Annotated in this window: 113 protein-coding genes, 1 tRNA gene and 3 pseudogenes (2 of these 117 cut by a window edge); 84 read left to right on the plus strand and 33 right to left on the minus strand. The window is 44.1% G+C overall.

Features of this window, described 5'->3' with window-relative positions:
* Positions 1 to 492, minus strand: the 5' portion of a protein-coding gene (locus tag HHK01_RS05235) for a CYTH domain-containing protein (RefSeq protein WP_228027722.1). The gene continues 96 nt to the left of window position 1, outside the view; only the first 492 of its 588 coding nucleotides appear in the window; the start codon lies at positions 490 to 492; its stop codon lies beyond the left edge, outside the window.
* 198 nt (positions 493 to 690) lie between these two features.
* Between HHK01_RS05235 and HHK01_RS05240 the strand changes: the two genes are divergently transcribed.
* Genes HHK01_RS05240 through HHK01_RS05255 form a run of 4 tightly spaced genes read left to right on the plus strand, consistent with a single transcriptional unit; the run spans position 691 to position 3,429 of the window.
* Positions 691 to 1,071, plus strand: coding sequence for a UPF0738 family protein (locus tag HHK01_RS05240; RefSeq protein ID WP_170006737.1), 381 nt, complete (start codon positions 691 to 693; stop codon positions 1,069 to 1,071).
* 20 nt (positions 1,072 to 1,091) lie between these two features.
* On the plus strand, positions 1,092 to 1,748 hold the full coding sequence (locus HHK01_RS05245; RefSeq protein WP_170006738.1) for a GTP diphosphokinase: 657 nt from the start codon (positions 1,092 to 1,094) through the stop codon (positions 1,746 to 1,748).
* Positions 1,745 to 2,548 (plus strand): NAD kinase, encoded by an 804-nt coding sequence (locus HHK01_RS05250; protein ID WP_170006739.1) that lies wholly within the window; start codon positions 1,745 to 1,747, stop codon positions 2,546 to 2,548. Before HHK01_RS05245 ends, HHK01_RS05250 begins: the two co-directional genes overlap by 4 nt.
* Positions 2,549 to 2,553: 5 nt before the next feature.
* Entirely contained in the window at positions 2,554 to 3,429 is an 876-nt protein-coding gene (locus HHK01_RS05255; protein ID WP_170006740.1) for an RluA family pseudouridine synthase, read from the plus strand.
* On the opposite strand, the gene prpE is transcribed toward HHK01_RS05255, so the two are convergent.
* A complete protein-coding gene (gene prpE / locus HHK01_RS05260; RefSeq protein WP_170006741.1) occupies positions 3,426 to 4,166 on the minus strand; it encodes a bis(5'-nucleosyl)-tetraphosphatase PrpE in 741 nt (246 codons plus the stop codon). The genes HHK01_RS05255 and prpE overlap by 4 nt on opposite strands.
* 116 nt (positions 4,167 to 4,282) lie before the next feature.
* On the opposite strand from prpE, the gene mgtE reads away from it, so the two are divergent.
* The 14 genes and pseudogenes from mgtE to HHK01_RS05330 all read left to right on the plus strand — a co-directional run bounded on the left by mgtE (position 4,283) and on the right by HHK01_RS05330 (position 15,190).
* Positions 4,283 to 5,638, plus strand: coding sequence for a magnesium transporter (gene mgtE, locus HHK01_RS05265; protein ID WP_170006742.1), 1,356 nt, complete (start codon positions 4,283 to 4,285; stop codon positions 5,636 to 5,638).
* Between the two features lie 105 nt (positions 5,639 to 5,743).
* Positions 5,744 to 6,508, plus strand: a complete 765-nt coding sequence (gene fabI / locus HHK01_RS05270; protein WP_170006743.1) for an enoyl-ACP reductase FabI — start codon at positions 5,744 to 5,746, stop codon at positions 6,506 to 6,508.
* 138 nt (positions 6,509 to 6,646) lie between these two features.
* A complete protein-coding gene (locus tag HHK01_RS05275; protein WP_170006744.1) occupies positions 6,647 to 7,213 on the plus strand; it encodes a CotO family spore coat protein in 567 nt (188 codons plus the stop codon).
* Between the two features lie 1,051 nt (positions 7,214 to 8,264).
* Positions 8,265 to 8,917 (plus strand): annotated as a pseudogene (locus HHK01_RS05280) (transposase); the annotation flags it as partial.
* Positions 8,918 to 9,398: 481 nt separating this feature from the next.
* Positions 9,399 to 9,749 carry a DUF1360 domain-containing protein gene (locus tag HHK01_RS05285; RefSeq protein ID WP_170006745.1) on the plus strand — a complete coding sequence of 117 codons (351 nt, stop codon included), beginning with the start codon at positions 9,399 to 9,401 and terminating at the stop codon, positions 9,747 to 9,749.
* A gap of 291 nt (positions 9,750 to 10,040) precedes the next feature.
* Positions 10,041 to 10,523, plus strand: a complete 483-nt coding sequence (locus tag HHK01_RS05290) for a YhcN/YlaJ family sporulation lipoprotein (protein ID WP_170006746.1) — start codon at positions 10,041 to 10,043, stop codon at positions 10,521 to 10,523.
* A gap of 27 nt (positions 10,524 to 10,550) precedes the next feature.
* Entirely contained in the window at positions 10,551 to 11,006 is a 456-nt protein-coding gene (spoVAC, locus tag HHK01_RS05295) for a stage V sporulation protein AC (protein WP_194241293.1), read from the plus strand.
* Positions 11,007 to 11,008: 2 nt separating this feature from the next.
* Complete coding sequence (gene spoVAD, locus HHK01_RS05300) at positions 11,009 to 12,049, plus strand: stage V sporulation protein AD (RefSeq protein ID WP_170006748.1); 1,041 nt, start codon at positions 11,009 to 11,011, stop codon at positions 12,047 to 12,049.
* Positions 12,046 to 12,402 (plus strand): stage V sporulation protein AE, encoded by a 357-nt coding sequence (gene spoVAE / locus HHK01_RS05305; protein WP_170006749.1) that lies wholly within the window; start codon positions 12,046 to 12,048, stop codon positions 12,400 to 12,402. Before spoVAD ends, spoVAE begins: the two co-directional genes overlap by 4 nt.
* A gap of 6 nt (positions 12,403 to 12,408) precedes the next feature.
* Positions 12,409 to 13,122, plus strand: a complete 714-nt coding sequence (locus HHK01_RS05310) for a DUF421 domain-containing protein (protein ID WP_170006750.1) — start codon at positions 12,409 to 12,411, stop codon at positions 13,120 to 13,122.
* A gap of 234 nt (positions 13,123 to 13,356) precedes the next feature.
* Complete coding sequence (locus tag HHK01_RS05315) at positions 13,357 to 13,512, plus strand: YjcZ family sporulation protein (protein WP_170006751.1); 156 nt, start codon at positions 13,357 to 13,359, stop codon at positions 13,510 to 13,512.
* A gap of 141 nt (positions 13,513 to 13,653) precedes the next feature.
* Complete coding sequence (locus HHK01_RS05320; protein WP_170006752.1) at positions 13,654 to 13,908, plus strand: sporulation-specific transcription regulator SpoVIF; 255 nt, start codon at positions 13,654 to 13,656, stop codon at positions 13,906 to 13,908.
* Between the two features lie 101 nt (positions 13,909 to 14,009).
* Positions 14,010 to 14,288, plus strand: coding sequence for a hypothetical protein (locus HHK01_RS05325; RefSeq protein ID WP_170006753.1), 279 nt, complete (start codon positions 14,010 to 14,012; stop codon positions 14,286 to 14,288).
* A gap of 14 nt (positions 14,289 to 14,302) precedes the next feature.
* Positions 14,303 to 15,190, plus strand: a complete 888-nt coding sequence (locus HHK01_RS05330; protein WP_170006754.1) for an MBL fold metallo-hydrolase — start codon at positions 14,303 to 14,305, stop codon at positions 15,188 to 15,190.
* Between the two features lie 57 nt (positions 15,191 to 15,247).
* On the opposite strand, the gene HHK01_RS05335 is transcribed toward HHK01_RS05330, so the two are convergent.
* The 3 genes from HHK01_RS05335 to HHK01_RS05345 form a co-directional block, all read right to left on the minus strand.
* Positions 15,248 to 15,679 (minus strand): GNAT family N-acetyltransferase, encoded by a 432-nt coding sequence (locus tag HHK01_RS05335; RefSeq protein WP_170006755.1) that lies wholly within the window; start codon positions 15,677 to 15,679, stop codon positions 15,248 to 15,250.
* Positions 15,676 to 16,200, minus strand: coding sequence for a YjcG family protein (locus tag HHK01_RS05340; protein WP_170006756.1), 525 nt, complete (start codon positions 16,198 to 16,200; stop codon positions 15,676 to 15,678). The genes HHK01_RS05335 and HHK01_RS05340 overlap by 4 nt, the downstream gene beginning before the upstream one ends.
* Positions 16,201 to 16,410: 210 nt before the next feature.
* Positions 16,411 to 17,145: an alpha/beta hydrolase gene (locus tag HHK01_RS05345; protein WP_170006757.1), complete on the minus strand. Its 735-nt coding sequence runs from the start codon at positions 17,143 to 17,145 to the stop codon at positions 16,411 to 16,413.
* Between the two features lie 204 nt (positions 17,146 to 17,349).
* Here HHK01_RS05345 and HHK01_RS05350 point away from each other — a divergent pair, with 204 nt between their 5' ends.
* From HHK01_RS05350 to HHK01_RS05360, 3 genes are all read left to right on the plus strand, one after another.
* Entirely contained in the window at positions 17,350 to 18,348 is a 999-nt protein-coding gene (locus tag HHK01_RS05350; RefSeq protein WP_170006758.1) for a TAXI family TRAP transporter solute-binding subunit, read from the plus strand.
* A 72-nt stretch (positions 18,349 to 18,420) separates the two neighbouring features.
* On the plus strand, positions 18,421 to 18,948 hold the full coding sequence (locus HHK01_RS05355; protein ID WP_170006759.1) for a DUF1850 domain-containing protein: 528 nt from the start codon (positions 18,421 to 18,423) through the stop codon (positions 18,946 to 18,948).
* Positions 18,935 to 21,085: a TRAP transporter permease gene (locus HHK01_RS05360; protein ID WP_170006760.1), complete on the plus strand. Its 2,151-nt coding sequence runs from the start codon at positions 18,935 to 18,937 to the stop codon at positions 21,083 to 21,085. The genes HHK01_RS05355 and HHK01_RS05360 overlap by 14 nt, the downstream gene beginning before the upstream one ends.
* A 250-nt stretch (positions 21,086 to 21,335) precedes the next feature.
* Here HHK01_RS05360 and HHK01_RS05365 read toward each other — a convergent pair.
* From HHK01_RS05365 to HHK01_RS05390, 6 genes and pseudogenes are all read right to left on the minus strand, one after another.
* A tRNA-Val gene (locus HHK01_RS05365) sits at positions 21,336 to 21,408 on the minus strand.
* Positions 21,409 to 21,555: 147 nt separating this feature from the next.
* Complete coding sequence (locus HHK01_RS05370; RefSeq protein ID WP_170006761.1) at positions 21,556 to 21,876, minus strand: thioredoxin family protein; 321 nt, start codon at positions 21,874 to 21,876, stop codon at positions 21,556 to 21,558.
* A gap of 152 nt (positions 21,877 to 22,028) precedes the next feature.
* Positions 22,029 to 23,048, minus strand: a complete 1,020-nt coding sequence (locus HHK01_RS05375) for an FUSC family protein (RefSeq protein WP_170006762.1) — start codon at positions 23,046 to 23,048, stop codon at positions 22,029 to 22,031.
* Positions 23,049 to 23,555: 507 nt separating this feature from the next.
* Positions 23,556 to 23,961 (minus strand): annotated as a pseudogene (locus HHK01_RS05380) (transposase); the annotation flags it as partial.
* A gap of 987 nt (positions 23,962 to 24,948) precedes the next feature.
* Entirely contained in the window at positions 24,949 to 26,157 is a 1,209-nt protein-coding gene (locus tag HHK01_RS05385) for a NupC/NupG family nucleoside CNT transporter (RefSeq protein WP_170006763.1), read from the minus strand.
* A 136-nt stretch (positions 26,158 to 26,293) separates the two neighbouring features.
* Complete coding sequence (locus HHK01_RS05390) at positions 26,294 to 27,154, minus strand: hypothetical protein (protein ID WP_170006764.1); 861 nt, start codon at positions 27,152 to 27,154, stop codon at positions 26,294 to 26,296.
* A 403-nt stretch (positions 27,155 to 27,557) separates the two neighbouring features.
* On the opposite strand from HHK01_RS05390, the gene HHK01_RS05395 reads away from it, so the two are divergent.
* From HHK01_RS05395 to HHK01_RS16005, 6 genes and pseudogenes are all read left to right on the plus strand, one after another.
* Entirely contained in the window at positions 27,558 to 30,764 is a 3,207-nt protein-coding gene (locus tag HHK01_RS05395; RefSeq protein WP_170006765.1) for an efflux RND transporter permease subunit, read from the plus strand.
* Positions 30,765 to 30,980: 216 nt separating this feature from the next.
* Positions 30,981 to 31,442, plus strand: coding sequence for a hypothetical protein (locus HHK01_RS05400; protein WP_170006766.1), 462 nt, complete (start codon positions 30,981 to 30,983; stop codon positions 31,440 to 31,442).
* A 310-nt stretch (positions 31,443 to 31,752) separates the two neighbouring features.
* Entirely contained in the window at positions 31,753 to 32,520 is a 768-nt protein-coding gene (locus HHK01_RS05405) for a TerC family protein (protein WP_170006767.1), read from the plus strand.
* 284 nt (positions 32,521 to 32,804) lie between these two features.
* A complete protein-coding gene (gene sigI, locus HHK01_RS05410; RefSeq protein WP_170008668.1) occupies positions 32,805 to 33,488 on the plus strand; it encodes an RNA polymerase sigma-I factor in 684 nt (227 codons plus the stop codon).
* Positions 33,485 to 33,598: pseudogene (locus tag HHK01_RS15895) on the plus strand (anti-sigma factor domain-containing protein); the annotation flags it as partial. The gene sigI and the pseudogene HHK01_RS15895, both read left to right, overlap by 4 nt.
* A 33-nt stretch (positions 33,599 to 33,631) precedes the next feature.
* Positions 33,632 to 34,606, plus strand: coding sequence for an anti-sigma-I factor RsgI family protein (locus HHK01_RS16005; protein ID WP_456061959.1), 975 nt, complete (start codon positions 33,632 to 33,634; stop codon positions 34,604 to 34,606).
* A gap of 62 nt (positions 34,607 to 34,668) precedes the next feature.
* Here HHK01_RS16005 and HHK01_RS05420 read toward each other — a convergent pair whose 3' ends face one another.
* On the minus strand, positions 34,669 to 34,830 hold the full coding sequence (locus tag HHK01_RS05420) for a small, acid-soluble spore protein, alpha/beta type (protein WP_170006769.1): 162 nt from the start codon (positions 34,828 to 34,830) through the stop codon (positions 34,669 to 34,671).
* Between the two features lie 158 nt (positions 34,831 to 34,988).
* On the opposite strand from HHK01_RS05420, the gene HHK01_RS05425 reads away from it, so the two are divergent.
* The 3 genes from HHK01_RS05425 (at position 34,989) to HHK01_RS05435 (ending at position 36,765) form a co-directional block, all read left to right on the plus strand.
* Positions 34,989 to 36,341, plus strand: coding sequence for a TrkH family potassium uptake protein (locus tag HHK01_RS05425; protein WP_170006770.1), 1,353 nt, complete (start codon positions 34,989 to 34,991; stop codon positions 36,339 to 36,341).
* Positions 36,342 to 36,454: 113 nt separating this feature from the next.
* The gene (locus HHK01_RS05430; protein WP_170006771.1) at positions 36,455 to 36,616 is read left to right on the plus strand and encodes a hypothetical protein; all 162 of its coding nucleotides are present in this window, start codon (positions 36,455 to 36,457) and stop codon (positions 36,614 to 36,616) included.
* Entirely contained in the window at positions 36,613 to 36,765 is a 153-nt protein-coding gene (locus HHK01_RS05435; protein ID WP_170006772.1) for a hypothetical protein, read from the plus strand. Before HHK01_RS05430 ends, HHK01_RS05435 begins: the two co-directional genes overlap by 4 nt.
* Positions 36,766 to 36,845: 80 nt before the next feature.
* On the opposite strand, the gene HHK01_RS05440 is transcribed toward HHK01_RS05435, so the two are convergent.
* Positions 36,846 to 38,585 carry a B12-binding domain-containing radical SAM protein gene (locus tag HHK01_RS05440; protein WP_170006773.1) on the minus strand — a complete coding sequence of 580 codons (1,740 nt, stop codon included), beginning with the start codon at positions 38,583 to 38,585 and terminating at the stop codon, positions 36,846 to 36,848.
* Positions 38,586 to 38,666: 81 nt separating this feature from the next.
* Entirely contained in the window at positions 38,667 to 39,707 is a 1,041-nt protein-coding gene (locus tag HHK01_RS05445) for an acyltransferase family protein (protein WP_228027665.1), read from the minus strand.
* Between HHK01_RS05445 and HHK01_RS05450 the strand changes: the two genes are divergently transcribed.
* Both HHK01_RS05450 and HHK01_RS05455 read left to right on the plus strand, forming a co-directional pair.
* Positions 39,706 to 39,915: a hypothetical protein gene (locus HHK01_RS05450; protein ID WP_228027666.1), complete on the plus strand. Its 210-nt coding sequence runs from the start codon at positions 39,706 to 39,708 to the stop codon at positions 39,913 to 39,915. The genes HHK01_RS05445 and HHK01_RS05450 overlap by 2 nt on opposite strands.
* Positions 39,916 to 40,033: 118 nt before the next feature.
* Positions 40,034 to 42,220 carry a PAS domain-containing sensor histidine kinase gene (locus HHK01_RS05455; RefSeq protein WP_194241283.1) on the plus strand — a complete coding sequence of 729 codons (2,187 nt, stop codon included), beginning with the start codon at positions 40,034 to 40,036 and terminating at the stop codon, positions 42,218 to 42,220.
* A 473-nt stretch (positions 42,221 to 42,693) separates the two neighbouring features.
* Here HHK01_RS05455 and HHK01_RS05460 read toward each other — a convergent pair whose 3' ends face one another.
* Positions 42,694 to 43,113: a YkvA family protein gene (locus tag HHK01_RS05460; protein ID WP_170006776.1), complete on the minus strand. Its 420-nt coding sequence runs from the start codon at positions 43,111 to 43,113 to the stop codon at positions 42,694 to 42,696.
* Between the two features lie 443 nt (positions 43,114 to 43,556).
* Here HHK01_RS05460 and HHK01_RS05465 point away from each other — a divergent pair, with 443 nt between their 5' ends.
* Positions 43,557 to 43,805, plus strand: coding sequence for an aspartyl-phosphate phosphatase Spo0E family protein (locus HHK01_RS05465; RefSeq protein WP_228027667.1), 249 nt, complete (start codon positions 43,557 to 43,559; stop codon positions 43,803 to 43,805).
* 232 nt (positions 43,806 to 44,037) lie between these two features.
* Here the strand turns inward: HHK01_RS05465 and HHK01_RS05470 are convergent, their stop codons facing one another.
* A complete protein-coding gene (locus HHK01_RS05470; RefSeq protein WP_170006777.1) occupies positions 44,038 to 45,588 on the minus strand; it encodes an ATP-binding protein in 1,551 nt (516 codons plus the stop codon).
* A 364-nt stretch (positions 45,589 to 45,952) separates the two neighbouring features.
* Here HHK01_RS05470 and phnD point away from each other — a divergent pair, with 364 nt between their 5' ends.
* The 8 genes from phnD (at position 45,953) to HHK01_RS05510 (ending at position 55,259) form a co-directional block, all read left to right on the plus strand.
* Entirely contained in the window at positions 45,953 to 46,867 is a 915-nt protein-coding gene (phnD, locus tag HHK01_RS05475) for a phosphate/phosphite/phosphonate ABC transporter substrate-binding protein (RefSeq protein WP_170006778.1), read from the plus strand.
* Between the two features lie 97 nt (positions 46,868 to 46,964).
* Positions 46,965 to 47,738 (plus strand): phosphonate ABC transporter ATP-binding protein, encoded by a 774-nt coding sequence (gene phnC, locus HHK01_RS05480; protein WP_170006779.1) that lies wholly within the window; start codon positions 46,965 to 46,967, stop codon positions 47,736 to 47,738.
* An 83-nt stretch (positions 47,739 to 47,821) separates the two neighbouring features.
* On the plus strand, positions 47,822 to 48,565 hold the full coding sequence (phnE, locus tag HHK01_RS05485; protein WP_170008671.1) for a phosphonate ABC transporter, permease protein PhnE: 744 nt from the start codon (positions 47,822 to 47,824) through the stop codon (positions 48,563 to 48,565).
* Positions 48,565 to 49,365, plus strand: coding sequence for a phosphonate ABC transporter, permease protein PhnE (gene phnE / locus HHK01_RS05490; protein WP_170006780.1), 801 nt, complete (start codon positions 48,565 to 48,567; stop codon positions 49,363 to 49,365). Before phnE (HHK01_RS05485) ends, phnE (HHK01_RS05490) begins: the two co-directional genes overlap by 1 nt.
* Before the next feature lie 73 nt (positions 49,366 to 49,438).
* A complete protein-coding gene (locus HHK01_RS05495; protein ID WP_170006781.1) occupies positions 49,439 to 51,028 on the plus strand; it encodes a bifunctional metallophosphatase/5'-nucleotidase in 1,590 nt (529 codons plus the stop codon).
* Positions 51,029 to 51,186: 158 nt separating this feature from the next.
* Complete coding sequence (locus HHK01_RS05500) at positions 51,187 to 51,645, plus strand: MarR family winged helix-turn-helix transcriptional regulator (protein ID WP_170006782.1); 459 nt, start codon at positions 51,187 to 51,189, stop codon at positions 51,643 to 51,645.
* A 169-nt stretch (positions 51,646 to 51,814) separates the two neighbouring features.
* Positions 51,815 to 53,509: a M3 family oligoendopeptidase gene (locus HHK01_RS05505; protein WP_170006783.1), complete on the plus strand. Its 1,695-nt coding sequence runs from the start codon at positions 51,815 to 51,817 to the stop codon at positions 53,507 to 53,509.
* 691 nt (positions 53,510 to 54,200) lie between these two features.
* Positions 54,201 to 55,259 carry a YkvI family membrane protein gene (locus HHK01_RS05510; RefSeq protein WP_170006784.1) on the plus strand — a complete coding sequence of 353 codons (1,059 nt, stop codon included), beginning with the start codon at positions 54,201 to 54,203 and terminating at the stop codon, positions 55,257 to 55,259.
* A gap of 135 nt (positions 55,260 to 55,394) precedes the next feature.
* Here the strand turns inward: HHK01_RS05510 and HHK01_RS05515 are convergent, their stop codons facing one another.
* Positions 55,395 to 56,027, minus strand: coding sequence for a hypothetical protein (locus HHK01_RS05515; protein ID WP_170006785.1), 633 nt, complete (start codon positions 56,025 to 56,027; stop codon positions 55,395 to 55,397).
* Positions 56,028 to 56,044: 17 nt separating this feature from the next.
* The gene (locus HHK01_RS05520; RefSeq protein WP_170006786.1) at positions 56,045 to 56,680 is read right to left on the minus strand and encodes a CPBP family glutamic-type intramembrane protease; all 636 of its coding nucleotides are present in this window, start codon (positions 56,678 to 56,680) and stop codon (positions 56,045 to 56,047) included.
* Between the two features lie 86 nt (positions 56,681 to 56,766).
* Between HHK01_RS05520 and HHK01_RS15515 the strand changes: the two genes are divergently transcribed.
* From HHK01_RS15515 to HHK01_RS05530, 3 genes are all read left to right on the plus strand, one after another.
* Positions 56,767 to 56,880 (plus strand): DUF6254 family protein, encoded by a 114-nt coding sequence (locus tag HHK01_RS15515; RefSeq protein WP_228027668.1) that lies wholly within the window; start codon positions 56,767 to 56,769, stop codon positions 56,878 to 56,880.
* A 294-nt stretch (positions 56,881 to 57,174) separates the two neighbouring features.
* A complete protein-coding gene (locus HHK01_RS05525) occupies positions 57,175 to 57,936 on the plus strand; it encodes a hypothetical protein (RefSeq protein WP_170006787.1) in 762 nt (253 codons plus the stop codon).
* Positions 57,937 to 57,954: 18 nt separating this feature from the next.
* Positions 57,955 to 58,410, plus strand: coding sequence for a hypothetical protein (locus tag HHK01_RS05530; RefSeq protein ID WP_170006788.1), 456 nt, complete (start codon positions 57,955 to 57,957; stop codon positions 58,408 to 58,410).
* Positions 58,411 to 58,521: 111 nt separating this feature from the next.
* Here the strand turns inward: HHK01_RS05530 and HHK01_RS05535 are convergent, their stop codons facing one another.
* Together HHK01_RS05535 and HHK01_RS05540 are read right to left on the minus strand one after the other, a co-directional pair.
* On the minus strand, positions 58,522 to 58,713 hold the full coding sequence (locus HHK01_RS05535; RefSeq protein WP_170006789.1) for a YkvS family protein: 192 nt from the start codon (positions 58,711 to 58,713) through the stop codon (positions 58,522 to 58,524).
* A 238-nt stretch (positions 58,714 to 58,951) separates the two neighbouring features.
* A complete protein-coding gene (locus tag HHK01_RS05540; RefSeq protein WP_170006790.1) occupies positions 58,952 to 59,440 on the minus strand; it encodes a sigma-70 family RNA polymerase sigma factor in 489 nt (162 codons plus the stop codon).
* Between the two features lie 399 nt (positions 59,441 to 59,839).
* Between HHK01_RS05540 and HHK01_RS05545 the strand changes: the two genes are divergently transcribed.
* A complete protein-coding gene (locus tag HHK01_RS05545) occupies positions 59,840 to 60,340 on the plus strand; it encodes a competence protein ComK (RefSeq protein WP_170006791.1) in 501 nt (166 codons plus the stop codon).
* A gap of 252 nt (positions 60,341 to 60,592) precedes the next feature.
* Positions 60,593 to 61,189, plus strand: a complete 597-nt coding sequence (locus HHK01_RS05550) for a cell wall hydrolase (RefSeq protein WP_170006792.1) — start codon at positions 60,593 to 60,595, stop codon at positions 61,187 to 61,189.
* Positions 61,190 to 61,352: 163 nt separating this feature from the next.
* Here HHK01_RS05550 and HHK01_RS05560 read toward each other — a convergent pair whose 3' ends face one another.
* Positions 61,353 to 61,517, minus strand: coding sequence for a hypothetical protein (locus HHK01_RS05560; RefSeq protein ID WP_170006793.1), 165 nt, complete (start codon positions 61,515 to 61,517; stop codon positions 61,353 to 61,355).
* A 261-nt stretch (positions 61,518 to 61,778) separates the two neighbouring features.
* Between HHK01_RS05560 and HHK01_RS05565 the strand changes: the two genes are divergently transcribed.
* Entirely contained in the window at positions 61,779 to 62,045 is a 267-nt protein-coding gene (locus HHK01_RS05565) for a phosphocarrier protein HPr (RefSeq protein ID WP_170006794.1), read from the plus strand.
* A complete protein-coding gene (gene ptsP / locus HHK01_RS05570; protein ID WP_170006795.1) occupies positions 62,045 to 63,760 on the plus strand; it encodes a phosphoenolpyruvate--protein phosphotransferase in 1,716 nt (571 codons plus the stop codon). Before HHK01_RS05565 ends, ptsP begins: the two co-directional genes overlap by 1 nt.
* Positions 63,761 to 64,080: 320 nt before the next feature.
* Here ptsP and HHK01_RS05575 read toward each other — a convergent pair whose 3' ends face one another.
* Complete coding sequence (locus HHK01_RS05575; protein ID WP_170006796.1) at positions 64,081 to 65,238, minus strand: aminotransferase class I/II-fold pyridoxal phosphate-dependent enzyme; 1,158 nt, start codon at positions 65,236 to 65,238, stop codon at positions 64,081 to 64,083.
* Between the two features lie 89 nt (positions 65,239 to 65,327).
* On the opposite strand from HHK01_RS05575, the gene corA reads away from it, so the two are divergent.
* The 4 genes from corA (at position 65,328) to HHK01_RS05595 (ending at position 69,473) form a co-directional block, all read left to right on the plus strand.
* Entirely contained in the window at positions 65,328 to 66,341 is a 1,014-nt protein-coding gene (gene corA, locus HHK01_RS05580) for a magnesium/cobalt transporter CorA (RefSeq protein ID WP_170006797.1), read from the plus strand.
* Positions 66,342 to 66,535: 194 nt separating this feature from the next.
* Positions 66,536 to 67,837, plus strand: a complete 1,302-nt coding sequence (locus tag HHK01_RS05585; protein ID WP_228027669.1) for an MFS transporter — start codon at positions 66,536 to 66,538, stop codon at positions 67,835 to 67,837.
* 154 nt (positions 67,838 to 67,991) lie between these two features.
* Positions 67,992 to 68,435, plus strand: a complete 444-nt coding sequence (locus HHK01_RS05590; RefSeq protein ID WP_170006799.1) for a TlpA family protein disulfide reductase — start codon at positions 67,992 to 67,994, stop codon at positions 68,433 to 68,435.
* 138 nt (positions 68,436 to 68,573) lie between these two features.
* Positions 68,574 to 69,473: a chemotaxis protein gene (locus HHK01_RS05595; RefSeq protein ID WP_170006800.1), complete on the plus strand. Its 900-nt coding sequence runs from the start codon at positions 68,574 to 68,576 to the stop codon at positions 69,471 to 69,473.
* A 117-nt stretch (positions 69,474 to 69,590) separates the two neighbouring features.
* Here the strand turns inward: HHK01_RS05595 and HHK01_RS05600 are convergent, their stop codons facing one another.
* Entirely contained in the window at positions 69,591 to 70,076 is a 486-nt protein-coding gene (locus HHK01_RS05600) for a YkyB family protein (RefSeq protein WP_170006802.1), read from the minus strand.
* Positions 70,077 to 70,204: 128 nt separating this feature from the next.
* A complete protein-coding gene (locus HHK01_RS05605; protein WP_407646936.1) occupies positions 70,205 to 70,408 on the minus strand; it encodes a hypothetical protein in 204 nt (67 codons plus the stop codon).
* A gap of 176 nt (positions 70,409 to 70,584) precedes the next feature.
* Between HHK01_RS05605 and HHK01_RS05610 the strand changes: the two genes are divergently transcribed.
* Together HHK01_RS05610 and HHK01_RS05615 are read left to right on the plus strand one after the other, a co-directional pair.
* Positions 70,585 to 70,962, plus strand: coding sequence for a fluoride efflux transporter FluC (locus tag HHK01_RS05610; RefSeq protein ID WP_170006803.1), 378 nt, complete (start codon positions 70,585 to 70,587; stop codon positions 70,960 to 70,962).
* Positions 70,959 to 71,318: a fluoride efflux transporter FluC gene (locus HHK01_RS05615; RefSeq protein ID WP_170006804.1), complete on the plus strand. Its 360-nt coding sequence runs from the start codon at positions 70,959 to 70,961 to the stop codon at positions 71,316 to 71,318. Before HHK01_RS05610 ends, HHK01_RS05615 begins: the two co-directional genes overlap by 4 nt.
* A 379-nt stretch (positions 71,319 to 71,697) precedes the next feature.
* On the opposite strand, the gene HHK01_RS05620 is transcribed toward HHK01_RS05615, so the two are convergent.
* The gene (locus tag HHK01_RS05620; protein ID WP_228027670.1) at positions 71,698 to 72,678 is read right to left on the minus strand and encodes an ABC transporter substrate-binding protein; all 981 of its coding nucleotides are present in this window, start codon (positions 72,676 to 72,678) and stop codon (positions 71,698 to 71,700) included.
* Positions 72,679 to 72,845: 167 nt separating this feature from the next.
* Between HHK01_RS05620 and HHK01_RS05625 the strand changes: the two genes are divergently transcribed.
* From HHK01_RS05625 to HHK01_RS05650, 6 genes are all read left to right on the plus strand, one after another.
* Complete coding sequence (locus HHK01_RS05625; RefSeq protein ID WP_194241284.1) at positions 72,846 to 73,847, plus strand: FecCD family ABC transporter permease; 1,002 nt, start codon at positions 72,846 to 72,848, stop codon at positions 73,845 to 73,847.
* Positions 73,844 to 74,890 carry a FecCD family ABC transporter permease gene (locus HHK01_RS05630; RefSeq protein ID WP_170006806.1) on the plus strand — a complete coding sequence of 349 codons (1,047 nt, stop codon included), beginning with the start codon at positions 73,844 to 73,846 and terminating at the stop codon, positions 74,888 to 74,890. Before HHK01_RS05625 ends, HHK01_RS05630 begins: the two co-directional genes overlap by 4 nt.
* Before the next feature lie 182 nt (positions 74,891 to 75,072).
* Positions 75,073 to 75,522 (plus strand): MarR family winged helix-turn-helix transcriptional regulator, encoded by a 450-nt coding sequence (locus tag HHK01_RS05635; RefSeq protein ID WP_170006808.1) that lies wholly within the window; start codon positions 75,073 to 75,075, stop codon positions 75,520 to 75,522.
* The gene (locus tag HHK01_RS05640) at positions 75,519 to 78,647 is read left to right on the plus strand and encodes an MMPL family transporter (protein ID WP_170006810.1); all 3,129 of its coding nucleotides are present in this window, start codon (positions 75,519 to 75,521) and stop codon (positions 78,645 to 78,647) included. The genes HHK01_RS05635 and HHK01_RS05640 overlap by 4 nt, the downstream gene beginning before the upstream one ends.
* Before the next feature lie 93 nt (positions 78,648 to 78,740).
* Entirely contained in the window at positions 78,741 to 80,867 is a 2,127-nt protein-coding gene (locus HHK01_RS05645) for an EAL domain-containing protein (RefSeq protein WP_170006811.1), read from the plus strand.
* Between the two features lie 15 nt (positions 80,868 to 80,882).
* Complete coding sequence (locus HHK01_RS05650; protein WP_170006812.1) at positions 80,883 to 81,470, plus strand: hypothetical protein; 588 nt, start codon at positions 80,883 to 80,885, stop codon at positions 81,468 to 81,470.
* A 27-nt stretch (positions 81,471 to 81,497) separates the two neighbouring features.
* Here the strand turns inward: HHK01_RS05650 and HHK01_RS05655 are convergent, their stop codons facing one another.
* The gene (locus HHK01_RS05655; RefSeq protein ID WP_170006814.1) at positions 81,498 to 82,370 is read right to left on the minus strand and encodes a metallophosphoesterase; all 873 of its coding nucleotides are present in this window, start codon (positions 82,368 to 82,370) and stop codon (positions 81,498 to 81,500) included.
* A 186-nt stretch (positions 82,371 to 82,556) separates the two neighbouring features.
* Between HHK01_RS05655 and HHK01_RS05660 the strand changes: the two genes are divergently transcribed.
* Positions 82,557 to 82,769 carry a hypothetical protein gene (locus tag HHK01_RS05660; protein WP_170006816.1) on the plus strand — a complete coding sequence of 71 codons (213 nt, stop codon included), beginning with the start codon at positions 82,557 to 82,559 and terminating at the stop codon, positions 82,767 to 82,769.
* A 738-nt stretch (positions 82,770 to 83,507) separates the two neighbouring features.
* On the opposite strand, the gene HHK01_RS05665 is transcribed toward HHK01_RS05660, so the two are convergent.
* Positions 83,508 to 84,224, minus strand: coding sequence for a C39 family peptidase (locus tag HHK01_RS05665; RefSeq protein ID WP_170006818.1), 717 nt, complete (start codon positions 84,222 to 84,224; stop codon positions 83,508 to 83,510).
* A gap of 162 nt (positions 84,225 to 84,386) precedes the next feature.
* On the opposite strand from HHK01_RS05665, the gene HHK01_RS05670 reads away from it, so the two are divergent.
* The 8 genes from HHK01_RS05670 to HHK01_RS05705 all read left to right on the plus strand — a co-directional run bounded on the left by HHK01_RS05670 (position 84,387) and on the right by HHK01_RS05705 (position 91,094).
* Entirely contained in the window at positions 84,387 to 84,626 is a 240-nt protein-coding gene (locus HHK01_RS05670) for a hypothetical protein (RefSeq protein ID WP_170006819.1), read from the plus strand.
* 211 nt (positions 84,627 to 84,837) lie between these two features.
* Positions 84,838 to 85,578 carry a DUF3993 domain-containing protein gene (locus HHK01_RS05675; RefSeq protein WP_170006820.1) on the plus strand — a complete coding sequence of 247 codons (741 nt, stop codon included), beginning with the start codon at positions 84,838 to 84,840 and terminating at the stop codon, positions 85,576 to 85,578.
* 61 nt (positions 85,579 to 85,639) lie between these two features.
* Positions 85,640 to 85,801 carry a hypothetical protein gene (locus HHK01_RS05680; RefSeq protein ID WP_170005847.1) on the plus strand — a complete coding sequence of 54 codons (162 nt, stop codon included), beginning with the start codon at positions 85,640 to 85,642 and terminating at the stop codon, positions 85,799 to 85,801.
* 135 nt (positions 85,802 to 85,936) lie between these two features.
* Positions 85,937 to 86,377: a cyclic-di-AMP-binding protein CbpB gene (cbpB, locus tag HHK01_RS05685; RefSeq protein ID WP_170006821.1), complete on the plus strand. Its 441-nt coding sequence runs from the start codon at positions 85,937 to 85,939 to the stop codon at positions 86,375 to 86,377.
* Between the two features lie 182 nt (positions 86,378 to 86,559).
* Complete coding sequence (locus HHK01_RS05690) at positions 86,560 to 88,005, plus strand: MDR family MFS transporter (RefSeq protein WP_170008674.1); 1,446 nt, start codon at positions 86,560 to 86,562, stop codon at positions 88,003 to 88,005.
* Entirely contained in the window at positions 88,006 to 88,878 is an 873-nt protein-coding gene (locus tag HHK01_RS05695; RefSeq protein ID WP_170006823.1) for a transcriptional regulator CcpC, read from the plus strand.
* An 84-nt stretch (positions 88,879 to 88,962) separates the two neighbouring features.
* Positions 88,963 to 89,673: a 2,3,4,5-tetrahydropyridine-2,6-dicarboxylate N-acetyltransferase gene (gene dapD / locus HHK01_RS05700; RefSeq protein ID WP_170006825.1), complete on the plus strand. Its 711-nt coding sequence runs from the start codon at positions 88,963 to 88,965 to the stop codon at positions 89,671 to 89,673.
* Positions 89,674 to 89,960: 287 nt separating this feature from the next.
* Entirely contained in the window at positions 89,961 to 91,094 is a 1,134-nt protein-coding gene (locus HHK01_RS05705) for an N-acetyldiaminopimelate deacetylase (protein WP_170006826.1), read from the plus strand.
* 50 nt (positions 91,095 to 91,144) lie between these two features.
* Here the strand turns inward: HHK01_RS05705 and HHK01_RS05710 are convergent, their stop codons facing one another.
* Positions 91,145 to 92,023: a mechanosensitive ion channel family protein gene (locus HHK01_RS05710; protein WP_170006827.1), complete on the minus strand. Its 879-nt coding sequence runs from the start codon at positions 92,021 to 92,023 to the stop codon at positions 91,145 to 91,147.
* 512 nt (positions 92,024 to 92,535) lie between these two features.
* Here HHK01_RS05710 and HHK01_RS05715 point away from each other — a divergent pair.
* From HHK01_RS05715 to HHK01_RS05740, 6 genes are all read left to right on the plus strand, one after another.
* A complete protein-coding gene (locus HHK01_RS05715) occupies positions 92,536 to 93,078 on the plus strand; it encodes a peroxiredoxin (protein ID WP_170006828.1) in 543 nt (180 codons plus the stop codon).
* A gap of 808 nt (positions 93,079 to 93,886) precedes the next feature.
* The gene (locus tag HHK01_RS05720; protein ID WP_170006829.1) at positions 93,887 to 95,641 is read left to right on the plus strand and encodes an ABC transporter ATP-binding protein; all 1,755 of its coding nucleotides are present in this window, start codon (positions 93,887 to 93,889) and stop codon (positions 95,639 to 95,641) included.
* A gap of 10 nt (positions 95,642 to 95,651) precedes the next feature.
* Positions 95,652 to 97,508 (plus strand): ABC transporter ATP-binding protein, encoded by a 1,857-nt coding sequence (locus HHK01_RS05725; protein WP_194241285.1) that lies wholly within the window; start codon positions 95,652 to 95,654, stop codon positions 97,506 to 97,508.
* Between the two features lie 211 nt (positions 97,509 to 97,719).
* The gene (locus HHK01_RS05730; protein WP_170008676.1) at positions 97,720 to 99,030 is read left to right on the plus strand and encodes a cytochrome ubiquinol oxidase subunit I; all 1,311 of its coding nucleotides are present in this window, start codon (positions 97,720 to 97,722) and stop codon (positions 99,028 to 99,030) included.
* Positions 99,031 to 99,148: 118 nt separating this feature from the next.
* Positions 99,149 to 100,162: a cytochrome d ubiquinol oxidase subunit II gene (locus HHK01_RS05735; protein WP_170006831.1), complete on the plus strand. Its 1,014-nt coding sequence runs from the start codon at positions 99,149 to 99,151 to the stop codon at positions 100,160 to 100,162.
* Positions 100,163 to 100,245: 83 nt separating this feature from the next.
* Positions 100,246 to 100,908: a potassium channel family protein gene (locus HHK01_RS05740; protein WP_170006833.1), complete on the plus strand. Its 663-nt coding sequence runs from the start codon at positions 100,246 to 100,248 to the stop codon at positions 100,906 to 100,908.
* 43 nt (positions 100,909 to 100,951) lie between these two features.
* Here the strand turns inward: HHK01_RS05740 and rnjA are convergent, their stop codons facing one another.
* A complete protein-coding gene (rnjA, locus tag HHK01_RS05745) occupies positions 100,952 to 102,619 on the minus strand; it encodes a ribonuclease J1 (RefSeq protein ID WP_170006834.1) in 1,668 nt (555 codons plus the stop codon).
* 4 nt (positions 102,620 to 102,623) lie between these two features.
* Positions 102,624 to 102,836, minus strand: coding sequence for a DNA-dependent RNA polymerase subunit epsilon (locus HHK01_RS05750; protein WP_170006835.1), 213 nt, complete (start codon positions 102,834 to 102,836; stop codon positions 102,624 to 102,626).
* Positions 102,837 to 103,484: 648 nt separating this feature from the next.
* Here HHK01_RS05750 and HHK01_RS05755 point away from each other — a divergent pair.
* The gene (locus HHK01_RS05755) at positions 103,485 to 104,261 is read left to right on the plus strand and encodes a Cof-type HAD-IIB family hydrolase (protein WP_170006836.1); all 777 of its coding nucleotides are present in this window, start codon (positions 103,485 to 103,487) and stop codon (positions 104,259 to 104,261) included.
* Between the two features lie 112 nt (positions 104,262 to 104,373).
* The gene (locus tag HHK01_RS05760; protein ID WP_170006837.1) at positions 104,374 to 105,495 is read left to right on the plus strand and encodes a hypothetical protein; all 1,122 of its coding nucleotides are present in this window, start codon (positions 104,374 to 104,376) and stop codon (positions 105,493 to 105,495) included.
* Here the strand turns inward: HHK01_RS05760 and def are convergent.
* Both def and yjcZ read right to left on the minus strand, forming a co-directional pair.
* The gene (gene def / locus HHK01_RS05765) at positions 105,406 to 105,966 is read right to left on the minus strand and encodes a peptide deformylase (protein WP_170006838.1); all 561 of its coding nucleotides are present in this window, start codon (positions 105,964 to 105,966) and stop codon (positions 105,406 to 105,408) included. The two genes, HHK01_RS05760 and def, sit on opposite strands and share 90 nt — an antisense overlap.
* A 162-nt stretch (positions 105,967 to 106,128) precedes the next feature.
* On the minus strand, positions 106,129 to 106,263 hold the full coding sequence (gene yjcZ, locus HHK01_RS05770) for a sporulation protein YjcZ (protein ID WP_170006839.1): 135 nt from the start codon (positions 106,261 to 106,263) through the stop codon (positions 106,129 to 106,131).
* Between the two features lie 215 nt (positions 106,264 to 106,478).
* Between yjcZ and HHK01_RS05775 the strand changes: the two genes are divergently transcribed.
* From HHK01_RS05775 to HHK01_RS05800, 6 genes are all read left to right on the plus strand, one after another.
* A complete protein-coding gene (locus tag HHK01_RS05775) occupies positions 106,479 to 107,159 on the plus strand; it encodes a YkyA family protein (RefSeq protein ID WP_170006840.1) in 681 nt (226 codons plus the stop codon).
* A 371-nt stretch (positions 107,160 to 107,530) separates the two neighbouring features.
* Positions 107,531 to 108,646 (plus strand): pyruvate dehydrogenase (acetyl-transferring) E1 component subunit alpha, encoded by a 1,116-nt coding sequence (gene pdhA, locus HHK01_RS05780; RefSeq protein WP_170006841.1) that lies wholly within the window; start codon positions 107,531 to 107,533, stop codon positions 108,644 to 108,646.
* A gap of 3 nt (positions 108,647 to 108,649) precedes the next feature.
* Positions 108,650 to 109,627, plus strand: coding sequence for an alpha-ketoacid dehydrogenase subunit beta (locus HHK01_RS05785; RefSeq protein WP_170006842.1), 978 nt, complete (start codon positions 108,650 to 108,652; stop codon positions 109,625 to 109,627).
* 54 nt (positions 109,628 to 109,681) lie between these two features.
* Positions 109,682 to 111,001 carry a dihydrolipoamide acetyltransferase family protein gene (locus HHK01_RS05790; RefSeq protein WP_170006843.1) on the plus strand — a complete coding sequence of 440 codons (1,320 nt, stop codon included), beginning with the start codon at positions 109,682 to 109,684 and terminating at the stop codon, positions 110,999 to 111,001.
* Between the two features lie 4 nt (positions 111,002 to 111,005).
* A complete protein-coding gene (gene lpdA, locus HHK01_RS05795; protein ID WP_170006845.1) occupies positions 111,006 to 112,415 on the plus strand; it encodes a dihydrolipoyl dehydrogenase in 1,410 nt (469 codons plus the stop codon).
* A 767-nt stretch (positions 112,416 to 113,182) separates the two neighbouring features.
* Positions 113,183 to 113,437, plus strand: a complete 255-nt coding sequence (locus HHK01_RS05800) for a hypothetical protein (RefSeq protein ID WP_170006846.1) — start codon at positions 113,183 to 113,185, stop codon at positions 113,435 to 113,437.
* Positions 113,438 to 113,459: 22 nt separating this feature from the next.
* Here the strand turns inward: HHK01_RS05800 and HHK01_RS05805 are convergent, their stop codons facing one another.
* A complete protein-coding gene (locus HHK01_RS05805; protein ID WP_170006848.1) occupies positions 113,460 to 114,965 on the minus strand; it encodes a glycine betaine uptake BCCT transporter in 1,506 nt (501 codons plus the stop codon).
* 197 nt (positions 114,966 to 115,162) lie between these two features.
* Here HHK01_RS05805 and HHK01_RS05810 point away from each other — a divergent pair, with 197 nt between their 5' ends.
* Positions 115,163 to 115,343 carry the 5' portion of a polysaccharide deacetylase family protein gene (locus HHK01_RS05810; RefSeq protein WP_228027671.1) on the plus strand. Its footprint extends 716 nt past the window's final position, so 181 of the gene's 897 nt are visible here — the first part of the coding sequence; its start codon is at positions 115,163 to 115,165; the stop codon falls past the right edge of the window.

Consider the following 115,343-nt stretch of genomic DNA (forward strand, 5'->3'; position numbering starts at 1 on the left):
CAATTCAGTGAACGCTTGTCTTCCTTCAGACCAGTTCTCTACTTCATATTCTATTTCAAAATCGACCGTTTGCCCATAGTGACTTTCATCAAATACGAGAAGCCCTCTTTTGTATGGTAGTTCTACGCGCAATGTAGTAAGTTCACCGATTTTACGTAATTGGTTCGGAACGATGTTGTGTGTGTTTTCCAATCTAGTTATGGCTTCACCCTCACCAAATGGGTGCTGGACTAGAATTTGCTCATACGTTTTTTCGTCTAATGCATCCGTCCATTCTAAGATTCCGTCTGCGTGTTGCTCTTTTAATGTTAATTCCGCTGTTCCTGGTTTTTTTCGTGTCCTAAGTGCAGCTCCGTGTTCCCTAAGTGTGAATGTTTCTGTATCCCAATACGTATTTATTTGTTGCTTGCGGTCCTCTTTTTTTACTGTGAAAGCCTGTAAAAGTCGTTCATATTCTTCTTTCGTCAGCATATTTTTAAATTCTCTTTCCATTTCTGCCAAATGAAAACACCTACCTATTTAGTATAGAATTTGCGGGTGTGCAAAATCAACCGCGATCAGGAACGGTAACCGCATTGGCGCGAGAAGAGGAATCTGTGATAGGCAGGCTACCACTTTTTATTCTATATGTTACACTAATATTGGCTTCTTTTGCTGAAAAATTGTTGTTGAAGAAAGGTGACACCTGTTATGAGAACTTTTTATACTGTGGAACGTACAACTTACGAGGGAGACCGTCTCGTAGCCCATCTAGCAAACGGTCAATTACTCCAAGGATTAGCAGATGCTGATCAACTATTAGCGCACTCAGATGATTTGAGTTTTCTTTCTATATTAGAGAATGACGAAGGGTATACATATATACTTTGGCCACAGCCTATTTGGGTTGATTTGAAAAAGGGATGGGATGAGAGGAAAGAGGTAGTGATGTGTGACGGGGCATCGACGGTATCCCTTCCACATTTCTGGGTAAATTTAGAGAACCTTATAGGTAACATCGAGGGTAATGCAAACTATGGGGATGAGATGGTAGCAGCTGTCGAGGAAGCTTTCTTCGCGTCAGCTAAGTAGTGCAAGGGAGTGGAAGCGCGATGGAACAATGGGAAAAGTTGCTTGCGCCGTATGAGCAAGCTGTTGAAGAACTGAAAATTAAGTTACGTGGTATTCGTTCGCAATACGATGGTGAACTGGATCATTCCCCGATAGAATTCGTAACAGGACGTGTGAAACCAATCGCCAGCATACTCGATAAAGCCGTAAACAAAGGCATTCCACTCGACCAAATTGAAGCAGAAATGCAGGATATTGCAGGGATGCGAATTATGTGTCAATTTGTTGATGATATTTCTCGTGTAGTCAACTTGCTTAGAAAACGAAAAGATTTTGAGATTGTTGAGGAACGGGACTATATTTCCAACAAAAAGAGAAGTGGCTACCGTTCGTATCACCTCGTTATCCGCTACCCTGTACAGACTATTTCTGGCGAGAAAAACATTTACACGGAAATCCAAATACGTACACTTGCCATGAATTTTTGGGCGACGATCGAGCACTCCTTGAATTACAAATACAGCGGACAGTTCCCAGAAGATATTCAATATCGTTTGCAACGAGCGAGTGAAGCTGCTTATTTACTAGATGAAGAGATGTCGCAAATTAAAGGTGAAATCCAAGAGGCACAGGCTTTCTTTACAAGAAAAAAGGAGAAGTCTCAAGACGGATCAGACGGTGAGGGAACGATAAGATGAAATTTGCAGTGACTTCAAAAGGTGACCAAAAATCCAATATTTTAAGCCACAAAATTCGGACGTATTTACAAGATTTTGAGCTAGAATACGATGAGGATCAGCCGGACATCGTCGTCAGTGTCGGGGGAGATGGGACTCTTCTATATGCGTTTCACCGGTACCGTTCACGATTGGATAAAACGGCTTTTGTGGGGATCCATACAGGGCATCTCGGGTTTTATGCGGATTGGGTGCCAGAGGAGATCGAAAAGCTAGTCATTGCTATCGCGAAAACGCCGTATCAAACGATTGAATACCCGTTACTCGAGGTGATGATTCGCTACCATCATGGTGGTAAAGAAGCTTGGATGCTCGCGCTGAACGAAGCGACTGTGAAAAGTGTAGAAGGAACCATGGTGATGGACGTCGACATTCGTGGTGAGCATTTCGAACGGTTCCGTGGCGACGGTTTGTGTGTGTCTACACCTTCTGGATCTACTGCTTATAACAAAGCACTTGGCGGGGCGATTCTTCACCCGTCGATCCCGGCTATCCAACTGGCAGAGATGGCGTCCATTAATAACAAAGTGTTTCGAACGATAGGATCGCCGCTTATTTTGCCTTCACATCACACGTGTACGTTGAAGCCTGTTAGTGGTCCTGATTTTTTAGTTACGGTTGACCATCTGACACAGTTACACAAAGATGTAAAGGCGATCCAGTTCCGTGTGGCAACAGAACGCGTGAGATTTGCTCGCTTCAGACCGTTTCCTTTTTGGAAGCGAGTCCACGATTCGTTTATTTCCGATGAGAGGGGATAATCCAGATGTACTGTGTTCAATGGACGGTAGCTCAGCACGAAGCTGATCAAACGCTAAAACAATTTTTATCGACAAAACATGTTTCCAAACGCACATTGGCCTCCGTCAAATTTGATGGAGGTTCTCTTCTTTGCAATGAAAAGGAAGTAACCGTGAGGAAAGTGGTGCAGTCGGGGGATGTCGTGCGTGTAGTCTTCCCAAGAGAACAGACAACGCTCACGTTAGATGCAACGCCACTCTCAATCATTTACGAAGACGAGGCGTTTGTTATTGTTGATAAAGAAGCAGGCGTGAGTACGATTCCTTCTCGGGAGCACCCAGAGGGCAGTGTGGCGAATCGCTTTGTCGCTCATCTCGCATCACAAGGTGTGTCTTCCACGTTTCATGCAGTCAATCGGCTCGACCGTGATACGTCTGGCTTAATCGTCATTGCCAAGCATCGATACATTCATAGTTTATTCGCCTTACAACAGCGGTCTAAATCATTGCAGCGTACGTATGAAGCACTTGTTGCAGGAACATTTCTACCTAACGAAATAGAAGGGACGATTGTGGCACCGATCGGTCGGAAAGATACGAGTATTATTGAGCGGGAGGTACGAGGGGATGGCCAGTATGCTTGCACTCACTATCGGGTGCTGAAGCAGGGGGAGGATTGGTCTCGTGTCCGTATGACGTTAGATACGGGGAGGACGCACCAAATTCGTGTTCATTTTGCTCACTTAGGCCATCCTCTTTTAGGTGATGACTTGTACGGAGGCCCCACCACCACGCACGTTACGCGCCAGGCGCTCCATTGTACGAGTGTTTCATGTATACATCCGTTAACAGGACGCCAGCTCACGTTTCATTCACCGTTCCCGGTAGAACTTTTGCCTTAAAGTTCATAGCGGAATTTTTCTTCTACGGGGGGGAGCGACGATTTCACGGCCACCGTCACTTTTTCCGGATAACGTAGAGCTGTTAATTCACCACCAAACACAGCCCCCGTATCGATATTTACTGTTTCATTGATCCACCGCGGTTCACGAACAGGCGTATGTCCGTACACGATCAGTGCTTCTCCGTCGTAGTCCTTTGCCCAATTTCTACGAACGGGGGCACCATCAGGGTGAAATTCGCCTGTCGTGTCGCCATAGAAGACAAAAGATTGCACTCGCTTGGAGTAGTTGCCAATGTCGTCTTTTCGTATGCCAGCATGAGCGACGATTAACTTACCGTCGTCTAATTGCTCATACAAAGGGGCTCTCTCGTACAGTGTTTGAAATTTATGCCTGACCTCACGTTGCCGCTTAGGCGTGAGCGCTTCCCATTCTGCAACTGTTGTCTCAAGACCGTGGCGAATTTGCACGGGATTCCCTTTCCAGTATCGATATAATTTATTGCAGTGGTTGCCCGGCACATAACGGGCAATTTTATCCTTATGGACGAGACGATACACTTCCTCTATTACACGAATGCTTTCAGGTCCTCGATCAGTTAAGTCGCCGACAAACACGACCCTTCTATTGTCAGGGTGTGACGTGACTCCCTTTTCTGTTATGTATCCGAGTTTTTGGAGCAGGCAGTCGAGTTCTCGCCAGCAACCGTGAATGTCTCCTATACAATCAAATGTCATGATCTTTCTCCTTTCTTTAGAGATACAATTTGTACCCCCTTTTTGATATGATGTATGACGGTGCAGGCGCCTTTGCTATAGAAGGCGTTAAGAGCTACTGTAAAGGAGTGTTCCTTATGACCGAACCTCGTGTGGAAATCGATCCTTCAATAAAAAAATGGCTGCAAGACGAAGCTTATGATTCGTTTCGATCCCATTTTTTACAGTTACATCCGTACGATCAGGCGCGACTGTTTGTACAGTTATCAGAAGAGGAGCGCGTTACTTTTTATAGCTTTTTATCTCCAGAAGAAATGGCATTATTGATCGAGCACGTTGATGAGGAAACAGACTTCCTGCAGAGTATCATGAACGAAATGGAGACGGCTTATGCGGCATCCATCTTTGAGCATATGTATACAGACGATGCAGTCGATGTACTGCAGGAGCTCGACGACAAATTAGTAACCAGCTTCCTCACAACGATGGACGATAACGTAGCTGAAGATTTGCAAGATTTACTTCACTACGACCAGTATACCGCGGGAAGCATCATGACAACAGAATACATCGCGATCTTCTCACAACAAACGGCGAAGAGTGCCATGAACATTTTAAAAAAAGAAGCGCCAGAAGCGGAAACGATCTACTATGTGTATGTAGTGGATGATTTTAATCAACTAGTTGGAGTCGTGAGTTTGCGTGACTTGATCGTTCACGATGAGGACACGTTTATTAAGGATATGATGTATAACAATGTGGAATCTGTATTTGTTGGGGAGGATCAGGAAGAAGTTGCGAGGAAAATGAAAGATTACGACTTTTTAGCATTGCCGGTTGTAGATTCAAAGAAGCGATTGCTCGGTATTATTACAGTGGATGATATTTTAGACGTTGTTGATGAAGAAGCGACCGATGATTACTCAAAGTTTGCCGGTGTTTCCGACGTCGATCAAGTCGATCAAAATCCTTTTATAGCGGCGAAACAACGTCTACCTTGGCTCATTATTTTATTATTTTTAGGACTTTTCACGGCAAACTTAATTGGAAACTTTGAAGAAACACTTAATAAAGTAACGGTTTTGGCCGTCTTTATTCCACTCATTGCAGGGATGGCTGGTAATAGTGGCACGCAAGCTCTGGCCGTTGCGGTACGTGGACTAGCGACAGGAAACTTTGCTGAGGAAGGCGTAACGAAGCTCATTTTTCGTGAGGCGGGAACGGGTCTAGTAACAGGGGGAACGTGTGGGGTGGTAGTTACCTTTGTTGTCGCATTGTGGCAAGGATCTTGGGTGCTCGGTTTATTGGTAGGATCCGCCATTTTTTGTTCCTTATTCGTTGCGACGTTGGCTGGCTCGCTTGTCCCACTCGTAATGCATAAATTAAAAATAGATCCTGCTGTGGCATCAGGACCATTTATTACCACCATTAATGATGTGATTAGTATTCTTATTTATTTAGGATTAGCAACGACGTTTATGGGATATTTATAAACGGTGCATATTCAAATAGAAATCAGCTACTTCTCTTTTGCGGTAACATCTTGTACAATTATGACTAGGTCTTAGTAGTAAGTAGCATTTAAGGAGGCAACAAACATGCTTAAATTGGAAAATAAAAAAATTGTCGTGATGGGTGTCGCAAATAAGCGAAGTATCGCGTGGGGGATTGCCCGTTCTCTTCACGAAGCAGGTGCACAACTTATCTTTACATATGCAGGTGAACGGTTTGAAAAAAGTGTACGTGATTTAGCAACCTCACTTCAAGAGGACGCCCTTTGTTTGGAATGTGACGTAACGAGCGATGAATCCGTTCACCAAGCATTCAAAACCATAGGAGAAAAAGTTGGTGAGATTGATGGGATCGCACACTGTATCGCATTTGCTAATAAAGAAGAATTGAACGGCGAATATTTGAACACAACGCGCGATGGCTTTTTGTTGGCGCACAACATTAGTTCGTACTCGTTAACTGCCATTGCGAAAGAAGCTCGCCCGCTCCTTACAAATGAATCGAGCATTGTGACGTTAACGTATCTTGGTGGGGAGCGCGTGATCGAGAACTACAACGTAATGGGTGTTGCGAAAGCTTCTCTAGATGCAAGCGTTCGTTACTTAGCAGGAGATTTAGGCAAAGACGGAATTCGCGTCAACAGTATCTCTGCAGGCCCCATTCGCACGCTGTCGGCCAAAGGAGTAAGCGACTTTAACTCCATTTTAAAAGAAATTGAAGAACAAGCGCCACTACGCCGTACGACAACACCAGAGGAAGTAGGCGACACGGCCGCATTCTTATTCAGTACACTAGCTCGTGGCATCACGGGAGAAAACATTCACGTCGATAGCGGATATCATATTTTGTAATTCCGCATAGCAAAGGGTGCTGCCCATCATAATGGGGGAGCCCCTTTTTTGTCGTTTCGTGGAAATTTGTACGTTTGCTTATGGGACTCAACGTCCATCTACTTTTTGCATATGTTGTAGAGAGAGGAGGAAAGTTCCATGTCATCACATAAGAAGAAAAGTCAGGCAAGTACTTCTAAGGAAGGTTCGCACGTTCCGTTAGTCGGTACAAATCCGCCGCCTATCCCCCACATGCAATCGTACTATCGTACACCTACAAAAAAGCAATACGATCGTGAAGAGTCAGCTTATGAAGAAATAATGGAAGAAACAGTTGCTGATGTTCACAAAGGCACAGGGGCAGCTGCAGATACAAGCGCAAACATAGACACAGATACGAAAGAGACGGAGGATGTTGACGAGCCACTTGGTTCTGACACGGTACATGTGGTAGAAGCAGAAGAGGTTAGCACTGAGGAACCAAATGAAGGAAGTAGAAAGAAAAGGCTTCGTGATATGACACAAGAAGAGATGATTTGGCATCTGAGTAAGTTACCGTCTATTCTGCCGAAACCGGTATGCCAAATAACTGTCGGTGAGGATAAGATTGACGTGAAAGTGGTGGATGCGGATGAAGAAGGGGTTGTGTTTCAACATCCACAGCGGAGAAGAACGTTTAAAATAGCTTGGACATCTATCGATTCTATAGAGGTAATTGGCCTATAAACTACAAGAAGCGTCCTTGTTGAGCTACAACGTGAGGGGCGCTTCTTTTGAATTCTGAACAGTATCAACCAAAGGAGCGCAACACTCGATCCGAGAGCGATGCCCATCTTTTGAAAAGGCTCTTTTCGTACCCTTTGTTGTTTTTACTATACAGTAATCCCATGATACGACGTAATGAAGATACTGCTAGAATACGCTGCGGAAATACACTTCGCTTTCCGTGGGCTTCGCGCTGAGCCTCCTCGCGAGCAAAGTACGCTCACTGCGGAGGCCCACAGGACGTGGGTCAGAAAGGCGTTGCCACAGGACGTGGCGCTCTTAGCCTTTCCTCCTCTCTGAGTCTGAGCATCCCACTCTAAGTCTGAGCATTCCTCTCTGAGTCTGAGCATTCCTCCCTGAGTCTGAGCATCCCTCCCTGAGTCTGAGCATTCCACTCTAAGTCTGAGCATCCCTCCCTGAGTCTGAGCATCCCTCCCTGAGTCTGAGCATTCCACTCTAAGTCTGAGCATCCCTCCCTGAGTCTGAGCATTCCTCCCTGAGTCTGAGCATCCCTCCCTGAGTCTAAGCATTCCTCTCTGAGTCTGAGCATCCCTCCCTGAGTCTGAGCATTCCTCCCTAAGTCTGAGCATTCCTCCCTGAGTCTAAGCATTCCTCTCTGAGTCTAAGCATTCCTCTCTGAGTCTGAGCATCCCTCCCTGAGTCTGAGCATTCCTCCCTGAGTCTGAGCATTCCTCCCTAAGTCTGAGCATTCCTCTCTGAGTCTGAGCATCCCTCCCTAAGTCTGAGCATTCCTCCCTGAGTCTGAGCATTCCTCTCTAAGTCTGAGCATCCCTCCCTAAGTCTGAGCATTCCTCCCTGAGTCTGAGCATTCCTCCCTAAGTCTGAGCATTCCTCCCTAAGTCTGAGCATCCCTCCATAAGTCTGAGCATTCCTCTCTGAGTCTGAGCATTCCTCCCTGAGTCTGAGCATTCCTCCCTAAGTCTGAGCATCCCTCCCTAAGTCTGAGCATTCCTCTCTGAGTCTGAGCATTCCTCTCTGAGTGTGAGCATTTCATCTGACTGTCGGCACATCGAGTCAATACATACTACAGACCCTTTTCTCATCGGGTAGTCTGAACGATGGAAAGGCAGCGATCCCACTATTAAAGGGGATTCATGAACGTCTCGCTCTTCCGACATTACGCTATCAGACCATGGACGCTGGCTATGATTATGACCCTATTTATGAACAAATACATCGAATGGGGCATCAGTCCATCATTGGTATAACAAGCGAAATGAGCCAGAATCAGTAGATTTAATAAACACTATGCGCCTCTGCTTACGGGAGCACTCGTATCGCTATGACAGTTTTGATGCCAAATACGAGACACTGAAATACACTCGTCCTAAAGAGTATGCAGACTGCCCTTTAGCCAACGAAGACGTGTGCCAAAAAGTATATAAAGTCAAAATCACCAACGACCTACGGAGATATACAGCGCCCGCTCGTGGATCAAAAGCTTGGAAAAAGTTGTTCAAACGCCGTTCAGCTGTTGAACGAGTCAATGCTTACTTAAAGAAATACTTTCAACTGAACGACGTTCGTCACCGGACTGGAAAACGCGCCAAAGTTCATTTTGATTTAGTGACCTTAGTTTATAATGCTTCAAAATTAGCTGCTGATCGTATCCATGCCTTATTCAATCAACAACAAGTTGCCTAAACTATAGGCTGTGTTCATGCTCAATCTTCATTTGTAAACCGTTGATTGGAGCGGGGGCCCACAGGACGTGGCGCCCTTAGCTTTCCTCCTTGTCCTACGGGAAAAGCGTGGCCAGGTGAGACGTGTCTAGCTACAGCGGTCTGCTCCCGTCTGAAAATAACCTTTGTCTTTTGAGGCAAAAAGCGCCTCTAAAGCCAAAGAACATTTTTCAGAGGGAGCAAAACGGACCGCTTCCGCATTTCATTTCGCAAGAGCGCAGCGATGAGGAGGCTCACCGCCCGCCCCGCGGAAAGCGAAGTGTATTTCCGGAGCGATATTAGAGCAATATGAATTTGCATTACGTCGCATCATACAGCTACTGTGTAATGAGATCTCATTAAAAAAGCAACAATCTTTTAGAAAACAGCCTTTGAAAAATGTTAGGACAGGTAGCAAAATCGGTTCTGTTTTACATATAGTGGAGAGAAGGGAGTGTGGAGGCATGGAGCTCTCATGGCTTACCTTTCTCCTATTATGTCTTGCCAGTTTTCGATTAACTCGCTTGCTCGTCTTTGATCAAATTACGGGTTGGTTGCGCCGTCCGTTTTTAGATGAGTGGGAAGAAACGGTAGACGGCAAAACAGACACGTACGTGCAACCTCGAAATGGATGGCGCGGATGGGTGGGGGAGTTGCTCACTTGCTATTGGTGCACAGGTATATGGGTAAGCATCGGTTTGTATGGGGGGATGGTGTGGCTTCCGAATGTAATGAGGCACGTTCTCGTTATTTTGGCGATTGCTGGCATAGCTGCAATTATCGAAACAATTGTACAAACTTGGCTGAAAGAGTAAGCGAAATGACCTTACACATATGTGTGCGCACAAAAAATGAATGGATAGGAAAAAGGAGGTTCTCAAAGTATGGAGCGAACATCGAAAGTGAAGCCTCTGAAAAAAACACGTCCGCAACCGAAGAAAAAGGGTTGTGGCTGTGGTAGTAGTAGAAGAAAAGCAACCAGCGCGAATAAATAAAAAAACGGATGATTCGATTTTGACTCGGATCATCCGTTTTTGTTTTTCAAGTTTTTCCCACTTATAAACAGCACCCTCCTGAAAAAACTAACAATGAATTGAATGGGGGAGATGACAGTGAAGAGTACTCGAGTAATCCGGCTATCATTTGTGGCTATGTTATTGATCGTGACAGGATGCTCAAATGAACAGAATGACAGCTCGTTAGCGCTTCTGAAAACAACGAATCCGGATGAGTTGATCGTTGGAGCTGGACACAGTACAAAGGACGAAGAAACCGCGAAGCAAGTCAAAGAGAAGGTTTCACAGTTTAAAGAGTTGTATGATGTGTCCGTGGTAGAAGGAGAGAAAGAGTTTCTCGTGGCGTATAAGGTGAAGCACATGCAACGTTTTCACATGAAAAAGATTGAAAAGACACTAACGAATTATTTAGAGTCTCATTTTCCTGATGAAAAATTTACTGTTTCTAGTGACTACAAGATTTTCTTAGAGACAATACGTTTGAAAGAAAAAGTGGAAAATGGAACATACACAAACAAAGAAGCTGAGAAAAGGTTTGAAGAAATCGTAAAGCTACGAGATGAGCTAACATAGGAGGGACTTTAGTTGGCAAAGGAAAATATGTCTCCCAAACAGCAGTGGTATAAGCAAATTGAATCCACACATGAAACAAAACGCCCACTATTAAAAAATTGCACACGGGCTTTTTTTGTCGGGGGGGTTATTTGCACGATAGGACAAGCGATTTCCTATTTCTACATTTACTTTTTCCGTTTTACAGAACAAACATCCGGAAATCCAACGGTGGCCACGATGGTGTTTTTAGCGATGCTTCTTACGGGATTTGGCATTTATGATAAGCTTGGACAATTTTCTGGAGCTGGAAGTGCTGTACCGGTAACCGGATTTGGGAACGCTGTCATTTCGGCAGCTATAGAGCACCGGACAGAAGGGTTTGTGCTTGGGGTAGGTGGAAACATGTTTAAGCTGGCAGGTTCCGTCATTTTGTTTGGGGTTTTTGGCGCGTTTGTCATAGCCCTAGTGAAGGTAACTCTTATGAAACTGGGGGTCGTATAAAAATGCTCGTTGGAAAACGTTCGTGGAAATTCCAAAACACCCCCGCCATTACAGCAACAGGTGTAACGGGAGGGCCGTTCGAGGCGAAAAGCCCGCTCAAAGACGATTTTGATTTACTTTATGACGATTTGCGTATGGGAGAGAAATCGTATGAAAAAGCACACAGACTTTTGCTAGAAGAAGCCACACAAATTGCCCTTGAGAAGGCTGGAATACAAAAGGAAGATGTCCATATGATGATTGCCGGGGATTTGATTAATCAAATTACGCCGACAAGCTTTGCAGCGCGCAATTTAGAAATCCCTTACTTAGGCATTTTCGGGGCGTGTTCGACGTCAATGGAGGGGTTGGCTTTAGCAAGTTTTTTCGTAAACTACGGTGGGGCCGGATCTATTATTACCGGTGCTTCAAGCCACAATGCTGCCGTAGAACGCCAATTCCGCTATCCAACAGAATACGGAGGGCAAAAACCCCCTACAGCTCAATGGACGGTTACCGGAGCAGGTGTGGGGTTAATTCAACCTAGAGATACCGTACAAGGGGATGCGGTCGTGACGACTTCAGCCACAATCGGAAAAGTGAAGGATTATGGATTAAAAGACCCTTTTAATATGGGAGGCGCTATGGCTCCAGCTGCCAGTGATACAATTGTCGGACATTTCCAGGACTTAGGCATTAATCCAAGCGCATATGACGCTATTATTACAGGGGATCTTGGGAAAATTGGTCGTGAAACCTTGTTGGACTTATTACAAAAAGAAGGGTATGCCGTTCCAGAAGAGCAGCTACAAGATTGTGGGTTGAAAATTTATGACGAAACGATGCCTGTACAGTCTGGGGCGAGTGGGGCAGGTTGTTCGGCCACTGTACTATACGGTCACCTGATGAACAAGCTTCGTTCAGGGGAACTAAGGAAAATCCTACTCGTTGCAACCGGTGCGCTACTTTCCCCCATATCCTTTCAGCAAAAAGAGTCCATTCCATGTATTGCTCATGCTGTGAGCATCGAATTGGATGATGGGAAAGGGGGAAGCGGGCTATGATCGCCATGTTTTTCTGGGCATTTGTCGTGGGTGGAGCGATTTGTGTCATCGGTCAACTCATGTTTGATGTGGCTAAGCTCTCCCCTGGACATACACTTAGTATACTCGTTGTAGCTGGTGCGGTTTTAGAAGGACTAGGTTGGTACGGACCACTCGCTGACTTTGCGGGCGCAGGTGCCACTGTTCCAATTACGAATTTTGGTTTCACGTTGTTGCGCGGTGCCATGCAGGAATATGAACAGCATGGCCTTGTTGGTGTGCTAACGGGAATGTTTGAGGTGACGAGTTCGGGTATTTCAGCTGCGATCGTCTTTGCCTTTATAGGTGCTCTTTTGTTTAAGCCGAAGGGATGATGCGTGATGCCTCCCCATATTGACATTGTCGGTCGATCGATTTTTCTGATCGTTGCTCTCTTTTTTATTACAAAAATTCTTGGCAAAAAGCAACTTGCCAAGTTGTCTTTTTTTGAATATGTAGCGGGAATTGCGATTGGTGATATTGCGAGTACGCTTTCCTTCACGAGAAGTCTTTCGTTTACAGAGGGACTGACGAGTTTGGCAATCTGGTCACTAGTCCCGATACTCATTAACTATTGTAACGTTCGTTTTCGTTCATTTCGGCATTTTATTGAAGGAAAGCCGACCGTATTTATTGAAGATGGCAACATAATCGAAGCAAATATGCGTAAAGAAAATTATAGTGGAGAAGAATTATTAGAGCAGCTCCGTAAAAAAAGTGTTTTTCAATTGTCAGATGTTGAATTTGCCTCGTTAGACACGAATGGTGATTTGAGTGTGCTTTTGAAAAGAGAAAGGCAACCGCTTACATACGGTGATTACATGTCACCTCCTTTTCACCAAGCAACCCCTCCACAAGCGATTATCGACAACGGGAAATGGGATGTAGGAGCACTAGAAACGTTATCTTACACGAAAGACGAGGTAACACGTATGTTGCAAAATCGTAGAATACAAATAGAGGATATTTACCTTGCTCAAATGGATGAGGAAGGGACCCTTGTCGTTGATTTGCTTGATGAAAAAATCTTTGTCCAACAGAAAACCCACTCATAGCTGGGCACTCAACCATGCATGGAAACTGATCACAAAGCAGTCTAGTTGTGATCAAGGCGGTGCGAGCGGAGCCCCAAATCATTCGAAGTCGTTCTCCAATAGGACAGATTACATGATTTTAGGATTCTGCATAGCTCCTCCCCTTTTCCATACGAAAGAAGCTAGCCGCCTATACACATTTCCCTACCTTTGCATATGTTACAAGTGAGTTCAGCATAAGCGAGGTGACAGCATATGTGGGGTTACGGCGGTTACGGCTACGGCGGTGGCTTCGGTGGCGGCTGCGGTTACGGCGGCGGCGTCGGCTACGGTGGTGGCTACGGATCAACGTTCGTGTTGATTGTCGTATTGTTCATTCTTTTGATTATCGTTGGTGCAAGTTTTATGTAATAGAGGGAAGAACAAGGTCGCATCCTGAAAAAGGGGTGCGGCTCTTTTTTATGGATAAGCTCGAAAATTAAGTGAATTCCTCACCTCTTTTATAGGTAGCACATACAATACTGTGTGAAACTACAAGGAGGTAGGAAATGGATGGATTCATTCTTTAAGAACATAGAAAAGAAAACGGGAGTCAACATGAACGAAGTGTTGGAACTTGCGAATTCCTTACAGAACGCGGACTTTAAAGATGAAAAAACGGTGCGTCAAGTGATACAGCGGGTATCGCAAATTGCGAACAAGAAAGTGCCAAAGGAAACAGAAGACAGAATCGTGAAAACGATCGTGGCGGATGGGAAACAACTTGATTTTAATACGATTTCTGATATGATCAACAAAAAAAAGTGATCACGTTTTTCGCTTGGGGATGTCCAGATCGAAACGGAAATCCCCTTGTATTCTTTTTTTAGCCAAAGAGTCATAGGATGAAAAAAGGAGGTGATTGGAAAATGGGCTACATTTTACCCATCGGTACGATCCCACTTCAGTCAAATCATCTTAGAGCGGAAACCCCTTTAGTGGGAAATGTGAAACAGATAACTCCAACCCCACCCTACAAGAATCAGCGACAAAAAACACAGTATATGGGAAATGTCTCGCATCAACAGGACGGTGATGAGCTACACGTTGCAACCCGACGTTGCGAAGATAGCTTAGCTTCCGCATCTCCCTTTGATATACTAAGTCAAAAGAAACTAAAGGGTCATTTTTTTGACGAAACGGTATAAGGAGGGTGCGCTACGTGTGGAGGCAGTTGAAACAAGGGTGCTTTGTGATGGAAGGTGCAGTCAATATCGGCTACATCACGGACGGGAAGACAGGGGTTCTCATTGATGCTGGACTCGATAAGCAAGCGGCCAACAAGGTGCTACGGACGCTACAACAAGAGGGACTGCCATTACAGGCTTTAATTTGTACACATGCCCACGCAGACCACTATGGGGGTGCACTGTCGATTGTGAACAAGACGCATGCGAGAGTATACGCTCCTTCTTTTGAAGCGATGATTCTTGAGCATCCTTACCTAGAACCCCTCTATTTGTTTCACGGAGCAGAACCACCAGCTTCGTATCGGGTGAAGTTTTTAGAAGGACCCGCAGTAAAAGTAGACGAGCATCTACACGTTGGTGAGACCGACTTGGCAGGGTTACAGTTGGCCATTTTACCAACACCAGGTCATAGTACACACCAAGTTTCTGTGGCCTATAATGGCGTGTTGTATGCAAGCGATGCATATTTTGGTAGAGAAGCATTAGAAAAGCACGGAGTACCGTACATCGTAAATGCAAAACAAACGAAAGAAACGTTACATATGCTGCTGGAAACAGCGTACGAAGGTGCTATTCCAGGTCACGGACCATTTGAAGAAGAGTATCACAAAACGATACAAATGAATTTGCAACGTCATGAAGAGGTAGAAGAGGCGCTTTTACAACTAGCAAAGGAGCCGATCACCTTTGACGAACTGGTTGCAACCGTTTGTGAAACATTCCGTGTCAGCATGAAGGCACCTACAAATTGGTCACTCTATCGAACAGCAGTGAGTGCGTATATTTCTCCATTAGTTGATGACGGGGTATTGGAGTTGTACGTGGAGAATTACCGGTTGTGGGTACAACAGCGCCCGTAAACGTTGTGAGAAATTTAAAAAAGTGTGAAGAAACGATAACGTCTCTTCACACTTTTTTTATTTTGCTTCTTGAATGATTTCCATCGACTTATGAGGAATTCCTGCATCCAAAAATTCAGCGGATGTGATGAGGTAACCTAGACGCTCATAAAAAGGAATCGCATGCGTTTGCGCGTTGAGTACAAGCTTTTGCACCCCGTGTTTAGCGGCTTCGTCGTGAACGGCATCCATAATCATTTTTCCAGCACCTCGTCCACGATGACTTTGTAAAACACAAATTCGTTCTACTTTGCCCTTACCGTCAACGATACGAAATCGTCCTGCGCCTACCGGAGTATTGTTGTCGTACAAAACAATGTGGGTGGCTTCACCTTCATGATGATCGATTTCTTCTTCTTCAGGGACATACTGTTCATGAATGAACACTTCTTTTCGGACAGAGAATGCATCTTGTAATTGCTTATCATCCGTGACAAGTACAGCCTTCATTCGTTAGAGGCTCCCTTGTCTAAACGAAATGTTTCATGGACAGTCCATGCTTCATTATCGAGTTGGTAGAGGAGATGGAAGCGATCCACCTGTTCCGATCGTTGTACATTTGTCATGCGTAACTGTCCGAATACATCGGAGTGCTCATCATTAGACAGATCTTGTCCGATGGTGATGTGTGGGACGAATTGGTACTCAGGGGCAGCCATAGGCAGTTGATCGTTAATGTCTTCATGCAAGCTGCAAAGCTCTTCAGACGGATGCACCTTTAAATAGATGACATTATTAACTGGCTGGAAAGAGCTCACCTTCGTTACTTCCATTTGGAATGGACGATGGGAGGCGGCCACGTTTCGCAAAATAGATGAAATTTCCTGTATTTCCTTGTCTGTTGATTCAAATGACTGTTTTAATGTGAGATGAGGCACGATTAATGCGTATTTTGAGTCGTATCGCTTGCGAAGAGAATTGGCATAATCCTGCAAGTCTTTAGAAGGAAAAATAACAATACCGTATTTCATGTTTACTACCTCCTTTTTCATTCAAAACATATAAGAGGCGAACTCTCGAAGAAAAATCAGGAACAATCTATGTGAGGTTGCCTATCCAGTACGATGATTATCGATCGGATTTGCACTTCCCGTAGCTCCCTCTTTTCCACAGAAAAGGCTGTGTAGTTCGTACTTATTGTGTTGATTTATTATAGCAAATGATAGCTAAAACAGACAGCGTTACTCTAGTTCGGTTCCGTATAACGTATAACTCAAGGCGTGTCTCAAATTAGGCTGCCACGTTTTCCATGTATGGTCACCGTCTAATTCTCGGTAAACATAATCACCAACAGTAGGAGTCAGGTGCTTGTTTAGCTCTCGATTTGTTGTGAGAAAGTCCCACGTTTCTCCATTCGTCATGCGCACCTTAGTTTCCTCTTTTCCAATCGCGTGAAACAACGTGAGCGAGGATAGATCTTGCGTTTGCTGTACCTTCTCTAGCACGCGATCATTCACGAACGGCGAGTGCATCATCACGCGACCGAATGTGTTTGGGTAGGTGAGGGCTGCTGTCAGCGAAATGGTCCCCGCAAGCGAATCACCTAGCAAGGCGCGTGAATTTCCCATGTGTAAGGTGGGGTATTCTCGATCGAGATACGGAACGAGCTCGTGAGCTAAAAAACGGAGATACGCGTTCATTTGTTCTCCATCTGGGTGGTAGCGCGCTCGCCGTTCCTTCACATTAGCGTACGGAATGCCAACGAAAATCCACTCATCCCAATCTTCCTTTTCTGCAAATTCATCTAATATACGAGGGACACGTCCCAATTGTATGTAATCTTTTCCGTCCGACGCGATGGCCACGTTGTATTTATATAACGTAGAATAGTTCGGTGGAAGGTAGACAAAAAAGGGGACGTCTTCTCCAAGTGACTGACTAAAAAGTGAATCGTCTAGAACTTTGCCACGTTCCATCCTATCAGTCCTTTCTCTACTTGTTTGTCATCTGGGAAACCTCGTACATTGTATCATAGTATAAGTGGAATGCATTTTGAAAGGGGTTTCATATTTAAATTGTTATTTAATTCAGAACAATGTTAGAATTGAATGAACGCGGGTGAATGTGGTAGTATAGTAGATGATGTGTTAAATATATGACAAATAAGGGGGAAACTTGACATGAAGAGAAAACGTTTTATGCTGCTATTTGGGACAATGTTGGTAGCTGCACTTGTGCTCGCTGGTTGTGGCTCGGATACGGAGGAAGGCAGTGGTGGAAACGGTGACGGTGGAGAAGACGGGACTCCTGAATTCTTATCGCTGTTAACGGGTGGATCTACTGGTACATATTACCCGCTTGGTGGAGCAATGGCGCAGATTATTGAGGATGAAACAGGAATTAACACAGATTCTCCTTCTACAAATGCTTCTGCTGATAATATGAACCGTATGGCGGCAGGAGAAGCACAACTAGCATTTTCACAAACTGATGTGGCTTCTTATGCGGTAAATGGTGAGGTAATGTTTGAAGAACCGATCGACAGTATTCAAGCAATCGGTGCTTTATATCCAGAAACGGTTCAAATGGTGACAACGGCAGATTCTGGTATTGAATCTGTTGAAGATATGGCTGGAAAGAAAGTTTCTGTTGGAGCTCCGGGTTCTGGTACGTACGCAAGTGCAGAACAAATTCTCGAGATTCACGGAATGACAATGGAAGATATTGAAGCACAAAACCTAGATTTTTCTGAATCAACTGAAGGTATCCAAAGCGGAACCATCGATGCTGCATTTATCACGTCAGGAACGCCAACTGGAGCTGTTGAAGGCTTGGCAGCTACTGTCGATGTTCGCATTATTCCAATTTCGCAAGAGAAAATTGAAGAGCTGATCGCTGCTTACCCGTTCTATGCAGAAGAGATCATCCCAGCAGGAACGTACGGTCTTGAAGAAGAAGTGACGACTGTAGCTGTTCTTGCGATGCTCGTTGCAGATGCATCGCTGTCAGAAGATGTCGTTTACGACGTGACGAAAGCAATTTTTGAAAACACAGATGCACTTGCCAATGCACATAGCAAAGGTGAACTGATTAGTGCCGAAGCAGCTGTAAAAGGAATCGGAATCGACTTCCATCCTGGAGCTGAGAAATACTTCAAAGAACAAGGTCTTCTAGAATAACATTTGACTGACCCGCATGCACGCGGGTCAGTTTTCAACTTAATGAGTGAAACGAAGGATGTTTAATACGCAGTGAAGAAAACAAAACGGTTTGTTTATATACTCATTTTTGCGTTCGGTTTTACATATATTGCCGGAATGTCTATACCGACTTCCCCATCTGTTGTGTTCTATCGCGAAAACACAAGTGATGTTCTTGCCTATTTCCCACTTCAAGGAAACCAAACATTTACCCACACGTATACGCATTCCATTCATCTTTCTGACGTCAAAGAAACTTACGAAGTAATTGGAGAAAACGAGTTTGCATTGCGTGAACTGGTGTATGAAGATACTTCCATCGGGATGCCGTCCAATGCGGAGGAGGGGGAAACGTTCTCTTTTGAAAACGGAAAGTACCGAATACAAGGGATGAATAGAGTGTTTTCCGAAATTAGTATGCGTTTAGGGATAGAATCACCAACGAACCGTATCTCGATTGGTGATCAAGAAGTACTATTACAAGATACGTTAGAGCCAGGTTCTTGGGTAACGATGAAAGTAAGTAAGCTCACAGGATGGCAAAGACTGAAAGGAGTGAACCTTGATGACCCATCATGAGCAAGTTTCACAGGAAGAGCAGCAGAAATTACTTGAGAAATATGATCCAGAATCCAATACAAGATTTCTCTCTGGTTGGAAGGGAAAGCTTGTCTTTGTCATTCTTTTATCCTTTTCGTTGTTCCAGGTGTATACAGCGATCCAAGGACAATACACAGCGTACATTCAACGATCTGTTCATTTAGGATTTGCTCTTGCTCTTATTTTCTTATTGTTTCCTGCTCGTAGAAAATCTGCAAGAACAACGGTACCTTGGTACGACTGGATTTTGGCGGTGGTCTCGGTAGCTGTCGGAGCTTACTGGCCTATCTTTTACGACAAAATTGTTTCGCAAGTTGGGCGAATCGATTCGATGGACTTTGTCGCGGGGATGATTGCGACAATCCTCGTTTTAGAAGGAGCAAGACGTGCAGTCGGTTTGCCGATTGTTATTATCGCTGGATTTTTTATCGTCTATGCCATTTTTGGCCAACAGATGCCAGGATTTTTACAGCATAGAGGTGTGAGCTTAGAACAGTTGATTACGACGATGTTCTTCACAACAGATGGTATTTTAGGTACCCCGTTAGGCGTATCAGCAACGTTCATTTTCCTATTCCTTTTATTCGCGGCTTTTCTGATGAAAACTGGGGTCGGAAACTACTTTAATGACTTGGCTGTGACTCTGGCTGGTAAATCTACTGGTGGCCCAGCAAAGGTTGCGATTTTTTCGAGCGCGTTGCAAGGAACCATTTCAGGTAGTTCAGTTGCGAACGTTGTTGGATCCGGCTCTTACACAATTCCAATGATGAAACGACTAGGGTATAAGAAGGAATTTGCCGGTGGGGTTGAAGCAGCCGCCTCAACAGGTGGGCAGCTAATGCCACCAATCATGGGGGCAGCAGCCTTTCTTATGATTGAATTTATCGGTATCGACTACTGGGAGATTGCGAAGGCAGCGACAATTCCTGCGCTTCTGTATTTTTCTGGTATTTGGATTATGGTTCACTTTGAAGCGAAACGTGTTGGTTTGCGTAGTTTAACTGACGAGGAAATGCCAGATCGTAAAATAGTGTTGAAGCAACTCTACTTGTTAATTCCTATTATAGCGGTCATTGTGTTCTTGTTCTCTGGAATGAGCGTAACGCGTGCCGCTTTATGGTCCATCGTCGTGACCATCGCTATTTATATGTTACATTCGAATTTAAATATCCATGGAGAAAAATTAACGAAGAAGAAGTTTGCCCGCGCGGTTTACATGGTCGCACCGCTGTTGGGATTCGGATACTTTTTATTAATCGGAAATGACTTTATGGATGCGCTGTTACGGGGGATCCTCGTAGCGATTGTAGTAGCATCTGTGCATACAATCATCCATTATGTAAAGCACAAAGAATGGATTGTCGATCCGAAAGAGTTCGTGTTTGCCTTAGTGGATGGAGCTAGAACTGCACTTGGTGTGGCTGCTGCAACGGCATGTGCGGGAATTATCGTTGGGATTGTAGTGAGAACAGGCCTAGGTCTTAGCTTGGCGAATGAACTTGTGGAATTGGCTAACAACCAATTGCTGCTAACACTGTTCTTTACGATGATCGCTTCGATTATTTTAGGAATGGGCTCACCAACAACGGCGAACTACATTATTACGTCAACAATTGCCGCACCTGCCATCATTGCCCTCGGTGTTCAAAATTTAAGTGCACACATGTTTGTGTTTTACTTCGGTATTGTCGCTGATATTACACCACCTGTTGCACTTGCTGCCTTTGCTGCTGCTGGTGTATCAGGAGGAGAACCGATCCGTACAGGAGTGAACGCGTCAAAACTAGCAATTGGTGCGTTTATCATACCGTACATGTTTGTAATGCAACCGCAGCTACTGATGATAGAAGGCACGTGGTATGAAATTGCCTGGGCTACGTTCACAGCCTTATCTGGTATGATTCTTATCGGAGCGGGAATTATCGGTTTCTGGTTCCGTAAACTGATCTGGGTTGAAAGAATCGTTGCGGCCGCAGCTGGTTTACTGTTAATCTACCCTGGAATCGTGACAGATACCATTGGCTTTAGTGTATTTATTGTATTGATCTTGTTACAAATCTTTGTGAAAAGAAAAGGCGATGGCCCAGGACAACCTGGCGTGTTGGCTGATCACTAGTGTGGTCTTTGCTCGGAGTTGGATAAGTAAGAAAAAGAAGAGATTTGGTTCCCGATCTCTTCTTTTTTTGGAGTGCTGAAGATTGAAGTTAGAAGGTTTATTAGATAGTTCCACCGGGTCGATACGTTGGCACACCATTTTCGTTAAAGTATTGAAACCGGCTGATTAAAAGCAATTTCCGGTGCAAACAAAAAAACGACAGAACCCGCATGATTAGCGAATCCTACCGTTTGTGGGGTTTGGTACCCTATGATTCCGACTGGGCTCGAACCAGCGACCTCTACCCTGTCAAGGTAGCGCTCTCCCAGCTGAGCTACGGAATCATGCTGGAAAAAGTCATGAATAATAATTACTGACAATATCCTAATAACACAAGGACAAGTATTACTATACAGCGGGAAATAACTAGTGTCAACGGTTTTTTAAGAAGACGGACGGAGAAAAAGACACTCCGCCCTATAGTTTGCTTTTTAGCGTAGGGAAGTTGCTAAAAACTCTTCTACGTCCTCAGGTGTTTTGGCTTTGGCACTGTGTAGGTGAGCGATTTTTTCACCACTTTGGAAGATCAAAAGGCTTGGAATACCCATCACTTCGTTGGCGTCGCTTATGTCAGGTAATTCATCTTTGTTGAGTTCAAACCAATCAGATTCGTTGTATTCGGATACAATATCGTCTATGAACATATTCATTCTTTTGCAATCTGGGCACCAGTCAGCGTAAAATTTAATGATAACGGGTTGATCGCTTGAAATAGCTTGCTCATAGGCTTCTTTTGTTTGAATAGACTTCATAGTATTTCGCTCCTTTATGCGCTTCGTTTGGAGAATGCCTTCTATTCCACTTTTTACACTTCCATATAAATCATACACGATCGTAATTCAAAAAAGAAAGGTTATGCTCATGACATGTTAAAGAAAAAGGATCAAAAACTCGGTTCAATGGATCAAACCTCCGATGGGTCTGCACAATTCATCTGCAAGTCCAGCTGCAGCTGCTCGACAAGTTGTGTAATCGCATAAAGTTCGTACACAAAGCAGGAACGCTCATTTCTTTTGTCTTGAATAGGATCAATCTGTTGCCAAAACCAGTTGCTCGTTGCTTGTATGTCGTTCACTTTTTGAAAGGCTTCTTCTTGTAAAAGCGTAGATAAGTTTGAGGCATAGCGAATCAATGCGACTTTCTCCTCTGGGGATAACCGTACTTTTTCTCTATCGAGGGATAGCAGGTGAGAAAAGCGGTATACCACTTGACGGGCCATCGCGAGTCGCTCCATATGTATGGTTAGGTGTAGCTCATGTTCTTTTTTTTGCTTGTGATATGTCCATTCCACTGTTTGAAATCGTCCGTATTCCTCAGATTGGTCTATTTGTTGAACAAGGCTAGATACTTGGTTCACAAGATCGCGTCGCTGAATAGGGCGACTTTCACAGAGCCAGCCAAACACATCTCTTGTTATGTTGCTCAACTGTATGAGGCGATTATTTGCTTCCTTCTCTACCTTTTGTTCATAGTGTGGAGGTAAAATGAAAAAGTTCACTGCAGTGGAAAGAAGCAGTCCTATAGTAGTCGTGGACATTCTCGAGAAAAACTCTTCTATGTAATGATGGTCTAACGTCGGGATCATGACAACTGCTGTTAATGTCGCCACTAAAATTCCAGCGTGTAACCGCAGTTTGTAGCAAAGTGCGATGGTAAACGCAGCACTCAACGCGTAGGTCCACGCTGTTTCTTCAAATAGTGCAAAAAATCCAATCGCAAAGAGTGCTCCGATCGCTGCCGCTGGAAGGCGAACAATTCCTTTTTTAATTGAATCCCCTGCGGTGGGTTCAATCGTTACGACTGCTGTAATGACGGCAAAAGCGGGTGGTAACTCTAAGGCTATACAGATCGCAGCAGTTAGAAAGGTAGCAATCGCTGTCTTGACGATACGAGGCCCTACGATAGGCAGTAGAAAGGGTCTCACTAAAAACTCTCCTTTGCTTTTTCACAAATCGTTCTTGTCCATTGTACTAGAAAGTTGAGAGTAACCCAACGTCAGTCCTGTTTTGCGTTGTTTGTTCCAAAAAAAAGTAATGATGTATCCACAAAACTGTGGTACATCATTACTTTTTAAAATAAGGCTGTTTTCTAAAAGATTGTTGCTTTTTTAATGAAATCCCATTACACAGTAGCTATATGATGCGACATAACAAAAACTTCATAAAAGTGCTTCGAACCGCTCCGGAAATACACTTCGCTTTCCGCGGGGCGGGCGGTGAGCCTCCTCATCGCTGCGCTCTTGCGGAATGAAATGCGGAAGCGGTCCGTTTTGCTCCCTCTGAAAAATGTTCTTTGGCTTTAGAGGCGCTTTTTGCCTCAAAAGACAAAGGTTATTTTCAGACGGGAGCAGACCGCTGTAGCTAGACAAGTCTCACCTGGCCACGCTTTTCCCGTAGGACAAGGAGGAAAGGCTAAGGGCGCCACGTCCTGGTTCTGGCTCATTTCGCTTGTTATACGCAATGATGGACTGATGCCCCATTCGATGTACTTGTTCATAAATAGGGTCATAATCATAGCCAGCGTCCATGGTCTGATAGCGTATGTCGGAAGAGCAAGACGTTCATGAATTCCCTTTAATAGTGGGATCGCTGCCTTTCCATCGTTCAGACTACCCAATGAGAAAAGGGTCTGTAGTATGTATTGACTCGATGTGCCGATAGTCAGATGCCCCTTGTAGCCATACCAAAAGGCGTTCTTCCCTTCACTGTTCTTTTTGACGCCCCAAGTAGGGTTTTGAGGGACTTCAGCACGTAATTCCGCTACAGATGCATCTAATTGAGCTTCGATTTTCTCTCAAAAAGTGGAAAATCCGCTTCTTTTTCAGCTTGTTCGGAAACTCAGGGAGGAATGCTCAGACTTAGAGTGGAATGCTCGGACTTAGGGAGGAATGCTCAGACTTAGGGAGGAATGCTCAGACTCAGGGAGGAATGCTCAGACTCAGAGAGGAATGCTCAGACTTAGAGTGGGATGCTCAGACTCAGGGAGGAATGCTCAGACTCAGGGAGGAATGCTCAGACTCAGAGAGGAATGCTCAGACTTAGGGAGGTATGCTCAGACTTAGGGAGGGATGCTCAGACTTAGAGTGGGATGCTCAGACTCAGAGAGGAATGCTCGGACTCAGAGAGGAATGCTCAGACTCAGAGAGGGATGCTCAGACTCAGGGAGGAATGCTCAGACTTAGGGAGGAATGCTCAGACTTAGGGAGGGATGCTCAGACTTAGGGAGGGATGCTCAGACTTAGGGAGGAATGCTCAGACTTAGAGAGGAATGCTCAGACTTAGAGTGGAATGCTCAGACTCAGAGAGGAATGCTCAGACTTAGAGTGGGATGCTCAGACTCAGGGAGGAATGCTCAGACTCAGAGAGGAATGCTCAGACTCAGAGAGGAATGCTCAGACTCAGGGAGGAATGCTCAGACTTAGGGAGGGATGCTCAGACTCAGAGAGGAATGCTCAGACTTAGAGTGGGATGCTCAGACTCAGGGAGGAATGCTCAGACTCAGAGAGGAATGCTCAGACTCAGAGAGGAATGCTCAGACTTAGGGAGGGATGCTCAGACTTAGGGAGGAATGCTCAGACTTAGAGTGGGATGCTCAGACTCAGAGAGGAGGAAAGGCTAAGAGCGCCACGTCCTGTGGCAACGCCTTTCTGACCCACGTCCTGTGGGCCTCCGCAGTGAGCGTACTTTGCTCGCGAGGAGGCTCAGCGCGGAGCCCGCGGAAAGCGTAGTGTATTTCCGGAGCGGTATTCAAGCACTATGAATTTGCATTACGTCGCATCATGAGATTACTGCATAGTAAAAACAACAAAGGATACGAAAAGAGCCTTAAATAAACATCCCGGCGATAGCGGCACTTACAAGGGAAGCAAGCGATCCGGCAATGATGGCCCGCACACCTAGCCTTGCTAAATCGTTGCGACGATCGGGAGCGAGTCTTCCCAGTCCGCCTAAAATAATGGCTAATGAAGAAATGTTCGCAAACCCGCAAAGTGCGAACGTAATAATCGCTTGCGTTTTCTCGGTGAACGATTCCATTTGTGGTGCGAAATTTGCGTAAGCTACAAATTCGTTTAGGACGAGCTTTTGACCAATAAAGTTCCCTGCCTGTACCGCTTCATTCCAAGGAACGCCAATCACAAAAGCAATGGGTGAAAAAATGTACCCGAGTATTAATTGTAGCGAGAGCTCCTCAAACCCAAACACACCACCCACGTATGAAAACAACAAGTTGATAAGCGCAATGAGACCGATAAAGGCGAGAAGCATAGCGCCGATGTTGAGCGCAAGTTCTAGCCCGACACTTGCTCCTCTTGCGGCTGCGTCGACCACATTGGAAGATTCCTTGTCAGCATCCATCTGAAAGTCTTTTGGTTCCTCTCTTTGGTCTGTTTCAGGAAGGAACAATTTAGCCATAACGAGTCCAGCAGGAGCAGCCATGAAACTCGCGGGTAATAAATAATTGAGGTCAATTCCAAGACTCGCGTAGCCGAACAAAGTGGATCCTGCAACAGAAGCAAGTCCACCAACCATCACGGCAAATAGCTCAGACTCTGTCATGCGATGAATATAAGGCCGAACGACAAGTGGTGCTTCAGTTTGTCCGACAAAAATGTTCGCAGCTGCCGACATCGATTCCGCTTTACGAGTCCCAAGTAACTTGGATAGGGCCCCACCTACAAAACGTACGAGCGTTTGCATGATCTTTAAATAGTAAAGTACCGAAATAAGAGCGGAGAAAAAAATGACGATCGGTAACACTTGGAAGGCAAAAATGACTCCTTGCTCCGGAAGTATCCCACCAAATAAGAAGACTAACCCTTCATTTGCCGATGCTAATACATCATTTGCCACATTTACAACGACTTCCATTGCACGGATGCCAGGTTCAAATTCTAGTGCAACAAATCCAATTAAGATTTGAATAGCCAGGCCAATCAAAATAGTTCTTGGCTTAATGGCAGTCCGTTTACTGGAAAGCAAGAAGCCGATGAAGAGGATGACAAAAATCCCCGCAAGTCCCCATATAAAATTCATAGGTCAACTAACTCCTTTCTATGTACCCTTCATTGTAGGTTGCCCATTACACATGCTCTTATGAGAAATCGATAGGGGGAGTGAATCGCAGATCCCATAAGAGACCTTTCATACATTGTTGGAGAAAGAAAGCCCCCTAATCTGGTGCTTCCTTTTTGTTACCCAAGTAAAAGTTCCATCCTTGTAGTCCATCTCGGAATAAGGTCCACATAACGAATAGAAAACTGACATGTAAAATGAAGGATCCAATCGCTACTAGGGGAGATGCATAAGTAAGGACATCTCCCCATATTAATACGAATTCGATTAAAACCCAACCGACAGCTTGCACGATCAATATGGTGAAAGTAACTAGCCTTTTATAGATGAGGTAAGTGTAAGCTAGTAAAACGACGGCAGAGTATGATGCCATCAAAGCGACAGCATCACGGGATGGATCACTGAACCAACCTGGACAAAAGGTGAAAAGATGAAAGACTGCCATTAAGAAAAACATAGATGTCGTGTGGATAGAGACTTGAAATAGATAGATGGATATAAACTGGAGCCAAACAGACGGAGAAGAACATAACTTCCTCATCCACCATTTACAAAAGGGAAAAGCTACAAACAGGCTAATACTTGTCATCCATGTTTCCCACCAACGATGTTCATAGAGATCCAGTCGAAGAAACAGCACCTCTATCCCAAAGAAAAAGGCAATGATGCCAACCATCCATTTCCAATTTAATTGGAAGACTCCGGTAGCGACGGCAGCAATGGGTACTGCAAAACCTTGAGAGCTAATTGCACCTAGCGTACTATCATAGAAAGGTTCTGGTAGGACACCTGGGTTGTAAGCATAACTATGTCCAACAACGAAAATAAAGAGTTCAAATAGATAAGCCAATCCCGCAATAGCTAACCACCCAAACCAAACAATGCTACTTCTAACGTACATGTAGCTTCTAATTAAAATAAGCACACTACCGACTGCTAAAGTAAGAAAGAAGATCATAGACTCGCTCCCGCACGTTGTTCTTTCCGGTAGTGTACCCAAATCCGATGTTGACATGAACCTTTGCTAGATAGCGTTCATCCTTGCGAGTCTACATACATGTTCTGTATAGTGGAAGCAAAGTGACTATATACAAATTCGACTTTTCGTTCGGTCAAACAAAAGGCGTTTTTCTTTTGAAAAGGGGCGGAGTTACGCAGAATTCTCACATCATGGAAATGATCCTTTTTAGAGAACAACTTTGGATCCTTTATTAATTAATGATTCGGGGCTCAACTCGCACCGCCTTGATCACAACTAGACTGCTTTGTGACCCGTTTCCATCAATGGGTGAGTGATCGGCTCATGAATGTTTATAAGAAGAACTTGTTAGGACGTTGGGTGAATAGAAGGGAGAACGGTGATGAGTGCTTTTGCGGTAAAAAGACCTGTATTTACTTTTGTTACGATGTTGTTAATTCTTATTTTAGGTACGGTGAGTGTGACCCGGATTCCATTAAAACTTATTCCAGATTTGAATCCACCAGTTGCCGTTGTGGTTGCAAACTATGAAGGGGCTTCGCCGACAGAAGTGCTAGAGAAAGTAACAAAGCCATTGGAAAGCCAGCTAAGTACGCTACCTGGTCTCCAATCTATACAATCGACTTCACAGGAAGGTTCGAATTTATTGTTCCTGGAATTTAGTTGGTCAACGAACATTGAGACAATCGAAAATGAAGTCATCAGTCGAATTAACCAAACGCCTATTCCTGATGAGGCAAGTACGCCTAGATTTTTAAAGTTCGACCCGTCGCAATTTCCCATTATTCAGTTGGCAATTCGAGGAGAAACGGAAGGAAGCAATGTCCAAGAGTTGGCCAAGCAATTACAGACAGAGCTCGCTAAAATCCAAGGAGTTGCGAGTGTAGATTCATCTGGTGCTGTCACAGAGAACATTACGGTTACCCTTGATGAAGGGGCACTGACCGATAATAACTTGACGTCCACACAAGTGGTGAACACCATTCGGGCAAACAATATTTCTTCCCCTGGGGAGCCCATTGTTCGTGATGAGCAGCAACTCTCGACCCGTATCGTGAGCGAAATTCAATCAATTGATGAAATTCGCGAACTTGTCATCACGGCAAATCCTAATACAGGTAATGAGGTGACAGTAGACGATGTCGCCACGCTGGCCATTGCAGATCCGGATCAAAGTACCATTACTCGTGCTAATGAATTTGACGCAGTCTTGTTCAGTATTTTGCAAGAAGCTGATGCGAATACTGCTAGTGTGTCATCCAATTTTGAAGATGAACTCAATAACCTGCTCACACAAGAACAGTTTGCAGATATTGAAGCAGATATTTTATTTGATCAAGGGGATTACATAGAAATCGCTATTAAAAACATTGCGACTTCGCTCGTATTGGGCGGTTTATTTGCAATGCTTGTGCTGTTCTTTTTCCTTCGCAACGTGAAAAGTCCGCTTATTATAGGGGTGGCGATTCCGTATTCTGTCGTGTTAACGTTCGTGTTAATGTATTTTGCAGACTTTAGCCTGAACATTATGACCCTCGGTGGACTCGCGCTGGGAATCGGTATGCTCGTTGATAACGCTATTGTCGTGATCGAGAACATCAACAGGCATCTATCTTTGAAAAAGAAGCCGAAAGAGGCAGCAGTGGACGGAACGAAAGAGATTTCCTCCGCAATTACAGCGTCGACGTTAACGACAGTCGTTGTGTTCCTACCTGTCGTCTTTATCTCTGGTATCATCGGTGAGATTTTTCTCGAATTTGCCTTAACGATCTCATTTAGTTTGGTAGCTTCATTGGTCGTGTCTGTGACGGTAGTGCCGATGCTGGCTAGTCGTTTGCTTAGAGCGCCCAAATCAGACAAAGGAACGATCAGGGTAGCTTCAAAGCCGGCACGTACGATGGAGCGTATCGCCGAATGGTCGCTCAAAAGACGATGGACCGTCATCATGCTCACTGTGCTTGTCCTTTTAGGAAGTGTTGTTGGATTTGTTCGCGTCGGTACAGAGTTTTTACCTGCAACGGATGAAGGATTTTTTACGATTCGGGTAAGTCTTGATGATGGCACGTCGTTACAAGAAACGGAACGTACGGTAGCGGCTATAGAAGAGATACTAGAAGATAGAGAGCCTGTTGATGTGTTTGTTAGCCTAATTGGATCGACTCAGGAAGGTTCTTTCCAAGGAACAGGGAGTTCGAATCAAGCTGAGCTTTATGTGAAAATGAAGGGTTTAGCGGATCGTGACATCTCCACTCTAGCCTTTATGGATGATATTCGTGAGGAAATGGAAAAAGCGGCAACAAATGTGAATGATAGCGCAGAGCTAAATTTAGCGACGCAATCGGCAGCGGGCTCTTCGCCGGATGAGTTATCATTTTCTGTACGTGACTCAGACAAAGCCCGTTTGGATGAAGCGATCCTTCAATTAGAAGGAGCTTTGAGTGGGCTGGAAGAGGTTCGTGATCTGACGATAGATCGTGAAGAAGTCATCCCAGAACTTCAGATCGAAATTAATCGTGAAGAAGCGCGCGTCCAAGGGCTAACTCCTGCTCAAATTGCCTCCTCCGTTGGGGAAGCGACGCGTGGTGTAACGGCAACACAAATTGTAAATGAAAACAATGAAGTCCAACAAGTATTTGTCCAGCTAGAGGAAGAGGCATATGGAACGATTGATGAGTTGAACAATTTGCAACTGAGAAATGGCGCAGGTCAACTAATTGAATTGCAAGCAGTGGCCTCTGTTACAGAAGGTGAAGGTCCGGTAGCATTGAACAGAATCGATGAACAAGACGCTGTACAATTTACGCTTACATACGCTTCCACCGTTAGTTTGGGTGAAGTATCACAACTTGTCGATGAAAGGATTCAAGAGTTAGGTTTACCTGATAGTACGCAAATTGCATTTGGAGGCGATCGTGAACTTCTTGAAGACGCCATTAATGATTTGCTATTAGCTTTTGGGTTAGCTATTGTGTTCGTGTATCTTGTCATGGCAGCCCAATTTGAATCGTTCAAATATCCGTTCGTTATTATGTTTACTGTCCCACTGATGGTAGCGGGTGTCGGATATGCATTACTCGTCACCGAAACTCCGATTAGTGTGACGGTGATGATTGGATTGATCGTATTGGCAGGAATTGTAGTAAACAATGCCATTGTCTTAGTGGATATGATTAATCAACGGAAACGTGAAGGAACAGCGACATACGATGCCATTGTCGAAGCGGTGAAAATGAGAACTCGGCCGATTCTGATGACGGCTTTGACGACCATTCTCGGTCTCGTCCCACTTGCACTTGGTATTGGCGAAGGTACCGAGATCAACCAACCGATGGCCATTACTGTGATCGGCGGGCTTGTCTTCAGTACGTTCTTAACTTTAATTGTGATTCCAGTCGTCTACTCATTCTTTGACCCGACGACAAGAAGAATGAAAAAGTATTTAAAACGACGACAAGAACCATCGCGGCTCAAAAAGTATGAGCCACTTCTCCGTTCTATAGAAGAAGTGGATGAATCGAGTGATCGTGAAGAGGCCATTCAACTGTTGGAAGATAGCCTTCGGAGGTTGCGTAAAGACGATCGAGAATAATTTCATTAGATCAAAGGGTTTCTTTTTCATAACATGTGCATGCTTTGCGAACACTAATGGCACTATGTGACGCGGAGAGCAGGGGGACCCTCTAATGACAACGACCGGAGCCTTAATTAATACAACTACAATACTACGCCAGTTTTCATTCCTCACGGTTCGTTATACAAAATGTAAACAGTGTAGGATCAGGGAGAGTCTGGAGATGCGCTCGATATGAAAAGGCTTAGTAAACTTGAAGCCATTCTTTGGAGTGTGGCTCTTCCTGGATTTGCCCAACTACTTACCGGTCAACTTGTAAAAGGCGTATTATTTGTCGTGCTGGAAGTGTTAATTAACGTCCAAAGTCAATTTAATGAGGGTATTCTGTTAAGCTTTAATGGAGAAACCGAAGAAGCATACGCACTCATGGATTATCAGTGGCTCATGTTTTATCCATGTTTGTACATGTTTGCCATGTGGGACGCTTATCGAGATGCGATGCCCGCTTCAGAAAAACTCACTTTTCTTCCCTTTGCCTTTGGAGCTTACTTTATCACTGTTGGGCTAATGTATTCTGGGTCTTTTACAATGGGTTCTGTTTACCCAGGTCCTGTTTTTACACCTATGCTCGCCCTCATTCCAGGTCTTTCCATAGGGTGGCTCATTCGGAAAATCATCCTTTTCTTTTCAAAGTAGACCTTAGTGGGACGGTGTGCTAAAAATTGTTGTTTTCCGTTGACATATCGAAAGGTATTGCACATACTATATACTAACAAGTGAAGAGCTTCGCCGTACAAAGGGGAGTAGCGTGTAGGGAAACCTAATGCAAAGTCGTCATTTCATGATGTCCATCATCATCGGCTTTGTTCACATGAATTCATGTGTCGCAAGACCTTTGCCTTTCTTTAACCAGAGGAGGCAAAGGTCTTTTCTTGTTTTAGTAACTGTGTAAAGAACGGGCATACTACCATAAGAAAATGGATGCGGAAAAAGGAGATGACGAACCTTGTTGTTAGAGTACGGTTGGGTCTTGCTTGTGTTAATTGGTTTGGAAGGGATATTGGCTGCTGATAACGCAGTTGTTATGGCGGTAATGGTGAAACACTTACCTGAAAAGCAACAAAAAAAGGCTTTGTTTTACGGATTACTAGGAGCGTTTGTATTCCGATTTGCTTCATTATTGATGATTTCATTTCTTGTGAACGTATGGCAAGTGCAAGCTATCGGTGCTTTGTACCTATTGTTTATTTCACTCAATCATATTTTGAGACGAAAAGCTCATAAAGAACATAAAGAACCGAAAGAACAATCGGGTAGTTCCTTTTGGTGGACGGTTGCGAAAGTTGAATTTGCGGATATTGCTTTTGCAATTGACTCTATGCTGGCTGCCGTTGCGCTTGCTGTGACACTACCGGAGACAGGGTGGTTTGACATAGGTGGCATAGATGGTGGACAGTTCATCGTCATGTTCCTCGGTGGTTTGATCGGGCTTGTCATTATGCGATTTGCTGCTGGTGTGTTTGTCGATTTACTGAAAAAGTACCCCATGCTGGAGATGTCTGCCTTCCTTATTGTCGGCTGGGTCGGTGTCAAGCTTGCCGTTCATACGCTTGCGCACCCAGATGTTGCTCTAATTGACCCCCACTTCCCAGAGTCCACATTGTGGAAGTCAATCTTTTGGTCGATCCTCGTCGGGTTTGCGCTGTTTGGATATTTTGCTTCCCGTCGGCATGCTAAGCGAATGAAACAGAGCGAACCATCACCGAGAACGTGACGTGAATCCCCCCTTTTATTGATGAATAAAAATAAATAAAATTCCTTATGAAACACACCCCAAAAAATTCAACAGTATGTAACGAATACTGTAACGAACGTAAAGAGGGTGTTTTTTTTTGCGCTTAAAACACTCAATCATGGAACAAATCTTATAGTCAATTTGTAACAAGAAAACAGTTTTTCCTGTGCTATAATGTGTCCATGTTGAGGTGAGGCAAAGTGCTTTCATTATTGGTGTTTTTAGTTAAGCAAAAGACAGGAAGAAATTTAGAAAAGAGAGTCATGCTGGCCCAAACAGGAAATAATGCCATTCGTGAGCAATTGCTACAAGAGTACCAGCCGTTTGTAAAAAAGAATGTTTCCTCTGTTTGTAAACGATATATTACAAAATCAGATGACGAATTTAGCATCGGTCTTCAAGCACTAAATCAGTCGATTGATCAATTTGTACCTGAAAAAGGGGCAAGTTTTCTTTCCTTTTCAGAAGTGCTCATTAAGCGTAGAGTCATTGACTATATACGCAAGGAGCAACGTCACCAGCATCTTCCTTATACAAGAGTTGGTGACGAGGAAGAATCAGGTGCTGTTAGTATGGAAGCATCGATTTCTGTTCAGGCACATACTTCGAAAATGGAGACGAACGCGAGAAAAGAAGAAATCCGTCAATTCGTGGACGTGTTGCAAGAATATGGGATAACCTTTAACGAGCTTACATCCGCTACGCCTAAACATCGTGATGCGAGGGAAAATGCCATTGACGTTGCGAAATTAATTGTGCAGCGTGACGATCTCCTTTCTTTTGTCCGGGAGAAGAAGAAACTCCCACTAAAGAAGCTGGCTGAAGAAGTAGATCAGAGTCGGAAAACGTTAGAGCGCAATAGAAAGTATATTATTTCTATGGTGCTTTTACTCATAGGCGATTACCCATATTTACAAGATTACGTGAAGGGGGTGAGGGAGGCATGAAGATTCAAGGGATTGTGGTCGAAGTCGGGAAGCAATCCGTCACTTTATTGACTTCGGACGGGGCTTTCCGCAAGTGTCCAAAACCACTACGACAAGTTGAAATTGGTGATGAGGTGCACTTAGATCCCCCTCGGTCTATTTCGATGGGGGCGTTTCCGAGAATAGCGGTTGTTGCTGCAGTCTTTGCTCTTCTTTTCCTAACCGTTTTATATCCCTTCTTTACGAGGTACGAAGCCTATGCCATTTTTACAATTGATATTAATCCTAGCCTGGAATTGTCAGTAACGGACGAATGGGAAGTTATCGAAGTTAGTGCAAACAACCTTGATGGAGAAAAAGTATTGAAACAGCTTGGGGGAGTAGAAGAGTGGCAAGGAGAAACAGTAGAGAAACTTCTACGTCAGATAACAGAAACGACCGAAGCCTTAGGATACGTTGAGGACGCGACAGCCACTGATCTTATCGTATCAGAACGATTTGTAGATCCAAGTGAATCACCTTCTTCTGCTTGGCAAAATGAAGAGGAAGGGGTCAAAACGCAGCTCGAATCCCTCGGCTTTCGCGTCTATTGGTACGAAAGCGAAGAAGAAGTGAGTGAACTTGCTAAAAAAGAAGGCGTCTCAGTGGGTCGCTATTTGTACAACAAAGAACAAGAAGATGATGAAAAAAAACGTGAGCAGGAAGAAAAAGAACAAGAACAAACTGAAGAAGATGTTTCTATTGATGAAGCAACGATTAGTGAGAATGTGAGCATACCATCGTCTTCAGGACAAAATGAGGAATCTTCTACGCCACCTGTAACAAAAGATGATGACGATAAAAATACTGAGAAAATAGGTCCGCCAGAAAAAGAGAAAGCCCGTAACAAGAAAGCCCCACCAGATAAGTTGAAGGAAGATAAGGGGAACGGTAGAGGGATTGAGAAACCAAGGCCACCTACACAACCAAACGTAAGCAATGACGGCGATAGAGGTCGTGATCGAGACGACGACAAAGACGATGATCGAGACGGTGACGACAATAGAGACCGCGAACGAGACCGAGACCGAGACGATCACAATAGAGGTAGTGATCGAGACGATAAGGATGATGATCGTGATGACGAGGATGAAAATTAAATCTCCATCATCATATGTAGAAAACTTTCATTTAAAAAAGGGCAGGCAATAGGCCTGTCCTTTTATTTGGTGGGACGATACTCGCGCATTAATTTGCCTGTTATATTTTGGCGCTTATTTTTTGGTTCACTTACTCCAAACTCTTGGGCCATTTCGTATTTCACATTTTCTAGAAATGAGTCGACTCCATCCACCAAAAATGGATGTTTTTTCTGTTGTGCCATGTTAATATTCTCCTTTCGCGACTTATGGTGTTAAACTTTCTTCTGCTTACTATATGTAATACAGCTAATTTCACTCAACTTTCTCTTTTAAATTTGTTTGTTTTTCTTTACCATATAGACAAATACTACTGTTACAGTCAACGGAAAGGACTTCAAGTATGCGGCATACATTTATGCAACGATTTAACCGGTTAACTCCGTTTCAAGTCATCGCGGGTTATTATTTTCTCGCCGTCTCTTTTTCCACCATAATATTGAGTTTGCCTTTTGCAAGAAGAGAAGGTATGGAGTGGTCTCTGTTAGATGCAGTATTTACGGCAGTTAGTGCTGTTAGTGTTACAGGATTAACGACTGTTTCCATTGTAGATACTTTTACAGTTCCAGGCTATTTTCTGCTTATGTTTGTGCTGCAATTTGGTGGTATCGGAATTATGACGTTAGGTACATTTTTTTGGATGCTATTCGGAAAGAAAATAGGACTAAAAGAGCGTCGTCTCATGATGGCGGATCAAAATCAGGTGAATCTTTCAGGGGTTGTGAACCTATTAAAGCAAATACTTGTTATTATTCTTGTCATTGAACTCATAGGGGCACTCATTTTAGGTACGTATTTTCTACGTTATTATGACGGGGTAGCAGTAGCCTTCTTGCAAGGTCTGTTTATGTCTGTAAGTGCGACAACAAATGGGGGCTTTGATATAACGGGGAACTCGTTACAGGACTTTTCAACAGACTATTTTGTACAGTTCATTAATATTTTGCTTATTTCCTTAGGCGCAATTGGGTTTCCTGTGCTGATTGAAGTGAAAGAGTTTCTAAAGCGAAGAGAAGGACAGCCGTTTCGCTTTTCATTATTCACAAAATTAACAACCACTACATTTGCCGCTTTGCTTGTAGTAGGTACCCTTATGATCCTACTATTGGAGTCTAGAGCATACTTAAAAGGGTTACCATGGCACGAAGCATTCTTTTATGCTTTTTTTCAGTCTGCAACGACCCGAAGTGGAGGTTTGGCAACCCTCGATGTCTCTCAGTTCACTGAAGCAACTCATTTATTTATGAGCGCACTTATGTTTATCGGAGCATCACCCAGTTCGGTTGGTGGTGGAATCCGGACCACTACATTTGCCTTATGTCTCATCTTCTTGTTTCATTTTGCTAAAGGATCCAAGTCGATTAAGCTATTTAAACGTGAAGTGTATACAGAAGATATTTATAGAGCGGTAGCTGTTTTTATTGTCGCAGTGTTCATTTTTTTCGCCTCTGTTCTTATTTTGTCTATCACGGAAGACCAACCGCTAGTTGCGCTCATTTTCGAGGTGGCATCTGCCTTTGGTACAACAGGTCTCACACTGGGCATTACCCCTGATCTAAGCGTAATCGGAAAGATCCTGATCATGTTGCTCATGTTTATAGGACGTGTAGGGCTCCTCTCATTCCTGTTTGCCTTAGGAGGAAACGATAAAAAACTTAAATACAGCTACCCTAAAGAGCGAGTGATCATCGGATAGCCGTCCGAGCAGTACCGGTTAGGAACAGTGTTTCACCTGTTCATGTGGGAAAACCTGCTTGAAATTGATCCTTTTCGTTTCGTGCATACTACAAACGAAAGGGGAGAATGTACATGGCAAAACGTAAAGCAGAACGGGATCAAGCATATAAATCCAACAAAACACCTTATGAAAACAAACGGGAAACCGAATTCTCTACAGAGTACGCTCAAGGGGAAGAAGCGATCAAAGGTGCAAACCGCAATAGCAAGCAGGGAAGGAAGAACCGTTCATGACGCGCGATCCGAACCAGAAGCCGCAGAAAAAACCTAGTGCTACAAAAGCATTGAACAACAGTCGCGTCGAATTTGGGCAAGAGTTTGGAGACCCGAATGCCTCTAAAGTATATGAACTAGCTACAGAAAAACCGAAAAAAAGGAAATAGCATGAGAAAAAGCTGTGCGATGATGTGCACAGCTTTTTTGAGTGTATAACTGAGGATTAAGATCAAAACCCTGGTTCGGTTCAAAAATGAGCTTTCAAAGGAGAAAAGTGAAATCTCGGCAAGCGATCTTTATAATTGACGATAAGCAATTGAGGCTGTCTGACGCGTGCCCCCGTTTTTGCGTACGTATCGTAGTCATCGGGTAACACCTCAATGATCGTATGTTTAAATAGTTCTTTTTCTGTAAGTCCGACAGCATTCAGTAATTGGGGATTCCCGATTACTGAAGAGGTGAGCGCTTTTTGTTCGTCTTTACTGCGCTCTTTTTCCCACCAAGGCTTTCTTGGTCGATGCTTTTGTAAAAATAAATAATCCATTTTCATCAATCCTTCTACAAATGCCAGGTCTTCAATCCCTTTTGCCGAGAGGAAGGCATACAATCTGCGAAACAAATCCTCGAGTTGATGTCCGATACGCGACCAACCTCGTACATCCCAATAGCTTCCGAACTCCTGGAAGAAGTCATAGGGGGACGAAAACACGTGATCGACTAAATACTCTACGGTGCGATCCATTCTATGATCGTTCCAGTACTTCTCTAACACATCTTCTACTTGCTTAATCCGAATGACGTCTTCAAAGGATAACACACGATTTTGTAACATCTCATAAGGGGCTCTGCTCATGTATTCATATTCGTATTGTTCAGCTTGTATACGCAAGCCTGTTCCACGAAGCAACTTGAGGAAACCAAGCTGCAATTCCTCTGGACGTAGCGCAAACACGTCGTTGAATGTGTTACGAAATGAAGCAGCATCTTCATCAGGTAGTCCAGCGATTAAATCGAGATGCTGGACAATTTTTCCTCCCGATTTGACCATTTGAACGGTCCGTGTTAGTTTTTCAAAGTTTTGCTTACGCTTGACAAGCTCGTTCGTTGCATCGTTCGTGGACTGCACACCAATTTCAAAACGGAACAACCCTACAGGTGCACGCTCGTTCAAAAATTCAATTACTTCCGGGCGCATAATGTCCCCCGTAATTTCAAACTGAAAGACTGTGCCTGGCACATGTTCGTCGATTAAAAATTGGAACATGTCCATGGCATAGCGCCTGCTAATGTTAAATGTACGGTCAACAAACTTGATCGTTTTGGCACCATGACTCATCAAGAAACGAATTTCCTCCTTTATCGCTTCCCTGTCAAAGTACCGGACGCCTACTTCGATAGAAGAAAGGCAAAATTGACACTGAAAAGGACAACCTCGGCTCGTTTCGATATACGTAATGCGGCTTGGATATTGTGAAAAGTCCCCTTCGAAGCGGAAGGGAGAAGGAATGTCTTTCAAGTCAATTTTCTCCTGTGGGAAATGGATGCGTGGCTGGTCGTTTTGCCAACGCACGATTCCTTTTACTTCCGCGATTGAGCGGTGACCATCGAGTGCTTCCAATAAGTGAAGGAACGTTTTTTCACCTTCTCCAAATACGATAAAATCTACATAGGTGTGTAATCTTGTCATCCATTCTTCTACGTCATACGTTACTTCAGGACCACCGAAAATAATTTTGGTGCTTGGTGAAACCTTTTTAATCATTTCACCTACAAGAATGGTCTCTTCAATGTTCCAAATGTAGCAACTAAACCCGACAACATCGGGCTTTTTTAACATAATATCGGCTACGATCGACATGACCGGATCTTTCATCGTATACTCGGCAAGCTCTACCTCATAAGTAGGCGCAGCATACGCTTTTAAATAACGGATTGCCAAATTTGTATGGATATATTTGGCATTTAGTGAACTGAGTACAACCTTCACACAACATACTCCTATCTCTTGGATGTTTAAGATCTATCTATTATATCAAATGTAAGAGCTAGTTGAGAGGAGCACGGCCCTTTAGTATGAAGTTGTCTCTTTCGAATGACTCTTCCCTGTTCTTTTCAATTGCCGCCTTTTACGTAACCAGCGAAGTCCGGTCGTTTTCCCTTCCACAAGCGGCTGTGTCATGGCCTTGAGCCACTTGTTGCTTAAAACGAGTGCTAGGAAAAACGATACGACAAATAAGAGTGCTATAAAGAGGAGCGAGTTGGCGTTCGCAAATGGTGTTTCGCGGAACGTTCGAACAACAAACCCATGTAGCAAATAGACAAATAAGGTGGAATCGCCAAACTTAGTAAAAAAGAAACGACGCCTCGGTACGAGAGCAAAAAAACCGATCACCATCATGGTCGTAATCGTATATAGACCGAGTCGTTTGCCTGCTCCTTCAATGCCAAATGCTGCAAACTGTTCATAAGGCTTGGAACCAAACAGCCATTTTTCACTTATTTCAGGATAGGAAGTAAAGAATACGGTAACGAGTGTGACGATGACAAGTGAGATCACGCGCATAGAACCTTTCCATAATACTGTAAAGTGCTCTCTCTTCGCATAATAACCGAGTAAGAAAAACGGAAAGAAAACAAATGTTCGCGATAAGCTTAAATAGTTTGAAATCCATCCTACATATCCGACCGCTAATCCAACAATGATGGCGACTACAAGCACTCCCGCACGGTTCCACTTTGATGTGTAGCGGAGCATCACATGCCAGCAGAATAAACTAACAAGAAACCATAACGCCCAGTTTGGATTAAGAGGGTCCACATTCATTGTCGCCTGATCTAATAAAAAGTAATAAAACAATGAGTAAATAAGCTGAAACATAAGGTAAGGAAGAATCAATTTTTGAGCTATGTTTTTTACGTAACCTGGTTTATCAAATCCTTTTGTGAAAAAACCACTAAGTAAAACAAATGCAGGCATATGAAACGTATAGATCACTTTGTACAAAATTGCGGCTTCTTCAAGGTCTGCAATAGACGTTTGGATGAAATGGCCAAAGACAACTAACACAATCAATAGAAACTTTGCGTTGTCGAAATAGGCGTCGCGCATGATGAGCACCTCCATGGAAGTAAGTTACAGTTCGCGGCGTTCCGGTAAGGAAGATATGCATCGTACGATCGAAGCAGAGCCGCTTGCCTATTTGCCAGCGAAAACTGAAACGTGTCTATCACTTTACCCGTTTCTTAGCGCTAGAATCGTACAGAACGGCAACAAATTATCACAAATCGATTACGGTTTCTTACATATGAAAAATTGAAAGAGGGGATGGGTGCCTGTTTGTCGAAATAAGTAGTATCAGAAAGTCGTACATTACATAAAGATGTCGAGTGTGGCATTTGAAGAAAAGAATGAAAGAGTCATGCGGGGGGAATAAAGTGGGCAATCCATTCACTGAAAGGGATTACGAGCAAAAAGAAACCGGATCACGTGAAGAGGGACAATACTTACAAATGTTTTACGAACATGCATTAGATGCAGCCGTTTTATGTAACGAGCAGTCGATCATTATAGATGTCAATAAGGCGACAACAAAATTATTAGATCAGTCTCGTGAAAAGATCGTCGGTCGCAGCATTCACGACTATATGCCACTCGTGCCTAAAGATTTACTAGAGCATCAACGGTTATTACTCGAATTGAATGGCACGCACCGTGATGAACTGATTATATCGTTATGTAATGGTCATATAAAACATATACAATACGTGGCTATTAAGGAGGCAAAAGGTGGAAACGATCTCTTTATTATTCGAGATGTGTCGTCGCACAAGGCATTAGAGCGTGAGCGGACGATCTCTAATTACATGTTTGCAGATGTGTTTACCCGGGCCGTGGATGGCATGTTGTTATTTGATGAAAAGGGGATCATTCAAGATGCGAATCCGTCCTTTTGTCGGAGCATTTATACCGATCATGCTGCCATCATTGGAACGAAACTACTTGATTGGATTATTCCTTCTTACGGATATAAAATTGACAAACTTTGGAAAGTGTTAAAACAAAGAGGGAGTGCACAAGGCGAACTCCCAATAAGACATGATAAAGGGGTCTCTGTTTTTGAATTTACGACAAGCTCTAACATTCACAACGGCCTCTACTTATCGATCATGCGGGATGTAACTGAAAAACGGAACATGGAGCGGCTCATCTTGAAAAACGAGCAGCTGTTTACTGATTTGTTTGAGAAAGCATTAGACGGCATTGTATTGTGGGATGCTGATTTAAATATCGTGCGTGCCAATGAAGCAGCATGCCGGATTTTTGAGTGTGAGTATGACGAATTGTTAACAAAAAAATGGGGAGATTTCGTTTACAAAAAAGATGTACGTTATACCGACATGCTTGAAAATCTAAGAGAAGACGGCGGCGTTAGAGAAGAGTTGCTTTTTCTCATGCCGAACGGTCAAAAAAAGTTGCTTGAATTTACGGCGAAAATGCATTCAATGGACGGCTACAATATGACTATATTCCGCAACGTAAGTGAGCAACGGGAAATGGAAAGAAATTTGCGAGAAAGTGAGCAAAAGTTCCGAAAAATTTTTGAGGGTGCACTGGACGGTATGTTTTTATGGAATGATCGGTTTGAAGTGATCGATTGTAATCAACTAGGGTACAACTGGTTAGAACACGAGAATAAGGATGACCCCATTCGAACGGTTACGGACTTGTTAGGAAAAGAAGGAGTACAACGACACGAAATCGCACTCCATCTCCGCAATTTATATGAAAATGGGCATGATCACGGAACGTCCCCTCTCATCTTAGAATCGGGGAGGGAAAAGCACTTTGAATTCTCATCGAAACTGAATATTATTCCCGGGATTAACCTTACCGTATTTCGAGATATTACAGATAAGCTCGAAATGGAGGAACGACTTCGAAAGTCTGATACGCTCAACGTTGTAGGGGAATTGGCTGCAGGCATCGCTCATGAAATTCGCAATCCGATGACTGCCCTAAAAGGGTTTATTCAGCTATTAGAAAGTAGTGTGAAAGAGGATCATTCCATGTATTTTAATGTGATCACGTCAGAACTGCAACGGATTGAATCTATTATTACGGAGTTTCTCATACTCGCAAAACCTCAAGCGGTGCATTATTTAGAGAAGGATGTTACGCAAATCCTCAGGGAAACGGTAGACTTGTTAAATGCACAGGCGATGATGACGAATGTTCAATTTTTGACGTACTATGAGGAAAACCTTCCGAACCTGTATTGTGAACCTAATCAATTGAAACAAGTGTTTATCAACATTATTAAAAATGCCATTGAGGTTATGCCTAAAGGTGGATTTATAACAATTTCTCTTCGAAAGCTTCAAAATAAGCAACTACAAGTAACCATTGAAGATGAAGGATCGGGCATACCTGAGGAAAAGATCAGGCGGCTTGGGGAACCATTCTATACCACGAAAGAGCGGGGAACGGGTCTCGGATTGATGGTGAGTTATAAAATTGTAGAAGAGCACCATGGGACAGTAGAGGTAGAGAGTGAGGTAGGTAAAGGAACCGTCTTTCATATTAACTTGCCCCTTCAAACAGTAGAACTTCGCAAAAAATAAAAGGCTGTTTTCGAAAAGGTTGTTGCTTTATTTGAGAAGTTTTATTTCACAACAGCTATATGATGCGACATACTGCTATCTTGATTTCCGCTGCAGACGGACGCTTTCCGCGGGGCGGGCGGTGAGTTCAGTTCAAAACAAGGAAATGTATGTGCACTTTTGAAATGGATTCAGTATCTACTTCGTGCGATGTAAAACTAGCGAAGTGTATTTCCGCAGCGGTATTCTAGCAGTTTCTTCATTACGTCGCATCATGGGATAACTGTTTAGTAAAAACAACAAAGAATACGAAAACAGCTTCGGATGTTGATTTATAAACTATATGGGACTACACTCACACCGCTTTGATCACAACTAGACTGCTTTGTGAACAGTGTCCATATATGGTTGAATGCCAAGCTCGTGAATGGTTTCTTTGGAAGACAACACCGGTCCAAAGGATCAAAACGGTCTAGCCGAACCGAACTTTTCGGCTATTTTTTGTGCCCATTTTCGATAATTAGCGTATTTTTCCACTTACGAAATGGTTGTAAGTCTTTTTGTACCTGTTTAGCTATGAATGCCACGACAGCTGCGTCGTCCAATAAACCTAGGCCGATGAAAAAGTCTGGGATCAGGTCGACAGGTGACAAAAAATAAAGGAGGCCAACAATCAGCAATACAATGGTTCTGTATGGAAAATTTGTATATTCCCCGCGTTTCCATGCCCGGAGTGCCTCAATAAATAGTGTCACGTCCTCGTAAACACCTCGAAGTAGTGTTTTCTTCTTCTTAGCTTTTTGTTCTGCTCTGTCACTAAGTTCGCGGGAGTCCTTATCTCCTTTTGCGTAGTGAGTAGCCTCGTCTTTGAAGAGACGGTAGGCAATTTTACCGAGTACTAATCGCTTCATCATCGTTTCACCTCTGTCTTCATTGTACCTTTTTTTCGCAGTGGAAAGGTGGAAACAGCACGCTTTTTACTAAGAATTCTAGGTTTGGGAATTGTGAGACAACACTGTATCTATTATTTATTCGCTAGAAGGACTCCGCACACCGTCTTTTTACTGCTTCATCTACTTCGCAGGAATGGAGTCGGAAAATTCCTATAGTTCCATGTCGACTACACGCGAAAAATGTGTCGAATGGAAGGGGAGAAATGCGAATAAACTCCTCTTTTGTCTAATTTTGCGAATGTATTTACTTTCATATAAAACCTTGCCATAATGCTTCTTGTACCCGATTGAATTTGTGCACGATATACATGTAAAGACACAATCTATGAACACAATGACAATAAACGATAGGGGTATAAATAGCGGAATGCGCAAGACGCTTGAAAAGAGGAAGGTGTAAAACTATGTGGAAGCGTGAGGAAGTGCGCTGGCAGAGAATGATTCATGAGAAACGGACTACTATGATAGAATTCGCCGTTGAATACGGATTTACACATGATAAAACAGTAGTAGCATCACAAGACTTGGACAAGCTATTAAATCAATATCATCGTTTCGTTCTTAATTCAACAAAAAAACAACCAGAAGTATCTTTTGTTTTTCAAAAGATGAATCTCGTACTAAAAAGACCGGCTCGCACCGTTCGTCTTTAATAGCAAAGAGGATTCAGACGCTCAAATGCTGTGAGTGTCCGAATCCTTTTTTTCTTTGGATGAGGGGCGGAGTTACGCTGACTTCTAGCGCATCACGATCTATCTCATTAGAAAACGACTTCGGATGTTGGTTGATAAACTACATGGGGCTTCATTCGCACCGCCTTGATCACAACTCGACTGCTTTGTGACCCGTTTCCATGTATGGTTGCGTGCCCAGCTCACGGATGTGTTATATATCTAGCGATTTAGTGGTCGAGGGGCTTGTATATTCATCAAACGTTTGCTGACCTGAAAGTGGTAAATGAACCGTGACTGTTGTCCCTATCTTCTTTTCACTTTGAATGAAAATATCACCTTTAAATGATTCTATAATCCTACGACAAACGACTAAGCCTAAACCGGTTCCTGCGTCTTTAGACGTGTAGAAAGGTTGAAATACCTTCTGTAGCTCATCCTTCGTCATTCCAATTCCATTGTCTGCAATGATGATACGAACATCTTTTTTTGAACCTAGCACGGTCATTTCTAGTACCCCGCCCTCCCCAGTAGCTTCCAAAGAATTTTTAGTTAAGTTTAAGAGTACTTGTTTCAGTTGGTCGCGAACGCCTAGTACGGTAAGCGCCTCGTTTGACGGTCGAAATTGATAGCGAACGTTGTGTAGGTGGGCTTCTGACTGTATAAGCGGCTGTATTTCGCGAATACAGTCGTCTATGACGATCAACTCCGAGTGCTGAGCAGTAGGTTTGCCTAATATAAGAAACTCACTCACAATCTCATTAATACGCGTCACTTCTTTGTCGATGACAGAAAAGTAAAATTGATCTTCTTCGCTCTTGTATTTTTCAGAAAAGAGTTGCATTAGGCCTTTTATACCAGTGAGTGGGTTTCTAATTTCATGAGCTGTACTTGCTGCTAAAGTCCCAACAAGTTCAAGCTTTTGTGCCTCATTCTGGACACGCTCTCGCTCTGTTTGACGCTTTAATAAAATGTATTTGATCCAAATAAACAAAATGTGTGTCATAACAAATACAAGCATAAATATGAGAAAAGAACTACGAACAAGCTGTTCAATGTCTACGGGGACTAGTTGTACATTGAGAACCCAAGGAAGCCGCTCTAAAGGAATAGACTTCCAAGGTTGCCCAATCATGGAGTACTTCGATAAATCAATCATTGGTTGTCCTTGACCGTTAAGAAGAACGACTGAGTGATTCGGAGTCAAAACGGTCAAAATATTACGAATGGAGTCTGTTCGCAACAAGGAGACTACCATCCCTTGCACTTCATTGCTAGGGGAGGTGATCGGCGACGCGACCGCCCATACCTCTTGACCCTTATCTAACTCATAAACCGATTCTGAAATGGTAGTCTTCTTAAGCGTGGCGGCTTGTTGAATGGATTCGCTCTTTTCAAAGGGAAATTCCACGTCATCATTGGACCCTGCCACAAGCGACATGTTTTTGTCTAGTACAAAGATGCCTCCATATCTCGGATCAGTTTGCCGAACATTTGCGAGAACAGCGGACAGTTCATCAAATTCCCCAGTGGAAGGGGTAAAAAGAAATGAAGAGGATAACGCTAAAACCTCGGTACTTACTACTGTTTCCATTAGAAATTGATCAATTTGCCTTTCGTGGATAGACGCAACCCAATCCGCTTGTTGGTTTTGTAACGCTTCATTCTCTTGTATGTTCGACCAAACATATACAAAAAGGAGCGTGATAGTGGGGATGAGTACAATCGTGCAATAGAGTAGAAAGTTTCGTTTAACAAATTTCAAGGAGATCGCCTCGCTCCTCCGTAAGAGTTCATATCATTTTAGGCCCACACGACGTGAGTCAGAAAGGCGTTGCGCCATGGACGTCGCGATTTTAGCCTTTCAACCTTAGTATAGCAAACTGAGGATTCTGTCGACTAGCTGGATCGGCAACAGATGGATTTTGAATTGTTGTACATAGTGTAAGTGCAAATTGTAAAGAATGTAAAAGACATCAATGCTGATATAATCAGGTTTTGCTAGTTTTACGACGGAAAATTTAAATTGATTGTAAAAAAACTGAAAAGGTTATGGCAAAATAACGACAAATCGTGCATAATCAGAGTTGTGTGGTTCACGATTACAGTTTTGAGGAGGAAATTAGGAAATGAAGAAATTTATTAGCACAATGCTTGTACTCGTACTAGCTTTCACGCTAGCAGCTTGTGGATCTTCTTCAGGCAGTGAAGAGGAAGGTCGTCCAGAAGTGTTGAAAATCGGGTTTGTTCCGTCTCAAGATTCAGACACCATTGCTGACACAGTACAACCTCTAGCGGATAAATTAGGGGAAGAACTTGGCATGGAAGTAGAAGCATCTGTCATGACTGATTACAATGCACTAATTGAAGGTATGGGTTCTAATAATATTCATCTTGGTTTTATTCCAGCTTTCGGATACGTTCTAGCTAGCCAAGAGTACGACGTCAATGTCATTTTAAAATCAATTCGTTTCGGTAGCGATACGTACAAAGCACAGTACCTTGTGCGTTCGGACAGCGGTATTGAATCTTTAGAGGACTTAAAAGGTAAGCGTTGGGCGTATGCTGATGCCACATCTACATCTGGATTCCTATTCCCAGCTGCTCAATTGATGGAAGAATTTGATTTAGCAGATACGAATGAGTTGACAACTGAATTCTTCTCTGAAGCCATTCAAGTTGGAGGTCATGATACAGCTGCGGTCGAAGTATACGAAGGTGGAGCAGACGTAGCCACTACGTTCGATGATGTTCGTACTCAGCTTGAAGAAGAATACCCTGATATCATGGAACAACTTACTGTTCTTGACTACACAGCAGAGATTCCGAATGACACAATCTCTGTAACGAAAGAGCTTGACCCTGAGTTTGTTCAAGAAATTAAAGACGTGTTTTTATCCTTTAACGAAGACAAAGAAATGATTGAAATCATGAACGAAGTCTATAACTGGGATGCGATCGCTGAGGCTTCTGACGAAGAGTATCAGGTCGTTCGTGACACATACGAGCGCTTCAGAGATTCCATTACTTTAGACAGCTTGTAAGAAGCTATTTAGCTTTACTATGAAGAGGGGATGCCACTGGACTCCCCTCTTTTTCTGAGCAAAGCGCTTGTATTTACAACGTGGAGGGGTTTTAACCGTGATAGAATTTAAAGATGTATCCCTCGTGTATCCAAACGGCACACAAGGGTTGAAAGATGTCAATGTGACAATTCACGACGGCGAGTTTGTTGTCATCGTAGGGTTATCTGGTGCAGGGAAGTCGACTTTCATTCGTAGTATTAACCGTTTGGTGAATCCGACTGCAGGGCAATTGCTTATAGATGATTCTGACGTTCTTTCAGTAAAGGGGCCGCAACTACGAAAGCTACGCACGAAAATTGGTATGATCTTTCAGAACTACAATCTTGTAAAGCGAACAAGCGTATTGAAAAATGTATTAGCAGGTCGTTTAGGACACACAGGGACTTTAAAAAGTATTTTAAATATGTACAGTAAAGAAGATGTGAAACTCGCTTATGATAGCTTAGATCGGGTGAATATTGCTGAAAAACTGTACAACCGTGCTGATGAGTTAAGTGGAGGGCAACAGCAACGTGTGAGTATCGCACGTGTGCTAACGCAGAAACCGAATTATATTTTGGCTGATGAGCCTGTTGCGTCATTGGATCCACCAACATCACACCAAGTCATGACTTACTTACGAAAGATTAATAAAGAAGATGGGATTACAACCATTGTAAATCTCCACTTTATTGACATGGCGATGGAGTATGCAGACCGAATTATCGGAATGCGTGCTGGTGAAGTGGTGTTTGATGGTCCCGCAAGTGAAGTAACAGAGAAAACATTTGAAGAAATTTACGGTCGTGCCATTCGCGAGGATGACCTTCGCGGGGGTGCTGAAGAGTGACGGAACCAAACGGCTTGAAATTGGAAAAGGAAAAGAAGGAAAATTTTATTCCGTCTGTGACTGAGCCGAAAATCAAGACAAAGATGACCGTCATTTTCTTGCTTGTTACTGCCTTTTATATTGTAAGTGGAATTCAAACGGGTGCCACTTTTGCTGCCTTTTTCCAAGAAGCGCTTCCGAATATGTGGCGTGTTATTGAAAAGTTCTTTCCACCCAACTGGGCTGTCATCGGCGGAATATGGGGCCCTTTAGGGGAAACCATTCAAATGGCCATTATTGCAACAACGATTGCGATGATTCTGTGTATTCCACTTAGCTTATTAGCGGCTAGAAACGTAACGCAAAACAAAGTAGCGTACGGCGCAACACGTGGATTCTTGAACATTATGCGTACCGTTCCAGACCTTGTGCTAGCCATTGTTTTTGTGCAAATTTTCGGGATTGGTGCTTTGCCAGGGATCCTCGCTTTGACGATTTTATCACTTGGTATTCTTGCGAAGTTGATAAGTGAAACGGTCGAGTCCATTGATATGAATCCACTAGAAGCGATGCGCGCAAGTGGTGCGAACACATTGCAAATGATCGCATATGGTCTTGTTCCACAAGTGCTCCCGCAATTTGCTTCTTTTACTTTATTTGTTTTTGAGATTAACATCCGCGCATCTGTTATCCTCGGATACGTTGGAGCAGGTGGAATTGGGTTGATTTTGCAACAACAAATGAAGTTCTACAATTATGACAATGCAATGGTCGTCATCATTGTGATCTTTGCCATCGTTGTACTTATCGAGTGGATTTCGAAAAAGCTACGGGAGGCGATTTTGTAATGGCGCAGTTTGTGTTACCACCTAAGCCAAAGCGTTCTCCTCTAAATGTAGCCAAACGGTGGATGATTTGGCTGATCATTGCGTTTTTATACGTATGGACGTTTTTAGAGATAAATATTGATTGGGCGGCTGTGAGTGAGCGTTTTATCTCCAGCTTAGATCGAATCATTCCACGGTTGTTCTCTCCTGATTTCTCAGCAACAGGTGAAATTTTGTTGAGTATGCTGGAAACGATCTTTATCGCGTTTGCGGGTTCTCTAACAGCGGCAGTTATCGCTATTCCTCTTGGATTTTGGGCTGCGGCGAATATTGGTCGAAGCCAATTTGCCACTGCGCTTGGAAAGTGGTTTTTGAGTGCGGTCCGTGCCTTTCCAGACTTGATCTTAGCGATTCTATTTATTGTAGCTGTAGGGGCTAATCCTTTTGCCGGGGTTTTAGCCATTGCGATCGGGGCTACAGGTATGCTAGGAAAGCTATACTCTGAAGTCATTGAATCCATCGACATGAATATTGTCGAAACGATGGAAGCAAGCGGAGCGGGAAAACTTCAAATTCTGTTTAAAGGGGTTATTCCGCAAGTCATCCCAGAGTTCCTCTCTTATGCTATCTATCGTTTTGAAATTGACATCAGGGCTTCCACCATTCTTGGTATTGTCGGTGCTGGAGGAATTGGGACGATGATTCAATTTGCGCAGATGAACAGAAACTGGGAAGAGATGGGGATGATTTTGCTCGTTGTCATCGTCGTCGTTATCATCATCGACTACCTATCATCTATGATTAGACGACGGATCGTGTAACCCTTTTAATACCCATAAAGCCAAAGCTGCTCTATGCGGCTTTGGCTTTATTTATCAGGAAGGAGAATCTCATATGGGAAAACGTACAATCGTGACTATTTTGGAAACGAGCGATCTGCATGGCCATGTGTTTCCGTATTTATATGGAACGATGCAGGAAGCTCCGGTTGGATTGAGTCGCGTTTCCACTATTGTGAAACGAGTACGGCAGGAGAATGAGAACGTTTTGCTTGTTGATAACGGGGATCTTATTCAAGGAACTCCGATGACCTACCATACCATCCGCTCACTACATGAAGAGCGTAACCCGATGGTACTTCTTCTCAATGAGTTGGCGTACGATGCGGCAGTGATTGGGAACCACGAATTTAATTATGGAATCGAACCGTTGCACCAGGCAGTGAATGAGTCGCAATTCCCCTGGTTGAGTGCCAACTTGTTAGGCGAAGAATCTAGTCGCCCTGTGTTTGGGTCACCGTACGTAGTGAAGGAGACGAAAGACGGTGTACGAGTAGCTATCCTCGGTGTGACGACCCATTACATCCCAAATTGGGAAAATCCTCTACACATCCAAGGCATCGAATTCCAAGATGCATACGAGGCAACGAAGCAATGGGTGGCGTGGCTTAGAGACAATGAGAATCCAGATGTGGTCATTGTGAGCTACCACGGAGGGTTCGAATCAGATTTGCAATCAGGTGAACCTACTGAAACACATACAGGTGAGAATCAAGGGTATAAACTGTGCATGGAAATGGCAGGAATCGATGTACTGCTTACCGGTCATCAACACCGGTTGCTTGCAAAATCTGATGTCAACGGGGTAGCCATTGTCCAACCAGGTAATAATGGACGAGCTGTTGGTCAGGTGGAGATCACGTTAGAAGATGTTGACGGTACATGGAAAATTGTTCAAAAAAAATCATCACTGCTATCAACGGCCGATGAAGTACCCGACGAGGAACTTTTACAAAAGGTCAATCACTACGAACAACAAACACAAATATGGTTAGATAAACAAATCGGTGAAGTACAAGGTGATATGATAATCTCCCATCCACTAGCTGCGCGTATTCGTGAGCATCCTTTTGTTGAGTTTATCCAGCGAGTGCAAATGGATGCAGCCAATACGGACGTTTCCAATACGGCGTTGTTTACGAACGAGCCTGCTGGACTTCCAAAGAAAGTGACAATGCGAGACATTGTATCGAATTATGTGTATCCGAATACGTTAACGGTCCTTCGGCTTACAGGGAAGCAAATACGCGAGGCGTTGGAGCGATCAGCAACGTATTTTCAAGTATCGGAAAACGGCGATATTGAAGTGAATCCATCCTTTTGCGAGCCGAAACCACAACACTACAATTATGACATGTGGGAAGGGATCGAGTACGAAATGGACGTTTCCTTACCTGAAGGAAATCGCGTTGTCAAGTTAGAGAAAAATGGGGTCCCTCTCCAACTTGACGATCAAGTAGATGTGGTCATGAACAACTATCGTGCAGGTGGTGGAGGCGACTACACGATGTTTAAAGGGGCAACAATCGTTCGCGAAGTGCAAATTGATATGGCAGAGATTTTAGCGAACTATTTTGAAAAGCACCCAGTTGTAATAGCGAAGTGCAATGATAATTTCCGAGTAGTTTGTAGTAAAAAGGACTGACAAGAGAGCAAAGAGAGTAAAGGATTTTGCCTTTTCAGCTGTACAATTCCCCCACAGTGTGAGCCCAATCGAGGAGCTCAAAAGAAATGAAGATTGACGTATTTTTAACAAAACTTCTATAATAGAAAGAAACTAGTAAACGGGTAGGCGGTATAAACATGAACCAAGAAACAAGTGCGTCCTTAAAATTATTTGTCGTCTTATCCAGGGCATACAAATCTATAAACGAATACGTAAACACCTATATACAGAAGGAAGGGCTGAATCCGACTGAATTTGCCGTGTTGGAACTTCTTTACCACAAAGGCGACCAAGCGCTTCAACAAATCGGAGGGAAAATCCTTATTGCTAGTGGGAGTATTACGTACGTTGTGGATAAACTCGAGAAAAAAGGTCTAGTTAAGCGAATCGCCTGTCCAAAAGATCGCCGCGTCACCTACGGCCAAATTACGCAAGAAGGTCGTGCTTTGCTGGATGAATTTTTTCCCAAACATGAGGCGAGAATTCACGAAGTATTGTCTTCTTTGTCTAACGAAGAAAAGGAACAAGCAATTCATTGGATGAAACGAATTGGAAAAGAAGCGGGTAAGAAGTTAGAAACAGACAGTAACACATAACAGAGGAGCTCGATACGAATCGAGCTCTCTTTTTGATTCTAATATTAGAGAAAAAGGAGGATTCTGCTCAATAATTGTCGAAAGCTTTCCTCATCCCTGCGAAACATACGTAGGTATACAAAGATGTGCCCATTTGTTTCGGGGTGCGTTTGTGAAGGAGGAACAACAGGTGAAATTTCAAGACTACGTGTACGAACGTCCCAATTTAGAAGAGATACAAGCAAAGTTTCATGCAACACTACAGCTGTTTGACAAAAGTGAAACGGTAGAAGACCAAGTAGAAGCCACTCGTACAATGAATGCGTTACGGAATGATTTCTCAACAGCCTCCAATCTCGTGTACATCCGCCATTCCGTTGATACAACAGATGCATTTTATAAAGAAGAGCAGGCATTTATGGACGAAAACGCTCCTTATATGGAATCGTTACAGTCCAAGCTTTACGATAGACTTGTCAATTCAAGGTTTCGCCGGGAACTAGAGGAACAGTTTGGAAAGCAGTTATTCAGGCTTGCAGAGGCAGAGTTGAAAACATTTTCTGATGAAATCTTGCCACTCTTACAAAAGGAAAACAAGCTATCAAGTGAATACACAGAACTACTTGCCTCAGCAAAGATTCCTTTTGAAGGGGAAGAGAGAACGTTAGCGCAACTCACCCCGTTCTCAGAATCTAAAGATCGTGACATGCGCCGTAGAGCTTCAGAAGCACGTTTTCAATTTCTCGCTGACAATGAAGAAACACTCGATCGAATTTATGACGATTTAGTCCAAGTTCGTACAGAAATGGCTGCAAAACTTGGAATGAAGAATTTTGTTGAACTCGCTTATTTTCGAATGACGCGGGTAGATTACAATGCGGAAGATGTCAAAGTATTCCGTAACGGCGTGAAGGAGCACGTCGTTCCGCTAGCTACACGCTTAAAAGAGCGACAAAAAGAACGCATCGGAGTAGACGAGCTCACTTACTACGACGAAGCATTTCAATATACGACCGGAAATGCGACACCAAAGGGATCTGCTGCATGGATTTTAGAACAAGGAAAATCCATGTACAAAGAGCTATCTAAAGAAACGGACGAGTTTTTCACTTTTATGACAGACAAAGAATTACTTGACGTTGAGGCGAAAAAGGGCAAGGCTGGAGGCGGTTATTGTACTTACATTGAGAACTACCTGTCCCCGTTTATTTTCTCGAACTTTAACGGAACTAGCGGGGATATCGATGTATTAACACATGAAGCGGGTCACGCGTTCCAAGTGTATAGCAGCCGGCATTACACGGTGCCTGAGTATACGTTCCCCACATATGAAGCGTGTGAAATTCATTCCATGAGTATGGAGTTTTTCACATGGCCGTGGATGAAGAACTTTTTCGAAGAGGATGTCGACAAATATTACTTCTCACATTTGAGTGACGCCTTGCTCTTTTTACCGTACGGAGTTAGTGTGGATGAGTTCCAGCATTGGGTATACGAGAATCCATCGGCAACACCAGCGGAGCGAAAAGCAAAATGGCGTGAAATCGAAAAAACGTACATGCCTCATAAAGATTACCAAGGCTTTGATTACTTAGAGCGTGGAGGTTTCTGGCAGCGACAAGGTCACATTTACACGTCGCCATTCTACTATATTGACTATACGCTCGCTCAAGTATGTGCTTTCCAATTCTGGGTACGAATGCGCGAAAACCGTGACACTGCTTGGGACGATTATGTAGCGCTTTGCAAACGTGGAGGAAGCGAATCGTTCCTAGAATTAGTTGCATCTGCCAAGTTGCGTTCACCATTTGAAACAGGGTGTCTTCGTGAAGTAACAGAAGAGATTGACGCTTACTTGCAAACAATTGATGATAAAGTTCTATAAATGTGATGAGTGAAGAACTCCAGACCTAGTTTGGAGTTTTTTTACGAGGGATAGTAGCTCTTTGGAAAAAGTACATATAAGTCTTGATCACGAGCAGAGAGGCCAAACCAAATTGGCGGATAGAGGGCAAGAATCGACGGGTGGAGGGCAAGAATCGGCAATTCGGAGCTTGGAAGCCGCGATTACAGCTCGATCACCGGTAAACTCATGGCGGAATGCGCAGACTCAGAGTGTGATACGCAGACTCAGAGCGTGATGCGCAGACTCATGGCGGAATGCGTAGACTCAGAGTGTGATACGCAGACTCAGAGCGGAATGCGCAGACTCAGAGCGGAATGCGCAGACTCATGGCGGAATGCGCAGACTCAGAGTGTGATACGCAGACTCAGAGCGGAATGCGCAGACTCATGGCGGAATGCGCAGACTCAGAGTGTGATACGCAGACTCAGAGCGGAATGCGCAGACTCAGAGCAATTTACGCAGACTCAGAGCGGAATGCGCAGACTCATGGCGGAATGCGCAGACTCATGGCGGAATGCGCAGACTCAGAGCAATTTACGCAGACTCAGAGCGGAATGCGCAGACTCAGAGTGTGATACGCAGACTCAGAGCGGAATGCGTAAATACCTGCAGCTAAATTTCCTTCTACTCTTGTCCACCCGTTCATATACATGGACAAGAGGTGAGGTTCGTGAGAGGGAAATGGGGACAAAGCTTACAACTCGCGTTTGTATATGTGGGAACGGTCGTCGGTGCGGGATTCGCTACCGGAAAAGAGATCGTAGAATTTTTTACGCGATTTGGTTTTTACGGCTTATTAGGCATTGTACTAAGCGGTTATTTATTTATGGTGTTTGGAACAAAACTGATGGAGCTTGCGATTGAAACAAAATCTAAATCATACCAAGAGTTGAACCAAGTGTTATTTGGTAAGTTGTTTGGAAGTGGCATCAACATCGTCATGATGATGATCTTGTTCGGGGTAAATGCGGTGATGCTGTCCGGGGCCGGTGCAGTGTTTGAGGAGCAGCTGGGCTATCCGAAAATGCTCGGAGTGTTTATTACCATTTTCCTTGCGATACTTATTTTATTGATCGGTTCAAAAGGTTTGTTTCTTGTAAACACGTTTGTCGTCCCGATGATGGTGATCTTCAGTTTTGTTATGCTCTATTTAGCGATCCAGTTGCCGCAATTTACAGAAATGGCATTATTTGTACCGGTGGCAGAGGATGGATGGAAGGCATTCTTGACACCTTTTTCTTATGCTGCCTTTAACTTGTCATTAGCTCAAGCAGTTTTAGTACCGGTGGCTTATGAAATTGACGATCGGGACGTAATTCGGTGGGGAGGACGTATCGGCGGATTGTTATTAGGATTGATTTTAATGAGTAGTCACCTAACTTTATCACTCCTCGAGAATGTAACCCTTTATGAAATACCGATGGCTGTCATGATGAAGCAGCTTGCCAGCGGACTGTATTGGATTTTTATACTGATTATTTATGGGGAGATTTTTACGTCAGTGATTGGGAATACGTTTGGATTAGAACGGCAACTGTCTGAATTGGTTTCTTGGAGTAGCTCTATGAAAATCACCGTCATTTTCGGGGCAACGTATGTGGTGAGTCTAGTGGATTACTCGACTTTGCTCTCTGCCTTATACCCGATTTTCGGCTACGTCGGACTCCTCTTTTTATTTCTACTATGGTTGAGACCACTTGAGGGAACGAACCAGAATGTGAAAAAATGAAGCAGTATAACAAATAGTTTGCACATACAAAATATTCATGAGCTGAGCACTCAACCATGTTTGGAAATATGTATTTGCTAACAGAAAAAAGAAGAGCGCTCGGATACACGCATCCAGGCGCTCTTCTAAACCTACTTATTTTACCTCTTCAACCGTATCAAGCATCGCCTTAAAAGCAGCGGTATGATCGACTTCCGTTGGTGTATAGATCACTGCTTTCAAGCCAAGATCTTCCATTACATACGCAGTAGCCTTTTGCACGTCACTTTCGGATGTATATACGGACGCATTTAGTTCGCCCAGTGTAGCTTCAGACGTGGAAACATCTTCAGCTACAACGGCTACTTGGGCCTCAGTTGAGTTTAAAATCATGTCCATGTCTACGTTATCTGTTCCAAACCACTCTAAGCGCATGAAAATGCTATCGTCTTGTTCAAAGAATACAACATCTTTATTTGGTTCCTCAGAAATAAGGGAGTATCCTTGTGCAACCATCATTTCATAAGGCAGCTCTGGGCTTGTCTGTACAGAGGCTGCTACCGTGACTTCTTCACCGTCTTGGGTAAAGGTGAGGCTTTCCTCAGCGTTAGGTGTAGCAGCTTCTCCATCTGCTCCATCATTCTCAGAACCGTTGCCTTCTTCTACTTCATCAAGTTGTTCTTCTGGTGTTTCTTCCGATGTGTCTGGCTCCGTAGTCGTATCTGTACCGCAAGCTGCGAGCACGAGTAGAAGCGCAAGAAGCAAAGGTAATCCAAACCGTTTCTTCATCTTTACATCCCTCCAAATTAAGAAAAGTACATGCTCAAAATGCTTGGCCATGTGAGTAGCAATAAACCATCCATCACCATATGTGAAACGATGACACTGTAAAGCGAACGCGTAGACAAGAGCATCCACTCCCATAGTACCCCAGCTACTACTGCTGCAACGGCCAATATGGGAAACCCTGACATGATAAGAAGAGGGCTTGCATACATGGTGATCGACACCACTCTCCCCGTCAAGCCAAACGTTTGTAGCTGAGAGGAAAACCAGCCACGATAGAGCAGTTGTTCAGCCGGGATGACAATGAGAAATACACTTATCCATTGCCACCATGTTGTTGGACCAAGCGTGGCGAATAGTTGTTTTACCTCATCAATCAAGACCGGAATAAATGATGCCACTACGAATAAACCGAGAGTCGCTACTGCCCAGAGAAGTAATCCTATAACAGCACCTATGACTACACCTCGTGTTGTTGGGCGAGTTTGTAGTAGAGAGCGTACCGATGAAGACGTAAGACTCATGACTAGCAAAAAAAGCATAGAGACTGTGAATACATACCAAAATACTTCCTCGTTTTGAAAGGCAACATAATACAAGGCATGAACGATGACGACCCCGAGTAGAAAGGGAGTCGTTTTCCACTGTTTGTGCACCGCTGCATCACCTCTCTAGTGATTCTCATTTTATCAAATTCATGGGCAGGTGTGGCGGATTTTTTTGAAAAAGGAGCGAAAGTCACATGAGCCAATCGAAGCATGAGCAAGAGCGTCAATGGAAAGTACGTAAAGAAGAACAACATCCACATGGGCAAGTGAAAACGAAAAAAGAGTTAGCTTCTACGAAAAATTCTTAGGAACAGGAATGGGTGCTTAGCGGGCACCCGTTTTTCATTCCCAGGATAAGAAGAGTCTTCGATTAGAAACAAGATCGTGCGCTTGCCGGCTAAAAACGCATAGTTCCTTGCCTATTCAACCATACTGTTATTGCAAGTAACTTTTTTAAGCATGTGTCAACATTCTTCAAAGAGAAAATGCGAACGTATAGGTATTCAAAAAAATAGCTGTCGAATTTTCATCAGCTTCGTTGCGCTCCTTTTTGAATACGCACGTATAAAAAGAATTGTACTTTCAGAAAGGAAGGGGAGAGGATGGATCGTCCATTAACAGGGTACAAGCGGGTGTATCGTAATCCGTACACGATGTCCCTCCTCCACCGAAGAAGCCCTCTAATTGTAGCGTGGTGGGCTGCTGCATTTCCTGGATTTGGTTACTTGCTGTTGGACAAGTTTTTAAGCGGGGTTATATTGATTGGATGGGAACTTTTTATGAATAGCTTCTCCAATTTGAATCAAGCCATTTTCTACTCTATGGTAGGAGAAATTGATAAAGCGAAGGAAGTCATCGATATACAATTTATTTCGGTGTATATCGCTGTTTACGTATTTGGGATTTGGGATTGTTATAGACGGTGTGTTGAATTGAACAAAACGTCCTACTTGGCACGATTTGGAGAGAAGAGCAACGAAAAATTTGCGGACGGCATAGAAATAGATGGAAATGACAAACGTAATCCGAAATTAGCAATTATCTGGTCGCTCCTTACGCCAGGATTAGGGCACTTTTACTGCAATAATATGCTATTAGCAGTTTTGGGTACCTCGCTGTGGTTTCTAGTTGCAACGAAGAGTCACGTATATGTTGCGATGTACTATGTAATGGTTGGAGATCTGCAACACTCTACGTCAGTATTTACCGTACCACAATGGTCCCTTTTTATCCCATCCATTTACATATTTTTCGCGTACTCTGCTTACACACAAACAGTCGAATTGAACAAGCTCTACGAACAAGAAGTTTCTAAGTACTTACGCAGACACTATCAGCCACCATATTTCAAAATGCCGCTGTAAGAGGGCGAGGTTAGTGCATTGTATGTTGTTTCAACGTTTGAACACTCTATTTCGGTACAGATGTTACTTGTCAAACTAAAAAATGCAGGACTTAAAGATCATCAAATAATGGTAGTCCCGTTAGAGCAGCAAGGAGAAAACATACATCCAGTCGATTCTATTCACCAATCTGACGGACATAGCGAAGTAGATTTAGCGGGGGTTTTAGGCACCATTTCCATGCTTGTCGCTCTTATTTATGGATTCGTATTGCCGATTGGTCCTATTTTTTCGGCCACGCTTGGATTAATAGGAGGTCTGCTTATTGGGTATGGAATTGATTACGTGTGGACGAGAAAGAGAGCGAAAGACAAAGGAAAAATGAAACTCAGAACGGAAATCGTCCTGCTGATCCGTTGTAATCGTGAAGAAGTCTTTTTGATACGCTCTATTTTGCTTAGTTTTAATGTACTTGGAATGACGACCATCCCATGAAAAAAACAGCAATGGACAAAAGAGGATTTCTCCCCTCCGTCACACTGCTGTTTTCGTGTGTGCAAACGATGAAAATAGCTGCCAAACAAACTTTGTTACAAGACAATGTCATTAATCTGGTCTAGAATCATCGATGACTTTGTAATTTTTATGGTTGACTACAGTACGCTGCTCTAGCTCTAAATCACGATAGTTGTCCATCAAGGTTAAGTCTACAATGACAGAATTCTCGTTTACTTTTTCAACAATCCCCTTTAAACCTTCTTTAAACTCAATAACGTTACCCACTTCAGCCTTTTTCACTTTGCTCTCCCCTTTACGAACGACCATATAGGTGATGAAACTATAGTATGGATACTAGGCAATGCAACTTTGGAACCTTGCGTCACAATACCTAGTCACCAACGTTCTGTTGGCATTAAAAATAGCTTTCTCCTATTTTGCCAGATTTTTAAGAAAAATGAAAGAGAAGTGTTTTAAAACTCCTCAAAATTCTTTATAGAAGAGCAAACAACAAACAAAGGAAAGCAAAAATGAGCAGCTAGCGTTGGTTTTCTTCTAGCATTCGTTTTATAGAGGCTTTCGCTTCCTTTTTCCACTTTTTCACTGCAGAGGGAGAGACCCCTTGTTCCTTTGCGATCTGTGTAACCGATTTGTCGTGAAGAATGGTTTCCGTCACCCATAGCGCTTGGCGCGTGGAGAGATGACGACAATATTCTAGGAGCACATCTTGGTCGAACAGTTCGGGCTGGGTAACGCCCCCTTGCTGTTCCCAAAACGTATCTTTTTCTATACACACTTCTCGTTCCCATCGTTTCGCACGCTTTAACTCGTCTAATAATCGACCGCGAATTTGGGCCGAAGCAAGAGGCGCAAAGGCTCCTTTTGTTTCGTCATAAGCTTCATATGCCTCCCAAAGTGCGATCCGACCTGTTTGTAAAAACAAATTCCGCTCTGTATAAATGTGTAGAGATCGCATATGGGCATAAATCATTGGCTCGAATTGTTGACAGCACTGGTCAAAATTCAACGCGTTGCTCCTTTTAGGGGTGCACCTCCATAGTTCGTTCCTAGGACACAACTACCATACGAAAAAAAGCAGAACTGATCGAATTGCCATTCGTTTCGTTTCTTTTAAAAAAGAGAGAATAGAAGCAGTTTCCTGCACAGAAACGGTCTTTTTACAAAAGAGAACAATGATAATATACAAAAATTAAAATATTTTGAAGAGGTTGTAAATTACTGCTATACTACAAGTAGATTTACCATTACCCAACTTTGGTTGCTCAGAGTCCGCTCTAGGAATTTGTATGGGACTCATAAAACGAGAACAGCTTGAAAAGCTAGGCGTAAGGAGACGAACTTACATATTCTACAAAGGTAACCGGGTAGGAAAGGGTTCATTTTATGTGAAAGAAGGGGATGGAGTTTGTTAGAAGAAAACAAAGTGGGTATTACGGAGAATACAATGATTTTACTCCCAGCGAAAGATCCACAGTATGCCTCAAAATGGTATGACATTCATGGAAATGAGCATGTGTCAACAGTACGCCCATTAGAACTAGTGAAAGAGGCCTGTTTACAGCAAGGTGCTTCATACAACGGGTTAGTAGAATCGGTTCGCTATAATTTTGGTTATCAGAAAAAGGTACCTCTTATGATCAAACCACAAAAACATTTTTTCTGCTTTCCTACGCGATCTCCTGAAGACGCAGAGTGTATCTGGATTTTTCCACATCATGTTCATTCCCAACATAAATATCACGAAGGCACGATGGTTAAATTTTCAAACGGACAATATATGCAAGTTCCGATAGCCATTAATATTATGACCAGACAATCTGAGCGTGCTTTTAACTGCGCGTATAGGGATGTGTCGTCGATTATTTCTTTTCTAGTCGAGTGGACAAAAGTTCCGCACAAGAAGTGAGATACGCACTTCATAAAAAGGGATTTTTCTTGAAATTATGTGCTAGAAGACTGTATTGGAAGAAATTACTGAGTTCAAGGGTGACAAGGTTGGGCATAGATAAGCTGAAAATGGAAACAATTGCTTGATGAAATTTTTCTAGTATGTTGCTAGTCTCGAAACAAGGCATCTAGTTTGACAAACAAGCGGAGGGGAATTGTGTAAGCCCCCCCTTACCCAAGAGACTTATCAACTTCTAGGAGGTACTAGTCTATGCTTTCAAAAAAAGTAAAAACATTTGTGTCAGTTGCTTTACTAGGGGCTTCAATAATGAGTGTGACTTCACAAGCGGAAGCGAACGGTGGCTATACAGTTCAGAAGGGAGACTCCATCTGGAAAATTGCCCAACAGTATGACGTATCCATCGAAGACATTCAACAAGTCAATCAATTATCTACAGACGTTATTTATCCAGGGCAATCCCTTTCCATTCCTGATGGGTATACAGCAAGTGAACTTTCGCTTCTTGCACGACTCGTCAATGCAGAAGCGAAAGGTGAGTCGTACGCCGGGAAGGTAGCTGTAGCGACCGTCGTATTAAACCGTGTAAACAGTAATGAATTTCCAAATACTATTTCCGGTGTTATCAATGAAGTTGTTGGTGGAGCTTATGCGTTCACCCCGGTATTGAATGGTGCGATTAACGAGGCTGCAGATGAAGAAAGTAAAAAAGCCGTTAAAGAAGCGGTTGCGATGGAAGGACAAGGATTAGGATCTCTTTATTTTTATAACCCTGCTACTTCTACGAGTGATTGGGTGTTTAGTAGAGAAACAACGACCACCATCGGCAACCACCGCTTTGCAAAATAATGTCTTGCGGACACTTTGTGCATAGTTAGTTTATGCGCAAAGTGTTTTTTAAGGTTTGGCGCGGAAAGTCCAGAGCGGGGGCTACTCATCTGTTTCAACCAGGACAAACATTTGTGACGGGGGCAGAGCTTATAGTTGATGGTGGAATGACACGTAAAATGATTTATGAGGGATCGTGATAGCTTTGGTGTGATCTAGGCGTAGGGATGACGTTTGGAGACTCACCTCGTTGCTCATCGAACTGCTGAACTGGTTTAGAACGAAGTACGATCAAACTAAAGGTTAAAATACCGACTGCATAAATCAAAACAGGGACAACTTGTGACATAGCATAACACCCTCTTTTTGTAGAGTATCTTTAGTCTATGACACAAAATGATGATTGATTACCTAGATGAGTGGGGGACAGTGAGTGTGTGTAAGTCAAAAAAAGTACTTATGGATGAAAACCTTTATGCATGAAAAAAATGATACCGCTTACACTAAAAAATGAGTGAAAATCAGCTTCAAGAGTTGACGAAACGTGTCGTTTTGGATACGTTTAATGCTGAGCTAACATTTACATAGAGAAGGAAGGGGTTTTTTTCTCATGGCAGAAAAAACATTTACAATTATTGCAGAAACAGGTTTGCATGCGCGTCCTGCTACACTTCTTGTGCAAGCAGCAAGTAAATTTGACTCTGAAATCAACTTAGAATACAAAGGTAAAAAAGTAAACTTGAAGTCGATTATGGGCGTGATGAGCCTAGGCGTGGGAAAAGACGCTCAAATTACCATTTCTGCAGAAGGTTCCGATCAAGACGAAGCCCTCCATACGCTCGACGAAACTTTGAAAAAAGAAGGGCTCGCGGAGTAATGTCTTCCCTACTAAAAGGGATTGCTGCCTCGAACGGGATTGCAATTGCGAAGGCATACCGACTAGTAGAGCCTGACCTCACTGTGAAACAAAAGGAAGTCAACGACCGTGAGCAAGAGGTTTCCCGTTTTGAGGAAGCAATTCAAACAGCCAAGAAGGAACTTGAAGCCATTCGTGATCGAGCAAAAGAAGAATTAGGTGAAGACAAGGCCGCTATTTTTGAAGCGCATCTACTTGTATTAAGCGATCCGGAGTTTCTAAATCCTGTAAAAGACCGTGTACAAAGTAGTGGTGTGAATGCGGAATTTGCCATGAAGGAAACTGCGGATCAATTTGTGCAGATGTTCGAACAAATGGAAAACGACTATATGAAAGAACGTGCAAGTGATATTAAAGATGTGACGAAGCGTGTAATTGCTCGCTTGTTATCGGTAGAATTACCGAATCCGAGCATGATTGCTGAAGAAGTGGTGATCATTGGCGAAGATTTAACACCTTCAGATACAGCCCAGTTAAATAAAGAGTTTGTCAAAGGCTTTACGACAAATATCGGTGGTCGTACGTCTCACTCCGCTATCATGGCGCGCTCGTTAGAGATTCCAGCTGTTGTGGGAACGAAGACGGTTACTTCTGAAGTGGAAAACGGTGATGTGATCATCGTGGACGGCATTGAAGGGGAAGTCTATATCAACCCAACAGCGGAAGTTTTGAAAGCGTATGAAGCGAAGCAAACGGAGTGGGACAGTAAGAAAGCCGAATGGGCAAAACTAGTGAATGAGCCATCCGTAACGAAGGATGACTACGAAGTTGAACTCGTTGCAAACATCGGAACACCTAAAGATTTAGACGGTGTCAAGGAGAACGGTGGAGAAGGCGTCGGCTTGTATCGCACGGAATTTTTGTACATGGGGAGAGACGAACTCCCTTCAGAGGACGAGCAGTTTGAGGCGTACAAAGCGGTTTTAAGCGGATTGACAGGCAAACCTGTCGTCGTCCGTACGTTAGATATTGGTGGGGACAAAGAGTTACCGTACTTGCACTTGCCTGAAGAAATGAATCCGTTTCTTGGTTTCCGTGCAATTCGCCTATGCTTAGAAGAGCAAACCATTTTCCGAACGCAGCTACGAGCTTTGCTACGTGCGAGCACATATGGAAACTTAAAAATTATGTTCCCAATGATTGCTACGTTGGAAGAATTCAGACAAGCGAAAGCGATGTTGGAAGAGGAAAAGGCTGGACTTCAAAAGGCAGGCGTAGAGGTTGCCGAGGGGATTGAGGTTGGAATCATGGTGGAGATCCCGTCGACCGCAGTCATTGCAGACCAATTTGCCAAAGAAGTCGATTTCTTCAGTATAGGGACGAACGATTTGATCCAATACACATTGGCTGCCGACCGAATGAACGAGCGGGTTTCTTACTTGTATCAGCCTTACCACCCAGCGATTTTGAACCTCGTGAACCGCGTGATCGAAGCGGCGCACAAAGAAGGCAAATGGGCAGGGATGTGTGGCGAGATGGCCGGAGACATTACCGCCATTCCAATTTTGCTTGGACTCGGGCTGGATGAATTCTCCATGAGCGCTACATCGATTTTGCGTGCTCGCTCCTTTATTCGCGGTGTGAAACGAAGCGACATGCAAGCAATCGCACAAGAAGCACTGACACTCGGAACAGCAGACGAAGTAGAAAAATTAGTTGAACAAAGACTAAAATAGGCCTTTGTACTCGTTTAGTCACTAGTTGGGATGGGTAAAGTGTAAATAAGTAGTTACTACCATTCCCCCCAATGGTGAATAGATTAAAAAGACGAATTCCGCTATGGAGTTCGTCTTTTTGCATTGAATTTAGAGGTAAAAGTAATCTGAGAGTGGGACCGATTCCCCCCTTCTGTAAACAAATAATCGGAAGGGAAGGGTGGAAACGACTCCTCTTGAATTTTCCGAAGCGCCCGGCGATCCTCTTTCCTATATAGGCGTACCGTAATCTGCTTAGCCGGTGTCTTCGGTTTGCGAACAAAAAAACGTTTCTCTGTAGGTCATGATGGCACCACTTTTTCTCCGGTTAAGTAGGGTTTCATTCGGCGCAATGCTTCCATTAATACGTTTTCGTGGCTTGCGTACGATAGGCGAATATATCCTTGACCGAATGAAGAAAAGGCATCTCCAGGGACGACAGCCACGCGCTCCGTTTCTAGTAAATAATTACAAAACGCTGTGGAATCAACGGAAGGTGTTTTGATAAACAGATAGAATGCGCCGTCTGGAGGTGCTACTTCAACACTCCACTGAGTCAACAAATTCATACACAGATCGCGCCGTTTTTTGTAAACTTCTCTCATTTCAAAGGCGTCATTCACTCCAACTGTAAGTGCCGTAAGTGCCGCCCTTTGCGAGACAGAGGAAGCACAGCTAACGTTATATTGGTGTACTTTCAAGCAATGTTGTAAGATAGACGCCGGTCCGAATAGCAAACCAACGCGATAACCTGTCATGGCGTGAGATTTGCTAAGACCGTTAATGACAAGTGTTTGCTCACGTAAATAGCTGGAAATCGATACGTGGGGGTACTCATAGACGAGCTCACTATAAATCTCATCAGCTATGACAAAGATATCTGTGCCACGTAAACAATCGGCAAGCTCTTTTAGGTCGTGTTCTTGCATCGTGGTGCCAGTTGGATTGGAAGGATAGGGTAAAATGAGTGCCTTCGTCTTTTCTGTGATCGCTTGCTGTACTGATTGAGCGCTCAATCGAAACCCCGTATCCTTTACATCAAGAAAGACTGGGTGTCCACCTGCTAATCGAATAAGCGGCTCGTAACCCGGATAAATGGGCGCGGGCAAAAGCACTTCATCGCCTGGCGAAACAACCGTCCGTAACGCCACATCCAATGCTTGTGAAGCACCGACTGTCACGATCACTTCTGTCAAAGGGTCATAGTCATAGCCGTATTTTTGTATCCCATATGCACACGCCGCTTCCCTTAGATCAAGTCTGCCGGCGTTTGGAGTGTATGTAGTTGCGTTTTCATCGACAGCCTGTTTTGTCGCTTGTTTAATGTGGTCGGGTGTATGAAAATCAGGTAAACCAATCGTACAATTTAACACGTTTTCATATTGGGCCACCTTTTGGAAAAACTGACGAATACCGGAGATTTTAAGTTCATGCACAGTGGGATTAAGACGATTTTCCATAGTCAGGCTCCTTTGCTATATGACAGTAGATTCATTCGTTTCATTCATTGTAGCACGGGAAAGTAAAAAGATAGAAGGGAGGAGTTACTTTGATCCAAACGATCGCGATATGGAAAGATGGAACGGTTGAAACGAGTGTCGGATGGAAACGATTGCAATCACCGGATATCGCTTGGTACTGGGTGGATTATTCTCAACCAACAGTAGAAGAACAACAAACGTTGCAAAAGAAGTTCCGTTTTCATCCTCTCTCTGTAGAAGACTGCGTAGAGAAATACGTTCAGCGACCGAAAATGGATGTGTACGACGGCTACACGTTTTTTGTATTTCACGCTCTCCATCAAAAAACGTTAGACAGCTTAGAACTGAACTGCTTCGTTTCCTCGAACTATTTAGTAACATTTCACTATGACGCACTCCGAGACGTGCAAAATGTTTGGCACAAAATCAAAAAAAGTGAAGACTTGCAGCGCGGACCTATGACCGTCTTGCACGAGGTCATTGACCGAATGGTGGACGATTATTTTCCCGCAGTGTATCGAGTTGAGGACGATTTAAATGCGATAGAAGATAACCGTGGAGGTGAAGATACACAAGAACTGATGGAGCGTTTGTTTGACACTCGAGTGTACATGTCAAAAATAAGACGCACTGTGTTGCCGATGCGTGACGTTCTCTACAGAATGCTGTATACCGAGCGCTCGCCTGTTTCAAAGGAAAGGCGCTTGTTCTACCAAGATGTTTACGATCATCTCATCACCTTAGTTGAAATGTTGGAATCGTTTCGTGAATTTTCTGCAGACATTCGCGACAACTACCTGTCGATCAACTCCGACAAAATGAATTCAATTATGATGACTTTAACGGTGATCACCACTATATTTATGCCTTTAACGTTTGTTGCCGGCGTGTACGGTATGAACTTTGTGAATATGCCTGAGTTACAGCTTCCATACGGCTATCCATTGGTGCTAGCCTTCATGTTGGTGATTGCTCTTGTGTTCACGTTATTTTTTCAACGGAAAGGCTGGTTTCGAATAGGACGGGCTGCTAAGCAAAAGAGAAAGCGCCGCGTCACATTTCGCAGACCGCCCCCTAGATGACCGGACGCGGGATAGGGTACTACGAATTGGAGGGGTGAGCACCTATAGACGAACCGATCAAGAATGGGAGCTCGTCATCTGAGGATAGCACCTTCGTTCTTTGGTAACTTTGTATAAATATTTTGTAAACGCGCCCTATTTCTGGAGAATGCTCGTATAATGAAGGAAATGAGCTGATGGGAGGGGTGTTTTACATGGAAAGAACAGAGAGAAGTTGGAAGGCGCTTTATTTCTCATTACCGATTTTTTCTTGGGCCTTATTCGATTTTGCGAGCACTATTTTTTCTTCCAACATTACGACGATCTTCTTTCCATTTTATTTGCAGGAGACGGTGGGAACGAGTGAGCAATTGAACCAAATTTCGAGCACGTGGATTTCTTACGCAAATGCGTTAGGTAGTTTGTTACTCGTGTTGTTTTCGCCGCTATATGGGGTGTCGATTGACAGAACGGGACGAAAAAAAAGACCAATCTTTATCTTTATGGTGTTCACTACCCTGTTAACGGCCGGGATGGGATTATTTGCTAGTTGGGAAACGGGTAGGGAACTGTTTGCTTTACCTGTTACGCTGTTGCTCGTCATTCTGTGCTTTGTTTTCGCCAAGTTTACTTTCCAGTCAAGCCAAGTATTTTATGATTCGATGATTAGTGACCTTGGCGAGAAGAAGGAAATCCCGCTTATTTCCGGATTTGGCGTGGCTGTTGGTTATATGGGCACACTAGTTGGGCTATCTGTTTATTTGTATGTAGGGGATGGTGACTTTTCGAAGGCATTTATTCCAACTGCTATTTTGTTCTTCGTGTTCTCTTTACCGATTCTCTTTTGGTCAAAAGAGAAGAAGAAAGAAGTAGTAGAGAAGAAGCCTTTCTTTTCGGGGTATAAAGAGATTGCCACAACGATACAAGACATGCGTAAGTATCGATCAATCTTTTTGTTTATGATTGCATATTTTTTCTTGAATGATGCGATTGCCACGACCATTGCGATGATGGCGGTCTATGCGAAAGCGATTGTCGGCTTCACGACGAGTCAATTTATTTTGCTTTATCTCGTGAGTACTGTGTCGAGTATTATTGGAGCTTTTGTCTTTGGATTTATCGCCAAAGCTAAAGGGCCGAAAGTGAGTGTGCGGATCGTAGCCTATCTGCTCATTGTGGCGTTAAGTATCGGAACTTTTGCTGTAGAAGAGTGGATGTTTTGGATTGCAGGAAGTTTGTTCGGAGTCGCTTTAGGTTCTACATGGGTGACGTCGCGCGCGTACATTGTCGAGCTGACACCAGAAGCAAAGCGCGGCCAGTTTTTCGGTTTGTTTGCTTTCTCGGGCAAAGTGTCTTCAATCGTTGGTCCGGTGCTCTATGGTTCGATTACATGGGCACTGGCTGACTATGGAAACATCGCGAGCAGAACAGCCTTAGGTTCCTTAATCGTATTAACTGTCCTTGGTCTTATATTCTTAGAAAGAATTCGGGAAGACGAATCCACCATGTCAGATTGATCTATTCAGGGTGTAAACGGTTCATTTGTATGGCCTTCTAGTGAATAGGTAAGCATAAGAGTTGAAGTTTTTGCTACGTACTCATATAATATAGTTTGTATTTGTTAATAATAATTATTATGAAATAGTCAACATAAAAGGAGAGACTTTTACGATGAAACTACGTGAACCAATGCCTGAATTGACTGGAGAAACTGCTTGGCTTAACGGACAAGTGACAAAGGAAGAGCTTATTGGTGAGAAGCCTACACTGATTCACTTCTGGTCAGTTAGTTGCCACCTTTGTAAGGAGGCTATGCCGGAAGTGAATGAGCTGAGAGATGAACATAAGGAAGATTTAAACGTTGTATCTGTGCATATGCCTCGCTCTGAAAAAGATCTGGACATGGGGGTTATTGAACAAACGGCAGCTGAACACGATATTAGCCAATCCATTTTTGTTGACAGTGACCACAAATTAACAGATGTGTTTGAAAATCAATACGTACCTGCGTACTATGTGTTTGATAAAGAAGGAAAACTTCGTCATTTTCAGGCAGGTGGAAGCGGGATGAAGATGCTCCGCAAACGACTTGGCCGCGTTTTGGACGAAGCATAAAAGGGTTCTAATGAAGAGAATGAACTTAACATTTTAGGAAATCCTCCGATCTATTTTATAGATGGAGGATTTTTTTCGCTGTCCAATGATTTACAAGTAGTTCCTCCAAAGAGTGGTTTAAGGAAGGATGAAGCAGTCATGGAGGAAAAACGATCTATTCTTACAGAGTCTGGTACAAATGAACTGGAGATTGTACAGTTTACTGTTGGAGAGAACTTATATGGCATCAACGTGATGAAGGTTCGCGAAGTGCTTACTCCGAAAAAGTCGACTAAAATTCCGCATGCACACAAGCATGTTCGTGGGATGATGCAGTTGCGTGGCGATATATTACCGATTATTGATCTCTCTAAAGTGCTTGGGGTGCAGGCGCCACCTCAGGAAGAAGAGAAGTGGATCGTAGCAGAGTTTAATTTGCAAACGTATGTGTTTGTCGTTCATCAAGTGCAACAAATCGACCAAGTGAGCTGGGAGGAGATGAAGAAGCCTTCTGAAGTTCAACGGGGTGTAAAAAATCAAGTGATCGGTGTCATCGAAAGAGAAGATCATCTTGTATTATTACTTGACTTTGAGCAAATTGTGACGTCCATTCAAATGGATAATGGCATGAAGTTTGTGTATGCCAAAGAAGGAGATCGAACGCAGCGGGGCAAAATTCGTTTGTACGTAGCGGAAGATTCTCCACTTCTTCAGCAGCTTCTCTTGAGCACGCTTCAGGAAGCAGGGTACGAACGAGTGACGATGTTTGAGAATGGCGCCGAGTTGATAGAGCAATTGGAATCACTTGGGGAGCACGTGTCTGAGCACGTAGACGGTGTCATTACAGACATCGAAATGCCAAAAATGGATGGACATCACGTAACGAAACGAATGAAGGATCACGCGTCCTTACGCGCATTACCTGTTATTATTTTCTCTTCACTCATTACAGAAGGTCTTCGCCATAAGGGAGAAGCTGTAGGAGCAGATGCCCAAGTGAGTAAGCCAGAAATTAATAAGCTCGTAGCGAATTTGGATAGATTGTTTGTGAACAAGTAGGGACACATCGATGCATAACGTACGCAAAAAGGCAGGTAAAGTCCGCTTTTTTGCGTACCATCTTATGTGAAACATTCAAAATAAACCCCCTTTGCCTAAGCAAAAGGGGTTTATAAATTATTCGTAGCGTTCACCTAGAGGTTTAAAAACGGGTCTTTGGTAAGCAGGGGCGCGTCTTCCTTGTCTAGGACCGTTAGTAGGAGTTTTTTCTTTCATTCCTGTGTATTTCTCTAAGAGGACCTTCGCTTCTGATAAATTTAGAGCCGATTTCGGATTGCGGACAGATGTTTCTAGTTGACCTAAGTGTGGTAACGTCTGAAAATCTTCTTTCGTTGGGGGTACGTGAAAAGTGTAGTTCCCACAACGGATGAGGCAGTCGGATTGCTGTTTAGCGAACCGTGGATTACGAGAAAAATGTAAACCTACTTTCTCCGCTTTTCCTTCCTTTAGCAGCTTTTCGATGGTTCTTTGTTTAAGCAAGTATAAATACTTCGGGTTAATAGCGGTTTTCGCGTGGCGGTTCACGGTGAAGATCGCCTGCGTGAGGTTGTCCACAGTAAGGGGTTTAGTTGGGTGTGGGCGATGGGATGATTCGTGTCCCATTGCAACGCTCCTTTCTCCTTTTTAGAATATTTGTCCACTTCATTGTACAAGAAGATTTCCAGAAAATCCATACAAAAAAGTAAGATGAGGCTAGATAGACAAAGAATCTAACCTCAGAAGGTTTACATTTACCAATGTGGTCTATATGGAACAGTAGGCCCGTAGTACGGATACGGAGGGTAGTAAGGTGGTCTGTAATAGCCTCCCCCGTATAACCATGGTGAAACTAGCAGTGGCCCGAGCGCTAATCCTGTGACAAAGGGAAGAAACGGAAAATAGCGTTCATTGTTACGGGGGTGTGTTGTACGGTAAGGTATATACATCGGGTGCACTTAGGCTCCTCCTCTCTAAAATATCTTTCTCTTGCCAACTTTGAAATTTTGTCAATAATAGTGTATGGAGGAACGGAGCGAATTGGCGCATGTCCTCCGTAACGTACAAAAAAACGGGCGACTGACTAGATGGTGATGGGAAAGTGTCATAGCTATTCACAGAAGGAAGGAATGGAATGAGATTATATGTAGCCTTTTTTTTAGCAGCCGGAGCGGGAGCCGTGTTGCGAGATGTGTTCTCGATTTTTCAAGTGGGAACTTTCCCGTTTGCGACTTTATTTATTAACGTACTTGGCAGTTTTGTGATTGGCTTTTTGTCAGTGTGGCTTCTTTCTTCGGCTTCACGCTTTATATGGATGACGGGCTTTTGTGGAGGCTTTACGACGATGTCTACGTTCTCTTTTGAAGTGGTGGGTCAAATGCGCGCAGGTGAATGGGATACGGTATTCTTATATGTAGTGGGCACGATTTTCCTTGGATTAATCGCAGTGTATGGAGGACAAAAACTAGCGAAATCTTTCCAAGTTGTTGAACAAGAGGGGGAAGTGCAATGAGTATACTGCTCGTTTTCATTGGAGGGGGCATCGGATCGATTATTAGACATGGCCTGATTCAACTTGTGAAGAGGCGCTCATTTCCGAGTGAAGTAGGTACCATTGTTGTCAATCTCCTTGGCTCATTTCTTTTAGGAGTAGGCGTCATGGTGTTCACTGGCGTATGGGAGACGTTTTTTCTAATCGGTTTCTGTGGTGGCCTGACAACCTTTAGCTCATTTGCCTTAGACATTGTGCAAAGGAAATCTTTGCAGACGACCGGATTACGCTTTGGGTACGGGGTTATCTCTGTAGGTGGAAGTATAGGGATGTTACTGCTTGGCACGTGGATTGGTGGGGGAGCCGAGTTGTACTAATGATTAGTAATTTCCATTTCATCTAAAACCACCGATCAACACTTACTGATTTGAAGTTAGGGTGGATAAACCGGCGGATAGAACGCGGAAACCGCAAATTGAACACCGAACCGGAAGCTAGACCCGCGGAACCGGCTCATGGGTGAGAGAATCAGCTCAAAAGCCAGGTTTACAAAATAAAGACTGCCTAGAAAATTTCCTAGGCAGTCTTTTAGTGCGCGTTCAAAAAGGAGGACAAAAAGAGCCGGGAAGTTCGAGGAAGCGCAGTCTCCGAGCACCGGAGCGTATGTGTGAATACGTGAGGAGCGGAGGAGCAAGCTGACGAAGAAATTCGACAGCTATGTTTCCCGGACTTTTTGAACATCCTCTTTTAGGCTTTTTATTGTTCGCTACCCTCTACTAGGTAGGATTCAATGTCGTCCAACACGAGGTTGGCTGCGATAACGCCTCCTGCTGTGTTCCAGATGGCGTCACTCACTTTATACACTTTCCCAGACTTGGCGACTTCAAGGTTTTTGAAAAGGGGGTCGTTTATCCACTCTTCCTCGACTGAAGTCGCTTCGCCGTCACCTGTTTCGTAAGTAAAGTAAAACATGACGTCGCCTTCCATCGCAGGGATCCGTTCTTTCGTTACCCCTTTCTCAGCGAAGTCTTCTTTATCTTGTTCCGCAGGTCTTGCCATTCCAAGTTGTTCTAATATGACGCCCGAGAAAGAATCTTTGTGGTAAATGCGTACATCTTGTCCTAAAAAGCGAACGACAGATACTTCTTGATTGACACTCTCGCCTAATGCTGTCTGAATGTCTTCAATTCGTGTGTCGTAAGCGTTTATGACTTCTTCCCCTTCTTCCTGCTTATTTAACGCCTCAGCATACAAAGTGAAGTTTTCCTTCCAGTTGCCACGAAGCGTTTCGGCAAATACGGTCGGTGCAATTTTACTTAACTGTTCGTAGCTTTTTTCTTGGCGCATTTTGTTTCCGATAATCAAGTCCGGTTGTAATTTGGCGATGGCTTCTAGGTTGAGCTCACTTTCAGTACCGACAATTTCTACACCTTCCATGTCTGCGGCAATGTGGTCAAACCACTCACCGTCAGCTGACCAAGATTGAACGGCACCGATGGGTGTGACTCCCATAGAAAGGAGTGCTTCTGTTCCTTCATTTGTTAGGATGACGACTTTCTCTGGTGTGCCTTCAATCGTTGTTTCTCCCATTGCATGTTTGACCGTGTAGCTTTCTTCACGGGTTGCTTCGTTACTACTTCCTTGTGTGTCAGGCTCATTATTAGCCGTTCCGCAACCTGCAAGTAATAGTAACAAAGATACAAATCCGACAAAATACCAAAGCGTTTTCTTTCGCAAATTTTTCTCCTCCAAGCTCATTATAAATGAAAATCATTATCATTATTCACTCATTATAAATTTTTCGCTAGTAGTCTGTCAATGCTATTTTGAAATTGATTCTCATAGTCATTGACGACGATTCAATTGATAAGTAGACTAAAAAAAGAGAATGGAGAGGAGACACGATGCGCCAAATTCAACGCCACCCAATTCTATTACTGATCGTATGTACTGTTATCTTACTCATCGCTATGCTTATGAGTATTGTGCTAGGTTATACAAATACGTCTTTGTCTATGACGATAGACTCATTTGTTCGTTTTGATGGGTCAAATGAACAAATTATTATTCAAGAATTACGTATACCGCGATCGCTTATCGCTGCAGCTGTAGGAGCGAGTTTAGCGATGGCTGGCGTTCTCATGCAAACTCTTACAAATAACGCACTCGCTTCCCCTAGCATACTAGGAATCAACGCTGGAGCTGGGTTTGCGGTCGTCTTTGCCGTTAGTTTTTTTCAGGTGACTCATTTACAAGCTTTTGCCTGGATTGCTTTTTTAGGCGCAACCGTAGCCGGTGTAACGGTTTACGCCATTAGCTCGATAGGTAGGGAAGGACTTACCCCAATCAAAATTACGCTCGCTGGCGCAGCAATGGCCGCCATGTTTTCCTCGTTTACGCAAGGAATTTTAGTATTAAGTGAGTCAACGCTCGAACAAGTCCTCTTTTGGTTAGCTGGTTCTGTACAAGGCAGGAGTATTGATATTCTCTTGTCAGTGCTTCCTTACTTTGTTGTAGGGTGGTTAAGTGCTTTCTTGTTAGCAGGCAAATTGAACGCGCTCGCTATGGGAGAAGACGTCGCCAAAGGATTAGGAGTTTCTACAGGGGTTGTAAAGCTGGCAACAGGTGTCGTTGTCATTTTACTGGCGGGTGGAGCAGTGGCAGTGGCAGGGCCCATCGGTTTTATTGGGATCATCATTCCACATATCGCCCGTAAGCTAATCGGTATCGATCATAAATGGTTGATCCCACTTTCTGGACTTCTCGGAGGAATTCTCCTTACTATTGCTGACGTAGGAGCACGCTATTTGATTATGCCTCAAGAGGTTCCGGTCGGCGTGATGACTGCGGTTATTGGGACTCCTTTCTTCATTTACGTAGCAAGAAAGGGGTTGACGGCAAAATGAAGTACATCCGTATTCGCTTGCTAAAAGAAAGACTCTCTTTTCTAGTAGAATTAAAATCATTATGGATCATCGGTATATTACTTGCCATGACGATGGTCGCTATCCTTATAAGTGCTGGATTGGGCGATGCGAGAGTTTCTCCACTGCAAGTTGCCAATGTTTTGTTAGGAGGAGGCGATGATTTCAACAGACTGGTTGTGCTGGATTTTCGAATGCCTCGTATTCTCATTGCCCTATTCGTCGGCATCGGATTGTCCGTAGCAGGCGCCATTTTACAGGCGATGGTTCGGAACCCACTTGCTTCACCAGACATTATTGGCATTACGGCCGGAGCGAGTCTGTCTGTCGTTGCCTTTCTTGCTTTGTTTAGTGACGAAAATAACTCATTAACCGTAAGCATCCAGTGGCTTCCGGTTGCGGCGTTTATCGGGGCGTTGGTTGCCACAATACTCGTTTATGTATTTTCGTGGAAAGAAGGAGTTGCCCCATTGCGGCTCATTCTAATTGGAATTGGAATATCAGCCCTATTAGATGCGTTTAAAACGATGTTTATGATTTTAGGACCCATCTACCAAGCGAGCCAAGCGAACATTTGGATTACGGGTACAGTGAATGGTTCAAACTGGAGTCAGGTCGTCATCATCGCCCCGATCATCATTGCCTTATGCGGGATTGCCTTTTTCTCTGCTCGCCATTTAACCGTCCAGGAACTCGGAGATGATGTGGTCATCGGACTTGGCAATAGGTTGCAGCAACAGCGCCTTCTGTTGCTATTAGTAAGCACAGCTCTCGTCGGAACAGCGGTTGCCTTTGCAGGAGGAATTGGGTTTGTGGGATTGATTGCTCCCCACATGGCAAGAAGAATTGTCGGTTCGTCATACGGTGCTCTGTTACCAACCTCTGCGTTTTTAGGTGCTCTGCTCGTGATGGTTGCTGACTTAATTGGTCGGACACTGTTTTTACCACTAGAAGTACCAGCAGGTGTATTTACAGCCGCCATTGGTGCTCCTTACTTTATTTATTTGCTGACGCGATCGAAATAGTACGTCAGGTCCTTACTGTGATAAGGGCCTTTTACTTTTTCAGAGATATACTTCGAAAAACAAATAGGAAAGCTTGACGGCAAATGACAGACGTGTGTAAACTTGAAAAGTAGTTCATAGGGTGTACTATAAATTCATAGTTCATAGGGTGAATAATTCGTATACAAAGGAGTGACCGCACATTGAATGAACAAACATTAAAGAAGTTTATAGAGCAGTATGCGACAGTGCACGTGTTTGCAGTGAAGCACATCTCTGAGTTGATTACAGAGACGTTGGAGGAGGTTAGTTTTGAACAATTTTGCCTGCTTAGACAGCTTGTAACAGACGGTCCCTTGCGTCCAACCGAATTAGCGACGCAATTAAGAGTCAACAAAAGTGCGATTACAGCCAAGCTTGATCGACTTCAAGCAAAAGGGTACGTCGATCGCAAGCGAGACGCCAAGGATGGAAGAGTGTATACAATTAGCATTACTTCAGAAGGGGTAAGGGTTCATGCGCTGGCTCAGCAAAAGGTTGAGGAATTTGTAGGCACGTATATACAGGAGTTAACTGAAGATGAGCTCCATTCCTTTTTAGCCATTTATGAGAAAATTTTACGAGTAATTGAAAAGAGAGGAGACAAAGCATGAAGCGTTTACTTACGTGGAGATGGGGATTTATTTGCATGTGGATCGTTGTCGGCGTTCTCCTGACGATACTAGCCCCTTCCATGCAAAATTTAGTAAGAGAACAAGGGCAAATTTCAGTTCCAGAAGGGTATCCATCTTCGGAAGCCAGGGAGCTTTTAGAGGAGCATCAAGGTGAAGAAGAGGGTGGGGATGCCCTTATTGCTGTGTTTACAAAAGAAGAGGGTCTTACAGCAGATAATCGTGCGGCGATCCTAGCGACATTAACTTCTTTGCAAAAAAACGGCAACGACATCCGCCTACAATCGTTGACAAGTTCTTTAGATGGCGAGGAAGTGGCTTCGCAATTGGAAAGTGAAGATGGAACGACCATGTTAGCGATGGTGACGGTGGATGACGCCACAGAAGAGACTGTCAAGACGTTACGTGCTCAGCTCGAAACAGATGGGGTGGAATCGTACGTAACCGGTGAGCGCTTGATCAATGATGACGTGATTTCCAATTCTGAAGAAGGTTTAAAAAAAACAGAGTGGCTAACGGTAGCATTTATCCTCATCGTGTTGTTAGTCGTTTTTCGCTCCTTTGTGGCACCACTTGTCCCATTACTAACAGTGGGTGTGACATATATCGTCAGCCAATCGATCGTAGCGATTTTAATTGATCAGTTTTCATTTCCTGTTTCGACCTTCACACAAACGTTCATGGTAGCTATTCTTTTTGGGATCGGAACAGACTATTGTATTTTGTTGTTGAGTCGTTATAAGGAAGAACTAGCAAACGGACTGTCCACGGACGAAGCGATCCTTGTGACGTTTCATCACGCTGGAAAGACCGTTTTATATAGTGGTATAGCCGTTTTAATTGGCTTTATTTCGATCGGATTTTCGCAATTCTCTTTGTACCAATCTGCCGTAGCAGTAGCTGTCGGAATCGCGTGTTTATTAGTCGCTTTATTCACCCTTGTTCCGTTTTTCCTCAAAGTAGCAGGCAACCGCTTATTTTGGCCTTTCTCAGGTCAAAGTGGTCATGGGGAAAGTCGTCTTTGGAAGGCAATTGGGACCTTTTCAACAGGGAAGCCACTGCTCACACTGCTGTTCATGGCCATTGTCCTCGTGCCAGTGTTGTGGAGCTACGACGGTAATTTATCCTTTAATTCGATGGATGAAATTGGCGATGATGTGGAATCTTCTTATGCGTTTCAAGTGATTAGTGACCATTACGCACCTGGAGAAACGTTTGCCACACAAGTCGTGTTGGAGACGAGTGAATCTTTTCAACAAGCAGATTGGCTACCGTACGTAGATGAGTTGACTAGCAATCTAGCAGTCGTTCCGGGTGTGGATCGTGTCCGCAGCTTGACTCGTCCACTCGGTGAAAGTTTAGAAGATTTGACGCTTCAAGCGCAAATGGGTGAAGTGGAGTCAGGATTATCTGATGGGAGCACTGGCCTTGGGGAGATTACCTCAGGTCTTCAGACTGCCCAAGATGAGCTAAGTGATTCGCAACCAGAACTGGAAACGGCTGTCTCTCAGCTTAGTCAGCTCGTGTCTGGAACTGGTGACGTTCGCTCCGGTGTTTTAGCTTTGCAAAATGGTTTAGAACAGTTATACGAAGGTGGTCGTCAAGGCGTAGAAGGATCACAGCAATTAGCGCAAGGCCTCTCTGTACTTGAAGAAAGTGCAGCCGAATTAGCGGTAGGTGCCGAGCAACTTGCAGTGGGCATCAGTCAAGCGACAGAAGGGTTGACGACGTTGTCTACGCAATACGTTTCGATTGCGGACAACTTTGAAGAAATGACAAACTCTGCAGTGACACTGTCAGAACAACTTGCAGAAGTTGAAGAGCGTTATCCTGAATTGGAACAAGATGACTCGTTCCAACAAGTAAAAGAAGGACTTGCGTCGCTAGCAAGACAAATGGAAACAGCACGAAGAACCTTTGTGGCTGTCAACGAGCAATTGCAGGCGGTGAATACTTCTTTGCAGGAAGGAGCAACACAACTTGCTACTTTTGCAGCCGGACAGCAACGTATGTCTGAAGGACTAGCGCGTGTCACTGATGAACTAGGAGCTTTCCAAGCGGGGTTAGAAAACTTGTCTATTGGTCAAGCGGAGATCATCGCACAGCTTCCTCAGCTCGCAGAAGGACTAACGACCATTTCTTCAGGACAGCAACAATTTCAAACAGGCATGGCTGGCTTACAAGGAGACTTAGCGCAATTAACGAATGGTCTGGAAGAGAGTGTGAGTGGGATGACGCTCGTTCGTGACGGACTGGAAGAAGCGGGTGGCTACTTACAAGGCGTCAGCGATCAACAAAGCCCTTCATACGTCTACGTACCTGAAGACGTACTGGATAGTGAGGAAGTTCAACCACTTTTTGACCAATACACCTCACCAGATCGAAAGCTCATGACTATGGACGTTGTTTTGCAAGAGGATCCGTACAGTGAGGAAGCAATGGCTATTATCGCTAATATAGAGGACACAATCAAAGTGTCATTACGTGGCACCCCTTTTGAAGACGCTAAGGTGGCAATAGGTGGCGTAACGAGTGAAAACGCCGACTTACAAGCCGTTTCATCTGCAGATTATGTCCGGACGATTATTTTTATGACGGTGGCGATCGCAATCGTATTATGGCTGTTGTTTCGCTCTATCGCACTTACCCTTACTGTACTTGCATCGCTGCTCGTGACGTACTGGACCTCTCTTGCCGTGGCTGAGTGGATATTTACAGCAGGAATGGGCTATCCAGGCCTTAGCTGGACGGTACCTTTCTTTGGATTTGTCATGCTGATGGCGCTCGGTGTAGACTACTCTATTTTCTTGTTAGAACGAATGAAAGAGTACAAGGAGATGTCACCAACAGAAGCGATTCGACTTGCACTAACCAAAATGGGCGGTGTCATTTTGAGTGCCGCTGTTATTCTTGGAGGAACGTTTGCTGCGATGATTCCAAGTGGCGTCCTATCACTTCTACAAATAGCAACCGTTGTGTTGACAGGTTTGTTGTTGTACGCAGTTGTCTTTTTGCCGCTGTTTGTACCTGCTGTTATTGCGTTTATGAATCGTAAATCTCGTAGTGAAACGGATCATGTTTCTACCTCCACATCAATCCAAGGGTGAATTTTGTCGATATTTAGGAAATTCCTCTAAAGATGTGCGGTCTTTGTACGATATAACGAGTACGAAGACAAAAAAGTCCTGATATTTAGGGGTTTGAAGGTAAAGGATGATTGGATGGACCAGTTGAAGCATCGGAATGAAGCTTGGCTACAAGCTTCGTCAATAGAACAAGATGTGGAAAAGTTGTTTTTTGACATCACCTTCAAGCACATAAAAGACATGCTTTTTGTTATGAAGGTAGAACGAGGTCTAGTTTTTCGTTACTTGTTTGCAAACGAAAGTGGACTGCAACGTACAGAGTTAACATTAGAAGATATGGGTTCTTTATTGCAGGAAGCCCTCCCAGAAGAAAAAGCAAATGAGCTACAGCAACAATACGAAAAGGTGTGTAGAGAAAAAAGACCCGTTCAATATCGTGATCTGAACGTATACGCAGATTGGACTTTTTATGGAGAAACCATCCTCACCCCTGTGTTTAATGAGCAGGGGGAGGTATACACAGTCGTTGCCGTCACACGGGATGTGACAGAAACGGTGTTAAGGGAAGACGCATTAGCTGAAAATGAAGAACGGTATCGCTCCATGTTTGACCACAATTTAGATGCGATTCTTTCGCTAGATAAAGACGGTGTGATCATTCAAGCGAACCCCAATGCCCATGCCCTTCTTGAACAGTGTAAGAACGCTTTAGTAGGAAAATCAATTGACGAACTGATGAATGCACAGGATTATGTGACATTTTCTCGCCATTTCGAACAAACATTGCACGGAACAGCTACCGAGAACTTCGATTGTCGTTTTCATCATCCGTCCAACAAAGAAATAAATTGTCAGTACAAGATCGTTCCCATCATCGTGAAGAAAGAAACGATTGGTGCGTATTTAATTTTCCGTGATGTGGAGCCACAAATGGATCAAATCCGAAAAATTCGTCATATGGCCTACCATGACCAGCTAACGGGTCTATACAATCGTAAGAAGCTGTTGATTGACATGGATCGCACGCTAACAGAAGATGCTATTCGTACACAACGATTTGCCATACTGACGATAGACTTAGATAGGTTTAAATATTTCAATGATACGTTTGGCCATTCGGCTGGAGATTTGCTTCTTCAAACGGTTGCCGATCGTCTGCGGAGTGTTGTGTCGGAAGAGGCTGTTGTATATCGACAAGGCGGAGACGAGTTTATCCTGTTTATGTTCAACGCTGACAAAGACCAGACTACACGCACAGCAGATCGTATATTAGATGCGTTCCAAGAGCCATTTGTTCTTGTGGGTCAAGAAACGTATGTAACCCCGAGTATGGGGATAAGTTTGTATCCGGAAGACGGGGACGATGCGGAGATGCTGTTAATGCGTGCTGATGCCGCCCTCCATCGCGTTAAGCAAAAGGGAAGAGGCCACTATCAGTTTTATAAATTGAATATGTCTTACCCGATGGCAAACGTTGTTTCTATGGAGAGTCACTTAAGAAAAGCGCTTGTGAGGGGCGAATTTGAAATACACTACCAGCCCCAAGTGAACTTGCTGGATGGAAAGATTTCGAGCTTTGAGGCACTGCTAAGGTGGCGGAGCCGTGAACTCGGAAATGTGTCACCGGGAGACTTCATTATGCTTGCAGAAGAAACAGGCTTGATTTTACCGATTGGTGATTGGGTATTTGAAGAGGTGTGTCGCCAGCTAGCAGAATGGAAGAGGAGCGGATTTGAACCGGTGCGTGTCGCCGTCAATTTATCACCAAAGCAATTTCAACAACACGACTTACCGCAACGGATTGAAAGAAAATTAACTAAATACAACATTGATCCAGGGAGACTGGAAATTGAAATTACAGAAGGCGCCATGCAAGACACGGAAGAAACGATCCAAATCCTGCATCGCCTAAAATCAATCGGCTTAACGATCTCAGTAGATGATTTCGGAAAAGGATACTCATCGTTGAATTATTTAAAACAATTCCCACTAGATATCTTAAAAATCGATCAATCTTTCGTACGAGAAATTCTCACAGATAAGAAAAATGCAGCCATCACGACGACAATCATCCACTTAGCACAGGCACTAGGTTTGGAAGTGATTGCCGAAGGAGTAGAACTAGTCCAACAAGTCGATTTTCTACAACAAGCAAACTGCCAAAAAGCACAAGGATTCTACTTCAGCCGCCCATTACACGCGGATGAGATTCAAGAGCAATTTTTGTTATATGCGACATAAAAAAACGGAAGTCAGTTGAGCAGATATCCGCGAACAGGGGAATATATCCGCGGTCAGAGGAATATATCCGCGGTCAGGGGCAGATATCCGCGGTCAGAGGAATATATCCGCGGTCAGGGGCAGATATCCGCGGTCAGGGGAATATATCCGCGATCAGGGGAATATATCCGCGGTCAGAGGAATATATCCGCGGTCAGAGGAATATATCCGCGGTCAGAGGAATATATCCGCGGTCAGAGGCGGATATCCGCGATCAGGAGAATATATCCGCGATCAGGGGAATATATCCGCGATCAGGGGAATATATCCGCGAACAGGGGAATATATCCGCGAACAGGGGAATATATCCGCGATCAGAGGAATATATCCGCGAACAGGGGAATATATCCGCGAACAGGGGAATATATCCGCGAACAGGGGAATATATCCGCGAACAGGGGAATATATCCGCGAACAGGGGAATATATCCGCGATCAGAGGAATATATCCGCGATCAGAGGCAGATATCCGCGATCAGAGGAATATATCCGCGGTCAGGGGAATATATCCGCGATCAGGAGAATATATCCGCGATCAGGGAGCGGGAATCCGTCGAATCAATAAAAAGGTGAGGGGCAACTTTTCGCCCTCTCACCTTTTTTCCTTATCTAAAGTAAAAAATGTAAGCTCAGGTCTGGCTAGAAAACGAAATGGCAGTCTTGTTGTGCCTAATCCTCGATTTACATATAAGTAAAGAGGTTCGCCCTCTCCCACCTCGTAAGATCCTTCATAATATTCCTCAGCAAGTGGAGGCTTTACTAGTGCTCCAACGAACGGAAGTTTTACTTGCCCACCGTGACTATGCCCACTTAGCTGAATGTGAAAGCCAAATCGCTTCGCAGCAACCGCGACGTCTGGAGCGTGACTAAGTAATAGGCGGAATCCGTCACTTGGCATGTGGTCAGCAACAGCCTTAATGTCTGGACGTCCTAGCATCGCGTCATCGAGACCACCCATCCAAAAAGAGGTGCTGTTTGCATCGATGCGCACCGATTCATTTTGAAGTAAAGAAAACCCACTTTGCTGCATAAGCTGCGCATACAAGTCCGTTCCATAGCCACCATGGTCATGGTTGCCGTAGATGGCAAAGGTGCCGAGCGGAGCAGACAACTTTTTTAAAATAGGAACCACTCGTTCGGGATTGTCGTACTTGTTAGGTTCATCTAATAAATCACCTGTAAATACAATGAGATCGGGTTGGTAATCGGTAATCCGCTCTACAATGTTCTCAAGTTCTTGAAGAGTGTACTGAAAGCCGATATGAGTGTCGCTAAATTGAGCAATCGTCATTCCGTACAAGGCGGGAGGGATTTGTGGATGAGAAAGCGTCCGGTTGGTCACCTCTACCCACTTTGGCTCCAACTTGTTAGCGTAATTATATCCACCAGAACCGATGGCTGCCGTCGTGCCAAGCGTCCATAGCGTGCGTTTTAAAAAAGACCTGCGCGAGAGTTTCTCTGACATGGTGGAAGTCCAACCTTTTCTCGTTTTCCCTATCCTAACACAAAAGGAGGGAGAGGTGGGAGGAGTTGAAGCCGCTAGTTTGTTGTCTTTCCGGAGATATTTTTAGAAACTTCCTCCACCCTTTCAATTTTTTATTGCGTTAAACAATCTGGTTATGTTTTGATTAGAAAAAGGAGAGTGTGGCAAATGACAAATAAGCAGCTGGAAATTTTGTTAATTCCTAGTGGAGTCGGCCACATCGTTTGTACGTTTAAAGGGTTTTCTTCCCATGCAGGACGCGGCCGGGTCGATGCTAGATTACTAGATGTGGATGTAACATGCTACGGGTATGATAAGGAACGAACACTCATGCGCACCCTGGCAAAGCTACACCAAGCCATAGCAGACCGAACAAACTAGGGTAATATTCATTTTAATACTTAGAGGGGTGACGGGGGAAATCCCGCACCCTCTTTTTGATTGCCCCGAAAATTCCGCGAGAAACACGCAGACTCCTCGGAGAATGCGCAGACTCAGCGGAGAATACGCAGACTCAGCGGGGAATGCGCAGACTCAGCGGGAAATGCGCAGACTCAGCGGGGAATACGCAGACTCAGCGGAGAATGCGCAGACTCAGCGGAGAATACGCAGACTCAGCGGGGAATGCGCAGACTCAGCGGGAAATGCGCAGACTCAGCGGGGAATGCGCAGACTCAGCGGGAAATGCGCAGACTCAGCGGGGAATACGCAGACTCAGCGGGGAATGCGCAGACTCAGCGGGGAATGCGCAGACTCAGCGGGAAATGTGCAGACTCAGCGGGGGATGCGCAGACTCAGCGGGAAATGTGCAGACTCAGCGGGGAATACGCAGACTCAGCGGAGAATGCGCAGACTCAGCGGAGAATACGCAGACTCAGCGGAGAATACGCAGACTCAGCGGAGAATACGCAGACTCAGCGGAGAATACGCAGACTCAGCGGGGGATGCGCAGACTCAGCGGGAAATGTGCAGACTCAGCGGAGAATGCGCAGACTCAGCGGGAAATACGCAGACTCAGCGGGGAATACGCAGACTCAGCGGGGAATGCGCAGACTCAGCGGGAGAATACGCAGACTCAGCACCAGTTCCCCCTAAGATTACGTTCCGCAGTCTTAATCATTACGGTGTCCCATTATACGAAACGGCACGGGATTGCATCGCCTTCCATGTTTGTTCAAATTGTTTTCGGTTAACGCGGACGTTCTTTTTGCCTGATAGTGGGTCGTTAATGTACACAAGGTCTTTTGTGTAGCCAACGAGAACGACTGCGTGTAGATCGAGTGGTGTGTGTAGTACTTTGTTTCCGACTTTCCAGCTTTCCGGGCGGTCGGGTGTTTTGTAATCGCCTGTAGTCCAGACGACAACGGGGTATCCTTTGCCGACGTGATCGATGATTGCAGAGAAGTTTTCTCCAGTCAAATTCAATGCGGGCACGTAACGATTTACGAGTGCTTCTATAGGCTTGTCAAAGACAGCATACCCGGGTGTTTTTCCAGTCATGTCCCCGATAAATCCATTTTGCGGATCTCCCCACCGAATGATATTTCCATTTCGTTTGACGAGCGGTGTAGTATCTTTTTCGACCTGTCTATAAAGCTCCATTTTCCCAACGGATACGCCTGCATATTGGAGCATCATTGCTGTCGACGTGACTTCGCATCCGTAACGGAGTTCAGGGTTTTGCAAGATTAGCGGTACATCGAGTGCCTTTTTTTCTGGGGCAGGCATGTCAACAGGCATTCCTTTTGCCTCATCTTCAGGTAAGATTGTCGCATTCGTTTCGTCTTGACAGCCAAGAAGACAAATAGCGGCAAGGAGCAAAATAATTGCTTTCATAAGCCCTCCTCCTTACTGGTTAGTGTGTGTGTTGAGCCGTCTGCTTATTAGCAATAAAGCATAGAAGTAGTTGTACGAATTTGGCAGTCCATTTGACGCATAGCTGCACACAAATTAGCTAAAAGTAACCTACATTACACATGTAGTGAAGGAGGCGTTCGCATGAGTATTTTTATGATGATTTTGTCTATAGCTGCTGTAGTCATCGCTATCTTTTCGCTTGTTTACACGTTGTCTGTGGCGAAAAGTCAAAAATCATTGAAGGGCGATTTGGATTCAGAGATCTCACAAGAAGTACAGGAGCACACATACGTTCGAAATCCTGTTTTTTTGGCGTTCATAATTGCAACGGTACTCATCCTTGCATTCATTATGTACACGGCCTATATAAGCCCGGCTTAATGGTGACTAAGGAGCATTTTCGAATCCGAAGCATTTCATGAGATGCTCCCTTCCGAACGCAAATAATCCCTACGTTTAGACAATGTTCAAATCATTCGCTTTCAAATTGTGTCACTTCTGCTCACAATCCGTCACTATTTTGCGAACGATTCCGTCAATTCGACGTTCTTTCGTTGATACAATAAGCATATGACAGGTGAAGGAGCGGTGTATGATGAGCAAAATTCGTCAATCTGTGGTTGGATGGTTGTGTATTGTTCTTCTGATCACGACTTTTAGTTTTGCAAATCGAGTAAATGCTAGTGAAGGGGACGTGGATCACGCTGCGCTAACGAAAAGGTTGGACGAGATACGTGATGTGCAAATTTTGCTTACGGAAAAACCGCGTGAAATGGACGAAATTTTTTCGATTTTAGGAGATGTTCTTGCGCCTGATGTTAGGAAAACGTTTATTGAGGAGCATGTCCGGTATGTAGAAGGACAGTACATGACGTTTGGTACAGATTTTGGCTATGGATATGTGCCGTTTTTCACTGAGAACGCCAAAGTAATCAGTGTCGATGGGGGATCAACGGTATACGTGGGGGAAACGTTTTCAGGCGATTTTTATGCCGGTTCTCCTCTTTATGCAGTCGAGCTTTCACAAAGCGTGACGGGGGAGTACGTCCTTTCAGATTATTTTCCAGGAAAAACGGGCGAAGAATGGGTGCAGGAGCAAGGCACAGGTGAAGCCTTACAGGAACGCGAGATCGAGGCAGCAACCGACCGCAAAGCCAAACCCGAACCAGAACCAGAACCAGAAACAGAACCAGAACCCAAACCCAATCAAAATCAAAATCCCGATTCTCGTGAAACAACGACCAGTAGCATTTGGGGAAATATACAAGAGCGGTGGAGCGATTGGTTTTCAACTACATTCTCCGCATTTCGTGTGTTGAGCTGGTTCGTTTAAGTTTGAGGATTCCCTAAGAATAACTGTTGTCTTATTTGCGGACACTTTACATGAGGTGATCATGATGATGCCACGTGTGAAGTGTCCGCGTTGCTTTCAAGAAGAAGAGTTAAACAAAGCATTAACCGCTCAGTCTAATCAAAATGTTATTTTCCATTGTCGTGGGTGTGACTATGAAGTGAAAAATATTGAAACAGATAAAGGACGATTCAGACAAGGGTAAATTGTGATACACTAGAAGTGGGTAAATAAGTGAACCTCCATTGTATGATGGATACCTGAACAGATCTGCTTTCAACGGGCGTGTGGCATTTTTTGTCACTGTTAGTTAGAGCGGGATAAAGGGGGGAACGTTCGGATGGTTTCTTTCCAACTGAACGAATCACTAGATACATACACTTCTGTTTTACTTGTTCCTGAAGATCGTGTCGCGCATGTATTGACAGGCTCTACGTGCGCGCATGCGCTGTTGCTGTTAACGAAAAGTGGGTATACAGCTTTTCCTGTACTTGATTTCTCTAATCGTGTTGTAGGAATCGTGAGTTTGCCTTTGATCTTGGAAAGCATGGTCGAAACGAGTGGCTGGAACGAAGAAAAGTTATACGAACAAAAGATCGAGGCCGTAATGGATACCAAGGTCCCTAAAGTAAAAAAGACGGATCGAATGAAACGTATCCTGAAATTGCTAATAGACCATCCATTTTTATGCGTAGTTGATGAAGAAGACCGGCTAGCGGGCATTGTGACACGCCGTTTGTGGTTTCAACTTCAGGTACATGAGAAAATGTCGAAGCCGTAAGTAGACAATCAAAGCGTTTTTTCAAAAGATTGGCTCCTAAACGGGGTCAATCTTTTTTTGTGGAGAAGGGGAAGAGTTGAGAAGACTGCTTGATGGTGCTCGTGAACGTTTTTTGTTAGAGGAGAGGAAAACTTTTGAGTACACAAAAAGTAACGAGACGACCACTCGTGCTAGCTTGCGTCATGCTGGCGATGTTTATGGGAGCGATAGAAGCGACGATTGTGGCGACTGCTATGCCGGCGATTGCGGCAGATTTAGGTGACTTTTCTTTGTACAGCTGGGTGTTCAGCTCTTATTTGTTAATGAATGCCGTAACCGTTTTAATCTATGGAAAGTTATCGGACGTGTTTGGTAGGAAACCAATGATTACTTTCGGTATTATCGTGTTTTTAGTAGGTTCGATTTTAAGCGGATTAGCAGAGTCTATGACGATGTTAATCTTATTTCGTTTTCTGCAAGGGTTTGGTGCTGGGGCAGTGTTACCGATGGCGACTACCATTGTCGGAGATTTGTACACGAAGGAAGAACGGGCGAAAATTCAAGGGTACCTCTCCAGCGTTTGGGGGATTTCTGCTGTTCTAGGTCCGGCAATAGGTGGAATTCTTGTCGAACAGTTCAGTTGGGAATACGTGTTTTGGCTAAACGTTCCGATCGGACTTGTCGCCTTGGTCGGTATTCAAGTATTTTTTCATGAAAACATGCCAGTGCGAGAAAAACAAAAAGTGGATGTACCAGGTGCTGTTCTCTTGACTATAGGCCTCATAAGCTTTATGTACGTATTGGTTGAAGGTGGAGTCGGTTTTGCGTGGCTATCTGTGCAGGCGCTGCTTTTCATCGCGGTGGCTCTCGTCGCCATCACTTTATTTGTTCTAGTCGAGCGTCGACAGCCAGCACCCATCTTGCCGTTTTCATTATGGAAACGAAAATCTATCTTTATAGCAAATATGGTTTCGCTTACCACCGGAGTGATTTTGATAGGTATTTCCAGCTTTCTTCCTCCATTCGTACAAGGCGTGCTAGGCGCATCGCCGATTGTTGCCGGATTCACGTTAACAACGATGTCGATTGGATGGCCGATTGCTTCAACTGTCGCGGGAAGTTTGCTGTTAAAAATTGGTGAGCGTGCGACTGCCTGTATTGGAGGTGTATCTCTTGTGGTAGGGAGCTTGTTTTTTGTCCTGTTGAACGGGACGAGTAGCCCATTGCATGCGGCGGCTGGTTCCTTCTTTGTTGGAATTGGCATGGGATTGACGTCAACAGCCTTCATCGTCTCGATCCAATCTACCGTGCCTTGGCATGAGCGTGGGGTGGCGACGGCTGCGAACATGTTTATGCGCAGTATGGGAACGACAATTGGGGCAGCACTGCTCGGTGGAATCGTGAACAGTATCGTCATGCAAAAGGTCTCTACTTCCGATACAGAAACGCCGCTTACGGTAGATTCCATTAATTTGTTGTTGTCTGATGAAGTGGGTAGTAGTTTGCCCGCACAGGACGAACGGCTTTTGCTCGATGCGTTTACGAATGGATTGGATGTCGTCTACTGGATCGTACTTGGCTGTTCGGTCATCAGTATGCTTTGGATGCTAAGGCTACCAAGAGCGCACAAGCAAAAGGAGGTAGCGTAAATGCACCGATCAGAAGCAGAACTGTTAGTGGTATTAGCGCAAGAGAAAACGATGAGAAAAGCTTCTGAGCGTCTATTTGTTTCTCAGCCCGCCTTATCCCAGCGGTTACAATCGATTGAAAAAGATTGGGGCGCATCTTTATTTCTCCGTTCCCAACGAGGTTTAACACTCACACCAGCCGGAGAATACGTCATCGATTTTTGCAAGAACATGCTCAAACAGCAAGAAATGGTCAAAGAAACGTTAGCGAGTCTTGACACGGAAATTCACGGAACGCTAAAAATTGCGTGCGCAACGATCGTCGGTCAGCACTGGTTACCTGAGCGGCTCAAAACTTTCGTGACGTTGTATCCACAAGTGAAGCTCTCGTTGTTTACAGGGTGGAGTAGTGATATCGTCCGCTCCCTGTACGAAGACGACGCCCATATTGGCATCATAAGGGGACGCCCCGATTGGAAAGGGGAACGTATTCACCTGTTCCACGACCCGCTCTTTTTGGTCGACCAAACGATTACATGTGTCGAAGAGCTAAAAGAGACGGATAAACCGTTCATTCAGTTTAAAAGCGACTCCAACTACTACCAACAAATTCAAGAATGGTGGCATCGAACGTTTCAAAACGCTCCGCGAAAAACGATTGTCGTCGATCAAATTGAAACGTGTAAGCAGATGGCACTGCACGGCATTGGGTACGCCATTTTGCCTGAAATCACGCTACACGACGTAAAGGAAGATTTGCAAGTTGTCCCGTTGTTTAACGATGATGGTGAATCTTTGGGGAGAGACACATGGTGCATTGCGCACAAAACATCCCTAGAGCTGAAGCAAGTCGATGCTTTTTTGAAATTAGTAACAGATCAAAAAACACGATGAACATATGCTTACGGTTGTTAGCTCTTTCTCTCTCTGATACAGTAATGAATGAAAAGCACTTGATACATATGGAGGCGAACAACAGTGAAAATGATGGATGCAAATGAAATTATCTCATTCATTTCAAATAGTGAAAAGTCAACACCTGTGAAAGTCTACGTCAAAGGGGACATAGCAGGTATCGATTTCGGTCCTTCTGCCAAAACCTTTGTCGAAGGTGGCACAGGCGTTGTGTTCGGCGAATGGAAAGAAATCGAACAAGCGCTACAAGCAAATGCAGCGAAAGTCGAGGAATACGTCGTGGAAAACGATCGTCGGAACTCAGCCATTCCACTTCTCGACTTGAAAGGAATCAACGCACGTATCGAGCCAGGTGCCATTATTCGCGACCAAGTAGAAATTGGTGATTCAGCAGTCATTATGATGGGCGCTTTGATCAATATTGGCGCTGTCGTCGGTGAAGGTACGATGATTGACATGGGCGTCGTGCTCGGAGGACGTGCAACGGTTGGTAAAAATTGCCACATCGGTGCAGGAACAGTTTTAGCCGGTGTGATTGAGCCACCAAGCGCAAAGCCAGTGATCGTAGAAGATGATGTCGTTATCGGTGCAAATGCAGTTGTTTTGGAAGGAGTCACAGTCGGAAAAGGATCCGTAGTGGCAGCTGGAGCGGTCGTTATCGAAGACGTACCACCAAACACAGTGGTCGGAGGCACACCAGCGAAAGTATTAAAGCAAATCGACGAAAAAACAAAATCAAAAACCGAAATTAAGCAAGAACTACGGAAACTATAAGTGCGTGTTCAAAAAGGGGGACAAAAAGAGCCGAGAAGTTCGTGGAAGCGCAGACTCCAAGCACCGGAGCGTATGTGTGAATACGTGAGGAGTGGAGGAGCAAGCTGACGAATAAATATGACAACTATTTTTCCCGGACTTTTTGAACATCCTCTATAAAGGAAATTGGAACCCTCAGCGAACTTACTTTTTCGCTGAGGGTTTCCTTGCACGATCGAGGTATAGATTAGGCGCTCGGAATCGGCGTTTAGAACTTGTCCAAGTCCCAAACACAAGGAGGGAGAATTTTGGATACGCTAGCAAAGAAGGCCGTTACGTGGAGAAGAAATTTACACAAAATTCCCGAGATAGGATTTCACGAAGTAAAAACGCAGCAGTATCTCTTAGATCAGCTTCACGAAATGCCACAAGGGCGTATGCACATCCAGACATGGCGGACCGGTATATTTGTTTATATTCCTGGTGTAAACCCTACAAAAACAATCGGTTACCGTGCTGACATGGACGGTTTACCAATTGAAGAGCAAACAGGGCTTCCGTTTGCTTCCGAACACGAGGGGTTTATGCACGCTTGCGGTCACGATATGCACATGGCAATAGGGCTAGCCACTGTTCACTATTTACTTGAACAGCCGATCGAAGACAACGTTTTAGTACTTTTCCAACCGGCTGAAGAAGGTCCTGGTGGTGCTGAGCCAATGATGGAGAATGAATGGTTTCAGCGCTATCGTCCTGATGAATTGTACGCACTTCACATTGCCCCAGAATATCCTGTAGGAACGGTAGCGACGAAGCAGGGGCTACTGTTTGCCAACACGTCTGAGTTGTTCATCGAGCTCACCGGAAGAGGTGGACACGCGGCTTATCCTCATTTGGCAAATGATATGGTCATCGCATTGAGTCACCTCGTTATCCAACTACAAACGGTCATCTCAAGAAATGTCGATCCGCTCGATGCAGCCGTGATTACAGTTGGGAAACTGCAAGCTGGGCGCATACAAAATGTAATTGCCGAGCAAGCTCGATTAGACGGAACGATACGAACAAGATCTGCTGAAACGATGGCGCTAGTGAAAAAGCGAATTGAGGCAATCGTCCAAGGAATAGAAGCGGCTTTTAACTGTAAAGCGAAGATTGATTACGGCTGTATGTACCATCAAGTGTGGAATGCGAAGGAGCAGGCAGAGGCGGTGTTGGATGCGGCTAACGAGACTAGTGGCGTGCAAGGTGTGCTCGCAAAAGAAGCGATGACTGGAGAAGACTTTGGCTATATGATTCGGGATATCCCTGGTTGTATGTTTTGGCTAGGTGTCCAAAGTGTCCATGGCTTGCATGAAGCAAAATTGGATCCGAATGAAGCGGCCATTTCCGTAGCCATTCAGACGCTGCAGAAGCTATTTCAGCAAAGAGGCAACCGTTGACGACAAAATAAAAACACCATTTGGAATCGGTCCAAATGGTGTTTTCATTTTTAGCCGCGTGAAACTTCTTTTTCTTCGTTCGGTTTTTGAATAAATACTTGATGTGGGAACGGAATTTCAATGCCATTTGCATCCAATGCCTCTTTGATGGCTTTCCGTAGCTTTCGTTCGACGCCCCACTGCTCCATATTTTTCGTTTTGGCAATAATGCGTAGGACGACATCTGAAGAACCAAGGCTTTGCACCCCGATTACGTTTGGACCTTCCTCTATCGTATCCTCCTCAGCCGCGATTTTGTCGCAAACGCTTTGCATGATGTGGATGGCTTCATCGATATTGTCGTCATAGCTAATGCCGATATCAACTAGAGCACGCATATTGCCCCGGGAATGATTCGATAGGCTTGTAATTTCTCGATTTGGAAGGTAGTTCAAGGTCCCGTCGAACGAACGAATTTGTGTTGTCCGTAGCCCCACTTGCTCAACAATTCCAGAATAATTGCCTGTCGTCACATAATCCCCAATATCAAGTTGTTTCTCTAGTAAAATGAAGAAACCCGTCACAACATCACTTACTAAGCCTTGTGCTCCGAACCCAATGGCAAGTCCAACAACCCCGGCTCCTGCAAGAAGTGGAGCAATGTCATACTCAAAGAGTTGTAAAATGGTAACGAAGAAAATAAAGATCAGTACGTATGAAAATACATTTTTCGTGAGTCCTTCCAAAGTTTTTGCTCGATTGACGCTGACGTCATGTCGTTTTGATGCTCTATCAAAGCTTTTGGAGATAACGCGGTTTCCGACTGAGCGAACGACGAGAAATACGATATAAATTCCTATAATCTGTAAAATAAGTAAGCCAGCATCAATAAACAATACTTCCCAGTCAAAATTCCCGAAATTCAAATTGCTGATTGCTCCTAAATACATCCTTCATCCATCCTTTCATAACAACAAGTCCAAAATTCATTATGCCTATTATTTTATTCCCACTTTTCCATGTGATAAACTACTATTACATACAAATCAGTATGAGTACAGTATCAAATACAAGAACGAAATGCCAGTTTCGTCATACTGTTTTAGGTTTGTACTAATAGGAATGTGGATATAGTGTTGACTAAAGGATACAAGCTAAAATTGCAACGTCCAGTAAGGAAGCCTGTTAACTATGTGTCATCCTAGTAAGGGAGGCATGCTAAACCCACGCCGTCCTTGGCGCAGCGCATGCATACTCGCATCCTTGCGAGCACAACGCAGGCGTGTTTTCGTCCTAGGCGAGCATTACGCATGGCCTTCTCGCATCCTAAGAGCATGAATGCTTCTTTAAAGTAATTCTCACATAATATTGACTAGAAAAAGGACATAGTCTATACTTTTCTATGTACAAAAAACAGGGACAGATTCTGGTGAAACTTTAAACTTTGTAGGAGGGATTCCTCATGGCTGAACGCATGGTAGGAAAACAAGCACCCCGTTTTGAAATGGAAGCAGTACTTGCCAACAAAGAATTTGGCAAAGTAAGTTTAGAGCAAAATATGAAAGACGACAAATGGACAGTGTTGTTCTTTTATCCAATGGACTTCACATTTGTTTGTCCGACCGAGATTACAGCACTTTCTGATCGTTACGATGAGTTTGAAGATCTTGACGCAGAAGTGATCGGTGTTTCAACTGACACGATCCACACTCACTTAGCTTGGATCAAAACAAACCGCGATTCGAACGGTCTCGGAGATTTAAAATACCCACTCGCTGCGGATACGAATCACACAGTATCTCGTGAGTACGGCGTATTAATTGAAGAAGAAGGAGTTGCGCTTCGCGGACTTTTCATCATTAGCCCTGAAGGCGAAATGATGTACTCAGTTGTGAACCACAACAACATCGGTCGTGACGTTGACGAAACACTTCGGGTTCTGCAAGCACTACAAACTGGTGGTCTTTGCCCAGCAAACTGGAAGCCAGGACAAGCTACCTTATAAGTTTAAACTTTAAACACCTACACAGCGTTCTCCAGTCGCATCTGTGTAGGTGTTTTTGAGCGTTAATTCAGTTTTAAGAGCGTTAATTCAGTTTTAAGAGCGTTAATTCAGTTTTAAGAGCGATAATTCAGTTTTAAGAGCGTTAATTCAGTTTTAAGAGCGTTAATTCAGTTTTAAGAGCGTTAATTCAGTTTTAAGAGCGATAATCCGGTTTTAAGAGCGATAATCCGAGTTTAAGAGCGATAATCCGGTTTTAAGAGCGATAATCCGGTTTTAAGAGCGATAATCCGGTTTTAAGAGCGATAATCCGGTTTTAAGAGCGATAATCCGAGTTTAAGAGCGTTAAACCGGTTTTAAGAGCGATAATCCTGGTTTAAGAGCGATAATCCGAGTTTAAGAGCGATAATCCGGTTTTAAGAGCGTTAATCCTGGTTTAAGAGCGATAAACCGGTTTTAAGAGCGATAAACCGATTTTAAGAGCGATAAACCGGTTTTAAGAGCGATAGCCCGGGGTTTATGAGCGTTAATCCCGAGATAAGCGCGCTAGTCCGTGCTCCCCATCCCCAGCTAGCCACTCCACAACACCACGGAACACTCTACTACAAAAATCGTAACAATAGCCAGCTCTACGCGGGATAAAGGACAATCGATATTGATTATGATAAAGAGGGACAAGTGGAGAGTGAAAGTTGCGCCAATTCCCAACGTTAGAATATTTGTTAAAAAAGGGGTAGAAAATTATTTCGAAACCCGATATATTTAGTAGTATGTCAAAAAAATGCATTCACCGTCAGAGAGGGGGATCTGAGTGGAAACGTTTCGTAAGTTAAAGTCGTTTTATTGGCCATACAAAAAGTATTTCTTAACGTCGATCTTCTTTCTGGTCTTCGTCACGATCATCACAGTGGTGTATCCGATTATTTTACAGATAACAATTGATGACGTGATTCGGGCTGGTCAGTATGAATTGATCCCGTATTTAGCGTTAGGTTTTGTAGGGATCATGATTTTTAAAGGATTGGCTACGTTTCTCTACCAGTACACAGGAGATTTATTCGGAATTAGGACTGTGTATCAGCTGCGGAACGCGTTGTATCAAAAGCTTCAATATTTATCGTTTCGCTATTATGACAACGCTAAAACAGGTGACTTGATGTCGAGGTTGACTGCGGATGTGGAAGGATTCCGCTTTTTCTTATCGTTCGGATTTTCAGAGCTACTCCGCTTCGTATTGCTTATCACAGTCACAAGTAGCGTGATGCTTAGCTATTCTATTAGTTTAACAGTTGTTACGATGATTACGATTCCGTTTTTGGCTATTGTCGTATACAAGTTTGACCGCGCCGTACATCCGGCTTTCCGTGGAATTCGGAAGTCGTTCGGACAATTGAATACCCGTGTACAAGAAAACATTAGTGGAATTAATACGGTAAAATCTTTGCATCGGGAAGACTTCGAAATTAATCGCTTTGATAAGTCAAATGGAGATTATCGCGACAAGTACTTGTTTACTTCCGATTTGTGGGCAAAATTTATGCCGCTTATGGAGCTTTTAGGAAACATTAGTGTCGTGTTGTTGTTAGGATTTGGTGGTTATCTAGTCTTTAACGGATCTCTGAGTCCAGGAGAGTTAGTTGCTTTCTATAGTTTACTTTGGTACATCATGTGGCCACTGATGAACTTAGGATTCGTGATCAATCAGTTTTCACAAGCGAAGGCGAGTGGTGAGCGTTTGCTCGAGATTTTAGAAGAACCAGATGAAATTCCTGAGCGTGCTAACCCTCAAAAGGTCGAGCGCATGTTAGGGGACGTCGAGTTCAAAAACGTGACACTCCGCTATACAGAGGAAGACGAGGAAGCGATCACTGATTTGTCTTTCCACGCTAAACCTGGGCAAGTAATTGGTCTGATTGGACCTACTGGATCTGGGAAAACGAGTATTACCCAATTGATCACAAGGTTTTATGAACCGGTAGCAGGCGAGGTACTTGTTGATGGTAATCCAGTAGAAGAATATGAGATTCGTAGCTTACGCCAAAATATTGGATTTGTACTACAAGAGCCGTTTTTATATTCTTCAAGTATTCGATCAAATATTTCCTTTGGTCGTCCGGAGGCAACAGAGGAAGAGATCATAGAGGCAGCCAAACGGGCAGATGCACATGAATTTATTTTGGAGATGCCTGATGGCTACGACACCGTTTTAGGAGAGCGCGGATTAGGACTTTCTGGTGGACAAAAACAACGGATCTCCATCGCGCGTGCCATTTGTATGAATCCGAGTATTCTTATTTTAGACGATGCGACGAGTGCTGTTGATATGCAAACTGAGTTCAAGATTCAAAAAGCACTTAAAGAAGTGATGAAAGGGCGCACGACATTTATTATTGCGCATCGTATTTCCTCACTAAAACACGCTGACAATATTCTCGTTATGAATGGCGGGAAGATTGAAGAAAGTGGCACGCATGACGAATTGATACAACAACAAGGACTGTACCGACGCATCTACGATATTCAGTACAAAGATCAAAAAGCCGTCCTGCAGTCGCAAACGGGGTAGGTGAACTTATATGGCAACGGACTATTTAAAAATCAAAAAACTAGATAAAAAGAGTGTGCATCCGAATGTGCTGAAACGGTTCAACTACTCACAAGATCAAATCATTGAAAAGCCGTTCAACTGGTCGCAAATGTGGCGATTGATGGAGTATATGAAACCGTACGCGAAAGGTTTACTTCCGCTTGCGATTATGATGGTGTTGATCACAACGGGCGTACGACTGGCCATTCCTATACTTATTGGACAATATACCCTCGATGACGCGATTCTCGATAATGACATGAACTTCTTCGTATACATGGTGGGGTTTATTGCCTTCTTGTACGTGATGAGTTATATAGCCAACTACTTTCGAATTCGCTGGATGAATCAGCTCGGTCAAAACGTTATATATGATTTACGGAAGCATTTGTTCTCCCACGTGGAGAAATTGAGCCATCGCTTCTTTGATAAGCGTTCAGCCGGAAGTATTCTTGTTCGAATCCTAAACGACATTAACTCGTTACAAGAATTGTTTACGAACGGTGTTATTAACTTATTGATGGATATTCTCATGTTAATCGGGATTGTCGTCATTTTATTTACGATCTCTCCTGAGCTTGCCTTAGCGATCATGGTAGTGGTGCCATTGATGTTTCTCATTTCTACAGCATTACGTAGGAACATTCGCCGCTCATGGCAAACGGTACGTCTACGCCAATCGAAGCTGAATTCTCATTTGAACGAAAGCATTCAAGGGGTGCGTGTTTCACAATCGTTCTCTCAAGAGCGCGAGAACTCCGTGTTCTTTGATGGGGTGAACCATGAGAACTTTAGCGCGTGGCGAGAAGCGACGAAAAAGAGTGCGATGTTTCGTCCTCTTGTTGAAATAACAAACGCGTTAGGAACAGCTGTTTTACTTTGGTACGGAGTGATCTTGATCCAATCAGGTCCAGACACACTCACCATCGGGGGCTTCGTCTCCTTTGCTCTCTACTTCGGTATGTTCTGGGAGCCAATCTCCCGTCTTGGCATGGTATACAATCAATTGTTAATGGGAATGGCGTCTTCTGAGCGCATCTTTGAATTTCTTGATGAGAAGCCCATCGTAGCTGAAAAAGATGATGCTGTTCGCTTAGATGACATGAAGGGCCATATCCAGTTTGAAGACGTCGTGTTCTCTTATGATGAAAAGCGTACTGCTTTAAAAGGAGTTTCCCTTGAGATGAAAGCGGGCGAGACAGTGGCTCTCGTTGGGCATACCGGATCAGGGAAAACAACGATTGCCAACTTAGTCAGTCGTTTTTACGATGCTACTGGTGGGCAAGTCAAAATTGATGGCGTTGCTATTCAAGACATTTCACTTTCCAGTCTTAGATCACGCATTAGCATCGTCCTGCAAGACACTTTTATTTTCTCGGGAACGATTATGGAAAATATTCGCTTCGGACGGCCTACTGCGACAGATGAAGAAGTGTTTGCTGCAGCACGTGCCGTTGGGGCAGACGATTTTATTCAAAGGTTACCGCTTGGGTTTGAGACCGAAGTAGAAGAACGCGGGAACATCTTATCAGTTGGAGAGCGTCAACTCATTTCCTTCGCACGTGCCTTGCTTGCAGATCCCGCTATCATCATTTTAGATGAAGCGACCGCAAGCATTGATACAGAGACGGAAGTGAAGATTCAAAAAGCGTTGAAAACATTGCTGAACGGTCGAACATCGATTTTGATTGCTCATAGACTCTCGACCATCCGTGAATCTGATAACATTTATGTGTTAGACCATGGGGAGATTATGGAGTCTGGGAATCACGAAGCGCTCATTGCGAAAAAAGGAATTTACTATGGGCTCGTACGTTCTCAATTTCAAATGGTAGACGCCTTATAATAAAGTGACCAAACAGGGACAGAAAGCGCAATAATTGCTTTCTGTCTCTGTTTTTTGTGTTCCTTTATGTAAGAGTGATGAAACAAAGAGTGTCACAAAACCGACATTGTTCAACGTTTCACAAAGTTGATTGCGGGTTTACAATATAAGTAATCAATACTACGAAACGGGGTGTGTAGTTGTGGAACTGGATAGCGTCATCTTGAGTCGAATGCTTACCGCTTTAACGCTTGGTTTCCATATTATTTACGCAACCATTGGCGTCGGACTGCCAATTATGATTTCGATTGCAGAATTTATTGGGATTAAACGCAACGATCCTTACTATCGTTTACTAGCTCGAAGATGGGCACGTGGTTTTACTATCACGGTCGCTGTTGGTGTCGTAACAGGAACAGCTATTGGTTTGCAGCTGTCTATGCTTTGGCCTAGCTTTATGCAAGTAGCTGGACAAGTCATTGCCTTACCGTTATTTATGGAGACGTTTGCGTTCTTCTTTGAAGCGATCTTTCTCGGTATTTATTTATATACGTGGGATCGTTTTAAAAATCCTTGGTACCATTGGTTGCTAACCATTCCGGTTGTGATAGGGGCTACCGGATCTGCTTTCTTTATTACAACCGTGAATGCGTTTATGAATGCACCACAAGGGTTTGATCTTGTTAATGGTGTGTTGACCAATATTCGTCCGTTAGAGGCGATGTTTAACCCAGCAACTCCAACAAAAGTGTTTCACGTAGTCGCTTCATCTTATTTAACTGCATCATTTATTCTTGCCGCGATTGCAGCGTTTGCGTATTTACGTGGCAATCGAGGGGCCTATGTGACAAAGGCTTTAAAACTGACGATGGTAACTAGTTTCTTGTTCGCGGGGCTAACGGCGTTTGCAGGGGATTTATCTGCAAAGTATTTAGCGGAATATCAACCGGTAAAATTGGCAGCGGCGGAGTGGCACTTTGAAACAGAAGAGAATGCTGACTTAGTGCTATTCGGTACGCTTAACGAGGAAAATGAAGTGGAAAATGCGATTCGCCTTCCTGGTGTTTTGAGTTTCCTTGCAGGAGGATCATTTGACACAGAAGTAATCGGTCTCAATGAGTTTCCGGAAAATGAGATACCACCATTGTGGGTTCATTACATGTTTGACTTGATGGTGACGATTGGGATGTACACGATGGCTATCTCAGGTTTGTTCATCCTTTTATGGTGGTGGAAGAAGGGAAACCCGTTCAACAAGCCATTGCTTGCGCTCGTCGTGGCAGGTGGACCGTTAGCAATGCTAGCGATTGAATTCGGATGGGTGTACGCCGAAGTGGGTCGCCAACCGTGGATATTAAACGGCATTATGACAGTAGCCGAAGGGGCAACGAAATCAGGCGATGTTGGGATCACCTTAGTGATGTTCGCTGCTTTATATGCAGTGTTAGGTACGGTTTCAACCGTTGTGTTAGTAAGAATGTTTAAGAAAAAGCCACCAGAAGTAGAGCTAGAGCAGCGGTTCGGTATAGAGCGATCCGCTTAACGTCACGTATCGATAAGTTGTTGCGCGAAAAACGGGTGTAGGCGCGCGAAAGTGAGGGTTCCTCGCGCGCATATTGGGAATACCTTGCAGATTCAATGCGCAGAGAGGGGAGAGGAACATGAGCTTAGAGTTGATCGGGATAACCGTGTTGTGGCTGTTCCTGTATGGTTATGTTATTATCGCATCCATCGATTTTGGTGCAGGCTTCTTCGCTTTTTACGGAAAGTGGAAGAAGCAAGATCATATCATGAACGATTTAATTAGCCGTTATTTGTCACCGGTGTGGGAAGTAACGAACGTCTTTTTCGTTTTCTTCTTCGTTGGGCTTGTAGGGTTTTTCCCAGATACTGCCTATTACTATGGAACTGCCTTACTTTTACCAGGAAGTATCGCTATCATTTTGTTGTGTATTAGAGGTTCGTTTTATGCTTTCGGGAATTACGGATCGAAAAACTCGACGTCGTATTTGTTTTTGTATGGGGCGACAGGGGTGCTTATTCCAGCTTCATTATCAACGGCGCTTACTATTTCTGAAGGCGGCTTTATCGAACAGCGTGGGGACGAGATTGTGTTTTTAACGAGCGAACTGTTTACAAGTCCTTACTCGTGGAGCGTTGTCATTTTATCGATTGTGTCGGTGCTATTCATTTCGGCTTCGTTTTTAACCTTTTACGCTGACCGTGCCGAGGATGTGCCGGCGCGCTCGTTGTTACGGAGTTTTGCTCTTTTTTGGGCGCCACCGACCTTATTAGCTAGTTTGTTCGTATTTTACGGTTTAAGTGATCAAAACGAGCGCCATTTTATGAAAGCTGTCGACTTATGGTGGATGTTTGCGTTCTCACTTTTATTCTTTTTAATCGCGACATACCTTATTTACAAACAAAGAAATTTTGGCTGGGCATTTGGTTGTGTTATGCTACAATTCTTTTTCGCATTTTTTGGCTACGGGGCGTCACATTTGCCTTACTTACTCGATCCATACATTACCATTGCATCTGGTGTGACAAACGAAGCAATGGGTAGGGCGCTGATCATTGCGTTTATCGCCGGGCTGCTTCTGCTGATCCCTTCGCTACTTTTACTCTTAAAGCTGTTTCTATTCGATGCTGAGTATGTGAAAGGGAAGAAATAATCGTCGCTATATTCCGGTATTTGCTTCTATATGCTACAGTAGAAACAGAATGAAGGGAACGACTTGTACAGGGGGAACCTACGTTGAAAAAAGAGTTTGTTGTGATTGGATTAGGTCGTTTTGGTGGAAGTATATGTAAAGCGCTCGTAGAACAAGGTATGGAAGTGATGGCGATTGATAAAGACGAGGACAAAATTAACGAATACTCTTCGTATGCGTCACACGCTGTCGTGGCTGATTCTACAGATGAGTCTGTTTTGAAAAGCTTAGGTATTCGTAACTTTGATCACGTCATTGTTGCGATCGGCGATGATATCCAATCGAGTATTTTGACAACGTTACTGCTAAAAGAGCTTGGCGTTCGCAACGTCACTGTGAAAGCGCAAAATGATTACCATGAGAAAATTGTTCGGCGAATTGGTGCTGATCGAGTGATTCACCCAGAGCGCGATATGGGGAGAAGAATCGCGCACAGTATCGTGTCGAATAACGTATTAGATTATTTAGAGCTGTCTGACGAGCATAGCATTGTAGAAGTTGTTGCAACGCCACAACTCGCGGGGAACACGATTATTGACTTAGATATTCGTGCAAAATATGGCATTAACATTGTCGCGATGAAGCGAGGGAAGGAAATCATCGTTTCTCCACAAGCAGAGGACATGATCCGAGAAGGGGATATTCTTATCGTTATTGGAGCCGATACAGACATTTCTCGCTTTGAAAAGAAAGTTTTAGGCATATAAAAGAAGCCCTCGCAACTGGACCAGCTGCGGGGGCTTTTATTCATCACACTTCCATAATGATTGGCAAAATCATCGGACGACGTTTTGTTTTCTCGTATAGGAAAGGTGAGAGTGTTTCGGTAATTTCATTTTTAATTTCAGACCACTGGCTCGTGCGACGTTCCATCACTTTATTTAAGTGACCGGCCAGTAGCTGCTGTGCTTCGGCAATTAAGTCACCAGACTCGCGCATGTACACAAATCCGCGCGAAATAATGTCAGGACCCGCGGCCATTTTGAAGTCTTTCATATTAATGCTGACAACGACTACAACTAGCCCTTCTTCAGAAAGAATGCGGCGGTCGCGTAGCACGATATTCCCGATGTCTCCGATGCCGCTTCCGTCAATATAAACAGAACCAGATGGAATTTTCCCGGCGATTTGCGCATCTTCCTTCGAGAGGGCGAGCACTTCACCGTTGTCCATGACAAAGCTGTTTTCTTCAGGAATGTCACAATCCGCAGCTAGCTTTTGGTGTGTGCGTTGCATGCGGAACTCACCATGGATCGGCATAAAGAATTTTGGCTTCATTAAGCGAAGCATGAGTTTTTGCTCTTGTTGTCCACCGTGACCAGACGTGTGGATGTCGCTAAGTGAACCGTGAATCACGTCTGCACCAGCGCGGAACAACTGATTGATGGTTCTGTTAACACTAATCGTATTTCCTGGAATGGGTGATGAAGAAAAGACGACTGTGTCACCAGGTATAATTGAAATTTGACGATGTGTTCCATTCGCGATGCGAGACAGTGCCGCCATTCTTTCCCCTTGAGACCCTGTACAAAGAATCGTTATTTCGTTTGCCGGTAAGCGATTAATTTGGTGGGACTCAATAAAGGTATCTTTTGGTGCTGTTATATAGCCTAGTTCTTGCCCAATGGTAATGGCACTTTCCATACTTCGACCAAACACTGCTACTTTACGACCTTTTGCCACAGCAGCTTCAATCACTTGTTGTAAGCGATGAATATTTGATGCGAACGTAGCGAAAATAACTCGACCCTTCACTTTACGGAAGATGTCGTGAATGCTTTCACCAACGCGGCGCTCTGACATCGTAAAATCAGGTATCTCACTGTTCGTACTGTCTGAAAGTAAGCAGAGAACGCCTTCTTTTCCGATCTCAGCCATTTTTGTTAAGTTAGCCGGTTCACCAACTGGCGTGAAGTCAAACTTAAAGTCTCCCGTATGCACAATGTTTCCAGGGGGTGTTTTGACGACAATCCCATATGAGTCTGGGATGCTGTGCGTTGTTCGGAAAAATGTGACAGATGTTTTACGGAATTTAATGACATCGTCTTCTTGAATTTCATGAAGCTCTGTCGAACGGAGCAAACCATGCTCTTCCAGCTTGTTGCGAATGAGTCCAAGCGCTAATTTGCCACCGTAGATGGGAATGTTGACTTCGCGTAGTAAGTACGGGATGCCCCCGATATGATCTTCGTGTCCGTGTGTAACAAATAAGCCTTTAATTTTGTCAACGTTTTTGGCAATGTATGTGTAGTCAGGGATGACATAATCAATGCCAAGCAACTCATCTTCAGGAAATTTAATCCCCGCATCAATTAAAATAATCTCATCTTGAAATTGGATACCATACGTATTTTTACCGATTTCTCCAAGACCACCAAGGGCAAATACGGCGGTTTGGTCGTTTCGAACGAATTTCATCTGTTTACACATTCTCCATAATTTTAAAATGTTCACTTTGAGATTCGTATTCGTAATATGCCCCGTCAACCTTTTGTACGAATTCGATGTTGTATGGCTTGTCTTTCAAACGAAGTCTTGCTTCGCGCTCAGACTCCGCCTCCATATATAAAGATTTAGTCCGTTCGCGAACAGGAACCTCTTGCTTCGGTTCCTGATAATACACTTTGTATACCATATTTCTTCTCTCCTTTTATATAGTTAAACTTACACCCGTACAGATACCTTTTTTGTGCTCACAAAAGTGTGACCGGGCGTTGTTAGCACGGCATTCGGCATTCAAACAACGTAATAAGCGAGCTCAGTAAAAAAGCGATGAGACGTACGTTCATTTTAGTATGTTGCCAAGAAAGCAGCTAATCATAGCTTCCCGTTTGAGTTGCTATCGAAGCGCGTGTCCCCTTGACCATACATACCCACTCACACCGTGTGAGTGAACAACGAGGTACTCAACGTTCTGAGCGCCTCATGACTAATCGCTAAACACATATTGTGTCTATGAATGTGTCCAGCGTAACTTCGCACGTTCAAAAAAGTAACTGTGTTCACTTTACACTATTTTTCCTCCTCTATGCAAGTGAGTGCAGGTGCTAGAAATGGAGATAGGCTGTTAGGCTATGCATTTTTTTTTCATCATGTCTTTCCACTGATTTTTTAGTTTTTTACGGAGCTTTTTAATCATGTACTAGTACACTCCTTTTGCACGCGAATTTCTTTTTGAAAGTAGTTTCCCTCACAGTGGGGCAAATTTCTCATGGGGATTGATGGAAAGAAGATTTGACAGTTACAGCTTGCAGCAGGACAATGAATCAGAGGAGGTGACACAATGCATAACAAAATCGTGTTTTTTGATATAGACGGTACTTTGCTTGACCATGATAAACAGCTACCAGTATCTACAAAGGAAGCAATTGCTACACTACAACAAAATGGGGTGTATACAGCCATTGCGACTGGTCGAGCTCCCTTTATGTTTTCTGGACTACGCGAGGAATTGGGGATTGACTCTTTTGTTAGTTTTAATGGGCAGTATGTTGTCTTTGAAGGCGAGCCAATTGTCTGGAATGCGCTGCCACCCAATACGTTGAAGACACTTACGGAGCATGCAAAGGAACTAGGGCATCCACTTGTGTACTTGAGCGATCACACGATGCGAGCGTCTGTAGCAGAACACAAGAAAATTACGAGTGCGATGGGTTCTCTTCAATTTGAACATCCTGAAATGGGACCTACTTATTATGAGGAAGACCCTATTTACCAAGCGCTTCTCTTTTGTGATGAAAAAGAAGAGGAAGTGTACTGGAACGAATATCCTGAGCTGCACTTTATTCGATGGCATGAACATTCCATGGATGTCCTGCCAAAAGGAGGATCCAAAGCGCGTGGTATTCAAGAGATGATCAAAAAATTAGGCTTTCGCATGGAAGATGTGTATGCGTTTGGGGACGGACTCAACGATTTAGAAATGTTAGAAGCAGTCGGGCACGGTGTAGCGATGGGGAATGCGCATGAGAAGGCGAAAAGGTGTGCGGATTATGTAACCGATGACGTCGATAAGGATGGAATTGTGAAAGGATTGCGCGAGTTGGGGTTGTTAAAATAGACAGTGGATGGCTTTAGTTTGAATAGATCAGATAATGTGGCTTCTACTAAATTCCCCGAGAGTCTAGGGATGAAGGTTGGAATGCGAAAGAAGTCATTTTTGGATTAGGAAAGTGGACGGATTACTAAGTGTAATACATAAACAAAGGGATATATCCGCGGTCAGGGGAATATATCCGCGATCAGAGGAATATATCCGCGGTCAGGAGCAGATATCCGCGGTCAGGAGCAGATATCCGCGATCAGAGGCAGATATCCGCGATCAGGGGAATATATCCGCGATCAGGGGAATATATCCGCGATCAGAGGCAGATATCCGCGATCAGGGGAATATATCCGCGATCAGGAGAATATATCCGCGGTCAGGGGAATATATCCGCGATCAGGGGAATATATCCGCGATCAGAGGCAGATATCCGCGGTCGGGAGCAGATATCCGCGGTCAGGAGCTGATATCCGCGATCAGAGGCAGATATCCGCGGTCAGGGGAATATATCCGCGATCAGGGGAATATATCCGCGATCAGGAGCAGATATCCGCGATCAGAGGCAGATATCCGCGATCAGAGGCAGATATCCGCGATCAGGAGCAGATATCCGCGGTCGGGGGAATATATCCGCGATCAGGAGCAGATATCCCCGATCAGGGGAATATATCCGCGATCAGGGGAATATATCCGCGGTCAGGGGAATATATCCGCGATCAGGGGAATATATCCGCGGTCAGGGGAATATATCCGCGATCAGGAGCAGATATCCGCGGTCGGGGGAATATATCCGCGATCAGGAGCAGATATCCGCGGTCAGGGGAATATATCCGCGGTCGGGGGAATATATCCGCGATCAGGAGCAGATATCCGCGATCAGGAGAATATATCCGCGATCAGGGGAATATATCCGCGATCAGGAGCAGATATCCGCGATCAGAGGCAGATATCCGCGGTCGGGGGAATATATCCGCGATCAGGAGAATATATCCGCGATCAGGGGAATATATCCGCGATCAGGAGCAGATATCCGCGGTCGGGGGAATATATCCGCGATCAGGAGCAGATATCCGCGATCAGGGGAATATATCCGCGAGAACACAAAAAAGCTCGGCTTATTTTACAAAAAGCCCGAGCTTTTTTGCTAGTATCTGTATCCTTACTCCTCGTCACCGATCGGTTTACTGTTCGGAATCGGAGCAAAAGGATCTTTTTCGTCAATATGATCGTAGAACATCACACCGTTTAAATGGTCATATTCGTGTTGAAACACAATCGAGACAAGTCCGCGGAGGCGAAGCTTTACTTCATTGCCATTATGGTCGATGCCTGTAATGGTTATTTTGTCGTAGCGTGGGACATATCCAGGAATGTTCTCATCAACAGAAAGGCAACCTTCCCCGGAAGTTAAGTATGCTTTCTTGACGGAATGGGAGACAATTTTCGGGTTTGCTAAACCGTACCGGTATTCGTTGCCATCATCATCCTCAATAAGTACTGCAAACATGCGCTTACTTATGTTTAATTGAGGAGCAGCCAATCCAACACCAGCTCGCAGATCATATTGTTCTGCAAGATGGGGATCTTGACTATTCTCGAGAAACTCAAGCATGTCCAAAAGAAGTTCCCGATCTTCTTTTGTTAGTGGAACAGGTACCTCTTTTGCACGTTTACGGAGTGCAGGATGTCCGTCACGAATGATGTCTTTCATTGTAATCATGTGTGTTTCACCTCATGAACTTAATTTAGCTCTTGTAAGTGTACGTGACAAAGCCTAGAAACTCAAGAACAACAAGCCCACACTTCAACTCCCTTGTGCAAAAAAAAAGACTCGTAGAAGTTTCCAACTACGAGCCTTGCATTTTTTGAAATTTATGGGAGTTTATCCCCAGCAAACTGCACCGATGATAATGAGCAAAATAAACAGTACGACTACAAGCGCAAAGGTGCCACCAGCGCCATAACCAGCGCCTCCGTAGCCATATCCTCCATAGCCGTATCCACCGTATCCACACATAATATACTCCTCCTTCGAAATACTTGCCGCCTCCTTGCCGGGCGACTACTTTCATCGTATGTAAGAAGAAAGATTTTTGTATAGGTGAGGGCCTAGTCATATACGAAGATCTCCCGAATATACTAGCTACAAATTACAAAAGGGTTGGACAAGCCTATTGTCAAACGTAGCAGCCATCGATATAGTAAAACATGTCAGGTTATGGAGGTCAGTGTATGTCGAAACAAAAGCAATCGCGTCTATTTCTTACGATTCTTGTCCTACTGATGACGATGGTAATCGCCGCTTGCACACAGCAGGCATCTCCGGAAGAAAAGCTGTTCGATATTATGGAAGAAACGGTTGTTGTGGAAGAAGCATTTGTAGCCCAACAAGAACCACTTCAAGAACGCGAACGGCAGGAATCTGAGTATTACAATCAAATAATTGAGCTGAGCCTTGAAGAATTTGATCAAATTGTAGAAATTTCCGATAAAGCTCTTGCTTCAGTGGCAGAACGAAAAGAGCTAGTAATGACAGAGCAAGAAGCCATTCAATCTTCCCAAAATACATTCGCAGGCGCATTTGATATTGTAGAAGGTATGGAAGAAGGCATCGCGGAAGAAGAAGCTCGTTCACTTCTTGATCTAATGACGAAAAGATACGAAGCGTACGATGCATTGAATGAATCGTATCAACAATCGCTACGATTGGATCAAGAACTGTATGAGTTGTTTCAAGATAAAGAGCTTACTTTGGAGGCGTTAAAGGCACAAATCGAAGAAGTGAATGCTTCCTACGAAGATCTGTCTGCCAAGCACGATGCCTTTAACGATGCGACAAATAATTATAATGAAGCGAAACGTACATTTTATGAAAACGCTGGGCTCGTTGATAATGAAGAAGCAGAGGTGTAATAGTGGAAAGAGGATCCTTTCATAGGGTCCTTTTTTTATTGTACTAATACAAAGAAAAACTTAACAAGGTTGTTTGTAGTACAGAGATCCACCCTTCAACTAATACAGAAGTGTTACAAATGAAATAAAGCAAGTAAGAGAATTTCTCGAAAGGCCAGTGTTCATACATTGACCGATTAAATTCATCTAGTGTAAACTGTTAAGTGAAGAGAGAGTGTATTACTAAAATATAGATTCTCTGCTAATACAGATTCTATACATCATTTTGTCGAAGGAAATGGAAAATTCCTCTCTAAGCAAGAAACCTTTTGGGTACCCTAAGAAGTATGAGTAATGAAGACCTTTAGTGAGAAAGGAAGAGGTGACAACGAATGGCTTCCAAAACAAAATCTATGCAGTTTGATCCAAAGAAACAATTGGAGTCTGTGGATGCCCAGTTTGTAACGTTTCAAATCTTAAATGAGGAAGGCGAAGTAGTGAATCAAGATGCTATGCCAGACCTCTCAGATGAACAGTTGCAAGAATTAATGAAGCGCATGGTATTTACGCGTATTCTTGATCAACGTTCTATTTCATTAAACCGCCAAGGACGCTTAGGTTTCTACGCGCCAACAGCAGGTCAAGAGGCATCTCAAATTGCCTCCCAGTTTGCACTTGAGAAGGAAGACTTTATCCTTCCAGGTTACCGTGATGTTCCACAAATTGTTTGGCACGGTTTGCCGCTATATCAAGCGTTTTTGTTCTCTCGTGGACACTTCCAGGGAAACCAAATTCCTGAAGGCGTCAACGTCATTTCACCACAAATTATTATCGGTGCGCAATATATACAAGCAGCTGGTGTAGCACTAGGTATGAAGAAAAGCAAGTCAAAGTCTGTTGCCGTTACGTATACAGGTGACGGTGGAACAAGTCAAGGGGATTTCTATGAAGGAATTAACTTTGCCGGTGCATTTAAAGCGCCAGCACTCTTCTTCGTTCAAAACAACCAATACGCTATTTCTACCCCTGTTGAAGTACAATCTGCGTCTAAGACACTTGCTCAAAAAGCGTTAGCAGCTGGTATTCCTGGCGTTGTTGTTGATGGGATGGACCCGCTTGCTGTTTATGCTGTGACGAAGGATGCTCGTGAGCGCGCGATTAACGGGGAAGGTCCAACGCTTATCGAAACGCTTTGCTTCCGTTACGGTCCGCATACAATGGCAGGTGACGATCCAACCCGCTATCGTACGTCTGACACCGAAGATGAGTGGGAGAAGAAGGATCCGCTCGTTCGTTTCCGTAAGTTCCTTGAGGGGAAAAAATTATGGAGCGAAGAGATGGAAAACGAAGTGATTGAGCAAGCGAAAGAAGACATTAAAGATGCGATCAAAAAGGCAGACGCTGCTCCAAAGCAAAAAGTCACTGACTTGATCTCTAATATGTTTGAGGAACTACCACACAATCTACAAGAACAAATGGAAATTTATAAAGAGAAGGAGTCGAAGTAAGCCATGGCGCAAATGACGATGATTCAAGCGATCACGGACGCACTTCGCACCGAACTGAAAAATGACGAGCAAGTCCTCGTTTTTGGAGAAGATGTTGGTGTGAACGGCGGGGTGTTCCGTGCGACAGAAGGTTTACAAAAGGAATTCGGCGAAGATCGCGTATTCGATACACCGCTTGCTGAATCAGGAATTGGGGGGCTTGCTGTTGGTTTGAGCTTGCAAGGATACCGTCCAGTACCCGAGATCCAGTTCTTTGGGTTCGTCTTTGAAGTCATGGACTCGATCTCTGGGCAATTAGCACGTATGCGTTATCGTTCTGGTGGTCGCTACAATGCACCAGTTACGATTCGCTCACCATTTGGTGGTGGTGTTCACACGCCGGAAATGCATGCAGATAGCTTAGAAGGATTAATGGCCCAATCACCAGGTTTGAAAGTGGTCATTCCATCTACTCCATACGACGCAAAAGGGTTACTTATTTCTGCGATCCGCGATAACGATCCGGTTATTTTCCTTGAGCATATGAAGCTATACCGCTCTTTCCGCCAAGATGTGCCTGAAGAAGAGTACACCATTCCTCTTGGCAAAGCAGACATTAAACGTGAAGGTACAGACTTAACGATCGTGACTTACGGCGCGATGGTGCAGGAATCACTAAAAGCAGCAGACGAGCTTGAGAAGGAAGATGTATCCGTTGAAGTTGTTGATCTTCGTACGGTGAGTCCACTAGACATTGATACGATTATTGCTTCTGTTGAAAAAACAGGGCGAGTGATCGTTGTACAAGAAGCACAAAAGCAAGCAGGAGTAGCAGCGAATGTCGTGGCGGAAATTAACGACCGTGCGATTCTTAGCCTAGAAGCTCCAGTATTGCGTGTAACAGCTCCTGACACAGTATTCGCGTTCTCACAAGCGGAAGAAGTATGGCTACCTAACTATAAAGACATTCTAGTAACAGCGAAAAAAGTATTAGACTTTTAATGATTAGCAAAACAGAGCTTAAAATAAACCGAAACCTAAAAGGAGGTCCCCATAGTGGCATTTGAATTTAAGCTACCAGATATCGGGGAAGGAATTCATGAAGGGGAAATCGTCAAGTGGTTTGTCAAACCAGGCGATGAAGTCAAAGAAGATGATGTCCTTTGTGAAGTACAAAACGACAAAGCTGTCGTAGAGATTCCTTGTCCTGTTGACGGTAAAGTAGAAGAAATTAAAGTCGAAGAAGGTGTGACTGCAGTCGTAGGCGACACGATCATCACGTTTGATGCACCTGGTTACGACAGTGGCGATACTGGTAGCGACGAACCAAAAGAAGAGCCGAAGAAGGAAGAGCCTAAACAAGAAAAAGCTCCGAAAAAGGACGCAGCAAAAGAGTCTGAAGAAAAAGAGCAAACACCTAAAAGTGAGCCAGCTCAACAAAAAGAAGTCGATCCAAATCGTCGCGTCATTGCGATGCCATCAGTCCGTAAATACGCGCGCGAACAAGACATCGACATTCGCCAAGTAGCGGGTAGCGGCAAAAATGGTCGCGTTCTAAAAGACGACATTGACAGCTTCAAAGCGGGCGGACAAAAAGCACCTGAAGCGACAGCACCTGAAGCAAAAGCTGAAGAAGCTACGGGACCAGCTAAACAAGCGATTCCTGAAGGTCAATATCCGGAAACTCGTGAGAAAATGAGCGGTATCCGGAAAGCGATCTCCAAAGCTATGGTGAAATCGAAACATACAGCACCTCACGTGACGCTTATGGATGAGATTGACGTAACGAAGCTCGTTTCACACCGCAAGCGCTTCAAAGAAGTGGCTGCAGAAAGAAACATTAAGCTCACTTTCTTACCATACGTTGTCAAAGCGTTAGTGAGTGCGCTTCGCGAGTATCCAACGTTGAACACGTCAATCGACGACGAAACAAGCGAAATTATTCATAAGCACTACTTCAACATCGGAATCGCAGCAGATACTGACAAAGGTTTGATGGTGCCAGTTGTGAAGGATGCTGATAGAAAGAGCATGTTTGCCATTTCAGATCAAATCAATGAACTTGCCACAAAAGCAAGAGATGGTAAACTAAGTGCTGAGGAGATGAAAGGGGCGTCATGCACGATTACGAATATTGGATCTGCAGGCGGTCAATGGTTCACTCCACTGATTAATCACCCAGAAGTAGCGATCCTTGGTATCGGGCGCATCGCAGAAAAGCCTGTTGTCAAAGACGGTGAAATCGTAGCTGCTCCAGTATTAGCCCTTTCACTTAGCTTCGATCACCGCATCATCGATGGTGCTACAGCACAAAACGCGTTGAACCTTATTAAACGCTTGTTGAACGATCCTGAACTTTTATTAATGGAGGCGTAAACAAATGGTAGTAGGAGACTTTCCTGTCGAAACAGATACGCTCATCGTTGGCTCAGGTCCTGGAGGCTACGTAGCAGCAATCCGTGCAGCTCAACTCGGTCAAAAAGTAACAATCGTAGAAAAAGGTGAACTTGGTGGAGTTTGCTTAAACGTAGGCTGTATTCCATCAAAAGCCATCATCAATGTAGGGCACCGCTTTGAACATGCCAAGCATAGTGATGATTTGGGGATCCAAGCAGAAAACGTGACGCTTGATTTCTCAAAAGCACAAGAGTGGAAACAGAGTGTTGTGAAAAAGTTAACAGGCGGAGTAGAAGGCCTGTTAAAAGGGAACAGCGTAGACATCGTGAAAGGCGAAGCATATTTCGTTGATAGCGAAACAGTTCGTGTCATGGATGAAAATTCCGCACAAACATATAAGTTCAAAAACGCGATCATCGCAACTGGATCTCGCCCTGTCGAAATTCCGAGCTTCAAATTCTCAGAGCGCGTATTGAACTCAACTGGCGCTTTGGATCTACAAGAAGTACCGAAAAAGCTTGTCGTCATTGGTGGTGGTTACATCGGAACTGAGCTTGGCACAGCGTATGCAAACCTTGGATCAGAAGTCACCATCCTTGAAGGCGGAGACGACATCTTAATGGGCTTTGAGAAGCAAATGTCTTCTCTCGTAAAGCGTGGCTTGAAGAAGAAAGGCGTTACTGTCGTTACGAAAGCGATGGCAAAAGGTGTTGAAGAATCTGATAGTGGCGTAAAAGTAACGTACGAAGCAAAAGGTAACGAAGAAACAGTTGAAGCAGACTACGTTCTCGTGACAGTCGGTCGTCGTCCAAACACAGATGAAATGGGTCTCGAAGAAGTCGGCATTGAAATGTCAGAAAGAGGCCTCGTGAAAATCGACAAACAAGCACGCACTAATGTGAAAAACATTTACGCAATTGGTGATATCGTAGAAGGTCCACAGCTTGCGCACAAAGCTTCCTATGAAGGAAAAGTAGCAGCTGAAGCGATCTCTGGTGAGCCAGCTGAAATCGACTATTTGGCTATTCCAGCCGTTGTCTTCTCAGATCCTGAGCTAGCTACAGTCGGTTACACAGAAAAAGAAGCGAAAGACGCAGGCTATGAAGTGAATGCGGCGAAATTCCCATTCGCAGCGAACGGACGCTCACTCGCTTTGAACAACTCTGACGGATTCCTTAAACTCGTCACACGCAAAGACGACGGACTCGTCATCGGTGCCCAAATCGCTGGCCCATCCGCTTCTGATATGATTGCAGAGCTAGGTCTAGCGATCGAAGCAGGCATGACAGCTGAGGACATTGCGATGACCATCCACGCGCACCCAACGCTCGGAGAAATCACAATGGAAGCAGCAGAAGTAGCGATCGGAAGCCCGATTCATATTGTGAAGTAATGTACATCTTATTGAAAAAGCATTCGTTGCATTTTGTGCAGCGGATGCTTTTTTGCATAGCAAAAACGGGAATGCTCAGACTTAGGGGGGTGCTCAGACTTAGGGAGGGATGCTCAGACTTGGGGAGGGATGCTCAGACTTGGGGAGGAATGCTCAGACTTAGGGGGGATGCTCAGACTCAGGGAGGAATGCTCAGACTCAGGGAGGAATGCTCAGACTCAGGGAGGAATGCTCAGACTCAGGGAGGAATGCTCAGACTTAGAGAGGAATGCTCAGACTTAGGGAGGGATGCTCAGACTGGGGGGGGGATGCTCAGACTTAGGGAGGAATGCTCAGACTTAGAGAGGAATGCTCAGACTCAGGGAGGGATGCTCAGACTCAGGGAGGGATGCTCAGACTCAGGGAGGGATGCTCAGACTTAGAGAGGGATGCTCAGACTTAGAGAGGGATGCTCAGACTTAGGGGGGAATGCTCAGACTTAGGGAGGAATGCTCAGACTCAGGGAGGAATGCTCAGACTTAGGGAGGAATGCTCAGACTTAGAGAGGAATGCTCAGACTTAGAGAGGAATGCTCAGACTCAGGGAGGGATGCTCAGACTCAGGGAGGAATGCTCAGACTTAGGGGGGGATGCTCAGACTTAGGGAGGAATGCTCAGACACCGGCACGATGTAAAGTATGAAGTTACCATCAACATTCATGGAAATACACTGTACCGCATATGCTCAAGTAACAAGGCTTGTACGGTTTGTGAAAGGTAGGAGTCATAATGAGATCATTTCTACTTTGCTTACTTTTATGGGGATGGTGGAGTGTGCTGGCACTTTCGTTGTGGGCGTCTTCCTACGACGGGACTGTTTTTGATCTGCTCATGTTTGGTGTGTTTTTTTACATAGCCTATCTGATCGCAAAAAAATTTCTCGCCTATGCGAAACGTTCTTTTGTACTAACGTGTGTGAGTGCTGCCACATTTTTTGCAGGTCAATGGATCTTTCATGCTTTACAAATAGCCACCCTCCTATAACGGAAAGGTGGCTATTTATGAGTTAGTCGTTCTTCATCTCTTTGGCAAAGGCTTTAACTAGCGAGATCACAATGAGAAGCAGCACAACGGTAAACGGTAGGGCGGCAATAATCGATGCCCGCTGTAACGCTGCTAGCCCTCCAATCGAGAGCAAAATAGCAGCCGTAGCAGAAATGATTAAGCCCCAAACAAATTTGACGGAGTTCGGTGGATTCAAGCTGCCGTTTGTCGTCAACATGCCGAGTACGAACGTGGCAGAGTCTGCTGATGTAATGAAGAATGTACTAATTAAGAAAATCGCTAAAATTGATATGAGCATCGTCAATGGGAAGTTCTCAAAGAGCGCGAACAAAGCGACTTCTTCCCCGATCGATTCAATGGGGCCGAGAATAGAACTATTCTCGAAAAAGTCGAAGTAAATCGCACTCCCACCGAATACAGAAAACCAAATTGCTCCAAAAATTGTTGGAACTCCTAATACCCCGATAATAAATTCCCGTACCGTTCTTCCCTTCGAAACACGGGCAATAAACGAACCAACAAACGGAGACCATGAGATCCACCAGGCCCAATAGAAGATTGGCCAATCTTTGTACCAACTGTTGTCCGGATCAAAAGGGGCTAGTCGCAAGCTCATGTCTGGCAAGGTTTGCAAATATTTACCGAACGCAGTAGAGAACAACTGCAAAATGTAATTCGTCGGTCCGAGGATAAATACGAACAACATAAGTAGCAAGGCCAAAATAATGTTGACATTGCTTAAGTATTTAATTCCTCGATTTAATCCTGTTTGCGCTGATAACAGAAACAACACCGTCACAACCGCAATGATGATGAGTTGAGTCGAAAACGTATTGGGGATCCCTCCATTGACGTAATTCAACCCTCCAGAAATCTGCGCAGCTCCAATGCCTAATGAAGTGGCAACACCAAAAATAGTCGCAAACACCGCAAGAATATCTACGAGTTTTCCAATCCCGCCTTGTGCACGATCACCTAACACCGGTTCCACTAGCGTGCTAATCACCCCAGGCTTTCGCTTCCGGAATTGAAAATAAGCTAAAGCGAGAGCAATAACAGCGTACACCGCCCACGGATGAAGTCCCCAGTGGAAAAAGGAATAGCGAATGGCGTCCTCTGCTGCCTGTGCCGTAGCTGCTTCTCCAGTCGGTGGGTAGTAATAGTGAAACATCGGTTCGCCAGCGCCCCAAAAGACAAGACCAATTCCCATCCCAGCACTGAATAGCATCGCAAACCAGCTCAAATAACTGTATTCTGGTTTTTCATCGTCCTGTCCTAACCGAATGCTTCCGTACTTTGAAAAAATTAAAAACAAAACAAAGCCAAGAAAAATGGTAGTAGAGATCATATAAAACCAGCCAAATTGATCTAAAATGACGTCATTCACTACTTGTGTGACTGCCCGGAGACTCGCATTTTGCAAAACCGTTTCGGGAATAAGTCCCCAAATAATGAACAAAACTGCGAGTGTCACCGAAATTGTAAAGACTGGTGTCAGTTTTTTCATATGTATATCTCATCCTTTCCTTACTATAGTGTGAGCGTTCTACCCTAGGTTCATCCAAAAAAGGGGGTAGAGTGATTTACATCCTCTATGTATACTGGTAAGAGAAGCCAAAAGCACGTCCTGCATTGTAAAGGTTTTGCACGAGTTGTGTCAAACGATGTGCTCGGCACCAGCAATACGTAAAGGAGCTGGCAAGCGTGAAAAAGCAGTGGACAATGCTCGTGCCACTCTCTATGTTAGTTGGTGGTTGTGGGTTAAGCGAGGCAGGAATTGCACCAGAGTATGAGGACATAACAGAAGAAGTCGTTGTAGAAGAAGAAGTAGAAGAAGTAGTAGATGAAGAAGTGAAAGAAGAGTCACCTAAAGAAGACACAACGA

The organism is Bacillus fonticola (assembly GCF_012955605.1).
Taxonomy (GTDB): domain Bacteria; phylum Bacillota; class Bacilli; order Bacillales; family JC228; genus Bacillus_CG; species Bacillus_CG fonticola.

Bases quoted from the DNA above. Each gene is read 5' to 3' on its own strand.
- HHK01_RS05430 (WP_170006771.1), top strand. From the start codon at position 36,455: ATGGCAAAACGTAAAGCAGAACGGGATCAAGCATATAAATCCAACAAA.
- HHK01_RS05695 (WP_170006823.1), top strand. From the start codon at position 88,006: ATGCACCGATCAGAAGCAGAACTGTTAGTGGTATTAGCGCAAGAGAAA.
- HHK01_RS05610 (WP_170006803.1), top strand. From the start codon at position 70,585: ATGAGATTATATGTAGCCTTTTTTTTAGCAGCCGGAGCGGGAGCCGTG.
- HHK01_RS05345 (WP_170006757.1), bottom strand. From the start codon at position 17,145: ATGGAACGTGGCAAAGTTCTAGACGATTCACTTTTTAGTCAGTCACTT.
- HHK01_RS05445 (WP_228027665.1), bottom strand. From the start codon at position 39,707: ATGCGCGACGCCTATTTCGACAACGCAAAGTTTCTATTGATTGTGTTA.
- lpdA (WP_170006845.1), top strand. From the start codon at position 111,006: ATGGTAGTAGGAGACTTTCCTGTCGAAACAGATACGCTCATCGTTGGC.
- HHK01_RS05750 (WP_170006835.1), bottom strand. From the start codon at position 102,836: ATGGTATACAAAGTGTATTATCAGGAACCGAAGCAAGAGGTTCCTGTT.
- HHK01_RS05665 (WP_170006818.1), bottom strand. From the start codon at position 84,224: ATGAAAGCAATTATTTTGCTCCTTGCCGCTATTTGTCTTCTTGGCTGT.
- HHK01_RS05325 (WP_170006753.1), top strand. From the start codon at position 14,010: ATGGGCTACATTTTACCCATCGGTACGATCCCACTTCAGTCAAATCAT.
- HHK01_RS05360 (WP_170006760.1), top strand. From the start codon at position 18,935: ATGACCCATCATGAGCAAGTTTCACAGGAAGAGCAGCAGAAATTACTT.
- HHK01_RS05675 (WP_170006820.1), top strand. From the start codon at position 84,838: ATGATGAGCAAAATTCGTCAATCTGTGGTTGGATGGTTGTGTATTGTT.
- HHK01_RS05710 (WP_170006827.1), bottom strand. From the start codon at position 92,023: ATGTATTTAGGAGCAATCAGCAATTTGAATTTCGGGAATTTTGACTGG.
- HHK01_RS05715 (WP_170006828.1), top strand. From the start codon at position 92,536: ATGGCTGAACGCATGGTAGGAAAACAAGCACCCCGTTTTGAAATGGAA.
- HHK01_RS05560 (WP_170006793.1), bottom strand. From the start codon at position 61,517: ATGTCACAAGTTGTCCCTGTTTTGATTTATGCAGTCGGTATTTTAACC.
- HHK01_RS05595 (WP_170006800.1), top strand. From the start codon at position 68,574: ATGGAGGAAAAACGATCTATTCTTACAGAGTCTGGTACAAATGAACTG.
- HHK01_RS05515 (WP_170006785.1), bottom strand. From the start codon at position 56,027: ATGAAGAAACGGTTTGGATTACCTTTGCTTCTTGCGCTTCTACTCGTG.
- HHK01_RS16005 (WP_456061959.1), top strand. From the start codon at position 33,632: ATGGGGGCGTTTCCGAGAATAGCGGTTGTTGCTGCAGTCTTTGCTCTT.
- HHK01_RS05500 (WP_170006782.1), top strand. From the start codon at position 51,187: ATGAACCAAGAAACAAGTGCGTCCTTAAAATTATTTGTCGTCTTATCC.
- HHK01_RS05320 (WP_170006752.1), top strand. From the start codon at position 13,654: ATGGATTCATTCTTTAAGAACATAGAAAAGAAAACGGGAGTCAACATG.
- HHK01_RS05420 (WP_170006769.1), bottom strand. From the start codon at position 34,830: ATGGCACAACAGAAAAAACATCCATTTTTGGTGGATGGAGTCGACTCA.
- HHK01_RS05615 (WP_170006804.1), top strand. From the start codon at position 70,959: ATGAGTATACTGCTCGTTTTCATTGGAGGGGGCATCGGATCGATTATT.
- def (WP_170006838.1), bottom strand. From the start codon at position 105,966: ATGATTACAATGAAAGACATCATTCGTGACGGACATCCTGCACTCCGT.
- HHK01_RS05670 (WP_170006819.1), top strand. From the start codon at position 84,387: ATGAGTATTTTTATGATGATTTTGTCTATAGCTGCTGTAGTCATCGCT.
- HHK01_RS05370 (WP_170006761.1), bottom strand. From the start codon at position 21,876: ATGAAGTCTATTCAAACAAAAGAAGCCTATGAGCAAGCTATTTCAAGC.
- HHK01_RS05525 (WP_170006787.1), top strand. From the start codon at position 57,175: ATGGATCGTCCATTAACAGGGTACAAGCGGGTGTATCGTAATCCGTAC.
- spoVAD (WP_170006748.1), top strand. From the start codon at position 11,009: ATGCTCGTTGGAAAACGTTCGTGGAAATTCCAAAACACCCCCGCCATT.
- HHK01_RS05775 (WP_170006840.1), top strand. From the start codon at position 106,479: ATGTCGAAACAAAAGCAATCGCGTCTATTTCTTACGATTCTTGTCCTA.
- HHK01_RS05655 (WP_170006814.1), bottom strand. From the start codon at position 82,370: ATGTCAGAGAAACTCTCGCGCAGGTCTTTTTTAAAACGCACGCTATGG.
- phnE (WP_170006780.1), top strand. From the start codon at position 48,565: ATGGCGCAGTTTGTGTTACCACCTAAGCCAAAGCGTTCTCCTCTAAAT.
- HHK01_RS05625 (WP_194241284.1), top strand. From the start codon at position 72,846: ATGCGCCAAATTCAACGCCACCCAATTCTATTACTGATCGTATGTACT.
- HHK01_RS05255 (WP_170006740.1), top strand. From the start codon at position 2,554: ATGTACTGTGTTCAATGGACGGTAGCTCAGCACGAAGCTGATCAAACG.
- phnD (WP_170006778.1), top strand. From the start codon at position 45,953: ATGAAGAAATTTATTAGCACAATGCTTGTACTCGTACTAGCTTTCACG.
- HHK01_RS05285 (WP_170006745.1), top strand. From the start codon at position 9,399: ATGGAGCTCTCATGGCTTACCTTTCTCCTATTATGTCTTGCCAGTTTT.
- mgtE (WP_170006742.1), top strand. From the start codon at position 4,283: ATGACCGAACCTCGTGTGGAAATCGATCCTTCAATAAAAAAATGGCTG.
- pdhA (WP_170006841.1), top strand. From the start codon at position 107,531: ATGGCTTCCAAAACAAAATCTATGCAGTTTGATCCAAAGAAACAATTG.
- HHK01_RS05340 (WP_170006756.1), bottom strand. From the start codon at position 16,200: ATGAAATACGGTATTGTTATTTTTCCTTCTAAAGACTTGCAGGATTAT.
- HHK01_RS05590 (WP_170006799.1), top strand. From the start codon at position 67,992: ATGAAACTACGTGAACCAATGCCTGAATTGACTGGAGAAACTGCTTGG.
- HHK01_RS05425 (WP_170006770.1), top strand. From the start codon at position 34,989: ATGCGGCATACATTTATGCAACGATTTAACCGGTTAACTCCGTTTCAA.
- HHK01_RS05600 (WP_170006802.1), bottom strand. From the start codon at position 70,076: ATGGGACACGAATCATCCCATCGCCCACACCCAACTAAACCCCTTACT.
- HHK01_RS05390 (WP_170006764.1), bottom strand. From the start codon at position 27,154: ATGATCTTCTTTCTTACTTTAGCAGTCGGTAGTGTGCTTATTTTAATT.
- HHK01_RS05575 (WP_170006796.1), bottom strand. From the start codon at position 65,238: ATGGAAAATCGTCTTAATCCCACTGTGCATGAACTTAAAATCTCCGGT.
- spoVAC (WP_194241293.1), top strand. From the start codon at position 10,551: ATGTCTCCCAAACAGCAGTGGTATAAGCAAATTGAATCCACACATGAA.
- HHK01_RS05335 (WP_170006755.1), bottom strand. From the start codon at position 15,679: ATGAAGGCTGTACTTGTCACGGATGATAAGCAATTACAAGATGCATTC.
- HHK01_RS05310 (WP_170006750.1), top strand. From the start codon at position 12,409: ATGCCTCCCCATATTGACATTGTCGGTCGATCGATTTTTCTGATCGTT.
- HHK01_RS05400 (WP_170006766.1), top strand. From the start codon at position 30,981: ATGAAAAGGCTTAGTAAACTTGAAGCCATTCTTTGGAGTGTGGCTCTT.
- HHK01_RS05465 (WP_228027667.1), top strand. From the start codon at position 43,557: ATGTGGAAGCGTGAGGAAGTGCGCTGGCAGAGAATGATTCATGAGAAA.
- HHK01_RS05800 (WP_170006846.1), top strand. From the start codon at position 113,183: ATGAGATCATTTCTACTTTGCTTACTTTTATGGGGATGGTGGAGTGTG.
- yjcZ (WP_170006839.1), bottom strand. From the start codon at position 106,263: ATGTGTGGATACGGTGGATACGGCTATGGAGGATATGGCTACGGAGGC.
- fabI (WP_170006743.1), top strand. From the start codon at position 5,744: ATGCTTAAATTGGAAAATAAAAAAATTGTCGTGATGGGTGTCGCAAAT.
- HHK01_RS05785 (WP_170006842.1), top strand. From the start codon at position 108,650: ATGGCGCAAATGACGATGATTCAAGCGATCACGGACGCACTTCGCACC.
- HHK01_RS05315 (WP_170006751.1), top strand. From the start codon at position 13,357: ATGTGGGGTTACGGCGGTTACGGCTACGGCGGTGGCTTCGGTGGCGGC.
- HHK01_RS05730 (WP_170008676.1), top strand. From the start codon at position 97,720: ATGCTTACCGCTTTAACGCTTGGTTTCCATATTATTTACGCAACCATT.
- phnE (WP_170008671.1), top strand. From the start codon at position 47,822: ATGACCGTCATTTTCTTGCTTGTTACTGCCTTTTATATTGTAAGTGGA.
- HHK01_RS05250 (WP_170006739.1), top strand. From the start codon at position 1,745: ATGAAATTTGCAGTGACTTCAAAAGGTGACCAAAAATCCAATATTTTA.
- HHK01_RS05585 (WP_228027669.1), top strand. From the start codon at position 66,536: ATGGAAAGAACAGAGAGAAGTTGGAAGGCGCTTTATTTCTCATTACCG.
- HHK01_RS05660 (WP_170006816.1), top strand. From the start codon at position 82,557: ATGACAAATAAGCAGCTGGAAATTTTGTTAATTCCTAGTGGAGTCGGC.
- HHK01_RS05550 (WP_170006792.1), top strand. From the start codon at position 60,593: ATGCTTTCAAAAAAAGTAAAAACATTTGTGTCAGTTGCTTTACTAGGG.
- HHK01_RS15515 (WP_228027668.1), top strand. From the start codon at position 56,767: ATGAGCCAATCGAAGCATGAGCAAGAGCGTCAATGGAAAGTACGTAAA.
- HHK01_RS05735 (WP_170006831.1), top strand. From the start codon at position 99,149: ATGAGCTTAGAGTTGATCGGGATAACCGTGTTGTGGCTGTTCCTGTAT.
- HHK01_RS05805 (WP_170006848.1), bottom strand. From the start codon at position 114,965: ATGAAAAAACTGACACCAGTCTTTACAATTTCGGTGACACTCGCAGTT.
- HHK01_RS05630 (WP_170006806.1), top strand. From the start codon at position 73,844: ATGAAGTACATCCGTATTCGCTTGCTAAAAGAAAGACTCTCTTTTCTA.
- HHK01_RS05690 (WP_170008674.1), top strand. From the start codon at position 86,560: ATGCTGGCGATGTTTATGGGAGCGATAGAAGCGACGATTGTGGCGACT.
- HHK01_RS05435 (WP_170006772.1), top strand. From the start codon at position 36,613: ATGACGCGCGATCCGAACCAGAAGCCGCAGAAAAAACCTAGTGCTACA.
- HHK01_RS05450 (WP_228027666.1), top strand. From the start codon at position 39,706: ATGATGAGCACCTCCATGGAAGTAAGTTACAGTTCGCGGCGTTCCGGT.
- ptsP (WP_170006795.1), top strand. From the start codon at position 62,045: ATGTCTTCCCTACTAAAAGGGATTGCTGCCTCGAACGGGATTGCAATT.
- HHK01_RS05395 (WP_170006765.1), top strand. From the start codon at position 27,558: ATGAGTGCTTTTGCGGTAAAAAGACCTGTATTTACTTTTGTTACGATG.
- HHK01_RS05350 (WP_170006758.1), top strand. From the start codon at position 17,350: ATGAAGAGAAAACGTTTTATGCTGCTATTTGGGACAATGTTGGTAGCT.
- HHK01_RS05275 (WP_170006744.1), top strand. From the start codon at position 6,647: ATGTCATCACATAAGAAGAAAAGTCAGGCAAGTACTTCTAAGGAAGGT.
- HHK01_RS05240 (WP_170006737.1), top strand. From the start codon at position 691: ATGAGAACTTTTTATACTGTGGAACGTACAACTTACGAGGGAGACCGT.
- rnjA (WP_170006834.1), bottom strand. From the start codon at position 102,619: ATGAAATTCGTTCGAAACGACCAAACCGCCGTATTTGCCCTTGGTGGT.
- sigI (WP_170008668.1), top strand. From the start codon at position 32,805: ATGCTGGCCCAAACAGGAAATAATGCCATTCGTGAGCAATTGCTACAA.
- HHK01_RS05565 (WP_170006794.1), top strand. From the start codon at position 61,779: ATGGCAGAAAAAACATTTACAATTATTGCAGAAACAGGTTTGCATGCG.
- HHK01_RS05245 (WP_170006738.1), top strand. From the start codon at position 1,092: ATGGAACAATGGGAAAAGTTGCTTGCGCCGTATGAGCAAGCTGTTGAA.
- prpE (WP_170006741.1), bottom strand. From the start codon at position 4,166: ATGACATTTGATTGTATAGGAGACATTCACGGTTGCTGGCGAGAACTC.
- HHK01_RS05290 (WP_170006746.1), top strand. From the start codon at position 10,041: ATGACAGTGAAGAGTACTCGAGTAATCCGGCTATCATTTGTGGCTATG.
- HHK01_RS05640 (WP_170006810.1), top strand. From the start codon at position 75,519: ATGAAGCGTTTACTTACGTGGAGATGGGGATTTATTTGCATGTGGATC.
- HHK01_RS05755 (WP_170006836.1), top strand. From the start codon at position 103,485: ATGCATAACAAAATCGTGTTTTTTGATATAGACGGTACTTTGCTTGAC.
- cbpB (WP_170006821.1), top strand. From the start codon at position 85,937: ATGGTTTCTTTCCAACTGAACGAATCACTAGATACATACACTTCTGTT.
- HHK01_RS05385 (WP_170006763.1), bottom strand. From the start codon at position 26,157: ATGAATTTTATATGGGGACTTGCGGGGATTTTTGTCATCCTCTTCATC.
- spoVAE (WP_170006749.1), top strand. From the start codon at position 12,046: ATGATCGCCATGTTTTTCTGGGCATTTGTCGTGGGTGGAGCGATTTGT.
- HHK01_RS05680 (WP_170005847.1), top strand. From the start codon at position 85,640: ATGATGATGCCACGTGTGAAGTGTCCGCGTTGCTTTCAAGAAGAAGAG.
- HHK01_RS05460 (WP_170006776.1), bottom strand. From the start codon at position 43,113: ATGATGAAGCGATTAGTACTCGGTAAAATTGCCTACCGTCTCTTCAAA.
- HHK01_RS05725 (WP_194241285.1), top strand. From the start codon at position 95,652: ATGGCAACGGACTATTTAAAAATCAAAAAACTAGATAAAAAGAGTGTG.
- HHK01_RS05495 (WP_170006781.1), top strand. From the start codon at position 49,439: ATGGGAAAACGTACAATCGTGACTATTTTGGAAACGAGCGATCTGCAT.